102 protein-coding genes, 2 tRNA genes and 1 pseudogene (1 of these 105 running past the window's edge) are annotated in these 111,494 nt (G+C 72.0%); 62 read left to right on the top strand and 43 right to left on the bottom strand.

Annotated features, from left to right (window positions below; genetic code table 11):
* A protein-coding gene (locus ACIGFK_RS10005) for an ADP-ribosylglycohydrolase family protein (protein ID WP_376659795.1) crosses the window boundary here: on the bottom strand, window positions 1–132 show its 5' end (the start). It extends 855 nt beyond the left edge of the window; 132 of the gene's 987 nt are visible here — the first part of the coding sequence; the start codon lies at window positions 130–132; its stop codon lies beyond the left edge, outside the window.
* A 244-nt stretch (window positions 133–376) separates the two neighbouring features.
* On the opposite strand from ACIGFK_RS10005, the gene ACIGFK_RS10000 reads away from it, so the two are divergent.
* The 9 genes from ACIGFK_RS10000 (at window position 377) to ACIGFK_RS09960 (ending at window position 12,941) form a co-directional block, all read left to right on the top strand.
* The gene (locus ACIGFK_RS10000; protein ID WP_376659796.1) at window positions 377–1,108 is read left to right on the top strand and encodes a VIT1/CCC1 transporter family protein; all 732 of its coding nucleotides are present in this window, start codon (window positions 377–379) and stop codon (window positions 1,106–1,108) included.
* Window positions 1,109–1,480: 372 nt separating this feature from the next.
* Window positions 1,481–6,019 carry a glutamate synthase large subunit gene (gene gltB, locus ACIGFK_RS09995; protein ID WP_386469263.1) on the top strand — a complete coding sequence of 1,513 codons (4,539 nt, stop codon included), beginning with the start codon at window positions 1,481–1,483 and terminating at the stop codon, window positions 6,017–6,019.
* Window positions 6,012–7,472: a glutamate synthase subunit beta gene (locus ACIGFK_RS09990; protein WP_376659797.1), complete on the top strand. Its 1,461-nt coding sequence runs from the start codon at window positions 6,012–6,014 to the stop codon at window positions 7,470–7,472. Before gltB ends, ACIGFK_RS09990 begins: the two co-directional genes overlap by 8 nt.
* A gap of 174 nt (window positions 7,473–7,646) precedes the next feature.
* Window positions 7,647–8,483 carry a helix-turn-helix domain-containing protein gene (locus ACIGFK_RS09985; protein WP_400051181.1) on the top strand — a complete coding sequence of 279 codons (837 nt, stop codon included), beginning with the start codon at window positions 7,647–7,649 and terminating at the stop codon, window positions 8,481–8,483.
* Window positions 8,468–8,668 carry a DUF397 domain-containing protein gene (locus ACIGFK_RS09980; protein WP_386469200.1) on the top strand — a complete coding sequence of 67 codons (201 nt, stop codon included), beginning with the start codon at window positions 8,468–8,470 and terminating at the stop codon, window positions 8,666–8,668. Before ACIGFK_RS09985 ends, ACIGFK_RS09980 begins: the two co-directional genes overlap by 16 nt.
* Before the next feature lie 464 nt (window positions 8,669–9,132).
* The gene (locus ACIGFK_RS09975) at window positions 9,133–9,564 is read left to right on the top strand and encodes a GntR family transcriptional regulator (protein ID WP_376659800.1); all 432 of its coding nucleotides are present in this window, start codon (window positions 9,133–9,135) and stop codon (window positions 9,562–9,564) included.
* Entirely contained in the window at window positions 9,561–10,421 is an 861-nt protein-coding gene (locus tag ACIGFK_RS09970; RefSeq protein ID WP_376659801.1) for an ABC transporter ATP-binding protein, read from the top strand. The genes ACIGFK_RS09975 and ACIGFK_RS09970 overlap by 4 nt, the downstream gene beginning before the upstream one ends.
* Window positions 10,418–11,452 (top strand): ABC transporter permease subunit, encoded by a 1,035-nt coding sequence (locus ACIGFK_RS09965; protein WP_386469203.1) that lies wholly within the window; start codon window positions 10,418–10,420, stop codon window positions 11,450–11,452. The genes ACIGFK_RS09970 and ACIGFK_RS09965 overlap by 4 nt, the downstream gene beginning before the upstream one ends.
* A 193-nt stretch (window positions 11,453–11,645) precedes the next feature.
* The gene (locus ACIGFK_RS09960; protein ID WP_400051178.1) at window positions 11,646–12,941 is read left to right on the top strand and encodes a DUF1906 domain-containing protein; all 1,296 of its coding nucleotides are present in this window, start codon (window positions 11,646–11,648) and stop codon (window positions 12,939–12,941) included.
* On the opposite strand, the gene ACIGFK_RS09955 is transcribed toward ACIGFK_RS09960, so the two are convergent.
* From ACIGFK_RS09955 to ACIGFK_RS09940, 4 genes are read right to left on the bottom strand one after another with little or no spacing between them, the layout of a single operon-like run.
* On the bottom strand, window positions 12,934–13,449 hold the full coding sequence (locus ACIGFK_RS09955) for a pyridoxamine 5'-phosphate oxidase family protein (protein WP_376660204.1): 516 nt from the start codon (window positions 13,447–13,449) through the stop codon (window positions 12,934–12,936). The two genes, ACIGFK_RS09960 and ACIGFK_RS09955, sit on opposite strands and share 8 nt — an antisense overlap.
* Window positions 13,450–13,484: 35 nt before the next feature.
* Entirely contained in the window at window positions 13,485–14,213 is a 729-nt protein-coding gene (locus tag ACIGFK_RS09950; protein ID WP_376660205.1) for a VWA domain-containing protein, read from the bottom strand.
* A gap of 15 nt (window positions 14,214–14,228) precedes the next feature.
* Window positions 14,229–15,464, bottom strand: a complete 1,236-nt coding sequence (locus ACIGFK_RS09945; protein ID WP_400051176.1) for an acyl-CoA dehydrogenase family protein — start codon at window positions 15,462–15,464, stop codon at window positions 14,229–14,231.
* On the bottom strand, window positions 15,461–17,038 hold the full coding sequence (locus ACIGFK_RS09940) for a FadD3 family acyl-CoA ligase (protein ID WP_376660207.1): 1,578 nt from the start codon (window positions 17,036–17,038) through the stop codon (window positions 15,461–15,463). The genes ACIGFK_RS09945 and ACIGFK_RS09940 overlap by 4 nt, the downstream gene beginning before the upstream one ends.
* Before the next feature lie 98 nt (window positions 17,039–17,136).
* Here ACIGFK_RS09940 and ACIGFK_RS09935 point away from each other — a divergent pair, with 98 nt between their 5' ends.
* Complete coding sequence (locus tag ACIGFK_RS09935; protein WP_386469219.1) at window positions 17,137–17,685, top strand: flavin reductase family protein; 549 nt, start codon at window positions 17,137–17,139, stop codon at window positions 17,683–17,685.
* Here ACIGFK_RS09935 and ACIGFK_RS09930 read toward each other — a convergent pair.
* Window positions 17,595–18,224 (bottom strand): PadR family transcriptional regulator, encoded by a 630-nt coding sequence (locus ACIGFK_RS09930; protein WP_376660224.1) that lies wholly within the window; start codon window positions 18,222–18,224, stop codon window positions 17,595–17,597. The two genes, ACIGFK_RS09935 and ACIGFK_RS09930, sit on opposite strands and share 91 nt — an antisense overlap.
* A 100-nt stretch (window positions 18,225–18,324) precedes the next feature.
* Here ACIGFK_RS09930 and ACIGFK_RS09925 point away from each other — a divergent pair, with 100 nt between their 5' ends.
* From ACIGFK_RS09925 to ACIGFK_RS09915, 3 genes are read left to right on the top strand one after another with little or no spacing between them, the layout of a single operon-like run.
* Complete coding sequence (locus tag ACIGFK_RS09925) at window positions 18,325–19,452, top strand: LLM class flavin-dependent oxidoreductase (protein WP_376660209.1); 1,128 nt, start codon at window positions 18,325–18,327, stop codon at window positions 19,450–19,452.
* A 3-nt stretch (window positions 19,453–19,455) separates the two neighbouring features.
* Entirely contained in the window at window positions 19,456–20,187 is a 732-nt protein-coding gene (locus ACIGFK_RS09920; RefSeq protein WP_400051173.1) for an SDR family NAD(P)-dependent oxidoreductase, read from the top strand.
* Window positions 20,184–21,059: an alpha/beta hydrolase gene (locus ACIGFK_RS09915; RefSeq protein ID WP_376660211.1), complete on the top strand. Its 876-nt coding sequence runs from the start codon at window positions 20,184–20,186 to the stop codon at window positions 21,057–21,059. The genes ACIGFK_RS09920 and ACIGFK_RS09915 overlap by 4 nt, the downstream gene beginning before the upstream one ends.
* A gap of 2 nt (window positions 21,060–21,061) precedes the next feature.
* Here the strand turns inward: ACIGFK_RS09915 and ACIGFK_RS09910 are convergent.
* Window positions 21,062–21,136 (bottom strand) — tRNA-Ala (locus ACIGFK_RS09910).
* A 68-nt stretch (window positions 21,137–21,204) separates the two neighbouring features.
* Here ACIGFK_RS09910 and ACIGFK_RS09905 point away from each other — a divergent pair.
* Window positions 21,205–21,753 (top strand): hypothetical protein, encoded by a 549-nt coding sequence (locus ACIGFK_RS09905; RefSeq protein WP_400051171.1) that lies wholly within the window; start codon window positions 21,205–21,207, stop codon window positions 21,751–21,753.
* Between the two features lie 43 nt (window positions 21,754–21,796).
* Window positions 21,797–22,153, top strand: coding sequence for a hypothetical protein (locus ACIGFK_RS09900; protein ID WP_376660213.1), 357 nt, complete (start codon window positions 21,797–21,799; stop codon window positions 22,151–22,153).
* Here ACIGFK_RS09900 and ACIGFK_RS09895 read toward each other — a convergent pair.
* On the bottom strand, window positions 22,150–22,611 hold the full coding sequence (locus ACIGFK_RS09895; RefSeq protein ID WP_400051169.1) for a hypothetical protein: 462 nt from the start codon (window positions 22,609–22,611) through the stop codon (window positions 22,150–22,152). The genes ACIGFK_RS09900 and ACIGFK_RS09895 overlap by 4 nt on opposite strands.
* 104 nt (window positions 22,612–22,715) lie before the next feature.
* On the opposite strand from ACIGFK_RS09895, the gene ACIGFK_RS09890 reads away from it, so the two are divergent.
* Complete coding sequence (locus ACIGFK_RS09890; protein ID WP_400051168.1) at window positions 22,716–23,438, top strand: class I SAM-dependent methyltransferase; 723 nt, start codon at window positions 22,716–22,718, stop codon at window positions 23,436–23,438.
* Between the two features lie 55 nt (window positions 23,439–23,493).
* Entirely contained in the window at window positions 23,494–23,850 is a 357-nt protein-coding gene (locus ACIGFK_RS09885; protein ID WP_376660216.1) for a YrdB family protein, read from the top strand.
* Here ACIGFK_RS09885 and ACIGFK_RS09880 read toward each other — a convergent pair.
* From ACIGFK_RS09880 to ACIGFK_RS09870, 3 genes are read right to left on the bottom strand one after another with little or no spacing between them, the layout of a single operon-like run.
* Complete coding sequence (locus ACIGFK_RS09880) at window positions 23,832–24,812, bottom strand: acyl-CoA dehydrogenase family protein (protein WP_376660217.1); 981 nt, start codon at window positions 24,810–24,812, stop codon at window positions 23,832–23,834. The genes ACIGFK_RS09885 and ACIGFK_RS09880 overlap by 19 nt on opposite strands.
* Window positions 24,812–25,957, bottom strand: a complete 1,146-nt coding sequence (locus ACIGFK_RS09875; RefSeq protein ID WP_376660218.1) for an acyl-CoA dehydrogenase family protein — start codon at window positions 25,955–25,957, stop codon at window positions 24,812–24,814. The genes ACIGFK_RS09880 and ACIGFK_RS09875 overlap by 1 nt, the downstream gene beginning before the upstream one ends.
* On the bottom strand, window positions 25,957–26,808 hold the full coding sequence (locus tag ACIGFK_RS09870) for an enoyl-CoA hydratase (RefSeq protein ID WP_386469239.1): 852 nt from the start codon (window positions 26,806–26,808) through the stop codon (window positions 25,957–25,959). Before ACIGFK_RS09870 ends, ACIGFK_RS09875 begins: the two co-directional genes overlap by 1 nt.
* Before the next feature lie 46 nt (window positions 26,809–26,854).
* On the opposite strand from ACIGFK_RS09870, the gene ACIGFK_RS09865 reads away from it, so the two are divergent.
* The 6 genes from ACIGFK_RS09865 (at window position 26,855) to ACIGFK_RS09840 (ending at window position 33,234) form a co-directional block, all read left to right on the top strand.
* Window positions 26,855–28,000 (top strand): acyl-CoA dehydrogenase family protein, encoded by a 1,146-nt coding sequence (locus ACIGFK_RS09865; protein ID WP_376660220.1) that lies wholly within the window; start codon window positions 26,855–26,857, stop codon window positions 27,998–28,000.
* Window positions 27,997–28,782, top strand: coding sequence for an SDR family oxidoreductase (locus ACIGFK_RS09860; RefSeq protein ID WP_376660221.1), 786 nt, complete (start codon window positions 27,997–27,999; stop codon window positions 28,780–28,782). The genes ACIGFK_RS09865 and ACIGFK_RS09860 overlap by 4 nt, the downstream gene beginning before the upstream one ends.
* Window positions 28,783–28,797: 15 nt before the next feature.
* Window positions 28,798–29,412 carry a TetR/AcrR family transcriptional regulator gene (locus ACIGFK_RS09855; RefSeq protein WP_376660222.1) on the top strand — a complete coding sequence of 205 codons (615 nt, stop codon included), beginning with the start codon at window positions 28,798–28,800 and terminating at the stop codon, window positions 29,410–29,412.
* A 21-nt stretch (window positions 29,413–29,433) separates the two neighbouring features.
* On the top strand, window positions 29,434–30,591 hold the full coding sequence (locus ACIGFK_RS09850; protein ID WP_376660223.1) for an acetyl-CoA C-acetyltransferase: 1,158 nt from the start codon (window positions 29,434–29,436) through the stop codon (window positions 30,589–30,591).
* Between the two features lie 661 nt (window positions 30,592–31,252).
* The gene (locus ACIGFK_RS09845) at window positions 31,253–31,456 is read left to right on the top strand and encodes a cold-shock protein (protein WP_008743912.1); all 204 of its coding nucleotides are present in this window, start codon (window positions 31,253–31,255) and stop codon (window positions 31,454–31,456) included.
* A gap of 101 nt (window positions 31,457–31,557) precedes the next feature.
* Window positions 31,558–33,234 carry a DEAD/DEAH box helicase gene (locus tag ACIGFK_RS09840; protein ID WP_386469247.1) on the top strand — a complete coding sequence of 559 codons (1,677 nt, stop codon included), beginning with the start codon at window positions 31,558–31,560 and terminating at the stop codon, window positions 33,232–33,234.
* Window positions 33,235–33,303: 69 nt separating this feature from the next.
* Here the strand turns inward: ACIGFK_RS09840 and ACIGFK_RS09835 are convergent, their stop codons facing one another.
* From ACIGFK_RS09835 to ACIGFK_RS09815, 5 genes are read right to left on the bottom strand one after another with little or no spacing between them, the layout of a single operon-like run.
* A complete protein-coding gene (locus ACIGFK_RS09835) occupies window positions 33,304–34,236 on the bottom strand; it encodes a tyrosine-protein phosphatase (protein ID WP_376661959.1) in 933 nt (310 codons plus the stop codon).
* A gap of 31 nt (window positions 34,237–34,267) precedes the next feature.
* Window positions 34,268–35,341 (bottom strand): NAD(P)H-dependent flavin oxidoreductase, encoded by a 1,074-nt coding sequence (locus ACIGFK_RS09830; protein WP_376661960.1) that lies wholly within the window; start codon window positions 35,339–35,341, stop codon window positions 34,268–34,270.
* A 4-nt stretch (window positions 35,342–35,345) separates the two neighbouring features.
* Window positions 35,346–36,074, bottom strand: coding sequence for a CoA-transferase subunit beta (locus ACIGFK_RS09825; protein ID WP_376661961.1), 729 nt, complete (start codon window positions 36,072–36,074; stop codon window positions 35,346–35,348).
* A complete protein-coding gene (locus ACIGFK_RS09820) occupies window positions 36,071–36,922 on the bottom strand; it encodes a CoA transferase subunit A (RefSeq protein WP_400051163.1) in 852 nt (283 codons plus the stop codon). The genes ACIGFK_RS09825 and ACIGFK_RS09820 overlap by 4 nt, the downstream gene beginning before the upstream one ends.
* Entirely contained in the window at window positions 36,919–37,674 is a 756-nt protein-coding gene (locus tag ACIGFK_RS09815) for an enoyl-CoA hydratase family protein (RefSeq protein ID WP_376661963.1), read from the bottom strand. Before ACIGFK_RS09815 ends, ACIGFK_RS09820 begins: the two co-directional genes overlap by 4 nt.
* Window positions 37,675–37,730: 56 nt before the next feature.
* On the opposite strand from ACIGFK_RS09815, the gene ACIGFK_RS09810 reads away from it, so the two are divergent.
* Both ACIGFK_RS09810 and ACIGFK_RS09805 read left to right on the top strand, forming a co-directional pair.
* Window positions 37,731–38,495 (top strand): SDR family oxidoreductase, encoded by a 765-nt coding sequence (locus ACIGFK_RS09810; protein ID WP_386469254.1) that lies wholly within the window; start codon window positions 37,731–37,733, stop codon window positions 38,493–38,495.
* 1 nt (window position 38,496) lies between these two features.
* Entirely contained in the window at window positions 38,497–39,408 is a 912-nt protein-coding gene (locus tag ACIGFK_RS09805) for an SDR family oxidoreductase (protein WP_376661965.1), read from the top strand.
* 1,570 nt (window positions 39,409–40,978) lie between these two features.
* Here ACIGFK_RS09805 and ACIGFK_RS09800 read toward each other — a convergent pair.
* On the bottom strand, window positions 40,979–41,479 hold the full coding sequence (locus tag ACIGFK_RS09800) for a MarR family winged helix-turn-helix transcriptional regulator (RefSeq protein ID WP_376661798.1): 501 nt from the start codon (window positions 41,477–41,479) through the stop codon (window positions 40,979–40,981).
* A 118-nt stretch (window positions 41,480–41,597) separates the two neighbouring features.
* Between ACIGFK_RS09800 and ACIGFK_RS09795 the strand changes: the two genes are divergently transcribed.
* The 7 genes from ACIGFK_RS09795 (at window position 41,598) to ACIGFK_RS09765 (ending at window position 48,647) form a co-directional block, all read left to right on the top strand.
* Window positions 41,598–43,034, top strand: coding sequence for an MFS transporter (locus ACIGFK_RS09795; protein WP_400051160.1), 1,437 nt, complete (start codon window positions 41,598–41,600; stop codon window positions 43,032–43,034).
* 241 nt (window positions 43,035–43,275) lie between these two features.
* Window positions 43,276–44,061 carry a 2-keto-4-pentenoate hydratase gene (locus ACIGFK_RS09790; RefSeq protein WP_376661796.1) on the top strand — a complete coding sequence of 262 codons (786 nt, stop codon included), beginning with the start codon at window positions 43,276–43,278 and terminating at the stop codon, window positions 44,059–44,061.
* Window positions 44,062–44,083: 22 nt separating this feature from the next.
* A complete protein-coding gene (locus ACIGFK_RS09785) occupies window positions 44,084–44,983 on the top strand; it encodes an acetaldehyde dehydrogenase (acetylating) (RefSeq protein ID WP_376661795.1) in 900 nt (299 codons plus the stop codon).
* Complete coding sequence (gene dmpG / locus ACIGFK_RS09780; RefSeq protein ID WP_376661794.1) at window positions 44,980–46,023, top strand: 4-hydroxy-2-oxovalerate aldolase; 1,044 nt, start codon at window positions 44,980–44,982, stop codon at window positions 46,021–46,023. Before ACIGFK_RS09785 ends, dmpG begins: the two co-directional genes overlap by 4 nt.
* A 218-nt stretch (window positions 46,024–46,241) precedes the next feature.
* On the top strand, window positions 46,242–47,393 hold the full coding sequence (locus ACIGFK_RS09775; protein WP_376661793.1) for a Rieske 2Fe-2S domain-containing protein: 1,152 nt from the start codon (window positions 46,242–46,244) through the stop codon (window positions 47,391–47,393).
* Entirely contained in the window at window positions 47,393–47,623 is a 231-nt protein-coding gene (locus ACIGFK_RS09770; RefSeq protein WP_376661792.1) for a hypothetical protein, read from the top strand. The genes ACIGFK_RS09775 and ACIGFK_RS09770 overlap by 1 nt, the downstream gene beginning before the upstream one ends.
* Window positions 47,616–48,647 carry a 2Fe-2S iron-sulfur cluster-binding protein gene (locus ACIGFK_RS09765; RefSeq protein WP_376661791.1) on the top strand — a complete coding sequence of 344 codons (1,032 nt, stop codon included), beginning with the start codon at window positions 47,616–47,618 and terminating at the stop codon, window positions 48,645–48,647. The genes ACIGFK_RS09770 and ACIGFK_RS09765 overlap by 8 nt, the downstream gene beginning before the upstream one ends.
* An 85-nt stretch (window positions 48,648–48,732) precedes the next feature.
* On the opposite strand, the gene ACIGFK_RS09760 is transcribed toward ACIGFK_RS09765, so the two are convergent.
* A complete protein-coding gene (locus ACIGFK_RS09760) occupies window positions 48,733–49,602 on the bottom strand; it encodes an IclR family transcriptional regulator (protein ID WP_376661790.1) in 870 nt (289 codons plus the stop codon).
* A gap of 447 nt (window positions 49,603–50,049) precedes the next feature.
* Here ACIGFK_RS09760 and hsaA point away from each other — a divergent pair, with 447 nt between their 5' ends.
* The 5 genes from hsaA to ACIGFK_RS09735 are packed head-to-tail and all read left to right on the top strand — an operon-like array spanning window position 50,050 to window position 55,150.
* Window positions 50,050–51,219: a 3-hydroxy-9,10-secoandrosta-1,3,5(10)-triene-9,17-dione monooxygenase oxygenase subunit gene (gene hsaA, locus ACIGFK_RS09755; RefSeq protein WP_400051157.1), complete on the top strand. Its 1,170-nt coding sequence runs from the start codon at window positions 50,050–50,052 to the stop codon at window positions 51,217–51,219.
* Complete coding sequence (gene hsaD, locus ACIGFK_RS09750) at window positions 51,219–52,067, top strand: 4,5:9,10-diseco-3-hydroxy-5,9,17-trioxoandrosta-1(10),2-diene-4-oate hydrolase (RefSeq protein ID WP_400051155.1); 849 nt, start codon at window positions 51,219–51,221, stop codon at window positions 52,065–52,067. The genes hsaA and hsaD overlap by 1 nt, the downstream gene beginning before the upstream one ends.
* Before the next feature lie 10 nt (window positions 52,068–52,077).
* The gene (locus tag ACIGFK_RS09745) at window positions 52,078–52,971 is read left to right on the top strand and encodes a VOC family protein (RefSeq protein ID WP_400051154.1); all 894 of its coding nucleotides are present in this window, start codon (window positions 52,078–52,080) and stop codon (window positions 52,969–52,971) included.
* Entirely contained in the window at window positions 52,959–53,480 is a 522-nt protein-coding gene (locus tag ACIGFK_RS09740) for a flavin reductase family protein (RefSeq protein ID WP_386465169.1), read from the top strand. The genes ACIGFK_RS09745 and ACIGFK_RS09740 overlap by 13 nt, the downstream gene beginning before the upstream one ends.
* Complete coding sequence (locus tag ACIGFK_RS09735; protein ID WP_376661201.1) at window positions 53,477–55,150, top strand: FAD-dependent oxidoreductase; 1,674 nt, start codon at window positions 53,477–53,479, stop codon at window positions 55,148–55,150. Before ACIGFK_RS09740 ends, ACIGFK_RS09735 begins: the two co-directional genes overlap by 4 nt.
* Before the next feature lie 58 nt (window positions 55,151–55,208).
* Here the strand turns inward: ACIGFK_RS09735 and ACIGFK_RS09730 are convergent, their stop codons facing one another.
* Both ACIGFK_RS09730 and ACIGFK_RS09725 read right to left on the bottom strand, forming a co-directional pair.
* Window positions 55,209–55,865, bottom strand: coding sequence for an HAD family acid phosphatase (locus ACIGFK_RS09730; protein WP_376661202.1), 657 nt, complete (start codon window positions 55,863–55,865; stop codon window positions 55,209–55,211).
* Between the two features lie 69 nt (window positions 55,866–55,934).
* Window positions 55,935–58,286, bottom strand: coding sequence for a helix-turn-helix domain-containing protein (locus tag ACIGFK_RS09725; RefSeq protein WP_400051152.1), 2,352 nt, complete (start codon window positions 58,284–58,286; stop codon window positions 55,935–55,937).
* Window positions 58,287–58,632: 346 nt separating this feature from the next.
* Between ACIGFK_RS09725 and ACIGFK_RS09720 the strand changes: the two genes are divergently transcribed.
* A complete protein-coding gene (locus ACIGFK_RS09720) occupies window positions 58,633–60,102 on the top strand; it encodes a hypothetical protein (RefSeq protein WP_400051150.1) in 1,470 nt (489 codons plus the stop codon).
* A gap of 59 nt (window positions 60,103–60,161) precedes the next feature.
* Here the strand turns inward: ACIGFK_RS09720 and ACIGFK_RS09715 are convergent, their stop codons facing one another.
* Entirely contained in the window at window positions 60,162–61,064 is a 903-nt protein-coding gene (locus ACIGFK_RS09715) for a hypothetical protein (protein WP_376661205.1), read from the bottom strand.
* Between the two features lie 107 nt (window positions 61,065–61,171).
* On the opposite strand from ACIGFK_RS09715, the gene ACIGFK_RS09710 reads away from it, so the two are divergent.
* From ACIGFK_RS09710 to ACIGFK_RS09675, 8 genes are all read left to right on the top strand, one after another.
* Window positions 61,172–61,990, top strand: a complete 819-nt coding sequence (locus ACIGFK_RS09710; RefSeq protein WP_376661206.1) for a serine protease — start codon at window positions 61,172–61,174, stop codon at window positions 61,988–61,990.
* A 163-nt stretch (window positions 61,991–62,153) separates the two neighbouring features.
* Window positions 62,154–62,807, top strand: coding sequence for a response regulator (locus ACIGFK_RS09705; protein WP_386465179.1), 654 nt, complete (start codon window positions 62,154–62,156; stop codon window positions 62,805–62,807).
* 265 nt (window positions 62,808–63,072) lie between these two features.
* The gene (locus ACIGFK_RS09700) at window positions 63,073–64,248 is read left to right on the top strand and encodes a sensor histidine kinase (RefSeq protein WP_400051148.1); all 1,176 of its coding nucleotides are present in this window, start codon (window positions 63,073–63,075) and stop codon (window positions 64,246–64,248) included.
* A gap of 77 nt (window positions 64,249–64,325) precedes the next feature.
* Window positions 64,326–64,643, top strand: a complete 318-nt coding sequence (locus ACIGFK_RS09695) for a chorismate mutase (RefSeq protein ID WP_376659947.1) — start codon at window positions 64,326–64,328, stop codon at window positions 64,641–64,643.
* An 86-nt stretch (window positions 64,644–64,729) separates the two neighbouring features.
* Entirely contained in the window at window positions 64,730–67,297 is a 2,568-nt protein-coding gene (gene pepN / locus ACIGFK_RS09690) for an aminopeptidase N (protein ID WP_400051147.1), read from the top strand.
* A gap of 348 nt (window positions 67,298–67,645) precedes the next feature.
* Window positions 67,646–69,049 carry a pyridoxal phosphate-dependent decarboxylase family protein gene (locus ACIGFK_RS09685; protein WP_400051146.1) on the top strand — a complete coding sequence of 468 codons (1,404 nt, stop codon included), beginning with the start codon at window positions 67,646–67,648 and terminating at the stop codon, window positions 69,047–69,049.
* Window positions 69,046–70,455 (top strand): lysine N(6)-hydroxylase/L-ornithine N(5)-oxygenase family protein, encoded by a 1,410-nt coding sequence (locus tag ACIGFK_RS09680; RefSeq protein ID WP_376659950.1) that lies wholly within the window; start codon window positions 69,046–69,048, stop codon window positions 70,453–70,455. The genes ACIGFK_RS09685 and ACIGFK_RS09680 overlap by 4 nt, the downstream gene beginning before the upstream one ends.
* Window positions 70,456–70,744: 289 nt before the next feature.
* Window positions 70,745–72,208 (top strand): hypothetical protein, encoded by a 1,464-nt coding sequence (locus ACIGFK_RS09675; RefSeq protein WP_400051144.1) that lies wholly within the window; start codon window positions 70,745–70,747, stop codon window positions 72,206–72,208.
* Window positions 72,209–72,330: 122 nt separating this feature from the next.
* Here ACIGFK_RS09675 and ACIGFK_RS09670 read toward each other — a convergent pair whose 3' ends face one another.
* Entirely contained in the window at window positions 72,331–74,139 is a 1,809-nt protein-coding gene (locus ACIGFK_RS09670) for a bifunctional metallophosphatase/5'-nucleotidase (RefSeq protein ID WP_376659952.1), read from the bottom strand.
* A gap of 128 nt (window positions 74,140–74,267) precedes the next feature.
* Here ACIGFK_RS09670 and ACIGFK_RS09665 point away from each other — a divergent pair, with 128 nt between their 5' ends.
* A complete protein-coding gene (locus ACIGFK_RS09665) occupies window positions 74,268–74,969 on the top strand; it encodes an SIMPL domain-containing protein (RefSeq protein WP_376659953.1) in 702 nt (233 codons plus the stop codon).
* 157 nt (window positions 74,970–75,126) lie between these two features.
* Window positions 75,127–76,554, top strand: a complete 1,428-nt coding sequence (gene pyk / locus ACIGFK_RS09660; protein ID WP_376659954.1) for a pyruvate kinase — start codon at window positions 75,127–75,129, stop codon at window positions 76,552–76,554.
* A 201-nt stretch (window positions 76,555–76,755) separates the two neighbouring features.
* Here pyk and ACIGFK_RS09655 read toward each other — a convergent pair whose 3' ends face one another.
* Complete coding sequence (locus tag ACIGFK_RS09655; RefSeq protein ID WP_376659955.1) at window positions 76,756–77,010, bottom strand: EF-hand domain-containing protein; 255 nt, start codon at window positions 77,008–77,010, stop codon at window positions 76,756–76,758.
* Between the two features lie 133 nt (window positions 77,011–77,143).
* Here ACIGFK_RS09655 and ACIGFK_RS09650 point away from each other — a divergent pair, with 133 nt between their 5' ends.
* Window positions 77,144–77,293, top strand: a complete 150-nt coding sequence (locus ACIGFK_RS09650) for a hypothetical protein (protein WP_400051142.1) — start codon at window positions 77,144–77,146, stop codon at window positions 77,291–77,293.
* Window positions 77,294–77,305: 12 nt separating this feature from the next.
* On the opposite strand, the gene ACIGFK_RS09645 is transcribed toward ACIGFK_RS09650, so the two are convergent.
* Window positions 77,306–77,875 (bottom strand): TetR/AcrR family transcriptional regulator, encoded by a 570-nt coding sequence (locus ACIGFK_RS09645; RefSeq protein ID WP_386465201.1) that lies wholly within the window; start codon window positions 77,873–77,875, stop codon window positions 77,306–77,308.
* 98 nt (window positions 77,876–77,973) lie between these two features.
* Here ACIGFK_RS09645 and ACIGFK_RS09640 point away from each other — a divergent pair, with 98 nt between their 5' ends.
* A complete protein-coding gene (locus ACIGFK_RS09640) occupies window positions 77,974–78,261 on the top strand; it encodes an antibiotic biosynthesis monooxygenase family protein (RefSeq protein ID WP_400051139.1) in 288 nt (95 codons plus the stop codon).
* A 102-nt stretch (window positions 78,262–78,363) separates the two neighbouring features.
* Here the strand turns inward: ACIGFK_RS09640 and ACIGFK_RS09635 are convergent, their stop codons facing one another.
* The 3 genes from ACIGFK_RS09635 to ACIGFK_RS09625 form a co-directional block, all read right to left on the bottom strand.
* Complete coding sequence (locus tag ACIGFK_RS09635; RefSeq protein ID WP_400051138.1) at window positions 78,364–79,557, bottom strand: serine hydrolase domain-containing protein; 1,194 nt, start codon at window positions 79,555–79,557, stop codon at window positions 78,364–78,366.
* 30 nt (window positions 79,558–79,587) lie between these two features.
* Window positions 79,588–80,364, bottom strand: a complete 777-nt coding sequence (locus ACIGFK_RS09630; RefSeq protein ID WP_400051137.1) for a helix-turn-helix domain-containing protein — start codon at window positions 80,362–80,364, stop codon at window positions 79,588–79,590.
* A gap of 86 nt (window positions 80,365–80,450) precedes the next feature.
* Window positions 80,451–80,533 (bottom strand) — tRNA-Leu (locus ACIGFK_RS09625).
* 92 nt (window positions 80,534–80,625) lie between these two features.
* Here ACIGFK_RS09625 and ACIGFK_RS09620 point away from each other — a divergent pair.
* Complete coding sequence (locus ACIGFK_RS09620; protein WP_376659960.1) at window positions 80,626–81,279, top strand: ANTAR domain-containing response regulator; 654 nt, start codon at window positions 80,626–80,628, stop codon at window positions 81,277–81,279.
* Window positions 81,280–81,354: 75 nt separating this feature from the next.
* Here the strand turns inward: ACIGFK_RS09620 and ACIGFK_RS09615 are convergent, their stop codons facing one another.
* The 9 genes from ACIGFK_RS09615 to ACIGFK_RS09575 form a co-directional block, all read right to left on the bottom strand.
* On the bottom strand, window positions 81,355–82,071 hold the full coding sequence (locus ACIGFK_RS09615; RefSeq protein WP_376660745.1) for an ABC transporter ATP-binding protein: 717 nt from the start codon (window positions 82,069–82,071) through the stop codon (window positions 81,355–81,357).
* Window positions 82,068–83,102, bottom strand: a complete 1,035-nt coding sequence (locus ACIGFK_RS09610) for an ABC transporter ATP-binding protein (protein ID WP_400051135.1) — start codon at window positions 83,100–83,102, stop codon at window positions 82,068–82,070. The genes ACIGFK_RS09615 and ACIGFK_RS09610 overlap by 4 nt, the downstream gene beginning before the upstream one ends.
* Window positions 83,103–83,105: 3 nt before the next feature.
* The gene (locus ACIGFK_RS09605) at window positions 83,106–84,926 is read right to left on the bottom strand and encodes a branched-chain amino acid ABC transporter permease (RefSeq protein WP_376660747.1); all 1,821 of its coding nucleotides are present in this window, start codon (window positions 84,924–84,926) and stop codon (window positions 83,106–83,108) included.
* Window positions 84,927–84,931: 5 nt separating this feature from the next.
* A complete protein-coding gene (locus ACIGFK_RS09600) occupies window positions 84,932–85,861 on the bottom strand; it encodes a branched-chain amino acid ABC transporter permease (protein WP_376660748.1) in 930 nt (309 codons plus the stop codon).
* Window positions 85,862–85,980: 119 nt separating this feature from the next.
* Window positions 85,981–87,213 (bottom strand): branched-chain amino acid ABC transporter substrate-binding protein, encoded by a 1,233-nt coding sequence (locus ACIGFK_RS09595; RefSeq protein ID WP_376660749.1) that lies wholly within the window; start codon window positions 87,211–87,213, stop codon window positions 85,981–85,983.
* Window positions 87,214–87,513: 300 nt separating this feature from the next.
* Window positions 87,514–88,149: a Tat pathway signal sequence domain protein gene (locus ACIGFK_RS09590; protein ID WP_400051132.1), complete on the bottom strand. Its 636-nt coding sequence runs from the start codon at window positions 88,147–88,149 to the stop codon at window positions 87,514–87,516.
* A complete protein-coding gene (locus ACIGFK_RS09585; protein WP_386465220.1) occupies window positions 88,146–88,541 on the bottom strand; it encodes a hypothetical protein in 396 nt (131 codons plus the stop codon). Before ACIGFK_RS09585 ends, ACIGFK_RS09590 begins: the two co-directional genes overlap by 4 nt.
* A gap of 56 nt (window positions 88,542–88,597) precedes the next feature.
* The gene (locus ACIGFK_RS09580; protein ID WP_376660752.1) at window positions 88,598–89,056 is read right to left on the bottom strand and encodes a PaaI family thioesterase; all 459 of its coding nucleotides are present in this window, start codon (window positions 89,054–89,056) and stop codon (window positions 88,598–88,600) included.
* Between the two features lie 66 nt (window positions 89,057–89,122).
* Complete coding sequence (locus ACIGFK_RS09575) at window positions 89,123–91,393, bottom strand: FdhF/YdeP family oxidoreductase (protein ID WP_400051129.1); 2,271 nt, start codon at window positions 91,391–91,393, stop codon at window positions 89,123–89,125.
* 133 nt (window positions 91,394–91,526) lie between these two features.
* Between ACIGFK_RS09575 and polA the strand changes: the two genes are divergently transcribed.
* Entirely contained in the window at window positions 91,527–94,250 is a 2,724-nt protein-coding gene (gene polA, locus ACIGFK_RS09570) for a DNA polymerase I (RefSeq protein ID WP_376660754.1), read from the top strand.
* A 33-nt stretch (window positions 94,251–94,283) separates the two neighbouring features.
* Here the strand turns inward: polA and ACIGFK_RS09565 are convergent, their stop codons facing one another.
* Window positions 94,284–95,138: a DUF4184 family protein gene (locus tag ACIGFK_RS09565; RefSeq protein ID WP_376660755.1), complete on the bottom strand. Its 855-nt coding sequence runs from the start codon at window positions 95,136–95,138 to the stop codon at window positions 94,284–94,286.
* A 249-nt stretch (window positions 95,139–95,387) separates the two neighbouring features.
* Here ACIGFK_RS09565 and ACIGFK_RS09560 point away from each other — a divergent pair, with 249 nt between their 5' ends.
* Both ACIGFK_RS09560 and ACIGFK_RS09555 read left to right on the top strand, forming a co-directional pair.
* Entirely contained in the window at window positions 95,388–95,528 is a 141-nt protein-coding gene (locus ACIGFK_RS09560; protein WP_376660756.1) for an SPW_0924 family protein, read from the top strand.
* A 15-nt stretch (window positions 95,529–95,543) separates the two neighbouring features.
* Window positions 95,544–96,524: a DUF3068 domain-containing protein gene (locus tag ACIGFK_RS09555; protein WP_386465229.1), complete on the top strand. Its 981-nt coding sequence runs from the start codon at window positions 95,544–95,546 to the stop codon at window positions 96,522–96,524.
* Here the strand turns inward: ACIGFK_RS09555 and ACIGFK_RS09550 are convergent.
* Both ACIGFK_RS09550 and ACIGFK_RS09545 read right to left on the bottom strand, forming a co-directional pair.
* The gene (locus ACIGFK_RS09550) at window positions 96,514–99,231 is read right to left on the bottom strand and encodes an ATP-dependent RNA helicase (protein ID WP_400051126.1); all 2,718 of its coding nucleotides are present in this window, start codon (window positions 99,229–99,231) and stop codon (window positions 96,514–96,516) included. The genes ACIGFK_RS09555 and ACIGFK_RS09550 overlap by 11 nt on opposite strands.
* A gap of 4 nt (window positions 99,232–99,235) precedes the next feature.
* Window positions 99,236–100,105 carry a class I SAM-dependent methyltransferase gene (locus ACIGFK_RS09545; protein WP_386465235.1) on the bottom strand — a complete coding sequence of 290 codons (870 nt, stop codon included), beginning with the start codon at window positions 100,103–100,105 and terminating at the stop codon, window positions 99,236–99,238.
* 396 nt (window positions 100,106–100,501) lie between these two features.
* On the opposite strand from ACIGFK_RS09545, the gene rpsA reads away from it, so the two are divergent.
* The 4 genes from rpsA to ACIGFK_RS09525 all read left to right on the top strand — a co-directional run bounded on the left by rpsA (window position 100,502) and on the right by ACIGFK_RS09525 (window position 104,290).
* Entirely contained in the window at window positions 100,502–102,010 is a 1,509-nt protein-coding gene (rpsA, locus tag ACIGFK_RS09540; RefSeq protein ID WP_327413389.1) for a 30S ribosomal protein S1, read from the top strand.
* A 192-nt stretch (window positions 102,011–102,202) separates the two neighbouring features.
* On the top strand, window positions 102,203–103,141 hold the full coding sequence (locus tag ACIGFK_RS09535) for a PAC2 family protein (RefSeq protein ID WP_376658746.1): 939 nt from the start codon (window positions 102,203–102,205) through the stop codon (window positions 103,139–103,141).
* A gap of 68 nt (window positions 103,142–103,209) precedes the next feature.
* Entirely contained in the window at window positions 103,210–103,815 is a 606-nt protein-coding gene (coaE, locus tag ACIGFK_RS09530; RefSeq protein WP_376658747.1) for a dephospho-CoA kinase, read from the top strand.
* Window positions 103,816–103,906: 91 nt separating this feature from the next.
* Window positions 103,907–104,290: a tetratricopeptide repeat protein gene (locus tag ACIGFK_RS09525; protein WP_376658748.1), complete on the top strand. Its 384-nt coding sequence runs from the start codon at window positions 103,907–103,909 to the stop codon at window positions 104,288–104,290.
* Between the two features lie 63 nt (window positions 104,291–104,353).
* Here ACIGFK_RS09525 and ACIGFK_RS09520 read toward each other — a convergent pair whose 3' ends face one another.
* The gene (locus ACIGFK_RS09520) at window positions 104,354–104,614 is read right to left on the bottom strand and encodes a DUF6343 family protein (RefSeq protein ID WP_376658749.1); all 261 of its coding nucleotides are present in this window, start codon (window positions 104,612–104,614) and stop codon (window positions 104,354–104,356) included.
* 67 nt (window positions 104,615–104,681) lie between these two features.
* A complete protein-coding gene (locus ACIGFK_RS09515; protein WP_400051122.1) occupies window positions 104,682–105,323 on the bottom strand; it encodes a hypothetical protein in 642 nt (213 codons plus the stop codon).
* On the opposite strand from ACIGFK_RS09515, the pseudogene ACIGFK_RS09510 reads away from it, so the two are divergent.
* A pseudogene (locus ACIGFK_RS09510) lies at window positions 105,322–105,627 on the top strand (multiprotein-bridging factor 1 family protein); the annotation flags it as partial. The gene ACIGFK_RS09515 and the pseudogene ACIGFK_RS09510 overlap by 2 nt on opposite strands.
* Here ACIGFK_RS09510 and ACIGFK_RS09505 read toward each other — a convergent pair.
* Window positions 105,597–106,229: a hypothetical protein gene (locus tag ACIGFK_RS09505; RefSeq protein ID WP_400051234.1), complete on the bottom strand. Its 633-nt coding sequence runs from the start codon at window positions 106,227–106,229 to the stop codon at window positions 105,597–105,599. The pseudogene ACIGFK_RS09510 and the gene ACIGFK_RS09505 overlap by 31 nt on opposite strands.
* A gap of 73 nt (window positions 106,230–106,302) precedes the next feature.
* Between ACIGFK_RS09505 and ACIGFK_RS09500 the strand changes: the two genes are divergently transcribed.
* From ACIGFK_RS09500 to ACIGFK_RS09490, 3 genes are all read left to right on the top strand, one after another.
* A complete protein-coding gene (locus ACIGFK_RS09500) occupies window positions 106,303–106,827 on the top strand; it encodes a hypothetical protein (RefSeq protein WP_376658774.1) in 525 nt (174 codons plus the stop codon).
* Window positions 106,828–106,918: 91 nt separating this feature from the next.
* Window positions 106,919–109,747 (top strand): SNF2-related protein, encoded by a 2,829-nt coding sequence (locus ACIGFK_RS09495; RefSeq protein WP_400051120.1) that lies wholly within the window; start codon window positions 106,919–106,921, stop codon window positions 109,745–109,747.
* Window positions 109,744–110,949, top strand: a complete 1,206-nt coding sequence (locus ACIGFK_RS09490; protein ID WP_400051118.1) for an SWIM zinc finger family protein — start codon at window positions 109,744–109,746, stop codon at window positions 110,947–110,949. Before ACIGFK_RS09495 ends, ACIGFK_RS09490 begins: the two co-directional genes overlap by 4 nt.
* Here ACIGFK_RS09490 and ACIGFK_RS09485 read toward each other — a convergent pair.
* Window positions 110,930–111,478: a hypothetical protein gene (locus ACIGFK_RS09485; protein ID WP_376658753.1), complete on the bottom strand. Its 549-nt coding sequence runs from the start codon at window positions 111,476–111,478 to the stop codon at window positions 110,930–110,932. The genes ACIGFK_RS09490 and ACIGFK_RS09485 overlap by 20 nt on opposite strands.
* Window positions 111,479–111,494 lie beyond the last annotated feature (16 nt).

The raw sequence follows: 111,494 nt of genomic DNA, 5'->3' as shown, positions 1-111,494 counted from the left end.
CCACTTGGCCCGGATCTCCGACGGCTTCATGTTCTCCGCGGGGGCGCCCAGCGCGTCACCCACCGCCAGCCCCAGAAGAGCGCCCCTGGCCCGTTCGAGGAGGACCTGCGGATTGCATGCAATCAGCTCCATGGCGCGCCTCTCCACTTGATGGGACTCATGATGAGCCCTTGGGGGATTTGTGCCACGGCATGTGGTTTGTCGCCCGTCGCGAAACGCCCCGCGAACGCTGCCGTCACCCGGTCGCCGACCCCCAAAACCGCAGGTAAGTACGGCCTTCCTTGCTGGCGGGCGGCGGAAATCGTGCGTAGTTTCGAGGTGTTCAGGGGGAGCGGGATGTCTCGCGGAGCCCGTTGACACAAATGGGGAGATATCCGTGTCCATCATCGACATCGAAGCACCGCTGCACACCGCCCACCGGGACAACCACACGCACCGCGACGTCAACGGCGGATGGCTGCGTCCGGCCGTCTTCGGCGCGATGGACGGGCTCGTCTCCAACCTCGCGCTGATGACCGGCGTGGCGGGCGGCGCCGTCGCCCCGCACACCGTCGTGATCACCGGCCTGGCGGGCCTCGCGGCCGGTGCGTTCTCGATGGCGGCCGGCGAATACACCTCCGTGGCCTCGCAGCGCGAGCTCGTACTTGCCGAACTGGACGTGGAACGGCAGCAGTTGCTGGGGCACCCGACCGACGAGATGGAGGAGCTCGCCGAGCTCTACGTCTCCCGGGGCGTCGAGCCCGCCCTCGCCCGCGAGGTGGCCATGCAGCTGTCCCGCGACCCCGAGCAGGCGCTGGAGATCCACGCCCGCGAAGAGCTCGGGATCGACCCCGACGACCTGCCCTCGCCGCTGGTCGCCGCGGTCTCCTCCTTCGGCTCCTTCGCGCTGGGCGCGCTGCTCCCCGTACTGCCGTACCTGCTCGGCGCCACGTCCCTGTGGCCCGCCGTGCTGCTGGCGCTGGCCGGGCTCTTCGCCTGCGGCGCGGTCGTGGCGCGGGTCACGGCCCGGTCCTGGTGGTACAGCGGTTTGCGGCAGCTTGTCCTGGGTGGCGCCGCCGCCGGTGTGACGTACATCCTGGGAACCTGGATCGGCGGAGCCATAGGCTGATCAGGCGGGGAGTGAGACACTATGCGGTACGCAACATAAGTAGTCCGTTACCCGGCGGTTTCGATCCCGTGTCCGCCGGGCATCAGACCAGGGCGCCCGGGCAATGATGCCCACTACGCGTCGGGACCTTCTCCCCGTGATGCGTGTCCAGACACCGAAGGTCCCCTTCTTTCTGCCTCGTGCGATGTCCGCATGCTGGAATGGCATATCCGCTTCGCGGGATTGTCGTCATCATGTAATCTGCACGAAATTTCGCAGAGGGCCAACGTCGTCCCTCGGCTATGCACATATGCCACGACGACGACGGGAGAGCCGATGCGTTCCGCATCCACGCACTCCGCGACCGGCCTCAGCAACACCGCCTGGTCGCCCATGGACGGTCGCCCCGCCCAGCAGGGCATGTACGACCCGCGCAACGAGAAGGACGCCTGTGGCGTCGGATTCGTGGCGAACCTCACCGGCGAGGCCACCCACACCCTCGTTGAGCAGGCCCTGACCGTACTGCGGAACCTCGAGCACCGCGGCGCCACCGGCTCCGAGCCGGACTCTGGCGACGGTGCCGGCATCCTCTCCCAGGTGCCCGACGCGTTCCTGCGCGAGGTCGCCGGATTCGAGCTCCCCGAGGCCGGCGCGTACGCCGTCGGCATCGCCTTCCTCCCCGCCGACGGCACCGCACAGGCCGTCGCCGTGGAGCAGATCGAGGCCATCGCCGCCCAGGAGAACCTCACGGTCCTCGGCTGGCGCGAGGTCCCGGTCACCCCGGACCTGCTCGGCAACGGCGCCCGCGCCACCATGCCGGCCTTCTCCCAGCTCTTCGTGAGCAACGGGACCACGGGCATCGAGCTGGACCGCAAGGCCTTCGTACTGCGCAAGCGCGCCGAGCGCGAGGCCGGGGTGTACTTCCCCTCGCTCTCCGCCCGCACCATCGTCTACAAGGGCATGCTGACCACCGGCCAGCTGGAGCCCTTCTTCCCCGACCTCTCCGACCGCCGCTTCGCCTCGGCCGTCGCCCTGGTCCACTCGCGGTTCTCGACGAACACCTTCCCGTCCTGGCCGCTCGCCCACCCGTACCGCTTCGTCGCGCACAACGGCGAGATCAACACGGTCAAGGGCAACCGCAACTGGATGAAGGCCCGCGAGTCCCAGCTGGCGTCCGACGTCTTCGGCGAGGGCACACTGGACCGGATCTTCCCGATCTGCACCCCGGACGCCTCCGACTCGGCCTCCTTCGACGAGGTCCTGGAGCTGCTCCACCTCGGTGGCCGCTCGCTCCCGCACAGCGTCCTGATGATGATCCCGGAGGCGTGGGAGAACCACACCTCCATGGACCCGGCCCGCCGCGCGTTCTACCAGTACCACTCCACGATGATGGAGCCCTGGGACGGCCCGGCCTGCGTCACCTTCACCGACGGCACCCAGGTCGGCGCGGTCCTCGACCGCAACGGTCTGCGCCCCGGCCGCTACTGGGTCACCGACGACGGCCTCGTCGTCCTCGGCTCCGAGGTCGGCGTGCTCGACATCGACCCGGCCAAGGTCGTCCGCAAGGGCCGCCTGCAGCCCGGCAAGATGTTCCTCGTCGACACCGCCCAGAAGCGGATCATCGAGGACGACGAGATCAAGGACGAGCTGGCCGCCGCCGCCCCCTACGCGGAGTGGCTGGAGACCGGCGAGATCGAGCTGTCGGACCTGCCCGAGCGCGAGCACATCGTGCACACCCACGCCTCGGTCACCCGCCGCCAGCAGACCTTCGGCTACACCGAGGAAGAGCTCCGCGTCATCCTCGCGCCGATGGCCCGCACCGGCGGCGAGCCGCTCGGCTCCATGGGCACGGACTCCCCGATCGCGGCCCTGTCCGAGCGCCCCCGGCTGCTCTTCGACTACTTCACCCAGCTCTTCGCGCAGGTCACCAACCCGCCGCTGGACGCCATCCGCGAGGAGCTCGTCACCTCGCTGCTGTCCTCGATCGGTCCGGAGTCCAACCTGCTGGAGCCGACCGCCGCGTCGTGCCGCAGCGTCACGCTGCCCTTCCCGGTGATCGACAACGACGAGCTCGCCAAGCTCATCCACATCAACCACGACGGCGACATGCCGGGCATGAAGGCGGCCACCCTCTCGGGTCTCTACCGGGTCTCGGGCGGCGCCGACGCGCTCGCCGCGCGGATCGCGGAGATCCGTACCGAGGCCGACGCCGCCATCGCGGCCGGCGCCCGCCTGATCGTCCTGTCGGACCGCCACTCGGACGCCGAGCACGCGCCGATCCCGTCGCTGCTGCTCACCTCCGCCGTGCACCACCACCTCATCGCGACCAAGCAGCGCACCCAGGTGGGCCTGCTCGTCGAGGCCGGTGACGTCCGCGAGGTCCACCACGTCGCGCTGCTCATCGGCTACGGCGCCGCCGCGGTCAACCCGTACCTCGCCATGGAGTCCGTCGAGGACCTGCTGCGCGCCGGTACGTTCATCGAGGGCATCGAGCCCGAGAAGGCCATCAAGAACCTGATCTACGCGCTCGGCAAGGGCGTCCTCAAGGTCATGTCCAAGATGGGCATCTCCACCGTCGCCTCCTACCGCGGCGCCCAGGTCTTCGAGGCCGTCGGCCTGAACGACGAGTTCGTCGGCGCGTACTTCGCGGGCACCGCCACCAAGATCGGCGGCGCGGGCCTGGACGTCATCGCCAAGGAGGTGGCCGCGCGCCACGCCAAGGCGTACCCGGTCTCCGGCATCGCGGCCTCGCACCGTGCGCTGGAGATCGGCGGCGAGTACCAGTGGCGCCGCGAGGGCGAGCCGCACCTGTTCGACCCGGAGACGGTCTTCCGCCTCCAGCACGCCACCCGCAACCGCCGGTACGACATCTTCCGGCAGTACACGGACCGCGTGAACGAGCAGTCCGAGCGCCTCATGACGCTCCGCGGCCTCTTCGGCTTCAAGTCCGACCGCGCGTCGATCTCCATCGACGAGGTCGAGCCCGTCTCCGAGATCGTCAAGCGCTTCTCCACCGGCGCCATGTCGTACGGCTCCATCTCCAAGGAGGCGCACGAGACCCTCGCCATCGCCATGAACCAGCTGGGCGCCAAGTCCAACACCGGTGAGGGCGGCGAGGACCCGGAGCGCCTGTACGACCCGGCGCGGCGTTCGTCGATCAAGCAGGTCGCCTCCGGCCGCTTCGGCGTCACCTCCGAGTACCTGGTCAACGCGGACGACATCCAGATCAAGATGGCGCAGGGCGCCAAGCCCGGCGAGGGCGGCCAGCTGCCCGGCCACAAGGTCTACCCGTGGGTCGCCAAGACGCGTCACTCCACCCCGGGCGTCGGCCTGATCTCCCCGCCGCCGCACCACGACATCTACTCCATCGAGGACCTGGCTCAGCTGATCCACGACCTCAAGAACGCCAACCCGGTCGCGCGCATCCACGTGAAGCTCGTCTCCGAGGTCGGCGTGGGCACGGTCGCCGCGGGTGTCTCCAAGGCCCACGCGGACGTCGTCCTGATCTCCGGCCACGACGGCGGAACGGGCGCCTCCCCGCTCACCTCGCTGAAGCACGCGGGCGGTCCCTGGGAGCTCGGCCTCGCCGAGACCCAGCAGACCCTGCTGCTCAACGGGCTGCGCGACCGGATCGTCGTCCAGACCGACGGCCAGCTCAAGACCGGCCGCGACGTGGTCATCGCCGCGCTGCTCGGCGCCGAGGAGTTCGGTTTCGCGACCGCGCCGCTCGTCGTCTCCGGCTGCGTCATGATGCGCGTCTGCCACCTGGACACCTGCCCGGTCGGCATCGCCACCCAGAACCCGGTCCTGCGGAGTCGCTTCTCCGGCAAGCCCGAGTTCGTCGTCAACTTCTTCGAGTTCATCGCGGAGGAGGTGCGCGAGCTCCTCGCAGAGCTGGGCTTCCGCACGATCGAGGAAGCCGTCGGCCACGCCGAGCTGCTCGACACGACGAAGGCCGTCACGCACTGGAAGGCGCAGGGTCTCGACCTGGAGCCGCTCTTCTACGTGCCCGAGCTGCCCGAGGGCGCGGTCCGCCACGCCCTGATCGAGCAGGACCACGGCCTGGAGAAGGCCCTCGACAACGAGCTCATCGAGCTCGCTGCCGACGCGCTGAACGCCGAGTCCGCGGAGGCGGCCCAGCCGGTCCGCGCCCAGGTCGCGATCCGCAACATCAACCGGACCGTCGGCACCATGCTCGGCCACCACGTCACCAAGAAGTTCGGCGGTGCGGGCCTGCCCGACAACACCATCGACCTGACCTTCACCGGTTCGGCCGGCCAGTCCTTCGGCGCCTTCGTGCCGAAGGGCGTCACCCTCCGCCTGGAGGGCGACGCCAACGACTACGTCGGCAAGGGCCTCTCCGGCGGCCGGATCGTGGTCCGCCCGGACCGCGGCGCCGACCACCTCGCCGAGTACTCCACCATCGCCGGCAACACCATCGGCTACGGAGCCACCGGCGGCGAGATGTTCCTGCGCGGCCGCACCGGCGAGCGCTTCTGCGTCCGCAACTCCGGCGCCCTGGTCGTCTCGGAAGGCGTGGGCGACCACGGCTGCGAGTACATGACCGGCGGTACGGCGGTCGTCCTCGGCGAGACGGGCCGCAACTTCGCGGCCGGCATGTCGGGTGGCGTCGCGTACGTCATCGACCTCGACCCGAACAACGTCAACGTCGGCAACGCGGGCGCGGTCGAGGCCCTGTCCGACACCGACAAGCAGTGGCTGCACGATGTGGTGCGCCGCCACGAGGAGGAGACCGGCTCGACCGTGGCCGCGAAGCTCCTGGCTGACTGGTCCGTCGCGGCGGCCCGCTTCAGCAAGATCATCCCGACCACGTACAAGGCAGTGCTCGCCGCCAAGGAAGCCGCTGAGCTCGCCGGACTCTCGGAAACCGAGACCACGGAGAAGATGATGGAGGCGGCGACCAATGGCTGACCCGAAGGGCTTCCTCACCACCCCCCGCGAGACCGCCTGCTCCCGTCCCGTCGCCGAACGGCTTCAGGACTGGAACGAGGTCTACGTCCCGGGCTCGCTGCTCCCGATCATCAGCAAGCAGGCCGGCCGCTGCATGGACTGCGGCATCCCGTTCTGCCACAACGGCTGCCCGCTCGGGAACCTGATCCCCGAGTGGAACGACTACGCCTACCGCGAGGACTGGGCGGCGGCGTCGGAGCGGCTGCACGCGACGAACAACTTCCCGGAGTTCACGGGCCGCCTGTGTCCGGCCCCGTGCGAGTCGGCGTGCGTGCTCGGCATCAACCAGCCGGCCGTCACCATCAAGAACGTCGAAGTCTCGATCATCGACAAGGCCTGGGACAGCGGCGACGTCACCCCGCAGGCGCCCGAGCGCCTGTCCGGCAAGACCGCTGCCGTCATCGGCTCGGGCCCGGCCGGTCTGGCCGCCGCCCAGCAGCTGACCCGGGCCGGCCACACCGTGGTCGTGTACGAGCGCGCCGACCGCATCGGCGGCCTGCTGCGCTACGGCATCCCCGAGTTCAAGATGGAGAAGGTGCACATCAACCGCCGCATCGAGCAGATGCGCGCGGAGGGCACCAAGTTCCGCACCGGCATCGAGGTCGGCCGCGACATCACCGCCACCGACCTGCGCAAGCGGTTCGACGCGGTCGTCATCGCGGCGGGCGCCACCGTCTCCCGCGACCTCCCGGTCCCGGGCCGCGAGCTCGGCGGCATCCACTTCGCGATGGAGTACCTGCCGCTCGCCAACAAGGTCCAGGAGGGCGACTTCGTGGCGCCCCCCATCACGGCCGAGGGCAAGCACGTGGTCGTCATCGGCGGCGGCGACACCGGCGCGGACTGCGTGGGCACCGCCCACCGCCAGGGCGCGGCCTCGGTCACACAGCTGGAGATCATGCCGAAGCCGGGCGAGGACCGGAACGCCAACCAGCCGTGGCCGACCTTCCCGATGCTGTACAAGGTCACCTCGGCGCACGAGGAGGGCGGCGAGCGGGTCTACTCCGTCTCCACCACCCACTTCGAGGGCGACGAGGACGGCAACGTCAAGGCGCTGCACCTCGTCGAGGTGGAGTTCAAGGACGGCAAGCTGGAGCAGATCCCGGGTACCGAGCGCGTCCTCCCCGCGCAGCTGGTCACCCTGGCGATGGGCTTCACCGGCACCGACCAGGCCAACGGCCTGGTGGAGCAGTTCGGCCTGGAGCTGGACGGCCGCGGCAACGTCTCCCGCGACGCGTCCTACGCGACCAACGTCGACGGCGTCTTCGTCGCCGGTGACGCCGGCCGCGGCCAGTCGCTGATCGTCTGGGCCATCGCGGAGGGCCGCTCGGCCGCCCGCGGCGTGGACCGCTTCCTGACCGGCTCCAGCACCCTCCCGTACCCGGTCAAGCCGACGGACCGCTCGCTGACGGTGTAACCCCGTCGCCCCTCCCTCCGGGGAGACCCCTCATACGGTCCGTACAACGACGTACGGCACTCCGACACGGCGCCCGTCATGTCCCCGACCAGGGATGACGGGCGCTGTGGCGTTTCGCGGTCATATGAATGCGTTCCGCCGTCCGTGACGGGCCGCGAGGGCTAGGCTCGGCTCATGGGCAAGCCGAAGGACCGGGCAGGAGCGCAGACGCCGGAGGAGTTCGCCCGCGAGGAGCTGCGGCGCCACCGGGAGGCGGCGGGGCTGACCCAAGAGGGCCTGGGCGAGCGGATCTTCACGAGCGGGGCGTACGTCGGGCAGATGGAGTGCGGGACGAGGAGGCTCCGGCCGGAGATCGCGGAGCTGATCGATCGGGAGCTGGGCACCGGGGACTACTTCACGCGCCTGTCCAAGGCGTTCAAGTCGAAGCATGTCGAGTACTTCGCCGAGGCTGCTGAACTGGAACGTTTGGCGACGGCTGTCTACGACTACGGCTCCACGCTGATTCCAGGGCTGCTTCAGACAGCGGACTACGCTCGGGCGGTGATTCGGGGTGGCAGTCCCACAGCACCGGCGGAGCATGTCGACAACCTGGTCGCGGCGCGCGTTGAGCGCACGCGGCTCCTCGGCGATCCGGAAACCCCCGAGATGTGGGTCGTTCTGCACGAGGCGGTGTTGCGGACGGCGGTAGGGGGCCCCGTTGTGATGGCCGCTCAGCTGCGTCATATCTCGTTGTGTGTCCGGGCTCATCGGATCACCGTGCAGGTGGTGCCGTTCTCGGCCGGAGCCCATGGCGTCCTGGACGCGTCTGTGAGGATCATGGAGTTCGCCGACGCGCCGGATGTGGTGTACACCGAAGGCCCTCACGCAGGGCAGTTGCTCGATTGCCCGGCACTGGTTCGGCGTCACTGGAGGTCATACGATCTTGCAAGGGCTGCCGCGCTGTCACCGGAGGTGTCCTTGACCTTGATCGAGTCGGTTGCGGAGGAGCACGCGAAATGCGCGCAGACGTGAGAGGCCTGTCCTGGCGGACGTCCTCGTACACCAATGCCGAAGGCGGAAATTGCGTAGAGGTGTCCGACGATCTCCCCGGCATCGTCCCTGTCCGTGACAGCAAGCTCGCAGGTCTCAGTCCGGTGCTGGTGTTCCCGGCGGCCGCATGGGCTCCGTTCATCCAGGCCGTGAAGGCCCGAGCCTGATCCAGTACCGCAACTGCGGCGCCGTTGCCGGGGCTCTGCCCCGGACCCCGCTCCTCAATCGCCGGAGGGGCTGGTTTTCCCCGGGCCGGTGCTTTGGCCGTGCGGGTCGGTCCGCGGTGTCCCTCCGGGGCGTCTCCTGGTCGTCGCGCCTGCGGGCACCGCGAGACCGCTGAGCGCGCAACCACCCTCCGCATCGTGCTGCGGCCGCAGGCGCGACGACGAGGAGACACTCCGGAGGGGCACCGCCCCAACAGGCCGGTCCCGCCGAGGGAAAACCCAGCCCCGCCGGCGTTTGAGGCGCGGGGTCCGGGGCGGAGCCCCGGCAGTGGCGCGGCCCCGTCAGGCCTGCCCCGCCCCGCGAAGAACCGCCACCCCGCCCGGGAGGGCATCGGCATGGCCTCTTGACGGCGACCGCATACGCATAGTCCTATAGTGCTAGGAAGCTAGATGAATAGAGGTGGGCAGTGATCGAGTTTCACCTCGATGCCCGGTCCGGTGTCGCCCCGTACATGCAGCTCATCCACCAGGTCCGCCAGGCCCTGCGGCTGGGACTGCTCGCGGAAGGGGACCGGCTTCCCACGGTCAAGGACGTCGCCGCCTCCGTGGCGATCAACCCGAACACCGTGCTCAAGGCGTACCGGGAGCTCGAGTACGAGGGTCTGGTCGCCAAGAAGCCCGGGGTCGGGACCTTCATCTCCGGGACGCTCGGCGACGACGCATCGCTGTCCGAACACGAGCCGCTGCGGCAGGAGTTGCAGGGGTGGCTGGAGAAGGCGCGGAGCGCCGGGCTGGACGAGGAGAGCATCGAGGCGCTGTTCCAGAGCACCTTCCGAAATCGCAGTACGCATACGCACACGCATACGCACACGCACGCGAAGACCGAAGAGGGGAAATGACCGCGATATTGGAAGCCCACGCACTGGGCAAGCGGTACGGCCGCAAACAGGCGCTGAGCGAGTGCACCCTGAGCCTGCCGGCAGGCCGGGTCATCGGACTGGTCGGCCCCAACGGGGCGGGGAAGTCGACCCTGTTGCAGCTGGCATGCGGGCTGATCGGGCCGACCTCCGGCAGCATCGAAGTGCTCGGCGGACGGCCCGCCTCCGGGCCCGAGCAGCTGGCCAAGGTCGGGTTCGTCGCCCAGGACACGCCCACGTACGCGGGGCTGTCCGTCGCCGACCACCTGAAGCTGGGGGCGCGGCTCAACCCGGGATGGGACGCCGCCCTGGCGGAGGAACGGATCCGGCAGCTCGGGCTCGACCCCGCACAGAAGGCCGGCAAGCTCTCCGGCGGTCAGCGCGCCCAGGTCGCCCTGACGCTCGCCGTGGCCAAGCGTCCCGAACTGCTGATCCTCGACGAGCCGGTCGCCGCCCTGGACCCGCTGGCCCGGCGCGAGTTCCTGCAGAGCCTGATGGAGTACGTCGCCGAACACGGCACCACCGTCGTGCTCTCGTCGCACCTGGTCTCCGACCTGGAGCGGGTCTGCGACCACCTGGTCTCCCTGGTCGCCTCCCGCGTCCAGGTGGAGGGCGACGTCGACGACCTGATCGCCACGCACTTCCGGCTCACCACGGCCCGAAGGGATGCCGCCGGCCTGCCCGAGGGCATGCGGGTCATCCACGAGACCCACACGGAGCGGCAGAGCACCTTCATCGTGCGGGCCGAGAAGCCGGTCCAGGATCCCTCCTGGGTCCTGGAGCCGCTCGGCCTGGAAGACCTGGTCCTCACCTACATGACCCTGGAGAAACAGCGATGATCTGGCTCACCTGGCGCCAGTACCGCGTCCAGACGCTCGCGGCCCTCGCCGCCCTCGCCGCCTTCGCGATGTTCCTCGTGGTCACCGGCCTCCAGATGCGCGATCTCTACGACAGCACCGTCGGCGCCTGCAAGGGCGACTGCGCAATGGCCAAGAACGCGCTGGTCGTCGAATACCAGACCCTGAACTACTACGTCACCAGCGCGCTGCTCGCCCTGCCCGGTGTCATAGGCGTCTTCTGGGGCGCCCCGCTGATCGCCCGCGAACTGGAGACCGGCACCCACCGGCTCGTCTGGAACCAGACCATCACCCGCGGCCGCTGGCTCGCGGTCAAGCTCGGGGCCGTCGGACTGATCGCCGTCGCGGTCACCGGGGTGCTCAGCCTCCTGGCGACCTGGTGGGCGAGCCCCCTGGACCAGGTGAACCTGGACCGGTTCACCCCCCTCATGTTCAGCGGCCGCGCGATCGTCCCGCTCGGCTACGCGGCGTTCGCCTTCACCCTCGGCGCCTGTGCCGGGCTCCTGATCCGGCGCACCGTGCCCGCCATGGCCGCGACCCTCGTCGTGTTCGTCGCGGTCCAGATCCTCGTGCCCTTCGCGATCCGCCCGCACCTCATGGCGCCGGAGCACGCCGATGTCACGCTCAGCTCCCTCGTCATGGCACCGGCCACCAGTGACGGAGAATCCGGTGCGCCGGCGGACGGCTGGAACGTGAACCACGTCCAGCTGATGGGCTACGGCGACGACGCCCACCTGGAGGTCGGGGTCCTCCGGCCCGGCACCTGGGTCGTCTCCGACCCCGGCGCGGTGCTCGACCCGTCCGGCCGGGAGGTCCGAGGTCCCCGCGGCTGTGCGGACCGCGATGCGGACCCCTTCAAGTGCTTCACCACCTCCGACCTCCACACGAAGGTCGCCTACCAGCCCGCCGACCGCTACTGGACCTTTCAGTGGGTCGAGACCGGGGTCTTCCTGGCGCTCTCCGGGCTGTTGTCCTGGCTCTGCGCCCGGCTGCTGCGCCGCCGGGCGGCCTGACCGGTCGAGGGGGAGGGGCGGCCGAAGCCAACGCAACTGGCTTCGGCCGCCCTTCGTCCTCCGACCTTACCGAGCCCTACTCGCTCGTGCGGGTGGCCCGCCGGCGTTCGAGGCGCAGGTGGAGCCTCCGGAACGGCGCCGCGCCGGTCGATGCGTGCTGTCGGGGCGTGCGCGTCTGGTAACAGTGGGTCACATGCCCACCCGAACGATGCTGAGCGCAGTGCTCGGTGCCTCGCTGCTGATCTCCGTACCGACTGCCGGCGCCGCGTACGCCGACACGCGGAGCGTCGAATACCGCGGTCTGCGGATCGCCGTCCCGGCGAACTGGCGGGTCGTCGACCTCGACCGGGACCCCCGCGCCTGCCTACGCCTCGACGTCCCCACCCTGTACCTCGGCCACGCCGGCACCCAGGCGAACTGCACCGGCCGGGCCGCCGTGCGCCGCGCCGACACCCTGCACCTCGAACCCCTCGACGGGGCTCCGTCGCGCGCCGACATCCCCACCGTGGGCGACCTGTCCGCCCCGCTGCCCCGCGTCGACAGCAACGAGCTGCGGTACGTGCTGCGCCGGGCCGGGATCGTCGCCACCGTCTCCTACGGGGACGCGCCCGACACCGTACGGGGGATCCTCGATCGGGCCCGTGCCGCCGTGGCCGAGGGTCGTCCGCTGGACGTCGTCGTACCCGCTGTGGCCGCTGGTGGAGCGAAGGCTCAAGAGCCCTTCACCGGCGAGGGGTTCGACGCCTGCACCGCCCCGACCCAGCGGACCATGGACGCCTGGAGGTCCGAATCCCCCTTCGGCGCCGTGGGCATCTACATCGGCGGCCGCGCCCGGGCGTGCGCCCAGCCGCAGCTCACCGCCGAGTGGGTCACCCGGCAGGCCGGGGCCGGCTGGCACCTGATGCCGATCTGGGTCGGCCCGCAGCCCTGGCACTCCTCCAGCACCGGCCTGTCCACCGACCCCTCCGAGGCCGACGAGCAGGGCCGGGCCGCCGCCGAGGGCGCGGTGGACGCCGCCCGCTCGCTCGGGCTCGGCGCGGGCACGGTGCTCTACAACGACCTGGAGAACTACACGGACCGCGCCACCTGGGACGCCCCGGTCGTCGCCTACCTGACCTCCTGGACGGTACGGCTGCACGAGCTGGGCTACCGCTCCGGCGCCTACGTCTCGGCGAGCTCCGGCGCCAAGGCGCTGAGCGCGCACCACCATCAGGCCCCCGAGGCCATGCCCGACGTGCTGTGGGTGGCCCGGTGGAACGGCGCGGCGTCCGTGACGGACGCGGACATGGGCCTGCCCGCGGGTACGAAGCAGTGGTCCGGGCGGCGCCGGGCGCACCAGTTCCGGGGGGACCACGACGCCTCGTACGGCGGGGTGGCACTGAACATCGACCGCAACTGGCTGGACGTCGATCCGTCCGTGCTCGGCGGTGGCGGGGTCGGTGGCGGGGGCGGGATCCTGCCCCTTCCGGTGCCGCTTCCGCTCAGTTAGCCGGCGCCGGGTCCTCGCGCGGGGGCTCGTCGTCGTTGCCCCGGCGCAGGGTGCGCAGGCCGTGTGCCGGGGTCCACGAGCGGATGACCAGTTCGTCGCCCTGCACGGTGACGTGGACGACCTCGGTCAGGTCGGCGTGGAAGAGGTGGAAGGGGTGCGGGGTGTCCGTCTCCTCCGCGTACCGGTGCAGCTCGGGCGGGTCCAGCTGTTCCAGTGCGCGGCCGGAGATCCGTACGTCCCCCTCGGGCATCCGGTCGCCCGCGCCCGGGTTGGTGTGGAGGGCGAACCGCGGGTCGTGCTGGAGGTCCCTGGCCTTCATCGAGCCCGGCATCATGCCGAGCCACAGCTCCCCGCCCCGGATGTCGACGTTGAGTCCGGCCACCCGGGGCGAGCCGTCCTTGCGCAGGGTGGCCAGGACGTGGTGCGGGTACTGCGCGAAACGGGCCTGGACGGCCGCCGCGAACTCCGGTTCTGCCTTCTCGAAGACTGCCCAGCTGGTGTGCGTCATACGTCCATCAAAGCGCGGGCGCCGCCGGTCGCAGGTCAGGCGCGCACGATGCCCGCGGCGCGGGCCGCCGCCAGCCAGGCCGGGAACTCGCCGACGAGACGGTCGTACAGCTCCGCGTCCGGGACCCTGCGCGGGTCCTCGCCCGCGTGGAAGTAGCCCGCGTTGTCCACCACGCGGCGGTCCGGGACCGGCAGTTCGTCCAGCTTGCGCAGGAAGTCGAACTGCGTGCTGCGCGTGTTGCCGAAGCCGACGAACTGCCAGAAGAGGGGGAGCGGGGACGCCTTGCAGAGGTACTTCTCCGCGGCGAGCTTGTTGATCGGGCCGCCGTCGGTCTGGAAGACGACGAGGGCGGGAGCCGTCGACCCGGAGTCCTGGTAGTGGTCGATCACCGCGTCCATCGCCGCGTGGTAGGCGGTCTTGCCCATGTGGCCGAGGCGGGAGGCGATCTCGGTGACCCGGCCCTCGTGCCCTGCGAGGGAGATCTCCTCCACGGCGTCCACGTCGGTGGAGAAGAAGACCACGGGCACGCGGGCGTCGTCGTCCAGGTGCGCGGACAGGCCCAGCACCCGGTCGGCGAGGGCCTGCACGCTGCCGTCCGCGTAGTACGGCTTCATCGATCCCGAGTAGTCGAGGACCAGGTAGACGGCGGCGCGGCCGTCCTCCATGCCGTGTTTGCGCAGTGAGACTCCGGCGCTCTTGTAGAGGCTCACGAGCGCCGGAGCCGTTTCTTCGACCTTGCGGAGGTTCACTGCACTGCGCGTCATGCGCCCGAGGGTACGTCAGCTCGCGTCCGCGTAACCGAGTTCGGCCGCGATCCGGGCCCGGTGGGCGGCGGGGGAGCCGAAGAGGCGGGCGGAGCCGTGGGCGCGCTTGAAGAACTCGTGCGCCTCGTGCTCCCAGGTGATGCCGATGCCGCCGTGCAGCTGGATCATCTCCCCGGCGACGTACGAGTACGCCTGCGAGCAGGCCGACTTGGCGGCGGCCGCCAGGAGGGGCGGGGCGTCGGCCGCCGCCGCGGCGAGGGCCATCGACCTGGCCGCCTCCACGGCCGCGTACATGTCGGCGAGCCGGTGCTTCACGGCCTGGAAGGAGCCGATGGGCCTGCCGAACTGGATCCGCTCCTTCGCGTACCGGACGGTGGACTCCAGTGCCCGTGCGGCGGCCCCCGCCTGTTCGGCGGCCAGCGCCGTGCAGGCCAGGTCCCGGACCCGGGCCAGGACTCCGGCGCCGTCGGGCGAGAGCAGCCGGGCCGGGGTCCGCGCGAGGGTGACCTCGCCGAGGGGCCGGGTGCGGTCCATGGTGGCCCGGGCGGTGCAGGCGGCGGGCGGCGCCGTCAGCTCGAACAGCCCGAGCCCGCCGCTGCCCTGGCCGGGCGTGTGGGCGGGTGCGGGGCCGTTGCCCTGGCCGGGCGCGTGGCGGTCGTGCCCGCCGGGCGGGGTGGCGCCGGTCCGGCCCGGCGCGGTGTCCATGGCGGCGAAGACCAGCACCAGCCCCGGCTCGGCCGGGCCGGCCAGGACGTACTGCTTGGTGCCGGTCAGCAGCCACCCGTCGCCGTCGGGCTCCGCCAGGGTGGCCATGTCGGCCGCCTCCCAGCCGCCGTGCGCGCCCGTGCCCGCGCCCGGGGTCGTGCCCGCTCCTGCGCCCCGATCCCGGCCCGGCCCCCCGCGAGGGGACTCCGCCCAGGCCAGGGCGCCGATCAGGGAGCCCTCCGCCAGGGCCGGGAGGTGCTGCGCGCACGCATCCCCGTCGCCCGAAGCCAGCAGGGCCCCCACCGTCAGCACCGCCGAGCCCAGGTACGGGACCGGGCTCAGTGCGCGGCCCAGTTCCGCCATGACCACGCCGACCTCGGCGGCCCCGCAGCCCAGGCCGCCGTACTCCTCCGGTACCGCCAGCGCGGCCGCGCCCACCTGGGCCGTCAGCGGGGCCCAGGCCGCGTGGCCGGGGTGGCGGGCCAGCACCGCGCGTACCGCATCCCGGAGTTCCTCCTGCTCGGGCGTCCATTCCAGGCCGCTCATGCGCCCTCCCCCCGCGCCGCACGCCGCAGCTCCGCCTTCAGCAGCTTGCCGCCCGCGTTCCGCGGGAGCTCCGCCACCAGGTGGAACCTCCGCGGCACCTTGAAGTTGGCCAGCCGTTCCCGGCTCCAGGCCGTGAGTTCCCCGGCCGTGACGGGCGGCCCGGCGGTGACCACGTACGCCACGCCCACCTCGCCCAGCCGCTCGTCCGGGGCCCCGACCACGGCCGCGTCGGTGACGGCCGGATGGGTCAGCAGGACGTTCTCCACCTCCGCCGGATAGGCGTTGAACCCGCCGACCACGTACATGTCCTTCAGCCGGTCGGTGATCGAGAGGTAGCCGCGCCCGTCCAGGACGCCGATGTCCCCGGTGCGCAGCCAGCCGCCCGGCAGCACGGCCTCCGCGGTGGCCGCCGGGTCGTCCAGGTAGCCGGGGGTGACGTGGTAGCCGCGGACCTGCACCTCTCCGGGCTGCCCGGCCGGCAGCACCTCGCCCAGCGGGGAGGCGATCCGCACCTCGGTGCCGGGCAGCGGCAGGCCGACGGTGTGGGCGACCGTACGGGCGTCGGCGTCGGTGGGGCAGACGGACACGACCCCGCCGGACTCCGTCAGGCCGTACGCCGTGAACACGTCGGGTGCGCCCAGGACTTCGCGGATCTCCTCCACGAGAGCGGTCGGGACGGAGGCCGCGCCGGTGCCCGCCAGGCGGAGTGCGGAAAGGTCGTGCGCGGCGAGTGCGGGGTGCCGGATCAGGCCGTGGAAGACGGTCGGCGGGCCCATCAGGCAGGTCACCCGCTCGGCGGCCATCCGCTCCAGGATGCGGTCGGTGTCGTAGACGGCCTCCGGCAGCATGGTCACCCCGCGCAGCAGGCAGGCGAGCACCCCGGCCTTGTAGCCGAAGGTGTGGAAGAAGGGGTTGACCAGCAGGTACCGGTCCCCGGGGCGCAGGGTGACCAGCTCGGACCAGGAGGCGTAGAGCCTCAGGGTCTGGCCGTGGGTGGTCATCACGCCCTTGGAGCGGCCGGTGGTGCCGGAGGTGTAGAGGATGTCGCTGAGGTCCTCGGGGCGGATGCGGTCGGCGCGGGCGAGCCGCTCGGCCTCGGTGACGGACGCCCCGCCGGCCAGGTACGCCTCCCAGGACTCGGGGCCGCTCCCGCCGCGCAGGACGACGGTGGAGCCGAGCAGCCCGAGGTCTTCGCCGGAGGTGTGCAGGTCGCGGACGTAGTCCGTGCCGAGGAAGCCGCGCTCGGTGAAGAGCACGCGGGCGCCGCTGCGCCGGATGACGTCGGCCGCCTCGGCGGGCTTGTAGCGGGTGTTGACCGGTACGAGGACCGCTCCGGCGCCGACCGCGCCGAGCGCGGCGGCGATCCACCGGCGGCTGTTGGGCGCCCAGATCGCCACCCGGTCCCCGGGCCGGATGCCGTGCGCGATGGCTGCGCGGGCGGCGGCGGCGATCTCGGCGGCGAGCCGGGTGAAGGTCCAGCGGACCTCTCCGTCGGCGAGCGCCTCCCGGTCCCCGTACGCGGCGGCCGCGTACTCCGGGAGCCGGGCGAGCGTGGTGGGCAGTGGCGGTGGCATCGGACGAACCCTCCCTACTTGACGAGCGAGCGTGGGCGGTATCCAATCACAGGTGTTTCGGTTAGGCATATACCTAGTAGGAATATTTGGAGGCTTCCATGGAGACCCAGGAGACCCTCAAGTCGGTCCTGGCCAGCTTCTGCACCGGCGTCGCCGTCATCACGGCGTGCGAGGGCGACGGCCGTCCCGTCGGAATGGCCGTGCAGTCCTTCTCATCGGTTTCGCTGGACCCGCCGCTCGTCTGCTTCTGCCCCGCCCGCACCTCGACCACCTGGCCGAGGATCCGGGCCGCCGGCGCCTTCGCCGTCAACATCCTGGCCGCCGACCAGCGGGAGCTGTGCCGCGGCTTCGCGGTCACGGGCGGCGACAAGTTCGCCGGAGTCCCCTGGCGGGCGGGCGGCAACGGCGCGCCCCTGCTCGACGGCGTGCTCGCGAGTGTCGAGTGCGATCTGGAGGGCGTGCTGGACGGCGGTGACCACGAGATCGCGCTCGGCAGGGTCACGTCCCTGACCACGCACCGCGCGGGCGAGCCCCCGCTGCTCTACTTCCGGCGCGTCTACGGGCGCTTGCCCGGCTCGCCCCGCCCGGCGGTCAGCTCCTCGATGTCCTCGAGCATGGCGGCCGCCAGGTCGCGCTCCGAGGCGTAGTACCGCTCGGCCCACTTGAGCGTGAGCGTCGGGTAGGCCCACGCCGACTCGTCCTTCGCGCCCTCGACGTCGGCCACCGCCCGGCGGCGCATCGTCTCTGCGAACTCCTGGTGCCGGACCAGGACTTCCCGCATCTGCTCCGGCTCCAGCAGGTGGCCCAGCCACAGCCGCAGCATCGGGCCGTGCTTGAGGACGGGCGGGTCGACCGGGGCCTCGCGGGCCCATTCCCGTACGGCCGTCATGCCTTCGCCGGTGATCCGGTACACCCGCTTGTCGCGGGTGCCCGTGTCCTGGCTGACCATGCGCGAGGAGGCGTAGCCGGCCTTCTCCAGGCGCTTGAGCTCGCTGTAGATCTGGCTGAAGGACGGGCTCCAGTAGAAGAAGCGCAGCGACCAGTCCGACCACTTCTTCAGGTCGTAACCGGAGAGCTCCTCCCCGAAGGAGAGCAGCCCGAGCACCGCCCAGCTGGTTGCGGGGAGTGCGGGCCTGGTCGCCCCGTCGGTCGTCTGGTCTGCCTTCTCTTCTGCCACGCAGCGCAGTCTACGACCGGTCCCGGCGGCGCCCTTCCCCCTGAGGGATATGACTGCTAGAAGTATTCCTATTCGAAATACATAATCCCCCGGATGGAGGGACCTCCCCGTGAAGTTCTCGATGATCTTCGAGGCCCAGCTCGTCGACCCGACCCCGGAGCGCGAGCGCCAGGTCATCCACGACTGCGTCGAGCAGGCCGTCCTCGCCGAGGAGATGGGCTTCGACCGGATCTGGGCCGTCGAGCACCACTCCCTGACCCAGTACGCCCACATGAGCGCCTCCGAGATCTTCCTCACCTGGGTGGCCGCCCGGACGCAGAGGATCCGCATCGGCCACGGCGTCGTCACCATGCCGTTCGGCTACCAGCACCCGGTACGCGTCGCCGAGCGCGCCGCGATGCTCGACGTCCTCTCCGGCGGCCGCGTCGACATCGGTGCCGGGCGCGGCGCCACCCGCCAGGAGATGTCCATGTACGGCGTGAGGCCCGAGGACACCTACCCGCAGATGGAGGAGGCGCTGCGGATCTTCGCCGCCGCCTGGCGGGAGCCGGAGTTCGAATGGCACGGATCCATCGACATCGGCCCCGGCGCGATCCTGCCCCGCCCGGTCCAGGACCCGCACCCGCCGCTCTTCATGGCCTGCTCCAAGCACGACACCCTCAAGCTCGCCGCCGAACTCGGCATCGGAGCCCTGGTGATGGGCTTCGCGGGCGCCGACGACGTCCGCGCCATGCGCAAGGTCTACGACGAGGCCATCGCCACCCGCACCGGCGAGCGCCTCGTCTCGAGCGAGGTCAACGACCACCTGTCCGCCCTCTGCCCGACCATCGTCCTCGACGACGCCGAGCGCGCCCTGCGGCTCGGCACGCGCGGACAGCGCTTCTTCGCCGAATCCATCGCCCACTGGTACGGCAACGCCCCCGCGCCGACCGGGTACGCGGAGGACGAGGACCACGTCGCCGCGCTGGCCCGGGGCCGCGAGGAACTCGTCGCCAAGCTCCACGAGGCCAGCATCCCCGCCCGGCCCGTCGACACCGGCACCTACCACGCGGAGCACGCGTACGGCAGCGCCGAGACGGCCATCGCGTACGTCGAGCAGCTGCGCGAGATCGGCGTCGACGAGGTGATGTGCCTGATCCAGATGGGCACGGTCCCCCAGGAGGCCTGCCTGGAGACCATCCGCCAGTGGGGCGAGAAGGTCATCCCGCACTTCCGGGCGATGGAAACGGAGCGCTGAGCCATGGGCATCTCCCTGGAGGGCAAGGTCGTCCTCGTCACCGGAGCCGGACGCGGCCAGGGCGCCGCCGAGGCGCGCCTCTTCGCCGAGGCCGGCGCGCGGGTCGTCGTCACGGACGTACGGGAGGATGAGGGCCGGGAGATCGCCGCCTCCCTCGGCGACCAGGGCCTGTTCGTACGGCACGACGTGACCGACGCGGCGAGCTGGGCCGGTGTCGTCGAAGCCGCGGTATCGGCCTTCGGCACGGTCTCGGCTCTGGTCAACAACGCGGCCCTATGGCGCACGGCCCACGTGGAGAAGCAGTCCCTGGAGGACTTCGAGACCCTCCTGCGGGTCAATCTGCTCGGGCCGTTCCTCGGCATCCAGGCCGTGGCGCCCGTGCTGCGGGCGGCCGGGGGAGGCTCGGTCGTCAACATCTCCTCCACGGCCGGCCTGGTCGGGATCCCGGGCCACGCCGCCTACGGATCGACCAAGTTCGGGCTGCGCGGACTGACCCGCTCGGCGGCGCTGGACCTTGCCGGGGACCGGATCCGGGTCAACTCGGTGCATCCGGGGGCCATCGACACCCCGATGGTGGCGGAGGCGGTCGCGGGCCGCGACTGGTCGCACGTACCGCTCGGACGGATGGGGCGGCCGGAGGAGGTCGGGGAGCTGGTGCTCTTCCTCTGCTCGGACGCGTCCTCGTACGTGACGGGCACGGAGTTCACCGTCGACGGCGGGATGACCACCGCATGAGCGACCAGCTGTCACCGGCGGCCAGGCGCCTGTGCGACACGATGACGGCGGGCTTCCCGGGGCCGGGTGACGCGGCGGCCCTGCGGGCGGCCGCCGTACCCGGGCCGCCGGGCCCGGCCGTCGCCTCGGTGCACGACACCGTGGCCGACGGCGTCCCGGTCCGGGTCTACGACCCCGAACCGGGCGCGGGCGGCCGCCCCCTGGTCGTGTACTTCCACGGCGGGGGCTGGGTGATGTGCGGGCTCGACACCCACGACGCGCTGTGCCGCACCCTGGCGGCCGCCTCGGGCGCGGTGGTCGTCTCGGCGGACTACCGGCTCGCCCCGGAACACCCCTGGCCGGCGGCGTCCGACGACGCGCTGACCGTGCTCCTGTGGGCCCGGGCCGAAGCCGCCGCGCTCGGCTGCGACGCGGACCGGGTGGTGCTGGCGGGGGACTCCAGCGGGGGCAACCTGGCCGCCGTGACCGCCCTGCGCGCGCCCGGACTCGCCGCGGGCCAGCTGCTGTTCTATCCGCCGCTGGACGCGTCGATGGCTTCGGAGTCGGTGACCCTCTACGGGCGCGGCCACTTCCACACCGCCGCGCACATGGCCTGGTACTGGGACCAGTACGGCGGCGACCCGGCGCACCCGCACGTCTCGCCGCTCCACGCACCCGACCTGTCGGGGCTGCCGCCCGCGCTGATCGTCCTCGCGGACTGCGACGTGCTGCGCGACGAGGGCCTCGCGTACGGGCGCCGGCTGGCGGAGGCGGGCGTGGACTGCACGGTCCAGCTCCACCCGGGCGTCTTCCACGGCTTCCTGGGACTGCCCCTGCCGGCCGGGGCCGCGGCCCTGCGGGCGGCCGCGGCGTGGGTGGCGGCAGTGGGATAGGGGGCGGGGCGGCCGGATTCGAACCGGCGTCCTCCTCCATGCTGTGTAGGTGCACTACCTCTGTGCTACGACCCCGCCCTTGTGCCGGATCCTAGGCGGGGCCCCGATCGGCCCGCATCCGGTGATCCCCGGGCATGATGTGTCCATGGCTGAAGCGATACGGAGACTGTCGGGGGCGTTGCTCCGCAACTGCCTGCTCCTGGCAGCGGAGTTCGGGGCCATCTGGCTGCTGCGGGGCCCCGAGGGCGCCTGGATCCCGGTCCTGCTCGCCGTATTCGTCATCGGCGCGGCCGTACCGCACGGCACCGGCGCCGAGTTCGTGGGACGCACCGCCGTCGCGCTCACCGCGGTGGGGATCGCGGTGATGGGCGGGGTCACCTGGGACCGGCACACCCTCCACGACCGGGGCCGGGAGGAGGCCGCGGTGGTGACCTCGCGGACCATGGTGGAGGACGGCTCCGGCCTCTCGCCGTCCCTGCGCCTGCGCACGCGAGCGGGGCAGGACCTGCCCGGCCCGCTGTCGATGGACCTCGCGGTCGGCGCCCGCCTCACGGTCACGACGGACCCCGACGGCCCGGCCTGGGCGCCCGGCCCCCGCCCGTCCGAACCCCTCTGGCAGGCGGCGGGCACGGTCGGCCTCCTGCTGCTCCAGACCGTGCTCGTGGGCCGCCTCTCCCTGCGCCCCCGCGACTGAAACCCGCTGGTCAACGCCGGGGTCAGGCCCCTAGGGTCGCCGCATGTCCACCACGGCCAACCCCACGACCACCCTCTGGCGCCCCACCGGCCCCGTCGAGCTCGACCTGGTCCGCGCCCTCGACTGGCGGGCCTGGCCGCCGCGCCTGCCCGAGCAGCCGATCTTCTATCCCGTCCTGAACGAGGACTACGCGATCCGCATCGCCCGCGACTGGAACGTCAAGCACTCCGGCGTCGGCTACGTGACCCGCTTCGAGGTCGACTCGGAGTTCCTCACCCGCTACCCGGTCCAGCAGGCCGGCGGCCGGACCATCCTGGAGCTGTGGGTCCCGGCGGAGGAGCTCGACGAGTTCAACCGGCACATCGTCGGCCCCATCGAGGTCGTGCACGAGTTCCGCTAGTTCTTGATGACGTACGAGCAGCCCTTGGCGGTCTTGCCGTCGTTCTCGGCGACCACCTTGCCGTCCACCTTGATGGAGCACGGCGGCCACACCAGCATGCCGTCGGGGCCCGTGATCGTGCCCGGGATGGCGTTCACCAGGTAGCCCACCTTTTGCTCCGCGGCGGTGAGTTCGGCGGTGCCCGACTTCTTCCACGGCAGGGTCTGCTGCTCGAAGCCGCTGTCGAGACCGCTGTACATGATCGCCGTCTTGCCCGTGCCGCCGACCTCGAGGGTCACCTCGTGCGTCACGTGGCCGGTCTTGGCCGGCGGTGCGGAGGAGGCGGGGGCGGCGCCCTGCGAGGTGGCGGGCTTCCCGGCGTCGGCGGCCGGCTTCGGGGCGTCGCTTCCGCAGCCGGTGAGCAGTACCGCAGCCGCCGCCGCGCACAGCGTCATCATCCCGGTCGTCGTGCTTCGCATGTTCCCTGTACCTCGTTCTGCGTCGTTCTTCGTACGTCCGTTCCCTAGGGATGCCATCAGATCGCTTATCGGTTCCCTACGTTGACCTCGAAAACAATGGCCGCATGACGAAACGCGCCCGTTCCTTCGACGCCGCCGCCGCGCTCTACCGCGCGAACCGGCCCGGCTATCCGCCCGCCCTGTTCGACGCCGTCGAGGAGCTCGCGGGGCGGCCGCTCGCCGGGGCGCGCGTGGCCGACGTGGGGGCGGGCACCGGGATCGCCACCGCGCTGCTGCGCGAGCGCGGGGCCGAGGTGCTCGCCGTGGAGCCCGGGGACGGGATGGCCGCCGAGTTCCGGCTCGCGAACCCGGGGATCCCGGTCGTGCGCGGGGACGGGGACCGGCTGCCGCTGGCGGACGCCGCGTTCGACTTCCTCACGTACGCCCAGGCCTGGCACTGGACCGACGCCACCCGGTCGGTCCCCGAGGCCCGCCGCGTGCTGCGGCCCGGCGGCGCGCTCGCGCTCTGGTGGAACGACCTGGACACCACCGTCCCCTGGATCGCCGGGCAGGACGAGCGGCTCCGCTCCTTCTTCGGGGTCACCGGGCTCCCCACCCGCGAGTCCCTGGGAGGGCTGGACGTCACCACCCGCGAGGTGCGGTGGTCCCGGCGGATCCCCCTCGCCATGCACCTCGACAACACCGCCAGCCACTCCGCCTTCCTGCTGCTCGGCGAGGACGGCACCCGCGCCTTCCTCGACGCCGAACGGGCCCGGCTGGAGCCCCTGTTCCCGGACGGCACGGTCGAGGAGCAGTACGTGGTCACGCTGAAGCTCGCCGTCATGTGAGACGGCCCCCGGTAATCGGTGGACGCCCGGGGCCGGGTCCGCCAGGTTGTGCCGCATGAATTCCATCCTGCGGCTCTTCTTCCTCGCCAACGAGGGCCTCGCCTTCTTCCTGGAGCTCGCGGCCCTCGCCGCCCTGGCCCGCTGGGGCTGGACCCGGGACATCGGCAGGGGCTGGTCCATGGGCCTCGCCGTGGCCGCCCCGCTCGCCGCCGCCGTGCTCTGGGGCATGTTCGCCGCGCCCAAGGCCACGTACGACGTCCCGCTCGCCGTCCAGATCGCCGTCAAGGTCCTGGTGTTCGGGTCCGCCACCCTCGCGCTGTACGCGGTCGGGTGGCGGGCCGGGGCCCTGTGGTTCGGCGGGATCGTGCTGCTGAACAACGCGCTGGCGGTCTACTACCGCACCCGCGGCTGAAGGACCTCCGCCCGGCAGGCCGACGGGGTGCCCCAGGCGTCCCGCAGCGGGCGGGCCTTGCGCAGCCACAGGGAGAGGTCCAGCTCCTGCGTGTAGCCGACGGCGCCGTGGAGCTGGAGCGCGGACAGGGCGGCCGCGTACGCCGCCTCGCCCGCGGTGAGCTTGGCCGCCGCCACGTCCGCCGGGGCCAGGCTCAGCGCCGCCGCCCACAGCAGGGGCCGGGCGAACTCGAGCCCCAGCAGGGTGTCCGCCAGACGGTGCTTGACCGCCTGGAAGGAGCCGATCGGGGTCCCGAACTGGGTGCGCTGCTTCGCGTACTCCACCGTCCGGGCCAGCAGCGCCTCGCCCACGCCCAGGCACTGGGCCGCCGTCAGCAGCCGCGCCCACCGCCCCGCCGTCCCCGCCGCCGCCGTGACGGCCGGGCCGGCCGCGAGGAGTTCGCCGCCGGGCGCCGGGACCGAGAGCCTGCGGGCCGGGTCCAGGGAGGCCGCTGCCCCTCCGTTGTCCGTGAGGCGCAGTTCGCCCGCCGCCGACACCGTGAAGCAGTACGTCGCCGCGTCGGCGTCCAGGGCGTACGGGCTCCCGCCCGGCAGGGTCAGCGTCGCCGAGGTCTCGCCCCCGGCCAGGCCGGGCAGGAAGCGCTTCGCCAGCGCCTCGTCCCCGAGCGCGGAGAGCAGTACGGACACCGCCGCGCTCTCCACCACCGGCCCCGGCACCCCCGCCCGGCCCAGCTCCACGAAGCCCAGGGCCAGCTCCACCGGCAGCAGGCCCGCGCCGTCGTACTCCTCGGCCGCGGCCAGCGCGAACAGGCCGGTCCGCGCGAGGCGGGCCCACACCGCGCGCCCCGGGCCGTGCTCGCCGGCCGCCCAGGCCCGTACCGCCGCGGGCACCTCGGCCGCGCCCAGCAGGGAGCGCAGCGTACGGGCGAAGTCCGACTGCTCGTCGGTCAGCAGGAAGCGCATCAGCGGCGGCCCTTCGGGAGGCCGAGCAGCCGCTCGGCGATGATGTCGCGCTGGATCTCGTTCGTGCCTGCGTAGATCGGCCCGGCCAGCGAGAAGACCCACGGCTCGGCCCACTCGCCCTCGGCGAGCTCCGCGTCCGCGCCGAGCAGGTCCAGGGCGGTCTCGTGCAGCGCGATGTCGTACTGGGACCAGAACACCTTGTTCAGGCTGGACTCGGCGCCGATGGTCTCGCCCGCCGCGAAGCGGGAGGCGTTGGCCCAGGTGAACAGCTCGTAGGCGCGCGCCCCGACCACCGCGTCCGCCACCCGGTCGCGCAGCGCGGTGTCGGAGGGGTCGCCGACCGTCTCCCACAGCTCCCGCAGCCGGCCGGCGGCCGCCAGGAACCGGCCGGGGGAGCGCAGGGTGAGCCCGCGTTCGTTGCCCGTGGTCGACATCGCGATCCGCCAGCCCTGCCCCGGCTCGCCGATCACGTCCTCGTCCGGGACGAAGACCTGGTCCAGGAAGAGCTCCGCGAAGGCCGGCTTGCCGTCGAGGCGGCCGATGGGCCGCACCGTCACCCCCGGCGCCCGCAGGTCGAACATCAGGTACGTCAGCCCCTGGTGCGGCTTCGGGGCGTCCGGGTCGGTGCGGAAGATGCCGAAGGCGCGGTCCGCGAAGGCGGCCCGGGAGGACCAGGTCTTCTGCCCCGACAGCAGCCAGCCGCCCTCCGTGCGCACCGCCCGCGACTTCAGCGAGGCCAGGTCGGAGCCCGACTCCGGTTCCGACCAGGCCTGCGCCCAGATCACCTCGCCGCTCGCCATGGAGGGCAGCACCCGCGCCCGCTGCTCGTCCGTGGCGTGGTCGAAGAGGGTCGGCGCGAGGAGGTTGATGCCGTTCTGGGAGACCCGGCCGGGCGCGCCCGCCGCCCAGTACTCCTCCTCGAACACCAGCCACTTCACGATGTCGACGCCCCGGCCCCCGTACTCCTCGGGCCAGGACACCACCGACCACCGGTCCGTGTGCAGGCGCGCCTCCCATGCGCGGTGCGCGGCGAACCCCTCTTCTGTCTCCAGGGAGGGCAGAGGGGCGGCGGGTACGTGGGCGCCGAGCCAGGCCCGGGCCTCGGCCCGGAAGGCCTCCACATCGGGTGCGTGGTCGAGGTCCATCAGCTGTTCGCCTCCTTCATGGCGGCCACGTTCATGCCGCCGAGCGAGTCCGCCGCGGTCTCCGCGTTGTGGGCGTGCGCGAGGTGGTGCAGGCCGAAGACCGAATCCATGCCGGTGTGCAGGCCCTGGAGGTCCTCGGCCTGGTTGACGGCCCGCTTGGTCAGAGCCAGGCCGAAGCCGGGCATCTCGGCGATGCGCAGGGCGAGGCGGGCGGTCTCCCCGGCCAGGGCGGCCCGCTCCACGACCCGGTTGACCATGCCGATCTCGTACGCCCGGCGGGCCGGCATCCGGTCGCCCGTGAACAGGAACTCCTTCGCGATCCGCGGGGGCATCGCCCACGGGTGCGCGAAGTACTCGACGCCGGGTATGCCCATCCGCACGACCGGGTCCGCGAAGAAGGCGTCCTCGCTCGCCACGATCAGGTCGCAGACCCAGGCCAGCATCAGCCCGCCCGCCACGCAGGCCCCCCGCACCGAGGCGATCACCGGCTTCGGCAGCTCCCGCCAGCGCCGGCACATCCCCAGGTACACCTCCGACTCGCGGGCGAAGCGGGATTCGGCGCCCGAGCGCTCCGAGTGGTCCCACCACAGCCCGGCCCGCCGCTCGAAGGGCAGGTGGGCGTCGCGCTCCGGGGTGCCGATGTCGTGGCCCGCGGAGAAGTGCTCGCCGGCCCCGCCCAGGACGACCACCTTCACCCCGGGGTCGTCGGCCGCGCGGTAGAAGGCGTCGTCGAGGGCGTAGGTCATCGCGCTGTTCTGCGCGTTGCGGTAGCGGGGGCGGTTCATGGTCACGTACGCGACCGGGCCGCGGCGCTCGTAGAGCACGGGGGTGTCGCGGGTGTCTTCGGGCATCCCTGGATCCTTCCCTAACAAGTGTTTGGTAGGTTAACGTACGGCCATGAGCAGCGTCGAGGAGTTCCGCACCGAGGTTCGGAGTTGGCTACGGGCCCACCTCACCGGCGAGTTCGCCGCCCTCAAGGGCCGCGGCGGACCGGGCCGGGAGCACGAGGCCTTCACCGAACGCCTCGCCTGGGAAAGGCACATGGCCGCCCATGGCTGGACCTGCCTCGGCTGGCCCGCCGAGTACGGCGGCCGCGGCGCGAGCACCGAGGAACAGATCGCCTTCCACGAGGAGTACGCCCTCGCGGACGCCCCCGCCCGCGTCAACCACATCGGCGAACAGCTCCTCGGCCCCACCCTCATCGACCACGGCACCGAGGAGCAGAAGCGCCGCTTCCTGCCGCCCATCCGGGCCGTCGAAGAGCTGTGGTGCCAGGGCTACAGCGAACCCGACGCCGGCTCCGACCTCGCGGGCGTCCGCACCCGCGCCGCCCTCCGGGACGGCCAGTGGGTGGTCGACGGCCAGAAGACGTGGACCTCCCTCGCCCACGAGGCCCAGTGGTGCTTCGTCCTCGCCCGCACCGAACCGGGCTCGCGCCGCCACGCGGGCCTGTCCTACCTCCTGGTCCCCATGGACCAGCCCGGGGTCGAGGTCCGGCCCATCGTCCAGCTCACCGGCACCTCCGAGTTCAACGAGGTCTTCTTCGACGGCGCCCGCACCGACGCCGCCCACGTCGTCGGCGCCCCCGGCGACGGCTGGAACATCGCCATGGCCACCCTCGGCTACGAACGCGGCGTCTCCACCCTCGGCCAGCAGGTCGGCTTCCGCCGCGAACTCGAAGCCCTCGCCGAACTCGCCCGCACCAACGGCGCCATCGCCGACCCGCTGATCCGCGACCGCCTCGTCCAGGCCCGGATAGGCCTGGAAACCATGCGCGCCACCGCCCTGCGCCCCGCGGAGCCCTCCGTGGCCAAGCTGTACTGGGCCCGCTGGCACCGCGACCTCGGCGAACTCGCCATGGACGTCTGCGGAGCCCCCTCGCTGCTCGCGGCGGGCGCGCACGGGGACCCGTACGACCTCGACGACTGGCAGCGGCTCTTCCTCTTCTCCCGCGCCGACACCATCTACGCGGGCTCGGACGAGATCCAGCGCACCCTCATCGCCGAGCGGATCCTCGGCCTTCCCAAGGAGGTACGGGCTTGAACACCCCCACCTACGTCCCCGGGCACGACCTGCTGAAGGACCGCACCGCCGTCATCACCGCGGCCGCCGGAGCCGGCATCGGCGGCGCCACCGCCCGCCGCTTCCTCGAAGAAGGCGCCCGCATCGTCATCAGCGACGCGCACGCCCGCCGCCTCAAGGAGACCGAGGACGCGCTGGCCGCCGAGTTCGGCGCCGACCGCGTCACCTCCCTCCCGTGCGACGTCACCGACGAGGAACAGGTGCGCGCCCTGTTCGCGCTCGCCGAACAGACCCACGGCGGCCTCGACATCGTCGTCAACAACGCCGGCCTCGGCGGCACCGCGCACCTCGTCGACATGACCGACGAACAGTGGGGCCGCGTCCTCGACGTCACCCTGAACGGCACCTTCCGCTGCACCCGCGCCGCCATGCGCTCCTTCCAGGCCGCCGGGACCGGAGGCGGGGTCATCGTCAACAACGCCTCCGTCATCGGCTGGCGCGCCCAGACCGGCCAGGCCCACTACGCCGCCGCCAAGGCCGGGGTGATGGCCCTGACCCGCTGCGCCGCCCTGGAGGCCGCCGAGTTCGGCGTACGGATCAACGCGGTCGCCCCGAGCCTCGCCATGCACCCGCACCTGGTGAAGGTCACCAGCGAGGAACTCCTGGCGGAACTCACCTCCCGCGAAGCCTTCGGCCGGTACGCCGAGCCCTGGGAGGTCGCCAACGTCATCGTCTTCCTGGCCAGCGGCTACTCGTCGTACATGACGGGCGAGACCGTCTCGGTCAGCAGCCAGCACGCGTAGCCGCAGAATGGGCCCGTGCCAACGAACAAGAAGAAGCCGCAGGTGACTGCCTCACCCGAGCGGCGCCGGGAGCTCCTCGACACCGCCGCCGAGGTCTTCGCCGCGCAGGGCTACAACGCCACCACCGTCCGCAAGATCGCCGACGCCGCCGGAATGCTCGCCGGCAGCCTCTACTACCACTTCGATTCCAAGGAATCGATGCTCGACGAGATCCTCTCCGCCTTCCTGAACGAGCTGTGGGAGGGGTACGACACCGTCCTCGCGGCCGGTCTCGGCCCCAGGGAGACCATCGAGGCCCTCGTCACCGAGTCCTTCCGGGAGATCGACCGGCACCGTGCCGCCGTCGCCATCTACCAGAAGGAATCCCGCACCCTCTCCGCGCAGCCCCGCTTCCACTACCTGTCCGACTCGCAAGTGAAGTTCGAGAAGGCCTGGCTGGGAACGCTGGAACGCGGGGTCGCGGCCAAGGTCTTCCGCGCCGACCTCGACATCCGCCTCACCTACCGCTTCGTGCGCGACACGGTGTGGGTCGCGGCGTCCTGGTACCGGCCGGGCGGACAGCACAGCCCCGAGGAGATCGCCCGCCAGTACCTGTCGATGGTGCTGGACGGGATCGCCCTACGCACCTGACCCATCAGCAGAGGAGTCCCGATGCCCGAGGCCTACATAGTCGAAGCGGTCCGCACCCCCGTGGGGCGGCGGGGCGGCGGCCTGTCCGCCGTCCACCCCGCCGACCTGGGCGCGCACGTCCTGAAGGCGCTGGTCGAACGCTCCGGGGTGGACCCGGCAGCCGTGGAGGACGTGGTGTTCGGCTGCCTCGACACGGTCGGGCCGCAGGCCGGCGACATCGCGCGGACGGCATGGCTGGCGGCCGGACTGCCGGAGGAGGTGCCGGGCGTGACCGTGGACCGCCAGTGCGGGTCCTCGCAGCAGGCGGTGCACTTCGCTGCGCAGGGCGTCCTGTCCGGCACCCAGGACCTGGTGGTCGCGGGCGGCACCCAGAACATGTCGATGATCCCGATCGCCTTCGCCTCGCGGCAGGCCGCGGAACCGCTGGGCTTCACCGAGGGGCCGTACCTGGGCTCGGAGGGGTGGCGGGCCCGCTACGGCGACGCGCCCGTCAACCAGTTCCACGGCGCGCAGCTCATCGCGGAGAAGTGGGGCATCTCGCGCCGCGACATGGAGGAGTTCGCGCTCCGCTCCCACCAGCGGGCGCTGCGGGCCATCGACGAGGGGCGGTTCTCGCGCGAGACCGTGCCGTACGGGGACGTGACGGTGGACGAGGGTCCGCGGCGGGACACCACGCTCGAGAAGATGGCGACGCTGAAGCCGGTCGTCGAGGGCGGCACCATCACCGCGGCCGTCTCCTCCCAGGTCTCCGACGGCGCGGCGGCGATGCTGATCGCATCCGAGCGGGCGGTCCGTGAACACGGCCTGCGGCCGCGCGCCCGGATCCACCACCTCTCGGTGCGGGGCGAGGACCCGATCCGCATGCTGTCGGCGCCGATCCCGGCGACGGCGTACGCGCTGAAGAAGACCGGCATGTCCCTCGCCGACATCGACCTGGTCGAGATCAACGAGGCGTTCGCGCCGGTGGTCCTGGCGTGGCTGAAGGAAACGGGCGCGGACCCGGAACGGGTGAACGTCAACGGCGGCGCGATCGCGCTGGGGCATCCGCTGGGGGCGACGGGCGTGAAGCTGATGACCACGCTGCTGCACGAACTGGAGCGCACGGGGGGACGCTTCGGGCTGCAGACCATGTGCGAGGGTGGCGGCCAGGCGAACGTGACGATCATCGAGCGCCTGTAGCCCGCGGCGCGGGGCGGCTCCGCTGCCGGGGCGCTGCCCCGGACCCCGCTCCTCAATCGCCGGAGGGGCTGGGTTTTGCCTCGGGCGGGTCCCGCCGTTGCGCGGCCGGCTCCGCTGCCGGGGCTCCGCCCCGGACCCCGCGCCTCAAGCGCCGGCGGGGCTGGTTTTGCCTCGGCGGGACCGGCCGGTTGGGGCGGGGCCCCTCCGGAGTGTCTCCTCGTCCTCGCGCCTGCGGGCAGTGCTGCGTGGCGTGGAGGCCGGTTGCGCGCTCGTCCTGCGGGGACCCTCCTGCACGGCCCCACCCCAGCGGACCTCCCGCCCCAGGCCGGGGACGGCGCATACCCCGCCCGGCGAAACCCCGCCCGCCGGGACCCGCGCAGTCAGGACCCCGGCGGGGCAAAATCCAGCCCCGCCGGCGATTGAGGCGCGGGGTCCGGGGCGGATCCACAGGGGCGGAGATGCCGCCGGGCAGGGGCCGGGTCGGCCGAGGTCACACCGTGGCGGCAACGCTGCCCGATCGGCGTGTGCTAGCTTAGAGCTCGTTGCAGTTGTGGTACCCATGAACTTTATGTGCGCCTGACGGGAATGTTCCTCAGGCGCTTTTATTGTTTTTGCCGGATTCTCCCGGATGGGGCCCTTGCCGCCTACTCAGGAGATTCAAATGGCACTTGGCACCGTGAAGTGGTTCAACTCGGAAAAGGGCTTCGGCTTCATCGAGCAGGACGGCGGCGGTCCGGACGTGTTCGCCCACTACTCGAACATCGCCACCCAGGGCTTCCGTGAGCTCACCGAGGGCCAGCGCGTGTCCTTCGACGTCACCCAGGGCCAGAAGGGCCCCCAGGCGGAGAACATCCTCCCCGCCTAATTTCTTCAGCTTGCCGGGGTCCGCGCCGTGAGGTGCGGGCCCCGGCTTGTCTGCTGTCTCGACCTTTGTTTTACCTGCCGGTTTCAGGAGGGCTTTCTCGCATGACCAGCTCCAGCTCCGCACGACCCAGCCGCCGCCCCACCCGGGGCCGAGGTGCGGCCCAGGGACGTCCGAAGGCTGGCGCGGGACGGCAGAAGTCCGCCCCCGCCCCCCGGCCCCAGGAATTCACCATGCCCGAGCCGATCACGCCGGCGCTGCCGCCGGTCGCCGCGTTCGAGGACATGGGCATGCCCGAGGCGCTGCTGAAGACCCTCGCAGCCCAGGGCGTCACCGAGCCGTTCCCGATCCAGGCCGCGACGCTGCCGAACTCGCTGGCCGGCCGTGACCTGCTCGGCCGCGGCCGCACCGGCTCCGGCAAGACGCTGGCCTTCGGCCTGGCGCTGCTGGCCCGGACCGCGGGCCGCCGCGCGCAGCCGAAGGCGCCGCTCGCGATGGTCCTCGTACCGACGCGCGAGCTCGCGCAGCAGGTGACCGACTCCCTGGCCCCGTACGCCACGGCCGTCAACCTGCGCATCGCGACCGTCGTCGGCGGCATGTCGATCAACCGGCAGTCGGGCGCCCTGCGCCGCGGCGCCGAGGTGCTCGTCGCCACCCCCGGCCGCCTCAAGGACCTCATCGACCGCGGTGACGCCGACCTCTCGCAGGTTTCGATCACCGTCCTCGACGAGGCCGACCAGATGACCGACATGGGCTTCATGCCGCAGGTCACGGCCCTCCTCAAGCAGGTCGAGCAGGGCGGTCAGACCATGCTGTTCTCGGCGACCCTCGACAAGAACATCGACAAGCTCGTCAAGATGTTCCTCGACGACCCGGTCGCCTTCTCCGTCGACCCGTCCGCCGGTGCGGTCAGCACGATGGAGCACCACGTCCTGTACGTCATGGACGAGACCGACAAGAAGGCCGTGGCCACGCGCATAGCTGCCCGCGACGGCCGGGTGATCATGTTCGTCGACACCAAGCGGGGTGTCGACCGCATGGTCAAGAAGCTCCTCGCGGAGGGCGTACGCGCCTCCGGCCTGCACGGCGGGCGCTCGCAGCCGCAGCGCAACCGCACCCTCGACTGGTTCAAGACGGGCGAGGTCACCGCACTGATCGCCACCAACGTGGCCGCCCGCGGCATCCACATCGACGACCTCGACCTCGTCGTCAACGTGGACCCGCCCACCGACCACAAGGACTACCTGCACCGCGGCGGCCGTACCGCCCGGGCCGGCGAGTCCGGCAGCGTGGTCACCCTGGTGCTGCCCGACCAGAAGCGGGACATGACCCGTCTGATGTCGGACGCCGGGATCTCCCCGCGCACCGCGCAGATCAAGTCCTCCGACGAGGAGCTGGCCCGGCTCACCGGCGCCAAGGAGCCCTCGGGCGTCCCCGTGGTGCTGGAGGTGCCGCAGCAGCCCGCCCCGGCGAAGCCGCGCAGCGGTTCCGGTTCCGGTTCGCGCCGCCGCTCGGGCGGGCCGCGCACCGGCTCCGCCGCGTCCGGCGCCCCGGCGTCCGGCGGCCGCGGCCGCCGCTCCGCCGGCGGTGGCTCCGGGCAGGCCCCGGCCGCCTCCGGATCGGGCCAGGCCCGCCGCGGACAGGGCGGCGCCGGCGGCGCGGCCACCGGTTCCGGCGAGCGCGGCCGGCGCTCCGGCGGTGCCGCCTCGGGCGGCGCGGCCGCGGCATCCGCGCGCAGCCGGGTCGGCTCGGGCGGGCAGGGCCGCCGCCGGGCGGTCTGACCGAATGCCTTCACCACGACGCCGGGCGGTGCGCGAAGCACCGCCCGGCGTCGTGCTGTCGTACGCCGGTCAGCGGACCATCTTGTTCTGCAGCTTCGCCAGCGTCCGCAGGTCCAGGCCGAGGCCGTCCGTCAGATAGCCGTAGAAGCTGCCGTAGTCGGCCTTCATCTGCGCGGTCGCCGCGTCCAGGTAGTCCTGGCGGACTTCCTGGAGCGGGATCAGCAGGTCGGGGTTCTGCATCCGGCCGGACTGCTTGAGGCCCGCCCGCACCTGGGCGTCGTAGGTGGCGCGGAAGGTGTTCGACGCGAGGTAGTCGCGCTCGGCGGTGGCCTCGGGGACGGCCAGCGCGCGCAGCAGGACGTAGCTCATCCAGCCGGTCCGGTCCTTGCCGGAGGTGCAGTGGTAGAGGAGCGGCCCCTGCTTGCCGTCCGCTATCTCGCGGATGGTCTGCGCGAACTGCGCCCGGTTCTCGGGGCTGGTCACGAAGTTGCGGTAGACGTCCCGCATGTACGCCTCGGCGCGGCCGCCGCCGAGCATCTGCTCCTGCTTGACGGGGTCGCCGGTGGCGATCGCGCCGACCAGCGTCCCGTAGAGGCCGAGGTCGTTGACCGGGCGCGCGGTGGGGGAGAGTCCTGCGGGCAGCTTGTCGGCGCCGTCGTACTGGATCTCCATGGGGACGCGGAAATCGAGGACCTTCGTGAGGCCGAGACCGGAGACGGTGGTGACGTCCGCAGCGGTCAGCTTGCTCAGGGCGTCCGAGCGGTAGACCAGGCCCTGGCGGACCTGACCGCCGGTCCAGGTGCGGTAGCCGCCCAGATCGCGGAGGTTGACCGCGGCCTGGAGGGGGATCTGGCGGATCGTTTCAGCCTGCTGCTCCCGGTGGTGCCGGGCACTGGCCCCGGCTCCGGGCGCCGCCGCCGCGTACGCGGAGGCGGGCAGGGTCCCGATGACGAGTGCGGCGGCGGCCGCCGCAGTCGCCAGGCGGATTCGGGCACGGCTCATGTGTGCGACTCCTGTGACGGAGAAGGGGGAATCACCCTGGTGGTGGCAGGGTGCGGAGCGAGTGCAGTTCTTCGAGTGCCTGTCGTGCTTCGGCCATGACGCGGGAGACGAGCTCCGCACAGGACGGGAGATCGTCGATCACCCCCGCGACCTGGCCGGATGCCATGACTCCGAGGTCCGTACGGCCCTCGACCATGGACGCCTTGAGGAGCATCGGGGTGTTCGCGGCGAGCAGGACCTGGCTCCAGGACAGGTCCTTGCCGTGTTTCATCGCGAGGCCGTCGCGCACCATCTGCGGCCAGCTCAGGCCGGACAGCTTCTTGAAGCCGGCCGCGTGGCGGACGGCCCGGGCCAGCGCCCGGGTGCGGCCCGCCCGCTCCAGGGAGTCGACCAGCGCGGTCCGCAGCATCCGGTGCGGCAGCCCGTCGACGGCCGTGGTGACGGTGACGTCCTTGACGGTGGCCTTCAGGTACTCGGCCTTCACCGCGTCCGGGACCGTCGAGTCGGAGGTGAGGAGGAACCGGGTGCCCATCGCGATGCCCGCCGCCCCGAAGGCCAGCGCCGCGACCAGGCCGCGGCCGTCACGGAACCCGCCCGCCGCGACCACCGGGATGTCCACGGCGGACACGACCTGCGGGAGCAGCACCGTCGTGGCCACGTCCCCGGTGTGACCGCCGCCCTCCCCGCCCTGCACGATCACCGCGTCCGCCCCCCAGGCGGCCACCTTCTCGGCGTGCCGCCGGGCACCGATCGACGGGATGACGACGACGCCCGCGTCCTTCAGCCGGGCGATCAGCTCCTTGGACGGCGCGAGGGCGAACGAGGCGACCCGTACGCCCTCGTCGATGATCAGCTGGGCGCGCTCGGCCGCGTCCCCGGCGTCCGCCCGCAGATTGACCCCGAAGGGAGTGCCCTCCGGGACCCGGGACTTGACCTCGTGGATCGCGGACCGCAGCTGCTCCATGGTCATCGTCGCCGAGGCCAGGATGCCCAGCGCTCCCGCGTTCGCCGCACCCGACACCAGGCGTGGGCCGGCCACCCAGCCCATGCCCGTCTGCACGATCGGGTGCTCGACACCGACGAGCTTGGTGAATGCCGTCTCCATCGGATCAGCCCCGGACTTCCCGGTCACGCAACCCCTTGGGGTCGATCACCTCGCGGATCAGCCGCAGCTCCTCGGCGGTCGGCTCCCGGGTGAACGGGACGTCGTCGGCGACCGCGAGCTCGAAGCCGGTGGCCTCGCGCACCTGGCCGACGGTGACGCCCGGGTGTACGGAGGCCAGGCGCATCGAGTGGCCGGGGCCGGTGAAGTCGAAGACGCCGAGGTCGCTGACCACGCGGGGCAGGCGGTGGTAGCGGGTGGCCGACGGGCCGGCCGCCTCGGCCCGGTCGTAGCCGACACCGCTGACCATGTCGACGCGTTCGACGAAGACCCGCGTGGAGTGCTTGGGGACCCAGTAGCTCACCGGATTGTTGAGGGTGTTGACCGGTGCTCCGCGCACCCCGAGGAGCTGGCGGGCCGGCTGCGCCCAGTCGCCGATGCAGGAGATGTTCTGGTTGCCGAAGCGGTCGATCTGGCTGGCGCCCATCATCACGTGCCGCCTGCCGCCCGTGACCATGGTCAGGTGGCGCCGGTACGGGAGCCAGCCCTCGGCCGTGCCGTCGAGGCCGACGAGCATGGCCTCGCCGTCGGTCAGCAGCAGGTCGGGGGAGAAGGTCCGCTTCGCGAGCCGGGCGCCGAAGGCGGGGATCAGGCCCATCGGGCTGGCGAGCACCTCGCCGTTGTCGCGCCAGGCTTCCGCGCAGGCGATGACACAGTATTCCGAACGACTGATCACTTCTGCTCCTCGTGCCAGGCCCGGACGGCGGACTGGTAGTCGTGCTCGCCCGCCCCGGACAGGAAGCGGTCGGCGAACTCGGGCCAGGGGGTGGTCGCGTACAGCTTCTGGAAGGCCTCGTCCCGGTCGTAGTCGGGGACGCAGGAGGTGAAGTGCGCGCCGTTCGGCGTCTCCACGACCCCGGTGACGGAGTGGCGGCTGACGAGGAGGGACTGCGGGGGGCCGGACTTGGCGAGTTCGGCGCTCTCCACGATCTGCTCGCAGGAGACGTACGCGGCGTCGGCGGCCTCGCAGAACAGGTCGTCGAAGTACGGGTCCGGGCCCAGGTACTGGGCGTTGCCGAGGCGGTCGGCGCGGTTGAGGTGGACCAGGGCGGCGTCCATCCGCAGGGCGGGGACGGCCACCAGCTCCTCGCCGTCGGCGTAGGGGGAGGTGACGGTGCGCAGCTCCGGGTTGACCCGCATCACGTCGGAGCCGAGGCCGGCCCGGACGGGGAGGAACGGCAGCCGGTTGGCGGCGGCGTGCAGGCCCCACATGAACATGGCCTCGTCGAGCTCGGTGAGGGCGAAGGCGCCGCGCTCGCGGGCGGCCCGGAAGTGGGGCTCCAGGGGGATGGAGTCGAGGGTGGCGAACGGGGCGACGAGCTTGCCGATCCGGCCGGCGGCGGCCAGCAGCCCGACGTCGGGGCCCCCGTACGAGATCACGGTGAGATCGGTGATCTCGGAGCGGAGCAGTGCCCGCACCAGGGCCATGGGCTTGCGCCGGGACCCCCAGCCGCCGATGCCGATGGTCATCCCGCTGCGGAGCTGCCCGACGACCTCGTCCGGGCTCATGGTCTTGTCGGTCATGCGCTGTGTCCCTCTTCCTTCCCGAAGGTGTCCCGCACCCGGTCGGCCACCCCGCTGAGGTTGGCCTCGAAGGTGAAGCCCTGCTCGAAGCGGTAGCTGCGGCGCACGTCCACCGGGTCGATCCCGTTGATGGCGGCCTTGGCCAGCCGGATGAGGTAGCCGTCCTTCCGCGCGATCTCGGCGGCCAGCTCCAGGGCGGCCGCGCGCAGTCCGTCCCGCGGGACCACCTTCCAGACCGAGCCGTGCGCGTGCAGTTCGGCGGCGGTCGCGGTGCGCGAGGTGTAGTACAGGGCGCGCATCAGGTGCTGCGGGACGAGCCGGGCCAGGTGCGTGGCGGCGCCGAGCGCGCCCCGGTCCAGTTCGGGCAGGCCGAAGGTGGCGTCGTCGCTCGCCACGATCGCGTCCGCGTTGCCGACGAGGCCGATGCCGCCGCCGAGGCAGAACCCGTTCACGGCGGCCACGACCGGCACCTCGCACTCGTACACGGCGGCGAAGGCCTCGTAGCAGCCCCGGTTGGCGCCGATGAGGGCGGCGTGGCCGGTGTCGCGCTGCATCTCCTTGATGTCGACGCCGGCGTTGAAGCCGCGGCCCTCGGCGGCCAGGACCACGCACCGGATCTCCGGGTCGCGGCCGGCGGCGCGCAGGGCGTCGGCGAGGTCGTACCAGCCCTGCACGGGCAGTGCGTTGACGGGCGGGAAGTCGACTGTGACGAGTGCGATGCCCTTGTCCGGGCTGGAGGTGGAGACACCCATGAGCGGATCAGCTACCTTTCCACCAAACATTTGTTAGGTGAGGAAGGTAGCAGCCTATGGAGCTCGACGGGAGGGTTGTCGTCGTCACCGGAGGAACCCGGGGCGTCGGCGCCGGAATCGCCCGGTCGTTCCTCGCGGCCGGCGCACAGGTCGTCGTCTGCGCGCGGCGGCCGCCGGAGGAACCCGTGTCGGCGGGCGGCCGGAAGGCGTCGTTCGTACCGCTCGACCTGCGGGATCCGGCCGCCGTGGAGGAGTTCTTCGCCGGGGTCGCGGACCGCCACGGGCGGCTCGACTGCCTGGTCAACAACGCGGGCGGAACCCCGTACCGGCTGCTGGGGGAGGGCGGGGCCGAGCGCCACGCGCGGGTCGTCGAGCTCAACCTGATCGCCCCGATGACGGCCTCCCTGGCCGCCCGTCCGTGGCTGCGGCGGGCCCGGGGCTCGGTCGTGATGATCGGCAGCGTCAGCGGGACCAGGCCCTCACCGGGCACTGCGGCGTACGGCGCGGCCAAGGCGGGCCTGGAGAACCTGGCCCGCTCCATGGCCGTGGAATGGGCGCCCGAGGTGCGGGTGAACTCGCTGGTCCTGGGCATGGTGCGGACCGAGCTGTCCCATCTGCACTACGGGGACGAGGCCGGGATCGCGGCGGTCGGCGCGACCGTACCGCTGGGACGGCTCGCGGAACCCTCCGACGTGGGGGAAGCCGCGGTATTCCTGGCCTCGGACCGGGCGGCGTACGTGAGCGGGGCGAGCCTGCTGGTGCACGGGGGCGGCGAGCGCCCCGCGTTCTTGGATGCGGCAACTGTGAACAAGGAGAGCTGACATGACGGGTCTTGCCGAGGGTCGTGTGGTCGTCGTGACGGGCGCCGGGCGGGGGCTGGGCCGCGCCCACGCCCTGGCCTTCGCGGCGGAGGGGGCGAAGGTCGTCGTCAACGACCTCGGGGTCGGGCTGGACGGGGTGCCGGGGCCGGACTCGCCGGCGGCGCAGGTGGCCGAGGAGATCCGCGCGCTGGGCGGCGATGCGGTGGCGCACGGCGGGGACATCGCGACGAGCGAGGGCGCGGCCTCGCTCGTCGCGGCGGCGGTCGACACCTTCGGCCGGCTGGACACCCTGGTCAACAACGCGGGCTTCCTGCGGGACCGGATGCTGGTCAACCTGGACGAGGACGACTGGGACGCGGTCATGCGGGTGCACCTGAAGGGGCACTTCCTGCCGCTGCGGTCGGCGGCGGCGTGGTGGCGGGCGGAGGCGAAGGCCGGCCGGCCGGTGGCGGCGCGGGTGGTCAACACCTCCTCGGGGGCCGGGCTGCTGGGTTCGGTCGGACAGGGCAACTACAGCGCGGCGAAGGCCGGGATCCTGGGCCTGACGATGGTCGCGGCGGCGGAGATGGGCCGGTACGGAGTCCAGGTCAACGCGATCGCCCCGGCGGCGCGGACCCGCATGACGGAGCAGACCTTCGCGGAAACCATGGCCGCACCGGCCGCCGGGTCGTTCGACGCGATGGCCCCGGAGAACGTGTCCCCGCTGGTGGTCTGGCTGGGCGCGGATGCCTCCGCGGGGGTGACGGGGCGGGTCTTCGAGGCCGAGGGCGGCCGGATCACGGTGATGGAGGGCTGGCGACCGGGTCCTACGGCGGACCGCGGGGCCAGGTGGACCCCGGCGGAGGCGGGCGAGGCCGCGGCGAAACTCCTGGCGGCCGCGGAGGCGCCGCTGCCGGTGTACGGGGCGGTGTAGTCGGGGGCGGGCACGGGTCCCCGCGCGTGCGGGACCATCACCCCCTCGGGCCCCGCCCCGGGGCGGCGTTTGCCCACCCGCCCCCTGGGTGCGGGTGGGTGGGGCGTGCCGGTACCCCGCGGGAGGGACTTTGCCCCTTCGGGCCCGGTTCTGGGGAGTGGTCGTGAGGCCGTTGCCCGGTGGGGCGGGGTGGGCGTGGGGGCGGGGTGTGAGTTGGTCGGAATCAGAGAGGGCTTGGGGCTTTCCCGTCAGTCCCATAGTCCTTCCGTGTCGAAACGGCCTGTCAAGAGCGCTCCTTCGTCGCGTCGCTTCGCGATCGCCTACGGCGACCCTTGACAGGCCGTCCCGCCCCGGAAAGACAAGGACTGCCGGGAAACCCCCAAAAGAACGGGCCGGGGGAGACAACGACAAACGGCCACGTCAGCCATGTCCAGCCCTGCTCCGGCCGGGGCCGGGCCCGGCCTCGGGCCCTCACAGGCCGCCATCCGCACCGGGCAGGCGGCCACCCACCCCCACACCTCGACCACAAGACCCTCAGCCCCCGGCAGGCGCACCAAATCGCTACGCGCTCCTCATTTCTCGGCGTCTGCGGCCCGTCTGGGGCTGGTCTCGCCCCAGATCGCTACGCGCTCCTCGATGACGGCGTCCGACCGCCGTCCGGGGCTGGTCATAGGCAGCCCAAGGACCCGGTTTCCTCCTCCATGACCGCGTCCGACGGCCGTTGAGAGGAGAAAAGCGACCAGACAGCGGCTATGTCGAGGTGTACTCACGTCAGAGCCGGTGGGCGACCAAAAAGGCTGGAGTTATGCCCTAATTGGGCTGTTATGTGTGTGGGTTTGGGGGGACGGTCTCGTCCTGACACGACTACACCTCGGCCAGGGCGAGCATGTGCCCCTTTGGGCCCCTGATCGGCGCCATTTCGTGGTCTCTCAGCCCCGGACGGGGGTCAGCCGCCATGATCGAGGAGCGCGTAGCGATCGATGGCGGCTTATGACCGGCCACGGACGGGCCGCGGACGCCTTTGGCGAGAAGCGCGTAGCGATCTGCCGCGCCACGCCGGAGCGGGGGCCGAGCATCGCCGATACGGCTGGTTGTTTGCCTTCCGCCCGGCCCGTTCTTTTGGGGGTTTCCCGGCAGTCCTTGTCTTTCCGTGGCGGGACGGCCTGTCAAGAGTGGAGCGAAGCGACATCGCGCAGCGACGCGACGAAGGAGCGCTCTTGACAGGCCGTTTCGACACGGAAGGACTATGGGACTGACGGGAAAGCCCCAAGCCCTCTCTGATTCCGCCCGGCCGAAGTCCCGCCTTCCCCCCACCCCGCCCGTCCAGGCAAAGCGGCTCGCGACCACTTCCCCCGAGCGGGGCCCGAAGACGCAAAACCCCCTCCCGTGCGGGCGCCGGCCCCCACCCACCCGCACTCGGGGGCGGGTGGGCAAACGCTGTCCCGGGAGGGGGCTCGAGGGGGGTGAAGTCCCGCGCGCGCGGGAAGCCGTACCCCCCCACCGAAGCGCGCGACCCGCACCCGAAGAGCGCCACCCGTGCTCGGAGCCGCCCTTGGCGCGGCTCCGGGTGTTACCCCTGGTCGGGGGTCGACAGGCGTGCCGCCGCCCTCCGCTGGCGGACGTTCGAGCCGCGCAGGAAGCGGATCACCGTTTCCAGTTCCTCCGTCGTGAACTCCCCGCACAGCTCCGCGACTTCCCGCGCCCAGTCCTCGTACACCGGCTCCAGCTCGCGGATCTTCTCCGGCCGGACCTCGACCACCACCCGCCGCCCGTCCGTCGGGTGTTCGGCCCTGCGTACGTAGCCCTTGCGCTCCAGCCGGTCCACCAGGCCCGTGACCGAGGCCGGGGCGAGGCCCGAGTGCTGGGCCAGTTCCTTCGCGGTGAGCGGGCCGTGCCGCAGCAGCAGGTCGATCGTCTTGGTCTCCGTCGCGCCCAGGCCGCGCCGCTCGGCCACCGCCGAGTGGAACATCACCGTCACCGCGCTGGTCTCCCGGCCCGTCCGGTTGAGTTCCTCCAGAACGCTCGCGCGCCGCGCGTCCACCTCTCCACCCTTTTCACCCTCTTCACCCATGGGGGCAGCTTAGCAAGTCTTTCGTTCGGTCTAACGAAAGACTTGCGGACGCGACCGCCCCCGTGCAACTCTTTCGTTCGTCCGAACGAAAGAGTTTCGAGTTCCGGAGGCAGCCGTCATGGCACCCGCACCCCACCCCCGCCGCTGGGCCGCAGCCGTCGTCATGATGGTCGCCGCGCTCATGGACCTGCTCGACGTCACCATCGTCAACGTCGCGATCCCCTCCATAGGCCGCGACCTCGGCGCCTCGCAGAGCGCACTCCAGTGGCTCGTCTCCGCCTACCTCCTCGGCTTCGCCGCCACCCTGATCGTCTCCGGGCACCTCGGCGACCGGTACGGGCGCAAGGCCCTCTTCCTCGCCGGAACCGCCGGCTTCGGCCTCGCCAGCCTCGGCTGCGGCATCGCCCAGACCCCCGGCCAGCTGATCGCCGCCCGCGCGGTCCAGGGCGTCACGGCCGCCCTCCTCATGCCCCAGGTGCTCGGCTCCTTCCGCACCCTCTTCCAGGGCAAGGAACGCGGCGCCGTCTTCGGGATGTACGGGGCCATCGCCGGCTTCGCCTCCGCCGTCGGGCTGCTGCTCGGCGGGCTGCTCACCGACGCCGACCTGTTCGGCTGGGGCTGGCGCTCCGTCTTCCTCGTCAACGTGCCCGTCGCCGTCGCCACCCTCGCCGCCGGCGCGGTCCTGGTCCCCGCCACCCGGGAGCGCGGCGCCGGCCGGCCCGACCTGCTCGGCAGCCTCGTCCTCGCCGCCGGCCTCGTCGCGATCGTGCTGCCGCTCGTCCAGGGCGAGGCCAACGGATGGCCGCTGTGGGGCTGGCTCTGCCTGACCGCCGGCCTCCTCGCCGTCGCCGGCCTCGGCATCCTCGAAGCCCGCCGGCGCGGCGGCGCGACCGTACCGCTGCTGCCCGCCCGGGCGTTCCGCCTCCCCGCCTTCTCCGTCGGCCTCGCCGTCCAGCTCCTCTTCGCCGTCGGCATGCAGGGCTTCTTCCTGGTCTTCGCGATCTGGCTGCAGGGCGGCCAGGGCTACACCCCGATGCAGGCCGGCCTCGTCACCGTCGCCTTCTCCGTCGGCGGCTTCCTCACCGCCCCGGTCGCGGACACCCTCGCCGTGCGCTTCGGCCGCCTCGTCCTGGCCGCCGGCGCGCTGATGATGGCGGGCGGATTCGCCGGGGTCCGGTACGCCGTCGACCATTCCACCGCCGCGCACACCGGCGCCTGGCCGCTCACCCCCGGCCTGCTTGTCGCGGGCGCCGGCCTCGGCTTCCTCATCGTTCCGCTGGTCAACGTGGTGCTGTCCGCCGTCCCCGCCGACATGGCCGGCGGCGCCTCCGGGATCTTCTCCACCGCCCAGCAGTTCGGCGGCGCCCTCGGCGCGGCCGTCATCGGCTCCGTCTTCTTCGGCGCCCTCGCCGACGGCGGCCCCACCCACGCCCTCAGCACCGCCATGCCCTGGGTGAGCGCCGGGTTCCTGCTCAGCGCGGTGCTGTGCCTGGCCCTGCCCCGCACCTCGGTGTCGCCCGAACCGCTGCCCGAGGCCGAGCCCGTCGCCGCCTAGGAAGCGGGAACGACGTACGAAGCCACGCGGGCCCGGACGCAGACGTCCCGGCCCGCGTCGCCGTTCCGGCCCCGCCGACGGGCGCGGGGTCCGGGCCGGAGCCCAGCAGCCGAGCCGCGGCCGAGAACCGCCACCCCGCCCGGGAGGGCTATCCCGCTCAGCGGGAACACGGCCTCCCGCCCGCGCCCGCCCCCCGCCTACCGTCTGCCGCACCACACACCACCGCAGCCGGGAGGACCCCATGCTGAACGACCGGCACCGGCGCGAAGCCGCCGAGGTACTGCGCGCGGCGGAGCGGCGGCGGGCCCCCGTCCGGCCGCTGACCGAGCTGTACGAAGGCATCGACGCGCAGGACGCGTACGAGATCCAGCTCCTGGGCATCCGCCACCGCACCGAAACCGAGGGCGCCCGCATCACCGGGCACAAGGTCGGCCTCTCGTCCCCCGTCATGCAGGCCATGATGGGCGTCGACGAACCCGACTACGGCCACCTCCTCGACGCCATGGAGCTGCACGAGGACACCCCCGTACCCATCGCCGCCTACTGCGCCCCGCGCATCGAGGTCGAGGTCGGTTTCGTCCTCGGCGCCGACCTGCCCGGCGAGGGCTGCACCGAGGCCGACGTCCTGGCCGCCACCGAACGCGTCGTACCCGCCCTGGAGCTGATCGACAGTCGCATCGCCGACTGGCGGATCTCCATCGCGGACACCATCGCCGACAACGCCTCCTCCGCCGGATACGTCATCGGCGAGGGCCGCGACCCGCGCGACCTCGACCTGAAGGCCGTCGAGGCCCGCCTCACCGGCCACGGCGAGACCCTCGCCACCGGCCGCTCCGACGCCGTACTCGGCGACCCCGCCACCGCCGTCGCCTGGCTGGCCCGCACCGTCGCCCGCTTCGGCGTCCCCCTGCGCAAGGGCCACCTCGTCCTGCCCGGCTCCTGCACCCGCGCCGTGGACGTGACCGCGGGCCGGACCTACACCGCCGACTTCACCGGGCTCGGCTCGGTGTCCCTCTCCTTCTCCTGAGCTCTGAACTCCTGAGGTGACCGTGACCAAGACGAAAGCGACCGCCGCCATCGTCGGCTCCGGCAACATCGGAACCGACCTGCTCTACAAACTCCGGCGCTCCCCGTACATCGAGCCCCGCTGGATGATCGGCGTCGACCCCGACAGCGAAGGCCTCGCCCGCGCCCGGCGCGCCGGAATCGAAGCCTCCCACGAGGGCGTCGACCGGCTCCTGGCCCAGGACGAGCTCCCCGACCTCGTCTTCGAGGCCACCTCCGCCTACGTGCACCGCGCCAACGCCCCGCGCTACGCCGAACTCGGCATCAAGGCGATCGACCTGACGCCCGCCGCCGTCGGCCCCGCCGTCGTCCCGCCCGCGAACCTCACCGCGCACCTGGACCGGCCCAACGTCAACATGATCACCTGCGGCGGACAGGCCACCATCCCCATGGTGTACGCCGTCTCGCGCGTGGTGCCCGTCGCCTACGCGGAGATCGTCGCCTCGGTCGCCTCCGTCTCGGCCGGCCCCGGAACCCGCGCCAACATCGACGAGTTCACCCGCACCACCGCCCGCGGCATCGAGGAGATCGGCGGCGCCGCCCGCGGCAAGGCCGTCATCATCCTCAACCCCGCCGAGCCGCCCGTGATGATGCGCGACACCGTCTTCTGCGCGATCCCGCCCGACGCGGACCAGGCGGCCATCGCCGCCTCCGTCAAGCAGATCGCCGCCGAGGTCGCCACGTACGTACCCGGCTACCGGCTGCGCACCGAGCCGCAGTTCGACGAGGCCTCCGCGATGAACGGCGGGATGGCCCGCGTCGCGATCTTCCTGGAGGTGGAGGGCGCGGGCGACTACCTGCCGCCCTACGCCGGAAACCTCGACATCATGACCGCCGCCGCCACCAAGGTCGGCGAAGAGTTCGCGAAGGGACTCGTCGCGTGAACACCCCGAACGCGAAAACGGACACGTACTCCGCCGGCCTCGACATCCGGATCACCGACTCCTCCCTGCGCGACGGCTCCCACGCCAAGCGCCACCAGTTCACCGGCGAGGACGTACGGTCGATCGTCACCGCCCTCGACGGCGCGGGCGTCCCCGTCATCGAGGTCACCCACGGGGACGGACTCGGCGGCTCCTCCTTCAACTACGGCTTCTCCAGGACCCCCGAGCAGGAACTGATCAGGATCGCGGCCGAGACGGCGCGCAACGCGAAGATCGCCTTCCTGATGCTGCCGGGGCTCGGCGTGAAGGACGACATCCGCGCCGCCCACGCGGGCGGCGGGGAGATCTGCCGGATCGCCACCCACTGCACCGAGGCCGACATCTCCGTCCAGCACTTCGGCCTCGCCCGCGACATGGGCCTGGAAACCGTCGGCTTCCTGATGATGGCCCACTCCACCACCCCCGAGAACCTCGCCCGCCAGGCCCGGATCATGGCCGACGCCGGCTGCCAGTGCGTGTACGTCGTCGACTCCGCCGGGGCCATGGTCATGGACGAGGTCGCCGACCGCGTCGCCGCCCTCGTCGCCGAACTCGGCGACGACGCCCAGGTCGGCTTCCACGGGCACGAGAACCTCGGCCTCGGCGTCGGCAACTCGGTCGCCGCCGTGCGCGCCGGGGCGCTGCAGATCGACGGCTCCACGCGCCGGCTCGGCGCGGGCGCGGGCAACACGCCCGTCGAGGCCTTCGCCGCCGTCTGCCAGAAGATGGGCATCCGCACCGGCATCGACGTACTGAAGATCATCGACGCGGCCGAGGACGTGGTCCGGCCCGTCATGGACGACGAGTGCCGGCTCGACCGGATGGCCCTGCTCATGGGGCACGCCGGCGTCTACTCCAGCTTCCTCAAGCACGCCTACCGGCAGGCCGAGCGCTACGGCGTCTCCGGCGCCGAGATCCTGCTGCGCGCGGGTGAACGCCGCCTGGTGGGCGGCCAGGAGGACCAGCTGATCGACATCGCAGTCGAACTCGCCGAGCGCTAGCGCGCGCGGCGGGGCAGAGCGCCGTTTTGTGCCCGCACCCGCGCATTCAGGCGGGCCGAAACCAGCCCCGCCGGCGTTCGAGGCGCGGGGTCCGGGGCGGAGCCCCAGGAGACGGCGCTCCAGCCGAACCCTGCACCGCACCCCCGCACCGCACCCCCGCCCCCTCCGTACCCCCGCCCCCGAACACCTCGCTTGCCCCGATGAAGTGGAGAGCCCCCATGACCTCAACAGAAGACGCCCCCCGCGTGATCGAGGCGGCAGCCGTGCCGACCCGATTCGCCCGCGGCTGGCACTGCCTCGGACTCGCCGACTCCTTCAAGGACGGCGCCCCCCACGAGGTCGAGGCCTTCGGCACCAAGCTCGTCGTCTTCCAGAGCCAGGACACCGGCGCACTGCACGTCCTGAACGCCCACTGCCCCCACATGGGCGGCAACCTCGCCCACGGCACCGTCAAGGGCGACACCCTCGCCTGCCCCTTCCACGACTGGCGCTGGTCCGGCAACGGCCGCTGCGCCGACATCCCGTACGCCCGCCGCGTCCCCGCCCGCGCCCGGACCCGCTCCTGGACCACCCTGGAGCGCAACGCCCAGCTCTACGTATGGAACGACCCGGAGGGCAACCCGCCGCCCGAGGGCGTCACCATCCCCGAGATCGAGGGCGTCGGCAGCCCCGAGTGGAGCGACTGGAGCTGGAACTTCCTGCGCGTGGAGAACTCCAACTGCCGGGAGATCGTCGACAACGTCGTCGACATGGCGCACTTCTACTACGTGCACTACGCCTTCCCGCACTACTTCAAGAACGTCTTCGACGGGCACGTGGCCACCCAGTACATGGAGTCCACCCCGCGCGGCGACGTCGACCTCGGCACCCTCTCCACCGGCGGCGGCCTGCGCTCCGACGCCTCCTACTACGGCCCCTCCTACATGATCGACAAGCTGTGGAGCGACGTCGGCGGGGGAGTCGAGCTGGAGTCCGTCCTGATCAACTGCCATTACCCGATCGACGAGAACGGCTTCATGCTCATGTACGGGGCGATCGTCAAGAAGCTCCCCGGCATGACCGACGAACAGGCCGCCGACGCCGCCCGCCTCACCTCCGAGGGCCTCGCCGTGGGCTTCGAGCAGGACGTCGAGATCTGGAAGAACAAGACCCGCATCGACAACCCCCTCCTGACGGAGGAGGACGGGCCGGTCTACCAGCTCCGCCGCTGGTACGAGCAGTTCTACGTGGACGCCGCCGACGTCAAGGACGAGATGGTGCGCCGCTTCGAGTTCGAGATCGACACCACCCGTGCCACCGCCGCCTGGAAGGCCGAGGTCGCCGAGAACCTGGCCCGCCGCGCGGCGGCCCCGACGGCCGGCGGCCTGTGATGCGCCCCGTCGCGTGCGGGGAGTGCGGCACCGCCGTGCTGTGCGAGAAGTTCAGCCCCGCGCACACCCAGGTCCAGTGGACCGACGAGGCCGCCGCCACCTGCCCCCGCATCGCCGCACGGGTGGCCGCCGGGGAACTCAGCGCCCGGGTCCGCTCCTGTACGGCGCTCCGCGCGAGCATCGACGAGGCCGTCCGGGAAGGCCGGCTGGAGGTGCCCGCCGATGTCTGAGCACACGGCCCCGCCGGCCGGGGGACCGCTGCGGGTGCGGGTCCGGGAGCGGGTCCAGGAGACCCCGGACGCGGTGTCCCTCGTACTGGACTGCGACCTGCCCTACGCCCCCGGCCAGTTCCTCACCCTGCGGATACCCGGCGGCGCGGCCCGCTGCTACTCGCTGGCCAGCTCCCCGCACACCGGCGAGCCGATGCGGATCACCGCCAAGCGGGTCCCCGGCGGGCTCGGCTCCGGCTGGATCTGCCAGGAGGTCGCCGCCGGGGACGAGCTGGAGGTCCTGCCGCCCGCCGGCACCTTCACCCCGGGCCCCGGCGGCCTCGACCGGGACCTCCTGCTCCTCGCGGGCGGCAGCGGGATCACCCCGGTGCTCTCCCTGGCCAAATCGGCGCTCGCCGCGGGCACGGCCCGGATCGCCCTGGTGTACGCCAACCGGGACCCCGAGTCGGTGATCTTCCGCGACGAGCTGTGGGGGCTGGCCGAGGCGCACCCCGGGAGGCTGACCGTCATCCACTGGCTGGAGAGCCTCCAGGGATTGCCGACCGCCGTCCGGCTCGGCCCGCTCGTGGCCCCGTACGCCGGCCGCGAGGCCTACCTGTGCGGACCCGGCCCGCTGATGGACGCCGCCGAGAGCGCGCTGCGCGCCGCCGGTGCGCTCGCGCGCGGGATACACCGGGAGCGGTACTTCTCCCTCGGCGGCGGCGTCTTCGGCCCGCGGCCGCCCGCTCCCCGGCAGGGGGAGGGCGCCGCCGTCACCGCCGAGGTGGAGCTCGACGGCACCGCGCACACCGTGTCCTGGCCCGAGGGGACCGTGCTGCTCGACGCCCTGCTCGCCGCGGGAGTCCCGGCCCCGTACTCCTGCCGGGAAGGGGCGTGCAGTGCCTGCTGCTGCCGGGTCGTGGAGGGCAAGGTCACGATGGCCCGCAACGAGGTCCTGGACGAGGAGGACCTGGCCGAGGGGTACGTCCTGGCCTGCCAGGCCCGGCCGGAGGGCGACCGGGTCCGGGTCACCTACGACGGCTGAAGAGCCGGGAAAAAGGAACGGGCCCGGCCCCCTGGCGAGGGGTCGGGACCGGGTCCTTGTCCGTGCGATGGGATATGACTACCCGCTACATCCACTCGCTGAACCGCAGCCAGCCCATCATGTTGTCCATCGCCTGTGCCGAGACGGCCGGTTCGAGCTCCGGGCGCGGCCCCGCGGCCGCCCGGCCCGCCCGTCCGGGGCCGTACAGCTCCCGCCACACGGCCCGCGCGCACGCGCCCACCGCCGGCGCCAGCCGGGCCAGCTCGCGCTCCCCGCGGCCGGTGGAGACCGAGACGGCGGCCACCGCGCGCCCCGCGCCCCGCAGCGGCACCGCCACGCAGGAGATGCCCCGGAAGCTCTCCTCCCGGTCGTACGCCACCCCGCGCTCGCGGGTCGCGGCCAGCTCCGCGCGCAGCGCGAGGGGCCGGATCAGGGTCCGGGGCGTGCGCGGCCGCAGCCCGTGCCCGAGGACGTGTTCCAGCTCGGCCGGATCGCTGAAGGCGAGGATGGCCTTGCCGGCGGCGGTGCAGTACGCGGGCATCCGGCCGCCGACCCGGGAGGGCACGGCCGTGGCCTCGGAGCCGCCGATCCGCTCCAGGCAGACCACCTCGGCGCCGTCCAGCACCGACAGGTGCACCAGCTGCCCGGTCTGCTCGTGCAGGGCGTGCAGCAGCGGGAGGGCGGCCCGGCGCAGCCGGTTGTGGTGGGAGGCGAGCGCGCCGAGCTCCAGCATGCGCATGCCCATCCGGTAGTCGCGTCCCTCGCGGTCCAGCCAGCGCAGACGCACCAGCTGGTCGAGGATCCGGTGGGCGGAGGAGCGTGGGAGCCCGGAGCGGCGGACGACCTCGGTGAGCGAGAGCCGTGGCTGCGGGCCTTCGAAGGCGCCCAGCACCCGCGCGGCCTTCTCCAGCAGCGACAGCGCTGCCGGCTCGGTGTCCGTGACCTGGTCGAGCACGAGAAACCCCCTGCGTGAGGCGTTGGGCCGACCCTGCCACGGCCCCCCGGGCGGAGGGAAGCACTGGGAGCGATGTATTTCAATCAGTAATACTTCGGGTAGCCAGACAGGAGCTCCAGGAGAACCCGGGGAGAAGCCTCGGAGAAGGCCGGACCCGGCCCCGCCCGGCCCCAGGGCCGGCCGGAGGCTGCCCCAAGGCCGCCCCGGGAGCCCCAGGGCGGCCGGCGGCCGGTGTCCGGCCGCCGGTGGCCGGAGGGCGGGGCGGCCGGGGGCGGCGCCGGGCGGCACCCGGGGTGGGCGGCCCCCGAGGGGACCCGGCTTCCCACTCACCGGGAACCGCCCGTTCCACGCCCCCGACCCCCGGGCGTACGTTCACCGCACCTCGAAGCCGTCGACGCTGTCGACCCCCTGTCGACCCCGAGAAGTCGACCCTGAGAAAGGGACACCATGAGCGACGAAGACGTCCTCGACGCAGTCCGCGCCCTCGCCCCGGCCCTGCGCGAACGCGCCGCCGAAGCGGAGGCCCAGCGCAAGGTCCCCGAGGCGAGCATCAAGGAGCTCGCCGGCACCGGCTTCTTCCGCCTCCTCCAGCCCAGGGCCCACGGCGGCCGCGCCGCGAACCCCGCCGTCTTCTACGACGCGGTCAAGGAGATCGCCAAGGCCTGCGGCTCCACCGGCTGGGTCGCCTCCGTCGTCGGCGTCCACCCCTGGCACGTCGCCCTCTACGACCCCCGCGCCCAGGAAGAGGTCTGGGGCGCCGACCCCGACACCCGCATCTGCTCCTCCTACGCCCCCACCGGCAAGGTCACCCCCGTCGACGGAGGCTTCACCGCCAGCGGCCGCTGGCACTTCTCCTCCGGATGCGACCACGCCGACTGGGCCCTCCTCGGCGGACTCGTCACCGACGCCGACGGCCGGCCCGTGGACATGCGCACCTTCCTCGTCCCGCGCTCCCAGTACCGCATCGACGACGTCTGGGACACCGTCGGCCTGCGCGGCTCCGGCTCCAACGACATCACCCTGGACCAGGTGTTCGTCCCCGAACACCGCGCACTCAGCTTCGGCCCCGTCACCGCGCTGAAGGTGCCCGGCCACGCCGCCAACCCCGAGCCCCTCTACCGGCTCCCGTACGCCTCCGTCTTCACCACCACCATCTCCACCCCGATCGTCGGCATCGCCGAAGGCGCCTACGAGGCGTACGTAGCCGCCACCCGCGAGCGGTTCCGCATCTCCTACGGCCAGCAGGTCGCCGAGGACCCCTTCGCGCAGGTCCGCATCGCCCGCGCCGCGAGCGACATCGACGCCTCCTGGCTCCAGCTCCGCCGCAACATCGCCGAGCTGTACGCCCTCGCCGAGCGGGGCGCGGAACTGCCGATGGCGCTGCGCACCCGGGCCCGCCGCGACCAGGTCCTGGCCACCGAGCGCTGCGTCGCCGCCGTCGACCTCCTCATGGAGAACGCGGGCGGCAGCGCCATGCGCACCGGACCGAACCCCGTCCAGCGGGCCTGGCGCGACGTCCACACCGGGCGCGGCCACGCCGCCAACGACCCCGAGCGGGCCCTCGTCCTCTTCGGCCAGGGCGCCCTCGGCCTCGACATCCAGGACACGATGCTCTGATGATCACTTACGAGAGCACCTCGCGCACCGCCGAGGCCGGCGGCCTGACCCTCCACTACCACGAGGCGGGTCCCGTCGACGGCCCCGTCGTGATCCTCCTGCACGGCGGCGGCCCCGGCGCCTCGGCCTGGTCCAACTTCGGCCGCAACCTCCCCCACTTCGCCGCGGACTTCCGCACCCTCCTCGTCGACCAGCCCTGCTTCGGCAAGTCCGACAAGCCCGAGCCCGACAAGGACTTCTTCAGCTTCGCCGCCGACGCCATCGCCGCCCTCATGGACGAACTGGGCATCGAAAGGGCCCACTTCATCGGCAACTCGCTCGGCGGAGGCACCGCCACCCGCATGGCGCTCGACCACCCGGCCAAGGTCGACAAGCTCCTGCTCATGGGCCCCGGCGGGATCTCCCTCAACCTCTTCTCCGCCGACCCGACCGAAGGCATCAAGCGGCTCTTCGAGTTCTCCGGCAGCGCCGAACCCACCCGCGCGCAGATGCGCGCCTTCCTCACCACCCTCGTGTACGACCCGGCGATCGTCACCGACGAACTCGTCGAGGAGCGCTGGACCCAGGCCACCGACCCCGAAGCCGCCCTCGGCAACGCCCGGATGGGCGCCGCCTTCGCCAAGTGGCCCCAGGACACCCAGCTCTGGCGCGAGGCCCACCGCATCACCTGCCCCGTACTGCTGACCTGGGGCCGCGAGGACCGCGTCAACCCCATCGACGGGGCCTTCGTCGCCCTCAAGGCCATCCCCGACGCCCGCCTCCACGTCTTCCCGCACTGCGGCCACTGGGCGCAGACCGAGGCCGCCGCCGAATTCAACCGCCTCGCCACCGACTTCTTCGCACACTAGGAGCCCGCACATGGACATCCGCGCACTCGGATACCTCCGCATCGAGACCGCCGACCTCGCCGCCTGGCGCCGCTACGTCCTCGACGTCCTCGGCATGACCGAGGCCCAGGGCTCCACGGACACGCAGCTGAACGTCCGCATCGACGACCGCATCCACCGCTTCCAGTTCGTCGCCGGCAGCCAGGACCGGCTGCTCGCCGCAGGCTTCGAACTCGCGAACGCCAAGGCGCTCGCCGAGGCCGCCGCCGAGTTGGAGGCCGCCGGACACGCCGTCAAGCCCGGCGACGCCGCCACCCTCGCCGACCGCCGCGTCCAGGGCCTGGTCCACTGCGAGGATCCCAGCGGCAACCCGCTGGAGCTCTACTGGGGCCAGGCCCAGGACCACACCCCGCTCGCCTCCCCGTACGGCAACCGCTTCGTCACCGGCGAACTCGGCCTCGGCCACGTCGTCCTCCCGGCCCCCGACACCGAGACCACCCTCGACTTCTACGAGAACCTCCTCGGCTTCCAGCTGCGCGACTCGATGAAGCTGCCCCCCGTCGCGGTCCCCACCGGAGCCCCCGGCAAGGACTTCCACTGGATGCACTTCCTCAGCCCCAACCGCCGCCACCACAGCCTCGGCCTCTACCCAGGCGCCCTGCCCCCCGGCATCGTCCACTTCATGGTCGAACTGGAGCGCCTCGACGACGTCGGCTACTGCCTGGACCGCATGAACGCGGCCGGCATCCCCATCGCCTCCACCCTCGGCCGGCACTCCAACGACCACATGGTCTCCTTCTACGCCCAGGCCCCCGGCGGCTTCCAGGTCGAGTACGGCTGGGACGGGCTGATCGTCGACCCCGCCACCTGGACGGCGAAGGAGATCACCGCCGACAGCTTCTGGGGCCACCAGTGGAACGGCTGACCGCAGCCGCCCCCGTCGACCCGGCCGCCCCCGTCGACCCGGCCGCCTTCCGCGAGGTGCTCGGCGCCTTCGCCTCCGGGATCACCGTCGTCGCGGCCGTCGGGGACGACGGCCGCCCGGCGGGCCTGGCCTGCCAGTCCTTCGCCTCCCTGTCCCTGGACCCGCCGCTGGTCCTGCTGTGCGTGGGGAAGTCCTCCTCCAGCTGGCCCGCCGTGCAGGCGGCCGGCCGGTTCGGGGTCAGCATCCTCGCCGAGGAACAGCGCGAGGTCTGCCAGGCCCTCGGCCGCCGCGGCGGCGAGAAGTTCGACGGCGTCGCATGGGAACTCTCCGGGCACGGAGCCGTCCGGATCACCGGGGCCCTCGCCGCCGTCGACTGCGCCCTCGAAGAGGTCCACGAAGCCGGCGACCACTACCTGGTCACCGCCCGGATCCTCGAACTGGCCGCCCGCGAAGGCGGATCGCCCCTGCTCTACTTCCGCAGCGACTACGCCACCGGAGCCTTCGAATGACCGACCAGCCCGAGTACGAGTACGACGTGGTCGTGGTGGGATCCGGCGCGGCCGGCCTGGCCGCCGCCGTCACCGCCCGGCTGCGCGGCCTGAGCGCCCTCGTCGTCGAGAAGACCGACAAGTACGGCGGCTCCACCGCCCTGTCCGGCGGCGCGATCTGGGTCCCCGGCAACTTCCACCTCGACCGGGCCGGCCTCGCCGACACCCGCGAGAAGGCCCGCGCCTACCTCGACGCCACCGTCGGCGACCGGGTCCCCGACGCCCGCAAGGACGCCTACCTCGCCCACGGGCCGCGCATGGTCGAGGAGTTCCACGACCGCACCGCGATCCGCTTCATGTACACCCCCGGCTACTCGGACTACTTCCCCGAGGCCCAGGGCGGCATGGCGCAGGGCCGCTCCATCGAACCGTGCATCGTGGACTTCAAGCAGCTGGGCGCCCTGCGCCACGACATGCGCCGGGCGGGCCTGCCCACGTACGGGCTGACCATGACCTCGTACGACTTCCGCTTCCTGAACATGGTCAGCCGCACCTGGGCGGGCAGGAAGGTGTCCCTCAAGGTCGGGGCGCGCGCCGTGAAGGCGCTGCTCACCGGCCGCACCCTGCTGTCCCTCGGCGAGGCGCTGGTCGCCCGGATGCGGCTCTCCCTGCACCGGCTCGGCGGCGACCTGTGGCTGTCGGCGCCGCTGACCGGCCTGGTCACCGACGCCTCCGGCCGGGTGACGGGCGTACGGGTCACCCGGGACGGGCGCGAGGTGACCGTACGGGCCCGGGGCGGGGTGGTACTGGCCTCCGGCGGGTTCTCCCACGACCAGCAGCTGCGCGACAAGCACCTGCCGCACCCCACCTCCACGGCCTGGACGCACGCCTCCGAGGGCCAGACAGGGGACGCCCTGCGGCTCGGCGAGGAACTCGGCGCCGCCACCGACCTCCTCGACAGGGTGTGGGGCGCACCCTCCGTGTGCCCGCCCGGCGAGAAGCCGTTCTTCCTCGTCGCCGACCGGGGCATCCCGGGGATGGTCATCGTCAACGAGGCGGGGGAGCGGTACGCGAACGAGGCCGCGCCCTACCACGCGTTCGTGGACCGGATGTACGCCGCCGACCGCCCGGAGGCCAGGACCGTGCCCTCCTGGCTGATCCTCGACGCACGCTCCAAGGCCCGGTACATCTTCGCCGGCCTCTTCCCCGGCCAGCCCTTCCCCAAGCGGTGGCTGGCGAGCGGCTTCCTGAAGAAGGCCGACAGCGTGGAGGAGCTGGCCCGGCAGATCTCGGCGCCGGGGCTGCCCGCCGCGATCCGCCGCTTCAACGGCTTCGCCGAGCGGGGCGCCGACGAGGACTTCGGCCGCGGCAGCAGCGTCTACGACCGCTACTACGGCGACCCGACCCTGCCCCACCCCAACCTGGCACCGATCGACAAGGGCCCCTTCTACGCCGTCCCCGTCCACCCCGGGGACATCGGCACCAAGGGTGGCCTGGTCACCGACGGGGACGGCCGGGTCCTGCGCGAGGACGGCACCGTGATCCCGGGCCTGTACGCCTCCGGGAACTGCTCGGCGGCGGTCATGGGGGAGACCTACCCCGGCCCCGGCGCGACGATCGGCCCCGCCATGGCCTTCAGCTGGGCGGCGGTCAACGCCATCGCGGGGGAGCGGCCGGACCCGGCCCGCTGACGGGGCGGCGGGCCGGACGGGGCGGCGGCTGCGGGCCCGGCACGGGGCCCGGCAGCGGCTAGGACAGCTTGCCGCCGTAGTCCGGCAGCTTGACGGTGAGTTCGGCGTGCCCGCCGACGAGGTCGCTCGTGTTGTTGCCGATGTTGGCGATGATCGTGTAGCCGCGCGCCTCGATCTCCGCGCGCTTGCCCGTCTTGTAGGCGCTGACCTCGTCGAACAGGTCGGGCAGGTCGCGGACGTAGAGGCCCGAGACGGGGTAGCCGACGGCCCGCAGGTTGCGCTCGGTGAGGGAGTAGACGATCCCCGGGCGGGCGGTGACGAAGAAGACGGCCACCCCGCGGTCGTTCGCGTACCGGGTCAGCTCGCGGACCTTGGCGATCGCGGGGGTCGGGAAGGTCCAGAACCAGTGGAAGTCCGTCTCCAGCGAGCTGTTGTCGATGTCGAGGACGATCGCGGGCTTCTCGCCGGCCGGGGAGGCCGCGATGCGCTGCTCGATCGCGGGGCGGACCGCGTCGATGACGCCCGCCACGTCGCGCTGCCAGGTGGCGTAGTCGATGCCGAGGATCGCCGCGTTCCCGCCGGGCGCGGACGCGGTGCGGCTCGTCACCGCGGCGGGGGCGGGCGCGGCCTGGGCGGCGCCGGCCGGAACCAGGGTCAGGACGGCGGCGGCCGCGGCCAGAGCGGCGGTGGTGGCGGCGGTACGGGTGCTGCGCATGTGGGGGACGCTCCTCGGTCACGCATTGGCATGTACGCGCCCAGCGTTGTCCGGATCCCGCCCCCATGTCTACTGGTCGGTAGGAAACTTTTCGTAGCCGAGCGGTGAACCCGCGGACGTCCGGTCGAGTTGGTGGAGGTGGTCGGCGGCTTCGGACGCGCGGGGGTTGTTGAGCCGGACGAGCGAGTCGTGTGCGGCGGTCAGGGCCGCGCGGGCGTCGTGGTGGCGCGTGAGGTGGCGCAGGACGATGCCGAGGTCGAGGCGGGCCGGTTCGCTCCATGCGGGCATCTGCGCTGCCTGGAAGTGGGTGAGAGCGTAGCCAAGAGGGTGTTCCGCTTCGTCCCATCGGTGGAGGGCGGCGAGGTCGTTGCCGATGTGCTGGCGGGTTACGGCGAGGTAGAGGCCGATCAGTTCCCGCGGCTTTCCGGCGACGCCGGCTTGGCAGATGGCTTCGCTGCGCCGGTGGATGGCCAGGGCTTCCTCGGCGCGGCCGGTCTGGCGCAGGTGCTGGCCGAGGGTGTTGAGGACGGTGAGTTCGGCGAGGCGGCTCTCCGGGCCGGTCTGCCCGCTGAGGTGGTCGGCGGCTTCTTGGAGCCGGATGATGGATTCGCCGGTTCGCCCGAGCCGGTGGAGGGCGCCGGCGGCGTAGCCCAGGGCCCAGCCGGCCTGGAGCCGGTCGCCGCTTTCACGCGCCGCGGCCAGGGCGGCCTGTGCGCTGGTCAGGGCGGCGGTGTGGTCGTGGAGACCCATGTTGTACGCCCAGGCGAGGTAGTTGAGGTGGACGGCCTCGTCGCGTTTGCTGCCCAATGCGCGGGCGGAGTCGACGGCCCACTGGAAGACCTGTGCCCAGGCTTCCCAGTGCGGGGTGCGGTCGGAGAACCAGTGCATCGCCTCGGCGGTGTCGATGACCTGTTGGTGCAGGCCGCGGGCTTGGGCGCGGCCCAGGGCGGCGAGCCACTGGGCCTTCTCGGCCTCCAGCCAGACCCGTGCCTGTTCGTGGTCGGCGGGTGCGGTGGCGGGATCGGGGTCGGGGGTGGGGCTGGTGTCGGGGTGGGGTGCGGTGTCGAAGAGCTGGGCTGCGGCCTTCGCGCGGTGCAGTGTCCAGAGGTCGGCCCGGTCCTGGGCGGCGGCGGTGTGCGCGGGCCCGTCCTCTTCTGCGAGTTGTTCGGCGGCGAAGAGGCGGAGCAGGTCGTGGAAGCGGTAGCGGTCGGCGGTGGGGTGGGGCTGGAGCAGTCCGGCGTCGGTGAGGTCCTGTGCGCATGCAGCGGCTTGGCGCAGTGGCAGTCCTGCCAGGAGGGCGGCGCTCTGAGGGCTGAAGTCGGGGCCGGCGGTGAGCGAGGCGCGGCGGAAGACGGTGCGGGCGGGTGGGGGCAGTTGCCGATAGGACAGGGCGAATGCGGCGCGGACCTGCAGTGAGCCGGCTCGCAGCGCGTCCAGGCGTGTGGTGTCTTCGGCGAGCTGGGTTGCGAGTTTGCCGAGGTGTTCGCCGGGGCGGGCGGCGAGGCGTTGTGCGGCGATGCGGACGGCGAGGGGGAGGTGGCCGCACAGGTCGGCGAGGTCGCGGGCGGCCTGGCTCTCGCGGTGTACCCGTTCGGGGCCGACGACGCGGGTGAGGAGTTCGACGGCCTCCTCGCGGCGCAGCAGCGCGAGTTCGGGGCGGTGGACTGCTTCGAGTCCGGCCAGGGTGTTGCGGCTGGTGATGAGGGTGAGGCTGGGGCTGTGGCCGGGCAGCAGGGGGCGGATTTGGTTCTCGTCGGCGGCGTTGTCCAGGAGGAGGAGGATCCGGCGGTCGCGCAGCAGGGAGCGCAGGAGGCCGCTGCGGTCCTCGGTGGTGGTGGGGATGGCGCTGTCGGCGGTGCCGAGGGCCCGCAGGAGCCGGGCGAGCGCGTCGCGCGGCGGGGTGGGGCGGGGGTCCATGCCGCGCAGGTCGATGGCGTACTGGCCGTGCGGGAAGTGGGGGGCGAGGGTGTGGGCGGCGTGGACGGCGAAGGCGGTCTTGCCCAGGCCGGGCTGTCCGCTGACCACGGCAACGGGAGGGTGAGCGGGGTCGAGGTGTTCCACCAGGGCGCGTAGCCGGTCCAGGGCAACGCCGCGGGCGGTGAAGTCGTCAAGGTCTCGCGGAAGTTCGAGGGCGTGGTGCCGAACGGGCCGTGGCTCCGGCCGGGTGGCGGAGGCTCCGGAGCGGGGGCGGGTCCGGCCGAGGCCGGCGGTGTGCTCCAGTTCGGCGGCGGCCGCGTCGTCCAGGTCCAGGGCGGTGGCCAGGGCTTGGACGGTGCGACGCTGCGGTCCCCGGGAGCGTCCGCGTTCCAGGTCCGAAAGGGCTCGCACGCTCAACCCCGCGGCCTGCGCCAGCTCCTCCTGACTGAGCCCTGCACCCGTTCGCAGAGCGTGCAGGCGCGCGGCGAACCCCTCGTTGCTCATGGCTCGAATCCCCTGGTCGGCGTGGTCACCCCGAGTCGGCGGGCGCTACCGGCAGAAGTATGCCAAGGCGTTACGTCTACTTCTGCCGGTGGAAGTTCGTGGTCCGTGCCCCGTCCGGGCGGGTTGGCTGGGCACCGGCGGGCGGGGCCGTAGCCGTTCGGCTTCTGCCGAAGGAACCGCGTGGTCCGGCCCGTATCCGCCGTGTCGGCCCGGCCCGGCTCGACACGGACGGTCGGCGGCCGGTCCGCCGGGCATCACGCCGCCCGCGCCGCCCGCACCGTCGACCGGCAACCGGTGCCGCACGCCCGCTCCGGTTCCAACGACCGTCTTGACCCTGGGGAACGACATGCTTGCAAGAGGCTTCCGCGTACTGCGAAGGCTGTGCCTACCCGTCCTTTCGCTGCTCTTCCTGGCCACGATGCTGCCCACCCCGACGCCCGCGGTGGCCGCGTCCGGCAGCAAGTACGGAGACGCCCGCCTCGACCAGTGGTCGTCGCTGACCACCCACAACTCCTACGCGGACTCAGGGGCGGTACCGCCGCGGAACCAGTGGCGCAACATCTCCCGGCAGCTCGACGACGGCGTGCGCGGGCTGATGCTCGACACCTACGACATCGCCTACGACCAGGAGGGCAACGTCGACGTGATGCTGTGCCACTCCCAGTTCGTCTGCTTCGAGAACTTCCGCAGCGGGCTCGGCCGGGTGGTGGACTTCCTCAAGAGCCACCCGGATGAAGTGGTCACGGTCTTCCTGGAGAACTACGCCAGCCGAGCCTCGCTCACCGACGCGGTCAGCGACGTGCTGGAGGCCAAGAACGCGAAGAACCTGCTGTTCTCGCCCAACCAGTACGACATCGACAACCGCAACTGGCCGCGGCTGCGCGACATGGTCTCCGACAACCGCCGCCTGGTGGTGTTCCAGGACAGGTGGGGGGACGACGTCGCGGTCAAGTCCGGCGACGGGAGCAAGGAATACGGGCGCCTCATGTACACCTGGAAGCGCACGGTGGAGACGCTCTACGACTACGACGACGACTGGCCGCACGGGTGCGCGTCGCGCAACAGCAACCCGGTGGGGCAGAACCCCATGCCGGGCACGGCGCTGACGCCGCTCTTCACCATGAACCAGTTCGACTCGAGCGCGGCGAACCCCGAGTTCAAGGCGCCGGGCGACAACGGGTCGGCCCTGAAGAAGCGCATCGACAAGGACTGCCGTCCCGCCGCGGGCCGCAACCCGAACTACGTCGCGGTGAACTTCTACGAGCAGAGCAACACCAGCGGCGTCAACCCGCTGTCCGTGGTCAACGAACTCAACCGCAACGCCCACGTCTTCCCGCCGCACCCGGCGCTGTGGACCGTCACCCCGAACAAGCAGTTCATCGGGCAGACCTACGAGACCACTGCGCCGAACCGCTGCATGGTGCGGGGCGAGGACTTCCCCGACGGCTCGGGCGGCGTGGTGACGCAGCGGGCCTGCGCGAGCCCGGCGCCCAGCAGCCAGCAGTGGACGGGCACCCTGCCCCCCTACGACAGCCAGAACTACTACTGGATCAAGGCGGGCAACGGCTACTGCCTCACCGTCCCGTGGAACCTCGGCGTACCGCCCGGCAACGGCATGCAACTGTTCTGGTGGCCGTGCGAGAGCCGGTGGGCCTCGGACAACCAGCTCTGGGAGATCATGCCGGCGGAGCAGTACGGCGGCCGGCGCGCCACGTACTTCATCAACCGGTGGACCGGCAAATGCCTGACCCTGGACCCCGCGACGAACGGCGGCAAGTCCGGCAAGGTGACCCAGGACGTCTGTCCGACCCGCTGACGGAACCCGACACGAGCCCGGCCGATCAATCGGCCGGGCTCCCGTCGTACCCCGGCGGCTCAGGTGTCGCAGTCCAGCACGCTGCCGCACAGCCCGCACCGCGCGCGGAGCCGCCCCCGCACCGGCACCCTCACCCGCTGCTCGCACACCGGGCACGGGAAGCTCACCCGCAACCCGTCGCCGTCCACCGCCCCCTCGAAGCGGTACGCCGCCCCCGCGCCCGGCGCCGAAGCCGCCCCCGCCCGGCGGTCCTTGGCATAGCGCAGCCGGGCCACCGGCCCCGCGGCGGACAGCGGGGCCCGCCGCCGGTCCCGCTCCGCCGCGGCCCGCCCCCGCACGTACGCCTCGTACGCCTGCGGGCTGGTGAACCAGGCCGACGGGTCCTCGCCGAAGAAGGCGGCCCGCTTGGCCAGGACGAACCCGAACTCCTCCGGCGTGAGGTAGCCGAACCGCTGGTGCGTCAGCGCGTCCTCGCGGTAGGCGTCCAGCAGCAGCCAGCCCGCCCCGAGATAGGCGGCGGCGGTGTCGGTGAGGATCTCGTTCTCCGCGGTGTCCGCGAAACCCAGGCCCAGGCGGTGCAGCAGTACGTGCGCCACCTCGTGGGAGAGCGCGGCCGCCAGGTCCCGCCGGTGCGTGCGGAACCGGTCGTTGACCTCCACGAAGTACTCCGGCCCGGCGGCCAGTTCCACCGTCGCCGCGTCCTGCATCGGCCGGAAGCACACCACCATGCGCGCGTCCGGCAGCCGCAGGGCGCGCACCATGGCCGACGCCACCCGCTGCGCGCCCAGGTGCAGGTCCTCGGAGGCGTCGAAGGCCGCGTCGGCGGGGGAGAAGCTCGTCGCGTAGGCGCGGATCCCGTCGGCCGACAGCCGCCGGAACAGCGCGGTGATCGAGGCGCGCACCGCGGGCAGGTGCGGAAATCCGTGCTCGACCGGGCTGCCCGGCCTCCGGTCGTGCGTCACCGGGCACCCCCCGCCGCAAGCCCTCCGGCGCCGGCCCGCTGCTGGCCGAAAACCCGTTCTTGATGCCCGCCACCCGCCCGGTGTGTCATGGCCCCGTCATCATTTTGATGGCCCGCACCGCCCAACCCCCCACGAAAGGCAGTGTGTTGACTGTGAGCACTCTTGCGCGACTCATCAAGCGCACCCTCGCCGTCGGAGCGGTCGCCCTCGCGGCCGTCAGCCTCCAGCCCGGCGCCGCGACCGCCTCCCCGACCCCCGTCGTCGGCGGCACCCGCGCCGCCCAGGGCGAATTCCCCTTCATGGTCCGCCTCTCCATGGGCTGCGGCGGCGCCCTCTACACCCAGCAGATCGTCCTCACCGCCGCCCACTGCGTCGACGGCTCCGGCAACAACACCACCATCACCGCCACCGCCGGCGTCGTCGACCTGCGCAGCTCCAGCGCCATCAAGGTCAAGTCCACCAAGGTCCTCCAGGCTCCCGGCTACAACGGCCAGGGCAAGGACTGGGCCCTCATCAAGCTCGCCAAGCCCATCAACCTGCCCACCCTCAAGATCGCCGAGACGAAGGCCTACGACAACGGCACCTTCACCGTCGCCGGCTGGGGCGCCACCCGCGAAGGCGGAGCCCAGCAGCGCTACCTCATGAAGGCCACCGTCCCCTTCGTCTCCGACGCCGCCTGCCAGGCCGCGTACGGCAGCTCCCTCGTCCCCGCCGAGGAGATCTGCGCCGGCTTCGACCAGGGCGGCGTGGACACCTGCCAGGGCGACTCCGGCGGCCCCATGTTCCGCCGCGACAACAACAACGCCTGGATCCAGGTCGGCATCGTCAGCTGGGGCGAAGGCTGCGCCCGCCCCGACTACCCCGGCGTCTACACCGAGGTCTCCACCTTCGCCGCGGACATCAAGGCCGCCGCGGCCGGCCTCTAGCAGGAACCCTTCGTCCTTCCGGCCCAACCGCAACGGGCCGGAAGGACGAAGCCCCGCACACCCGGCCCCGTGCGCTTGCGGCCCACCGCGGACGACGTTCCCATGGGAAAGATCCATCGGACCCGTCGGCAGCGGGCGACAGCGACAGCGGGGCAGGCAGCGCATGGCGATCAGAGTGGTCATCGCGGACGACCAGGAAATGGTCAGGACCGGCTTCCGGATGATCCTCGAGAGCCAGAGCGACATCGAGGTCCTCGCCGACGTCGTCGACGGCGAGGCCGCCCTGGCCGCCGTCGAGGAACACCAGCCGGACGTCCTCCTCCTCGACATCCGCATGCCGAAACTCGACGGCCTCGAAGTCACCCGGCGCCTCTCCGGCCGCGACCGGCCGCGCATCGTCATCGTCACCACCTTCGACCTCGACGAATACGTCCACGCGGCGCTCCACGGCGGAGCGTCCGGCTTCCTCCTGAAAGACGCGAGCCCCGCCATGCTGGTTGAAGCGGTCCGGGCGGCAGCCGTCGGAGACTCCCTCGTCTCACCCGCCATCACCGTCCGCCTCCTACGGGAAATGGCCCCCCGCACCCCCGCCAACCAGGCCCGCCGCCCCGCGGAACCCCTGACCGAACGCGAACGCGACGTCGTACGCTGCCTCGCCCGCGGGCTGACCAACGCCGAGATCGCCGGCGAGCTCTACGTCTCCCTCTCCACGGTCAAGACCCACCTCGCCAACGTCCAGGCCAAACTCGACGCCCGCAACCGCGTGGAAATCGCCGCCTGGGCCTGGGAAAGCGGCCTCGCCGCCAACGCGGCGTGACGCCGCACCCCCACCGGCCCGAGCCCCGGCCCCTCCGCCACTCAAGGCGCAACCGGGCAGGCGACACCGGCCAAAATCAGCCCCTCCGGCCTTTGAGGAGCGGGATTCGGGGCGGAGCCCCGTTCTCTGAGCCGCACGAGGCAGATGGCACCGGCCGAATCCAGCCCCTCCGGCGTTTGAGGAGCGGGGTCTGGGGCGGAGCCCCAGGGAGCCCCGGCGCAGCCGGCCCGTACCTGCCCACCCCCGGCGGAGCAGAGGGCCACCGATGAGCCCGCTCAGCGGATGGGCGCGCCGCAACCCCCAGGCCGCAGGCCTGGTCCGCCTCACCCTCTCCCTCGTCCTCCTCGCCCTCGTCACCTTCGAGGGCGTCGTCCTCGCCCGCCAGCCCAGCCTCCCGCACGCCACCGTCTGGGTGTCCGGCATCCTCGTCTGCCTCAGCGCCGCGCCCTGGCCCCGCATCCCCCTCCTCACCCGCGCCTGGTTCGCCGCCGCCGTCACCTGGACCGCCACCCTCGCCCTGATGTTCGGCCACCACCCCCTCGTCGTCTGGGGCGGCGGCGAGGCCCTCGCCCTCCTCGTCCTCCTCTCCCAGGTCCTGCTCCGCGCCCCCGCCCGCACCGCCGCCGTCCTCGGCCCCCTCCTCGGCCTCGGCTGCATGGCCGTACCCGTACGGGACACCGACCCCGGCCGCTTCACCCTCCTCTTCTCCGTCCTCACCGTCGTCATCAGCAGCTACTCGCTCCTCCTGCGCCTCCAGTCCACCCAGCGCCTGCGCGACCTGCAGGCCGTCCGCACCGCCGAACGCCTCGAGCTCGCCCGCGAGCTCCACGACCTCGTCGCCCACCACGTCACCGGCATCGTCGTCGAGGCCCGCGCCGCCCGCTTCACCAAGGTCTCCGCCGAACGCGCCGCCGAGATCTTCGGCCGCATCGAGACCGCCGGCGACGAAGCCCTCGGCTCCATGCGCCGCGTCGTCAAGGTCCTGCGCGAGAACGACACCCCCGGCGTGAACACCGCCGCCACCGCCGCCACCACCCCCGTCGCCGGCCTCGCCGGCCTCGCCGACATCCGCGAACTCACCGAACGGCTCTCCGCCACCGGCCCGCCCGTGACCCTCTACATCGAGGAAGGCCTGCAGGACCGCATCCCCGGCCACGTCGCCGCCACCGCCCACCGCATCGTCCTGGAAGCCCTCACCAACACCGGCAAGCACGCCGCCACCGCCACCGCCGTCCGCGTCGGCCTGCGCACCACCCCCACCGGCCTGGAAGTCCGGATCACCGACGACGGCGGCCACCCCGCCAAACTCTCCGAGAACGCCCGCGGCGGCGGCTACGGGCTCGCCGGAATGACCGAACGCGCCGAAGCCCTCGGCGGCACCCTCACCGCCGGACCCACCCCCGAAGGCGGCTGGGGCGTCACCGCGCTCCTGCCCCTGTGACCCCGAGATCACAGCCCCGTCTCACCAACCGGCCGCCCGAGGCCCCGGCGGCCCCCCGCCACGTATTCTCGGTGACCATGAACAACAGTGCCATCGACCAGCGCGTTGCCGCCGAACTCGCCCGCCTGCGGGACAGCATCGACAACATCGACGCGGCCGTGGTCCACATGCTCGCCGAGCGTTTCAAGTGCACCCAGCAGGTCGGCCACCTCAAGGCCCGCCACCAGCTCCCCCCGGCCGACCCGGGACGCGAAGCCGCCCAGATCGCACGACTGCGCCAGCTCGCCGAGAACGCCAAACTGGACCCGGCCTTCGCCGAGAAGCTCCTCAACTTCATCATCGCCGAGGTCATCCGCCACCACGAGACCATCGCCGCGGGCGAAGACGAGGCATAACCGGAGCGCAGGCCCGGCCGGACGCCGCCAGAGCCTTCCGATCAGGTGACTGGGGTCCGACTGCCCACTGCGGCAGCATGGGCCCCATGTCCGCACTGACGCGCAACGAAGCGCAACTCCGAGCCCGGCTCCTCGACGTCCACCACTACGCCGTCACCCTCGACCTCACCGTCGGCGACGAAACCTTCGACTCCAGCGTCCACATCCGCTTCACCGCACGCACCGCGGGCGACACCTTCGTCGAGCTCAAGCCGGAAACCCTGAAATCCGCCCTCCTGGACGGCGAGCCCCTCCCCGTCACCGCACTCCAGGACAACCGCCTCCCCCTCACCGGCCTCACCGAAGGCCCCCACGAGCTGCGCATCGACACCCGCATGCGCTACTCCCGCACCGGCGAAGGCCTCCACCGCTTCACCGACCCCGCCGACGGCGAGACGTACGTCTACAGCCAGATGTTCATGGACGACGTCCAGCGCGTCTTTCCGGCCTTCGACCAGCCCGACCTCAAGGCCGTCTTCGAATTCACCGTCACCGCCCCCGCCCACTGGACGGTCCTCGCCAACGGAATCACCACCCGCACCGGCGAACGCGACCACACCGGCGAAGGCGACCACACCGGCGAAGGCGACACGCAGCGGCCCGCCGCCGGCATCTGGCAGTCCGCCCCCACCCCCCTCATCTCCACCTACCTCGCCGCCGTCGCCGCAGGCCCCTGGCACAGCGTCCGCACCCAGCACGCCGGACTGCCCTTCGGCATCCACTGCCGCCGCTCCCTCGCCCCCCACCTGGACACCGACGCCGAAGAGATCCTCTCCATCACCACGGCCTGCTTCGACCGCTACCAGGAGAAGTTCACCGAGCCCTACCCCTTCGACTCCTACGACCAGGCCTTCGTACCCGAATTCAACGCCGGAGCCATGGAGAACCCCGGACTCGTCACCTTCCGCGACGAGTTCATCTACCGCTCCGCCGTCACCGACACCGAACGCCAGTCCCGCGCCATGGTCATCGCCCACGAGATGGCCCACATGTGGTTCGGCGACCTCGTCACCCTCGCCTGGTTCGACGACATCTGGCTCAACGAGTCCTTCGCCGAATACATGGGCTACCAGACCCTCACCGAAGCCACCCGCTTCACCGACACCTGGACCGAATTCGGCGTCACCCGCAAACCCTGGGGCTACGACGCCGACCAGCGCCCCTCCACCCACCCCGTCGCCCCCACCCCCGACGACGTCCCCGACACCGCCTCCGCCCTCCTCAACTTCGACGGCATCTCCTACGCCAAGGGCGCCTCCGCCCTGCGCCAGCTCGTCGCCTGGCTCGGCGAGAAGGACTTCCTCGCCGGAATCAACACCCACTTCTCCCGCCACAAGTTCGCCAACGCCTCCCTCGCCGACTTCGTCGACTCCCTCGCCGCCCACACCGAACGCGACGTCCACGCCTGGGCCGACATCTGGCTGCGCACCACCGGCATCGACACCCTCACCCCCCAGATCGAGGAAGACCCCCAAGGGACCGCCGCACCCACCGGCTGGACCCTCACCGTCGACCGCCACGGCACCCGCCCCCACCACGTCGCCGTCGGCGTCTACGACCGCGACCCCGCCGACGGCCGCCTCCTCGAACGCACCGAACTCCTCCACCTCGACGTCCCCTCCGACGAGGTCCTCTCCGTCAGCGGCCCCCGCCCCGCCCTCCTCGTCGTCAACGACGACGACCTCACCTACGCCAAGGTCCGCCTCGACGAAACCTCCGTCGAAACCGTCCTGCGCAGCCTCTCCGGCATCCCCGGCCCCCTCACCCGCGCCGTCGTCTGGAACTCCCTGCGCGACATGGTCCGCGACGGCGAACTCGACCCGCAGGACTACCTCACCACCGCCGAGGCACACCTGCCCCAGGAACACGACCTCGCCATCGTCCAGGGCGTCCTCACCTTCGCCCGCACCCAGATCGCCGTCCGCTACCTCCCGCCCGAACAGCGCACCGCAGCCCTCAACACCCTCACGGCCATCGGCCGCGACCTGCTGCGCCGCACCGAGGACGGCTCCGACCCGGGCCTGCGGCTGACCGCCGTACGCGCCCTCGTCGACAGCGCCACCCAGCCCGACACCATCGCCGCCTGGCTCGCCGACGACTCCGTCCCCGGCGGACCCGAACTCGACCCCGAACTGCGCTGGCGCATCCTCGCCCGGCTCTGCGTACTCGGCGCCGCCGACGGATCCGCCATCGACACCGCACTGGCCGCCGACCCCAGCGCCACCGGCGAGGAAGGCGCCGCCCGCTGCCGCGCCGCCCTTCCCACCCCCGAGGCCAAGGCCGCCGCCTGGGACCGCCTCTTCCACGACGACACCCTGTCCAACTACCTCTTCAGCGCCACCGCCCAGGGCTTCTGGCAGCCCGAACAGACCGACCTCGTACGGGACTACGTGCCCCGCTTCTACCCCGAGGCCGTGGCCCTCGGCACCCGCCGCGGACCCGCCATCGCCGAAGCCGCCGGCCGCTGGGCGTTCCCCGTCTACGCCATCGACGAAGCCAACCTCACGTCCGGCCGAACCTGCCTGGCGAACGAGGACATCCTCCCCCTCCTCCGCCGCAAACTGATCGACCAACTGGACGACCTGTCCCGAGCCCTCCGCGTCCGCGGCGCCTGACCCCCCTGCCGGGCCGCAAGCCGGACCCCGCCCCGCGCCGCGTACCGGGGCTCCACCCCAGACCCCGCGCCTCAAACTCCCCCAGCCACCGCTGGGAGGTGCCCCCTGGCGAGGCTGCCGTTTCAGCCCGCCCGGCGTTTGAGGACCGGGGTCCGGGGCGGGGAGCAGCTCCGTGCAGCAGCCCCGAACGCGAACAAAACCCGGAAAAACCCCGGCAGGGTTACCCCATTCGGGTCTGATCGTTGTACCCACCGGGCACCCGCCGCCACCGCGGCACCGCCCGCGCCACGTGCCCCCACGAAGGGCCGGCCCCAGCCGCCGCCGCCCCGTTCACGTGAGGACACCGACATGACCGCGCCGCCAGGACGACCCGGAACCCCACCGCTCGCCGGCGGAGCCACCGGCGCCGAGTCACTGCGCCCCCTCCTCGACACCGTCCTCACCGCCCTCCGCACCGGCGCCCGCGACCGCCACGGCCCCCTCCCGCCCGGCGGCCCCGACACCGTCACCGCCCGCGTCGCCGCCGCACTGGGCGACCCGCACGGCGTACTGCCCGACAAGGGAACCGGCCCGCACGAAGCGCTCGCCACCCTCGTCCACACCCTCGCCGCAGGCGCCGCCGACCCCGCCGACCCCCTCTGCGCCGCCCACCTGCACTGCCCGCCCCTCGCCGTCGCGGCCGCCGCCGACCTCGCCGCCGCCGCCCTCAACCCCTCCCTCGACTCCTGGGACCAGGCCCCCGCCGCCTCCGCGATCGAAGCCCTCGTCACCCGCGCACTCGCCGCCGAGTTCTACGACACCCCCCACGCCGACGCCCTCGTCACCACCGGCGGCACCGAAGCCAACCAACTCGGACTCCTCCTCGCCCGCGAACGCCACGGCCCCGCCCTCACCGTCCTGCACGGAGCCAACGCCCACCACTCGATCCCGCGCGCCGCCTGGCTCCTCGGCCTCCCGCCCGCCGTCGCCGTCCCCACCCCCACCGGCACCCTCGACCCCGACCGCCTCGCCGAGGCCCTCGCCGGCACCACCGGCCCCACCCTCGTCACCGCCACCGCCGGCACCACCGACGCCGGACTCATCGACCCCCTCCACCGCATCGCCGACCTCTGCGACCACCACGGCGCCGACCTCCACATCGACGCCGCCTACGGCGGACCACTCGCCCTCAGCCCCCGCCACCGCGACAAACTCGCCGGAATCGGCCGCGCCCACTCCCTCACCGTCGACCTCCACAAACTCGGCTGGCAGCCCGTCGCCGCAGGACTCCTCCTCGTCCCCGACACCGCCCTGCTCACCCCCCTCGCCCACCAGGCCGACTACCTCAACGCCACCGACGACACCGAAGCCGGCCTGCCCGACCTCCTCGGCCGCTCCCTGCGCACCACCCGGCGCCCCGACGCCCTCAAGATCGCCACCACCCTGCGCGCCCTCGGCCGCGACGGCCTCGCCGACCTCATCGACCACACCTGCGCACTCGCCCACCAGCTCGCCGAACGCCTCGACGCCCACCCCCGCTTCGAACTCCACGCACCCCCCACCATCAGCACCGTCCTCTTCCGGCCCGCCCACGCCACCGACGAGGACGTCGCCGAACTGCGCCGCACCCTCCTCCACCAAGGCCGCGCCGTCCTCGGCCGCACCCACGCCGACGGCCGCCTCTGGCTCAAGGCGACCCTGCTCAACCCCCACACCACGGCGAGGGACCTGGACACCCTCATCACCCTCCTGGAAGGCAGCACCCACCGATGACCGCCCAGCTCGATGCACCCCACGACCTCGTCGGAATCGGCATCGGACCCTTCAACCTGTCCCTCGCCGCCCTCGCCCACGGCCTCCCGCACCACGGAGCCGGCGAACTCTCCACCGCCTTCTACGACCAGCGCCGGGACTTCCGCTGGCACCCCGGACTCCTCATCGACGGGGCCACCCTCCAAGTCCCCTTCCTCGCCGACCTCGTCACCCTCGCCGACCCCAGCAGCCCCTGGAGCTTCCTCAACTACCTCAAGCACAAGGAACGTCTCTTCCCCTTCTACTTCGCCGAGCAGTTCCACATCCAGCGCGCCGAATACGACGCCTACTGCCGCTGGGTCGCCGGCCGCATTCCCGGTCTCCACTTCGGCCACCAGGTCGACGCCGTCCGCTGGAACCCCGAACGCGACCTCTTCGAAGTCGACTTCACCCAACTCGACGCCGACGGCGAAGCCCAAGCCCTCGGCCGCACCCACACCCGCAACCTCGCCCTCGGCATCGGCACCGCCCCCTACGTCCCCGAACCCCTGCGCCCCCTCGCCGAAGCCCCCACCGTCCCCGTCATCCACAGCTCCGACTACCTCGACAACCGCCAGCGCATCCTCGGCGCCGACCACGTCACCGTCATCGGATCCGGCCAGTCCGGCGCCGAAGTCTTCCTCGACCTCCTCCGCGCCCGCCCCACCGGCCGCGAACGCCTCACCTGGCTGGCCCGCACCCCCGCCTTCGCCCCCATGGAGTACTCCAAGCTCGGCCTCGAACACTTCACCCCCGACTACACCCGCTACTTCCACGCCCTGGCCGAACCCGTACGCGACCGCCTCGTCCCCGCCCAATGGCAACTCCACAAGGGCATCGACGCCGCCACCATCGCCGCCATCCACGACGAGCTCTACCGCCGCACCCTCCACGGCGGCTGGCCCGACGCCGTCCTCACCCCCGGAGTCAGCGTCCGCACCGCAGGCCGCGTCGCCACCACCAAGGTCGAACTCCACCTCGAACACGTCGAACAGGGCAGCCGCTCCCGCCTCACCACCGACGCCGTCGTCCTCGCCACCGGCTACCGGGAACGCCCCCTCACCCGGCTCCTCGCAGGCCTCGACCCGTACCTGCGCAAGGACTCCTCGGGCCGCCCCCGCATCGACGACCGCCACCGCATGGTCCTCGACCCCAGCGTCACCGGCAGCATCTTCGTCCAGAACGGCGAACGCCACACCCACGGCGTCGGCGCCCCCGACCTCGGCCTCGCCGCCTGGCGCAGCGCCGCCATCCTCAACACCCTCACCGGCAAAGAGCCCTACCCCCAGCCCACCCGCACCGCCTTCACCACCTTCGGCCTCGAACAGCGCGAACACACCCGCCCCCGCCCCACCGTCGAACTCCTCCCCCTGGTCGACCACCCCTGACCCCCGGCCGCCGCACGCCCCGGCACCAGGGCCTGTCGTCGAACTCCCCGCCTCCCCGCGACGCCTGGCACGCGCGGCCGCCCTCCGGCGACGACCGGAGTTCGACGACAGCCCCTAGGGGTGTCCGGCGGATCATGGCCGGGCCCGGCCCGCCTGGCACCGCGGCTTGCCGCGTTGTCGTCGGTCGCCAATGCTCCGCAGTGGCTCCCTCCTCCGCCCTGCAATCCACGGCACCAGACGACCCGGACTATCCGACCCTGATCCGCCGGACACCCCCTAGGCTCGCCGCATGCAGCGAACCAGTGCCGACGGGGTCACCGTCCTGTGGACACCCGCCCCCACCCCCGGACCCCTCACCGCACAGCTCACCTTCGGCACCGGCATCAGGGACGAAACCGCCCCCACCCTCGGCGTCACCCGCGTCATCGAAGGCCTCGCCATGTCCGAAGCCGGCAACCGACCGCACGCGTACAGCAGCAACCTCCGCGACGACCTCATCGAGTTCACCGCCAAGGGCACCCCCGAGGACGTCACCGGCTTCCTGCTCACCCTCTGCCGCGCCCTCTCCGACCTCCCGCTGCACCACACCGGACACGTCACCAGCGCCCTCGCCGGCTTCGCCGCCCAAAGCACCCCCAACCACCCGGCCGCCCCCCTGCGCGCCCGCTACGGCCCCCACGCCGCCGGCCTGATCAGCCATGAGCACCCCGGCTCGTACGCGGCCCTCACCCCCGAAACGGTCCGCGCGCACGCCGCCGCCCGCTTCACCCGCGGCAACGCCGTCCTGGTCCTCGACGGCCCCCCGCCCCCGGGACTCGCCCTGCCCCTGCCCGACGGCCCACCACCCCGGCGAACCACCCCCCGCACCCGCGCCCACGTATCCGGGACCTGGCAGCGCCGGCCCCTCGACACCGTCTCCCTGCTGCTGACCTGCGACGCCTCCGACGCCGCCGCCACCATGGCCCAACTCGTCCTGCGCAGACGCGTCGAACGCGCCGTGCACTGCACCGCCGACACGGGCGCCCACTGGTTCCTCCGCGACCAGGACACCCTCGACCGCGTCCTCGTCGTCCACCCCCGCCCCGGCAGGGCCCGGGAGACCGCCGTCACGCTCTGGCAGGAAACCCTCAGACTCACCCGCAAAGGCCCCGCACAAGCCGAACTCGACGCCCTCACCGACGACATCCGCTCCGAAGCCGGACCCCTCTGGGGCCCCAGACGCCCACTCGAACGAGCCGTCCTCGCCGAACACTTCGCCATCCCCTACCTCGACGACGACACCCTCTTCAAGAACCACGCCGCCGTCACCCCACAAGCCGTCCGGACCTACCTCGAGCACGCCCTCCGCGACGCCGTCCTCGTCGTCCCCCACCGGACCGAACTCCACCTGCGGACCCCGAACGGCACCCTCCTGCCCAACTCCGACTGCTGGCACCCCCACGGCAGCCGGCCCCCCACCCCCGGCACCCGCCACCGCATGAACCCCCTGCGCCGCGCCGTCACCCGCCGCAGCCACCACGGCGAGTACGTCCTCACCCCCTGGGGCATCGTCGTCCGCGACGCCCACCGCGACGAACACGACATCCGCTTCGACGAAATAGCCCTCCTGCGCCACGAAGGCCCCGGACGCGTCGTCCTCACCGGCTGCGGCTGCGAGATGCACCTCCACCCCGACCAGGTCGCACACGGCGAACGCCTCATCGCCGCCCTCGACGCCGCCGTCCCCGCCCACCTCGTCCACACCGCCCCGTAAAACCGGACGGGGCCGGAAGCCCGCCACAGCGGACCCCGGCCCCGTCCCGGGACGACCGGCGCCTGGAACACCGGCGCCTGGAACACCGGCGCCTAGAACACCGGCGCCTGGAACACCGGCGCCTAGAACACCGGAGTACCGGCCCGCGTCAGCCGCCAGTCCACCGCCGCGAACTGCGCCGGGTCCACCGTCCCCTTCGCCTTCACCCACGTGATGATCGTGTTCCGGATCTCGTCCGAGTTCGCCCACAGCTGCTTGGCACCCGGCACGTGCGGGAAGTTCCCACCACCCGATGCCCGGTAGTTGTTCACCGCCAGCACGAACTGCGCCGCAGGATCCAGCGGCTTCCCGCCGAACGCCAGGTTCACGATCCGCGAACCCTTCGGCTGCGCGATGTCTATGTCGTACGACAGGCCGTACACCGCGTCGTAGTTGTAGTCCGGCGTGGCCTCGGCATTGGTCAGCTTCGCCGGGTCCACGGCATCACCCGGCGCCGTCTGGACGTAGTACTTCGCCGAGTACTCCAGATAGTCCTTCAGCTGCGCACCGGTCATCAGACGCGCCTCGAGGGTGTTCTCGAACGGGTACAGACCCGCCGCATCCCTGATCGTCACCTGCCCGGCCGGAATCGAGGCGGTCCGCGAGAAGCACGAGGCCTGCGACAGCACCGGCAGGGCCGCGTACTCCCCGCCCGCCAGCGCCGCCTTCACCGTCTCCGCCTGCACGTGGTTGATCAGATCGATGATCGGCACGTCCTTGTACGGGCCCTCCGCCGACGACATCGCCTGCGTCGACGTACCGATCACCTGGTTCACGTACGCCACGACCTTGCGGTGCTCGTCCTCCAGCAGCCCCGTGATCTTCGGGTCCTCCGCGACCGTGTTCGAGTTCAGCACCTTCGCCGAGACCTTCTCCACCGACCAGCGGCCCTTCGACCACGACAGCTCGAAGTCGAACAGCGTCAGCCGCTGCCCCCACTTCAGCGGCTCCGACAGCACCACGTCCTTGCCGGTCGCCTTGTTCTTCACCCGGTACTCGGGAATCTCCGTGTGCGCGTGCCCCACCAGGATCGCGTCGATCCCCGGCACCTGCTCCGCCACCAGACCCGCCGCATTCTCGATGTACGGCAACTGGTCCCCGTACGAAGACGTCCCGCTCGACCCCGAATGCGCCGACACGATCACCACGTCCGCACCCATCGAACGCAGCCGCGGCACGTACTTCGCCGCCTGCTCCTCCAGACCCGGGAACGTCATCTTCCCCTGCACGTTCGCCTTGTCCCAGATCGCGATACCCGGGTTCGTCAGCCCCAGCACCGCCACCTTCACGTCCCGCCCGTGCGGCGTCCGCAACCGGTGCATGCTGTACGGCGCGAACGCCGGCCGCAGGGTCTTCGCATCCAGTGCATTCGCCCCCAGCAGCGGGAAACGGCACTGCTCCTCGAACTTCCGCAGCACCGGAATCCCGTAATTGAACTCGTGGTTCCCGAGCGCCGCCGCGTCGTACCCGATCGCGTTCATCGCCTGCGCCATCGGGTGCACCGGACCACGCCGCGCCGTGATCGGATCCACCTTCGCGTAGTAGTACGACAACTGCGTGCCCTGGATCGTGTCACCCGCATCGATCAGCAGCGTGTTGCAGCGCCCCTTCTCCGCCCGCACCTGCTCCACCAGCGTCGAGATCTTCGCCAGACCCACATCGTTGTGCGCCTTGTCGTCGAACTCCTTGTCCGTGAAGTAGTCCCAGTTGAAGACATTCCCGTGCAAGTCGGTCGTACCCATCACCGTGAACGAGTACGTACGCGCACCGGCCGAACCCGACGGGCCGGCCGGGCCGGCAGCAGCGGCCGGGGTGCTCGTGGCCCCCGCCAACGCCACGGCCGCACCCGTCGCAGCCGTGGTCCCCAGAAAAGTCCTGCGGTCGAACGCCATGCCATCTCCCCTTTTGAGGCGTGAACAACGCGCGTAGATTCTGACCCACGGGCAACGAGCCGCAACACCCCCACCAGGTTTCGATCCGATGACCACACCCCCACAGGCTGCGGTGCGACAGTGAAACCATGACCCAGGACGCATCGCACCAGCCCTACGGAACCCCCGAAGTCCCCCGCGTAGCAGTCCGCGGCGAAGCCCGCCTCGAAGTCGACCCCGAAATCGCCCGCATCGGCATCACCGTCAGCGCACGCGGCACCGACCGGCGCACCGCCCTCGACGACCTCACCCGCCGCAACAACACCGTCCTCGACCTCATCAAGAGCTACGGCGACCCCGTCGAAAAACTCGAAACCGGCTCCTTCTCCATCACCCCCGAACTCACCCGCCACGGCCGCGCCGAACGCATCCGCGCCTACCACGGCCGCGTCCACATCACCGCCGAACTCAGCGACTTCACCACCCTCGGCGAACTCACCACCCGCCTCGCCGACCTCGAACTCACCCAGGTCGACGGCCCCTGGTGGGCCCTGCGCCCCACCTCACCCGCCCACGGCCAAGCCCGCCGCCAAGCCGTACTCGAAGCCGTCCAGCGCGCCCGCGAATACGCCGAAGCCCTCGGCGCCCGCCTCGCCGCCCTCGTCGAACTCGCCGACCTCGGCGCCGAGAACGCCACCCCCTACCCGGCCGCCCCCGGAACCGGAATGCGCACCATGGCCTTCAGTGCCGCCGAAGACGCCGGCCCCCCGCCCCTCGACCTCGAACCCCAGCGCCAGACCGTCTACGCACAGGTCAACGCCCGCTTCACGATGACCCCGCCACAACTCTGAAAACCATTCAGAACCACGCCCGGGAGGGGTGCGAGGGGTGCTCATCAGAGCACCCCCATGCACATTCAACAGTTGTCAACAACCTTTTGCCCAAAGGTTGTTGAGTGGACACCCGGAAGCGATTACCTACTCCTAAGTAGGGGAATACGCTCGCCCCATGCGCCGAGCGAAAATCGTATGTACCCTGGGCCCCGCAACCGACTCATACGACCAGATCAAAGCCCTGGTCGAAGCCGGAATGGACATCGCCCGCTTCAACCTCAGCCACGGCACCTACGCCGAACACGAGGAGCGCTACCAGCGCGTACGCAAGGCCTCCGACGAGACCGGCCGCAGCGTCGGCATCCTCGCCGACCTTCAAGGCCCGAAGATCCGCCTCGGCCGCTTCCGCGAAGGCCCCGTACTCCTTGAACGCGGCGACGCATTCACCATCACCGTCGAAGACCACGAAGGCGACCGCCACACCTGCGGCACCACCTACAAAGGCCTCGCCACCGACGTCACCACCGGCGAACGCATCCTCGTCGACGACGGCCGCGTCACCCTCGAAGTCACCGCAGTCGACGGCCCCCGCGTCCACACCACCGTCATCGAAGGCGGCATGGTCTCCGACCACAAAGGCCTCAACCTCCCCGGCGTAGCCGTCTCCGTCCCCGCCCTCTCCGACAAGGACATCGAAGACCTCCGCTGGGCCCTGCGCACCGGCGCCGACGTCATCGCCCTCTCCTTCGTCCGCAGCGGCCGCGACATCGAAGACGTCCACCGCATCATGGACGAAGAAGACCGCCGCCTCCCCGTCATCGCCAAGATCGAAAAGCCCCAGGCCGTCGAGAACATCGACGACATCGTCGCCGCCTTCGACGGCATCATGGTCGCCCGCGGCGACCTCGGCGTAGAAATGCCCCTCGAACAAGTCCCCATCGTCCAGAAGCGCGCCGTCAAACTCGCCAAGCGCAACGCCAAACCCGTCATCGTCGCCACCCAAATGCTCGACTCGATGATCGACAACTCCCGGCCCACCCGCGCCGAAGCCTCCGACGTCGCCAACGCCATCATCGACGGCACCGACGCCGTCATGCTCTCCGGCGAAACCAGCGTCGGCAAATACCCGGTGGAAACCGTCCGCACCATGTCCCGCATCGTCGAAGCCGCCGAAGAAGACATCCTCGCCAAGGGCCTCCCACCCCTCACCGAACGCAACAAGCCCCGCACCCAAGGCGGAGCCGTCGCCCGAGCCGCCGCCGAAATGGGCGACTTCCTCGACGCCAAATTCCTCGTCGCCTTCACCCAGAGCGGCGACACCGTCCGCCGCCTCTCCCGCTACCGCTCACCCATCCCCCTCCTCGCCTTCACCCCCGACCCCGCCACCCGCTCCCAGCTCAACCTCACCTGGGGCGTCGAAACCTTCCTCGGCCCCCACGTCGACTCCACCGACGCCATGGTCGCCCAGGTCGAAGAAGAACTCCTCCGCATCGGCCGCTGCGCCCCCGGCGACACCGTCGTCATCACCGCCGGCTCACCCCCCGGCGTCAGCGGCTCCACCAACATGGTCCGCATCCACCACATCGGCGACCCCGTCCGCTGACCCGGCGCCAGCCGCTACAGCACCTCACGTACGAGACGCACCGCGTCGGGCAACTCCAACAGGCTCACCCCCGTACTCGGGAAATGCCCGCCCGACGCGGTCACCCTCGCCGCCGCCCCCCAACACCGTCACGAACCGCGCCACCGACCTGATCTCCGGCCCCTCTGGTACCGCCTCCCCGTCGCCGAAGAGCGAGCGCCCCTACTTCCAGCCGAACCGCCGGTCGACCACAGCCTCGAACTCCTCGAAACTCAACACCGCATCGCCGTTCGCATCCGCCGCGTCGAACAGCGCCGACGACGCATCCGCGTCCCCGAGCGCCCACAACGGCAGATCCCCCTGCGCGGCGAGCGTCGGCCCCTTCGACCGCAACGCCGTGATCACCTCCAGCCGGGTCAGCCTCCCGTCATGGTTCAGATCCAGCGCATCGAACAGCTTCCGGGCCTTCTCACTCATCACAGTCCCCTTCCGGACCAGCCATCACCTCAACCTAACTCCACCCTCGAAAAGCATCCGGGACTGGTGCGACCCCGTCTGGACGCAATCACCTGCACTCGGGGCAGACCTCCAACGGGAGGTCTACGACCGCATGACCGCAGCCGACCGCGTCCACTACCTCGGCGGACTCGGCGACGAACACTGGCACGACTGGGGCCGCGTCCACGACTACTTCCACGAGTTCGTCGTCATCGACCGCACAGCCGGACACCTCACCCTGGTCGTCGCAGCCGACGACTGAGCCAGGACGCGGTCATCCGGCGCGCTCACGGGGGACGTCGAGGATGATGTCAGCAGCGCGGGCGATGACCGGGGCACGGTTGCCGCCCGGGTGGCCGGCCGCGAGGAAATGGCTGCCGATGGCCGCACAAAAGGCGAGAAGCGCACGGGCCTCCACCTCCTCGGGGTCGGAACAGAACGTGCCGATCGCCTCACGTGCCAACTGCATCCGCTTGTCGTCCACCCGGCGCAGACGGTCGGCAACGGCCTCGTCGCGGCGGGCCCATTCGCGGACGGCCAGGTCGATCGGAAGCAGGCGCTCGCTCGAGAAAGTGAGCTGCCCCGCCAAACGGACCTTGTCCCGCGCATCACCGCCCTCGCGCTCGACCCGCTCGATCACCTCGTCGACACTCTCGCGCTCCCACGCGTCCAGCATCGCGGTCAGCAGCGCCTCGCGGTCGGCGAAGTAACCGTAGAAGCCGCCCTTGGTCACCCCCAGCGCCTTGGCGAGCGCCTCCACCCGCACCGTGTCCACGCCACCAGAGGCCAGAGCCCGAAGCCCCGCCTCCACCCACTTCTCCCGTGGTGTGCGCAACGCACCCATCTGTGGCCCACCTCACCCTGTCAGCCCAGTTGTACGGAGCCGTATAACGTCCTAGGCTCGCGTTATACGGCATCGTATAACCCGGGAAAGGACATCCCATGGCCTTCGGATTCGTCGCCTTCCACTACCCCGCCCCCGAACACCTCGAAGAGTTCGTGCGCAAAGCCCACCAGGTCGCCGACGCATCCCGGCGCCAGCCGGGCTTCCTGTCCGTCGAGGTCTGGGTCACCCCCGACCGCAACGCCGTCGTCACCACCGGCTCGTACGAGACCCGGGAAGCCTTCCTGGCAGCGGCCGAAGTCGGCCGAGAGATGGGCGCGACGCCCGACGGCATCAGCGACCTGGAAATCAGGCCCCGCCAAGTCCACTTCCTCGAATCACGCTGACCGCCGCCCCCCTCCTCCCGGCGCCCGGAGCCGGTGCGCACGACCCGGCCCCGGCGCCGCCGGACCCCGCCGCCACCGAACACCGGCCCGCCACCCCAGGCACTAGAACCACGCGCGCCGCTCCGGGAGATCCACATCCGCCGCGCCCGCCGAGAACCCCCGAACCGCATCCGCCCGCGCCACCGGCGCCACACCGCAGAACGCCGCCTCCAGAGTCCCGCCCAGCGCCGCGTTCACGGAACCCCGGTTCGAGGTGTTCGCCACCGCCGCCAGACTCCGCCGACCGTCCCGCGTGGAGAACGCGTACGTGTAGAACCCCTGCACCGTCCCCGTGTGCCCGTACACCGACGTCCCGCACGACAGGTCGTACCGGCGCAGTCCCAGCCCGTAGAACCGGGTCCCCGCCGCATCCACCGGCGTCACCGTCACCATCAGGTCCAGCATCCGCGCCGGCAGCAGCCGACCCCCCAACAACGCCGACGTGAACGCATTCAAGTCCGCAACCGTCGAGATCACCGCCCCCGCCGACTGCGCCCACGACACCGTCTGCTCCGTCGAATCGACGAGAGCCGCCCCCTCCTCGTCCGGATGCAGATAACCCCGCACGTGCCGCCCCGCGATCTTCGTCCCCGGATGCACGTACGAGGTCCCGCGCAGCCCCAGCGGCTTGAACACCCGCGCGGAGTACGCCTCACCCACCGGCCGCCCGGTCACCTTCTCGATCAGCATCCCGAGCACGACGAAGTTGGTGTTCGAGTACGAGTACGCCACCCCCGGCTCCGTCGTCCGGGGCTCCCGCAACGACAGCTCCACCAGCTCCCGGTAGCCGAACACCCGCTTCCGCACCGCCTCGAAGCCGGGCACGGTCTTCTCGAACATCGCGTCCGTGTAATCGGCCAGCCCGCTGCGGTGGCTCAGCAGATGCCGCACAGTGATCCGCCGGTCCGGCAACACCCCGGGCAGGTAGCGGTCGACGGACTCGTCCAGCTGCACCTTCCCCTCGTCGACCAGTTGCAGCACCACAACGGCGGAGAAGGTCTTGGTGACACTCCCGATCCGGAACCGCGCCCGCGGATCCATGGCCGCCCCAGTACGCCGGTCCCGCACCCCCACCACCTCGGTCCGCACCCCACCGGGCTCACTGAACCGGGCCATGGCACCCGGGGCGCCGGCGGTCATCGCAGCTTGCAGGGCCTGTGTCACGGCGGAGGGGTCGGCGGCATCGGCGGTCGGAACGGTCCCGGCCCATACGGCGGCGAGCAGGGCGGCGGTCACGGCGAGACGTGGTCGGTTCATGCGCCGACCGTAGGGCGCGGGTGATCGTCTCTAGTGCTTCGGCCCGACGTGTTCGTCCATAAGGGCGACGGATGCCTTGCGCGCGATGGACACGTTGTACGGGTCGCTGCCGCGAGCGGTGATGGTCCACTCCACCCCGACCTTGGTGAGGGTGTCGGTGCAGAGCTTCCGGATGTCGTCGGACTTGTTGGTGAAGAAGTACCGCGGGTACTCGTAGCGCTTGCCGTTGCGGACGGTCCAGTTGGTGATCCTGCATCCGTCCGAGTGGATCAGCCCCCGGATGAACTCCCAAGGGTGGGCGTCGACGATCTCCTGTTGCCAGTCTTCGAGAACGATCCGGCGATCGTGCTTCCTGCCGGGGCCGTGTTGTGGGAACAAGCATTCAACGTGCTTCGAGTACACCTTGACGTTGTGGCAACCGATCTTGCGTACGCGACAGATCCTGTTGAACGGGAAGACGAGGCGCATCGCCATTTCGGTGGCGTCCATCAGGCCGGGCCAGTCGTCCCCGCAGGTGATCATGAGATTGGGCACGCGGTGGCCCGAGTAGTGACTTATGTGGCCGTCGCCGAGATAGAGGCCCAGGAGGTACGAGTACGCGTGCTCATCGAGCGCACTGCCGTCGCATCTAGGGCAGGCCGGATTGTGGGCGCCGGGGCACTCGCCGCGCTTGGCGCGGTCCATGTGCTTCCAGTAGCCGATGGTGCCGAGCGGGACATTGAGATGACGGGCCACCTCCGCGTTTCGCCTGCCGTCCCGTAACAAGGAGAGGGCCGTTTGTCGTATCTCGAGGCTATGGAACTCCATCTGACCACTGTGCGTGACATTCGGTGGCGGCAGGTAGCGAAAAAGCGAACGTTCACTCGAAAGTGAACGTTCGCTCTCCGAACATGTGCCGGGTGCGGGACTCGAACCCGCAAGCCCTCACGGGCAGATGTGTTTGAGACATCCGTGTATGCCATTCCACCAACCCGGCAGGGTTGCTCGTCGGAGTGTACCGGGTGACCATGCGGCTGCGCTGCTAGGTAGGCTCATCCAAGCAGCAGAGCCCCGCAAAGAGGAGCCCCCGTGACCGCCGAGCACGAGTCGACGCCCGCCCCCGACGCCGACCAGTCGCACGTCCCTCCGCTGACGACCCGCGTCGTCATCGCCGAGGACGAGGCGCTCATCCGTCTCGACCTCAAAGAGATGCTCGAAGAGGAGGGCTACGCCGTGGTCGGCGAGGCCGGCGACGGGCAGACGGCCGTGGAGCTCGCCCGTGAGCACCGCCCCGACCTCGTCATCCTCGACGTGAAGATGCCCGTACTGGACGGGATCTCCGCGGCGGAGAAGATCGCGGAGGAGTCCATCGCCCCCGTGCTCATGCTCACCGCGTTCTCGCAGCGCGACCTCGTCGAGCGGGCACGGGACGCCGGTGCGATGGCGTACCTCGTGAAGCCGTTCAGCAAGAGCGACGTCGTGCCGGCCATCGAGATGGCCGTGTCCCGGTTCGCGGAGCTGAAGGCGCTGGAGCAGGAGGTCGCGGACCTCTCGCAGCGGCTGGAGACCCGCAAGCTCGTCGACCGTGCGAAGAGCATCCTGCAGACCCAGTACGGGCTGACCGAGCCCGCCGCGTTCCGGTGGATCCAGAAGTCCTCCATGGACCGCCGCATGTCGATGCAGCAGGTCGCCGAGGTGGTCATCGAGGACGCCGAGGCGAAGAAGAAGGAAAGCGGGAAGTAGGCGCCAGGAGCAGAACGACGTGCGGCCCGTCTCCCCCCGAGGGGAGACGGGCCGCACGCGTTCAACAGGGGAGGGTCAGTCCTCGCCGAGGTAGGCCTTGCGGACGTCCTCGTTGACGAGGAGGTCGCTGCCGGGGCCGGTCAGGACGACCTTGCCGATCTCCATGACGTGGCCCTGGTCGGCCAGGGACAGCGCGGCCTGGGCGTTCTGCTCGACCAGGAGGATGGTCGTGCCGGAGGCCTTGAGCTCGGCGATCGTCGCCATGATCTTCTGCATCATGAGCGGCGAGAGGCCCATGGAGGGCTCGTCGAGCATGAGCAGCTTGGGCTGGGACATGAGCGCGCGGCCCATGGCGAGCATCTGCTGCTCACCGCCCGAGAGGGTGCCGGCGGCCTGCTTGCGGCGCTCTCCCAGGATGGGGAAGAGGTCGTAGGCGCGCTGGACGTCCTTCTGGATGCCGTCCTTGTCGCTGCGGAGGAAGGCGCCGAGGAGGAGGTTGTCCTCGATCGTCATGCGCGGGAAGATGTGCCGCCCCTCGGGGGAGTGGGCGAGTCCGAGCTGGACGATGTCGTGCGCGGCGACCTTCTTGAGCGACTTGCCCTGGAACTTGATCTGGCCGCCCTTGGGCTTGATCAGGCCGGACAGGGTGCGCAGGGTGGTGGTCTTGCCGGCGCCGTTGGTGCCGATGAGGGTGACGATCTCGCCCTCGTTGACGGTGAAGGAGATGCCCTTGACGGCTTCGATCTTGCCGTAGGCGACGCGGAGGTCTTCGACCTCGAGGAGTGCGGTCACTTGGCTTCTCCGTCCGTGCTGGTGGTGCTGTCCGCCTGGGTGGCGTCGTCGGAGGCGGTGGCCTCGTCGGAGGCGGCGGGTTCGGCGTCGTCGCCCTCGGCCTCGGCCTCTGCCGCGTCGTCGTCGGCTTCGGCGGTGGCCTCGGCCTCGGTGTCGGCGGCCTCGGGCTCGGCGGCGGCGGTGGCCTCGGCTGCCTCGACCTCTGCGGCTTCTTCGGCGCCGGGGGCGCCTTCGAAGGGTTCGCCGAGGTAGGCGGCGATGACGCGCTCGTCGCCCTGGACTTCGGCGGCGGTGCCTTCGATGAGCTTTTCGCCCTGGACGAGGCAGGCGACGCGGTCGCAGAGGTTGAAGATGAAGCGCATGTCGTGCTCGATGACGAGGACGGCGATGCCCTTGTCCCGGATGGCGAAGATGAGTTCTTCGGCGGCCCGGGTCTCCTGCGGGTTCATGCCGGCGGTGGGCTCGTCCAGGAGGATGAGGCCGGGGTCGCTGGCGAGGGCGCGGGCGATTTCGAGCTTGCGCTGTTCGCCGTAGGGGAGGTTGCGCGCGAGGTGGTCGGCCTTGTGGTCGAGGCCGATGAACTCGAGGAGTTCCATGGCCTTGGCGCGGCTGGCCTCTTCGGCGCGGGTGAAGCTGGGCAGGCGCAGGAGGGCGGACCAGAGGCCTTCCTTGGTGCGCGTGTGGCGGCCTACGAGGACGTTTTCCAGGACCGTCATGTTGTTGAAGAGACGGATGTTCTGGAAGGTGCGGGCGATGCCGGCCGCGGTGACCTTGAAGGACTTGGGGGGCAGGACCGTGCCCTTGTACCGGACTTCGCCCTCGGTGGGGATGTAGAGGCCGGTGAGGCAGTTGAAGAAGGTGGTCTTGCCGGCGCCGTTGGGGCCGATGAGGCCGACGATCTCGCCGCTGCGGACGGTCAGGTCGACGTTCTTGACGGCGGTGAGGCCGCCGAAGCGCATCGTGACGCCGCGGGCGTCGAGGACCGTCTCGGTGACCTTTTCGGCCGTTGCGGTGGTCGTGGTCGTGGTCATGTGTCAGGCCCCTGTCTTGCTGAGGACTGCGGGCGCTTCGAGGTCCTTGTGGAGCTCGAGCTGGTTGCGCCGGTTGGGGATGATGCCTTCGGGGCGCAGGCGCATCAGGATGATGAGAGCGACGCCGAAGGCGAGGAGCTGGTAGTCGCCGAGGAACTGCATCTTGTTCGGGATGAGGAAGAGCAGTGCGCCGCCGACGAGGGGTCCGCTGATGGTGCCCATGCCGCCGAGGACGACTGCGGCGAGGAGGAAGGCGGAGTTCGGCGGGACGGCGTTGGCGAACACGTACTGGTCGGGGGTGACCGTGTAGTTGACGTGTGCCTGGACGGCTCCGGCGAGGCCGGCGAGGGTGGCGCCGAGGGCGAAGGCGATGAGCTTGACGCGGAAGCCGTTGATGCCCATGGCTTCGGCGGCGGTCTCGTCTTCGCGGATGGCGACCCAGGCGCGGCCGATGCGGGATTCGGCGCTGCGGCGGAAGACCATGATCACGATGAGGGTGACCAGGAGCATCAGCAGGAAGTAGTTGGCGAAGCGGCCGATGGTGAATCCGGCGATGACGTGGCTGGCGCCGAAGTCGAATCCGAAGAGGTCGACGTTGGGGATGCCGGCGATGCCGTTGGGGCCGTTGGTGATGTCGGGGCCGGAGGTGCCGTCGAGGTTGTTCATCGAGATGCGGAAGATCTCTCCGAAGCCCAGGGTCACGATGGCGAGGTAGTCGCCGCGCAGGCGCAGGGTGGGGGCGCCGATGAGGACGCCGAAGATCATGGATGCGCCGGCGCCGATGAGGAGTGCGGCCCAGAAGGGGAGGTGCACGCCGAAGGGGGAGTTGGGGGAGCCGGAGACCATGGCCGCGGTGTAGGCGCCGACTCCGAGGAAGGCGACGTAGCCGAGGTCGAGGAGGCCGGTGAGGCCGACGACGATGTTCAGGCCGAGGGCGACGGTGGCGAAGATGAGGATGTTGACGCCGAGGGTCGCGTACTGGTCGTCGGTCTGGGTGAGCGGGAAGGCGGCGGCCGCGACGAAGGCGCCGACGAGGGCGACGTTGCGGTGCTTGGCGGTGAGTGCGGTGAAGCGGGCCACCAGGCCGGCCTTGTTGAGGGCGGCGAAGCCGAACCCTGCCGTGATCAGGAAGCCGATGAAGAGTTCCTGGTAGGGGGTGGTGATGCCGTAGGTGAAGATGCCGAGGGTGACGGCGAGGACGGCGGCGATCAGGAGGATCTCGGTCCAGGCCGGGAGGGGCTTGGCGGGCCGGGGGGTTTCGGCGGCGAGGGCGGCCTTGAAGGTCGTCCAGCGGTTGCCGATGTGGTGCTTGCGCTGTTCCCAGGCGCTGTCGTCGGGGTCGGGTCCTTCGAGGACGGGGTGCTCGAAGGGGAGTGCGAGGGCGCCGACGAGGGCGAGGAGGGAGGTGGCGGCGACGGCGAAGCCGCCGGGCTCGAGGTTGACGACGCCGCCGAGGGTGGTGGTGATCGAGATGACCGTGTACCAGGCGGTGGCGAAGGCGGCGAGCGCGGAGAGCTTGAGTGCCGCGTCGGTGCCGGCGGGGGCGAGCCAGCCGAGGCCCTTGACTCCGTAGGAGGCGAGGCCGAAGAGGGTGGTGAGGACGCCGCCGACGAGGACGAGCCACTGGAGGCCGCCGGGGTACCCGATGACGGTGAGGTTGCCGGGGTAGGCGGCGGTCCAGGTCCAGGAGAGGAAGCAGGAGATGACGGTGAGGGCGCCGCCTGCGGTGGCGAGGGCGCGGCCCGTCTTCTCGGGGAGGGCTATGAGGCCTCGGGCGGGGGTGGTGGTCACGGTGTCCGTGGATGCTGCGGTGGTGGTCGTCATCTTTCTCACGCCCTGTCCGCCACGCGCTCACCCAGCAGGCCTTGGGGCCGGAAGAGGAGCACGAGGATGAGGAGTACGAACGCCCAGGTGTTGCCCCAGGACTGGCCGCCGAGCTGCTGCATGCCGGGTACGTCGGCGACGTAGGCGGTGGTCAGCGTTTCGGCGAGGCCGAGGACGATGCCGCCGATCATGGCGCCGTAGATGTTCCCGATGCCGCCGAGGACGGCTGCGGTGAAGGCCTTGAGGCCGAGCAGGAAGCCCATCTTGAAGTTGACTTCGCCGTACTTGAGGCCGTAGGCGACGGCTCCGATGGCGGCGAAGGCCGCGCCGAGGGCGAAGGCGACCGTGATGATGCGGTCGGTGTTGATGCCCATGAGCTTGGCGGTGTCCGGGTCCTGCGCGGTGGCCTGCATGCCGCGGCCGGTGCGGGTCTTCTTGACGAAGAAGCCGAGGAAGGCCATGGAGACGGGGGCGGCGAGGAGGAGGAAGACGTCACCGGTCTGGATGGTGATGCTGCCTATGTGGAAGGGTCCGCCGGGGATCTCGGGGAAGACGATGGAGGACTTCGCGTCGGGGTACCAGGCCCATACCGCCTGCTGGAGGGCGAGGGAGAGGCCGATGGCGGTGATGAGCGGGGCGAGTCGTGGCGCGGAGCGCAGTGGCCGGTAGGCGAAGCGTTCGGCTCCGACGGCGATGAGGGTGGCGACGAGGATCGCGCCTATGATCATGAGCGGCAGGGCGATCCACATGGTGGTGCCGCCGGGGAGCATCAGCCAGACCGTGAGGGCTCCGAACCCGCCGGTCATGAAGATCTCGCCGTGGGCGAAGTTGATGAGCTGGACGATGCCATAGACCATGGTGTAGCCGATGGCGACGAGCCCGTACATGGATCCCAGTAGCAGGCCGTTGACCAGCTGTTGCGGCAGTTCGTGCACCGCAGGTCCTCCGAGTCTTTCGACGGATGTGACACCGCGCGGGGCGCATTGTGCGCGCCCCGCGCGGCAAATGAGGGGTGAGGGGCTAGCGAGTCAGCGAGCTAGCCGCCGCTGGCGGTTCAGCCGCCGAGGGTGCCGGACTCGACAGCCTTGAAGTCGTCGCCCTCGACCTTGTAGACGGTGAGCTGCTTGTTGGTCGCGTCACCGAACTCGTCGAAGGAGACCTTGCCGGTCACGCCGTCGAAGGAGACGCCCTGGACGGCCTCGAGGACCTTGGCGCGGGCGTCGGCCGGGAGCTTGCCGTTGTTGGCGTCGACGACCTTCTTGACGGCTTCGATGACGGCCCAGGCGGAGTCGTACGAGTAGCCGCCGTAGGCGGAGTAGTCGTCCTTGTAGCCGGCCTTCTTGTAGTTGTCGATGAACTCCTTGGCCGAGGGCAGGCTCTCGACCGGGGCGCCGACGGAGGTGGCGAAGTCACCGACGGCGGTGGCGCCGGCGAGCTCGACGTACTTCTTGTCCTTGATGCCGTCACCGCCGACGAGCGGGATGTTGGTGCCGGAGGCCTTGATCTGCTTGCTGAGCGGGCCGGCCGCGGGGTACTCGCCGCCGTAGTAGACGACGTCGGCGCCGGAGCTCTTGACCTGGGTCACGATGGCCGAGAAGTCCTTGGACTCGGGGTCGATGTGGCCCTCGCCGGCGACCTGGCCGCCGAGCTTGGTGAACTCGCCCTTGAAGGTTCCGGCGAGGCCGGCGCCGTAGGTCTTCTTGTCGTCGATGATGAAGACCTTCTTCTTGCCCGCCTTGTTGAAGAGGTACTGCGCCGCGTACGGGCCCTGGATGGCGTCCGTGGTGGCGGTGCGGAAGTAGCTCTTGTAGGTGCGGGTCTTCTGGCCCTCGGCCCACTTGGGGCCCTGGGTCAGGGACGGGCTGGTGTTGGCCGGGGAGATCTGGGCCAGCTTGGCGTCGTCGAAGACCTTCTGCATGGACTCGGAGACCGAGGAGTTCAGCGGGCCGACGACGCCGAGGACGTCCTTGTTGGCCGTGAGCTTGGTGGCGTTCTGCTGGCCGGAGGAGGCCTGCGCCTGGTCGTCGAGGGCTTCGATCTTGAAGGTGACGCCCTTGACGTACTTCTTCTCGTTGGCCTGCTTGGCGGCGAGGTCCGCGGAGTTCTTGATGCCGAGGCCGAGAGCGGAGAGGTCGCCCGTCAGGGGCGCGTCGACGCCGATGACGACGGTGGTGCTGCCGCCGTCGGCGGTGGCTCCGCCCTTGTCGTCGCGGGAGCCGCAGGCGGTGAGAGTGAGGGCGCCCGCAGCGAGGGCGGCGGTCACGGCGATGAGCTGACGATGACGCACGATCAGTCCTTTCCTGGCGCCGCGTCCCCCGTGGGACGCGTCGAGTCGAACGCGGGGAACCGAACTGAAGGAAATCCGGCGGTCGCGGTAACTGGCGGTGACTCTAGGCGGCGGATCGCGGGTTATGGAGGGCTGAGGCCAATGATGTGACTCTCTTGTTATGCCACGGCGTAATGCATAGCGGATGACTGCGGGTGGAACGGGGGAATTCAGGCCGTTTCGTCTTGTCCGCATGTTGAGACGGGTGAGGATCAAACCTCGGTATGGCTGCTGTCTTGCCAGGACTCTGGCGGTTTTTGGTCATGACGGCCCGGGGGTGGCGACGTCTCGATCTTCGGGACAGGCCCTGGTCAGAGCGACGGAAAGATCCCTGGCATAACGGTCACCGGGGATGTAACTGTGATCCTCTTTCTGGAATCCATTACTGAGGGTTACCTCAAGGAAAGGGAGTCCGGAATTCCGTGCCACATGCACGCAGTCTTCCGCCCGGAAGAGCACCGCGAGGTCGCGCGCTTCTCCGGGACCGACCGTGACCGGCAGCGGTGGCCGGATCGTCACGCTCAGCGCCCGGGAGGGCTGGCCGATCCGCTCGACCGTGACGGCGCCGGTGCCCCGGTTCCGCACACGGACGGTGAGCGCGAACGCGCTGCCGTCCGGGGCCGGCTCCAGGGGTTCCACATAGGTGAGGGCGACGGACTGCGACGGGGCGGGCGGCGGCGGAGCCGCGACCGGCACCGGCCGCGTGGCGTACCAGCGGGCGGCGCCCGCGGCCAGCAGGGCTGCGGCCGCCACGGCGAGGACGGCCCGGCGGTGGCGGGCGTACCCGTCGCCGAGGCGGCGCACGGCCCGGGCGGCGGGCGTACGGGGCGCCGCGGGCGGGCGCTCGCGGCCCTCGGTGCCGTCCCCGGGCTCGACGGGGCCTATGCCGCCGCTCACCAGGGGCCGCCGGTCGGGGTGCCGGAGCGGTAGTGGCCGGCGCAGCGGCGGGCGGCCTCGCGGGCGGTGAACTCGCGGGCGGCGGCCGGTCCTCGGGTGCGCTGCTCGGTGCGGGCGCCGTCGAGGACGGCGCGCAGGATCTCGTTCTGGTCGCCGGACAGGCCCATGGCCTGGTAGTCGAGGCCGACGGCGTCCCGGTCCTGGCCGGCGTCGAGGACCACTCCGGCCCAGTGGGTGATCAGGGTGGTGCACAGCTCCTGGGGGGAGGTGGTGTGCGGGGCGGGGGCGTCGGAGGCGGAGGGGGGCGGTCCGCATGCGAGGAGCGCGGCGGCCAGGAGTGCCGTCGCCGCGCAGGCGGCCGTGGCGCGCCGCGGCGCCGGTCCCGATCCCATGCGGGAACGCTAGACCGGCGCCGGGGGCTGCACAACTGCTCGTATCGGCCGTGTTGTTAAGACTGTGTGTCGCGCAGCAGGCAGGTGAGGCGGGCGGTGCAGACCCGGCGGTCCTCCTCGTCGCTGATGACGATCTCGTAGGTGGTGGTGGAGCGGCCGCGGTGGACGGGGGTGGCGACGCCGGTGACGGTGCCGGAGCGCACTCCGCGGTGGTGGGTGCAGTTCAGGTCGACGCCGACGGCGATCTTGTCGATGCCGCCGTGCATCATGGCGCCGACGGAGCCGAGGGTCTCGGCGAGGACGGCGGAGGCGCCGCCGTGGAGGAGTCCGTAGGGCTGGGTGTTGCCCTTGACGGGCATGGTGGCCACGACGCGGTCGGCGGAGGCTTCCAGGATGCGGATCTCCATGCGCTCGCCGAGGGCTCCCGCGGAGAACAGGGCGGGCAGGTCGATGCCCTTGGCGGAGTACTGGTCGAGTACTTCCTGGGGGAACTTCACTGCGTGCTCGTTGCCCATGGGCCGGCTCCGTTCGTCAACGGTCGTTAACCTGATTTTCCTTGGGGGTCGTTCTATCAGGCCCGCTCAGGACGGTTCGAAGCGGATGACGACGGACTTGCTCGCGGGGGTGTTGCTGGTGTCCGCGGTGGAGTCGAGGGGGACGAGTACGTTCGTCTCGGGGTAGTAGGCGGCGGCGCAGCCGCGGGCGCTGGGGTAGTGCACGACGCGGAAGCCGGGTGCGCGGCGTTCGACGCCGTCGTGCCACTCGCTGACCAGGTCGGTGTAGGAGCCGTCGGCCAGGCCGAGTTCGGCGGCGTCGGCGGGGTTGACCATGACGATGCGGCGGCCGCCGGTGATGCCGCGGTAGCGGTCGTCGAGGCCGTAGATGGTGGTGTTGTACTGGTCGTGGCTGCGCAGGGTCTGCAGGAGCAGCCGGCCTTCGGGGAGGCGGGGGTACTCGACGGGTGCGGCGGTGAAGTTGGCCTTGCCGGTCTTGGTGGGGAAGCGGCGTTCGTCGCGGGGGGCGTGGGGGAGCCGGAAGCCGCCGGGGTGGGCGATGCGGGTGTTGAAGTCCTCGAAGCCGGGGATCACGCGGGCGATCCGGTCGCGGATGGTGGCGTAGTCCTTCTCGAATTCCTCCCACGGGGTCTTGGAGGCGTCGCCGAGGACGGCGCGGGCCATGCGGGCCACGATCGCGGGTTCGGAGAGCAGGTGGGGGCTCGCGGGGGCGAGGTTGCCGCGGGAGGCGTGGACCATGCCCATGGAGTCCTCGACGGTGACGAACTGCTTGCCTGCGGCCTGGACGTCCTTGTCCGTGCGGCCGAGGGTGGGCAGGATCAGGGCGCGCCTGCCGGTGACGGCGTGGGAGCGGTTGAGCTTGGTGGAGACGTGGACGGTCAGGGAGGCGCGGCGGATCGCGGCTTCGGTGACCTCGGTGTCGGGGGTGGCGCCGACGAAGTTGCCGCCCATGGCGAAGAGGACCTTGGCCTCGCCGTCGCGCAGGGCCTGGATGGAGCGGACGACGTCGTAGCCGTGCTCGCGGGGCGAGGTGATGCCGAATTCGCGGTCGAGGGCGTCGAGGAAGGCCGGGGCGGGCCGTTCGAAGATGCCCATGGTGCGGTCGCCCTGCACGTTGGAGTGGCCGCGGACGGGGCAGACGCCGGCGCCGGGGCGGCCGATGTCGCCGCGCAGCAGGAGGAGGTTGACGACCTCGCGGATGGTGGCGACGCCGTGCTTGTGCTGGGTGAGGCCCATGGCCCAGCAGACGATGGTGCGCTTCGAGGCCAGGATCATGGCCAGGGCGCGTTCGATCTCGGGGCGGGTCAGGCCGGTGGCGGTGAGGGTCTCGTCCCAGTCGGCGTCGCGTGCGGCGGCGGCGAGCTCTTCGTATCCGTGGGTGTGCTCGCGGATGAAGGCCTCGTCGGTGGCGCCCTCGGTCTCGATGACGAGTTTGTTGAGGAGGCGGAAGAGGGCCTGGTCGCCGCCGATGCGGATCTGGAGGAAGAGGTCGCCCAGGGCGGTGCCCTTGAGCATGCCGGCCGGGGTCTGGGGGTTCTTGAAGCGCTCCATTCCGGCTTCGGGCAGCGGGTTCACCGAGATGATCTTCGCGCCGGCGGACTTGGCCTTCTCCAGGGCGGAGAGCATGCGGGGGTGGTTGGTGCCCGGGTTCTGTCCGGCGACGATGATCAGTTCGGCCTGGTGGAGGTCTTCGAGGGAGACGCTGCCCTTGCCGATCCCTATGGTCTCGGTCAGTGCGGAGCCCGAGGACTCGTGGCACATGTTGGAGCAGTCGGGCAGGTTGTTGGTGCCGAATTCGCGGGCGAAGAGCTGGAAGAGGAACGCGGCCTCGTTGCTGGTGCGGCCCGAGGTGTAGAAGAGGGCTTCGTCGGGGGAGGCGAGGGCGGTCAGCTCCTCGGCGATGATCGTGAAGGCCCGCTCCCAGGTGACGGCTTCGTAGCGGTCGGCGCCTTCGGGGAGGTACATGGGCTCGGTGATCCGGCCCTGCTGGCCCAGCCAGTACCCGGAGCGGCCGGCGAGGTCGGAGAGGGGGTGCGCGGCGAAGAAGGCGGGGGTGACCCGGCGCAGGGTGGCTTCCTCGGCGACGGCCTTGGCGCCGTTCTCGCAGAACTCGGCGGTGTGCCGCTTGTCGCCCTCGGGCCAGGCGCAGCCGGGGCAGTCGAAGCCGTCCTTCTGGTTGACCTTGAGGAGGGTGCGCGCGGTGCGGGCGAGGCCCATCTGCTGCTGCGCGATCTTCAGGGTGTGCCCGATCGCGGGCAGGCCGGCGGCGGCGTGCTTGGGGGGCGCGACCTGCGGCGCGTCCTGTACGGGATCACCTGCGGGCGGCTTGGTGGCCATGTCGCTCCCCTTTGAGCTGTCGAGCATCGCAGCGCGGGCGGCTGCGCGTATCCGGGTCGGCATCCGATCCTGTCACGCCCCGGGCAGATTGCCGACGCCGGAATTGTCAGCGGGGCCGCCTAGGATCTGGGGTGTGGCAGAGAACGCATCGAAGAAGACCGACCAGACGACCGCAGCGGACCGCCCCCGCCTGATGCTCATGGACGGGCACTCCCTGGCGTACCGGGCGTTCTTCGCGCTGCCCGCGGAGAACTTCACGACGGCGACGGGCCAGCCGACGAACGCCATCTACGGCTTTGCGTCGATGCTGGCGAACACGCTGCGCGACGAGGCGCCCACGCACTTCGCGGTGGCGTTCGACGTGTCGCGCAAGACGTGGCGGTCGACGGAGTTCCCCGAGTACAAGGCGAACCGTTCCAAGACCCCGGACGAGTTCAAGGGGCAGGTGGAGCTGATCGGCGAGCTCCTCGACGCGATGAAGGTGCCGCGGTTCGCGGTCGACGGTTTCGAGGCCGACGACGTGATCGCGACGCTGGCGACGCAGGCGGAGGCCCTCGGTTTCGACGTGCTGATCGTCACCGGCGACCGGGACTCCTTCCAGCTCGTCTCCGAGCACACCACCGTGCTGTACCCGACCAAGGGCGTTTCCGAGCTGACCCGGTTCACCCCGGAGAAGGTGGAGGAGAAGTACGGCCTCACCCCGCAGCAGTACCCGGACTTCGCGGCGCTGCGCGGTGACCCGTCCGACAACCTGCCGGGCATCCCGGGCGTCGGTGAGAAGACCGCGGCCAAGTGGATCACCCAGTTCGGGTCGTTCGCGGAGCTCGTGGAGCGTGCGGAGGAGGTCAAGGGGAAGGCCGGGCAGAACTTCCGGGACCACCTGGAGGCCGTCAAGCTGAACCGGGTCCTGACCGAGATGGTCAAGGACGTCGAGCTGCCCAAGACCCCCGCCGACCTGGCCCGCGCGCCCTACGACCGGTCCGCGGTGACCGGTGTGCTGGACGTGCTGGAGATCCGCAACGCCTCGCTGCGCGAGCGGCTGCTGGCGGTGGACCCGGGCGCGGAGGAGGAGCAGGCGCCGGTGCCCGCGGCGGCCGGTGTGGAGCTCGACGGGTCCGTGCTGGGCGCGGGTGAGCTGGCCCCGTGGCTGGAGGCGCACGCGGGCGGGCCGCTCGGCGTGGCGACCGTCGACAGCTGGGCGCTGGGCCAGGGCAACGTGAGCGAGATCGCGCTGGCCGCGGCCGGGGGTGCGGCCGCCTGGTTCGAGCCGTCCGGGCTGGACGAGGCCGATGAGCGGGCGTTCGCGGCCTGGGCCGCCGATGCGGCGAAGCCGAAGGTCGTGCACAACGCCAAGGGCCTGATGCGGGTGTTCCCCGAGCACGGCTGGTCGCTGGACGGCGTCACGATGGACACCGCGCTCGCCGCCTACCTGGTCAAGCCGGGCCGCCGGTCCTTCGCGCTGGACGTGCTGTCCAACGAGTACCTGCACCGTGAGCTGGCGCCGGCCGCCGCCGACGGGCAGCTGGCCTTCGGCGCCGACGACACGGCCGAGGCGGAGGCGCTGATGGCGCAGGCCCGCGCGGTCCTGGACCTCGGCGACGCCTTCGCGGAGAAGCTCGACGAGGTCGGTGCGGCCGGGCTGCTCCACGACATGGAGCTGCCGACCTCCGAGCTCCTGGCCCGGATGGAGCGGGCGGGCATCGCCGCCGACCGCGACCACCTGGAGGCCATGGAGCAGCAGTTCGCGGGCGCCGTGCAGCAGGCCGTGAAGGAGGCGCACGCGGCGGTGGGCCACGAGTTCAACCTCGGCTCGCCCAAGCAGCTCCAGGAGGTCTTCTTCGGCGAGCTGGACCTGCCGAAGACGAAGAAGACGAAGACGGGCTACACCACGGACGCGGACGCGCTGGCCTGGCTGGCCACGCAGACCGACCACGAGCTGCCCGTGATCATGCTGCGGCACCGGGAGCAGGCCAAGCTGCGCGTCACCGTCGAGGGCCTGGTCAAGACGATCGCGGCCGACGGCCGGGTGCACACGAGCTTCAGCCAGACGGTCGCCGCGACCGGCCGGCTGTCGTCCACGGACCCGAACCTGCAGAACGTGCCGGTGCGCACGGACGAGGGCCGGGCGATCCGCCGCGGGTTCGTCGTCGGCGGGGGCTACGAGTCGCTGATGACCGCCGACTACAGCCAGATCGAGCTGCGCGTGATGGCGCACCTCTCCGAGGACGAGGGCCTGATCGAGGCGTTCGCCTCCGGTGAGGACCTGCACACCACCGTCGCCTCCCAGGTGTTCGGCGTGGAGCGCTCGCAGGTCGACGCCGAGATGCGCCGCAAGATCAAGGCCATGTCGTACGGTCTCGCGTACGGTCTGTCCGCGTTCGGTCTCGCCCAGCAGCTGAACATCGAGCCCGCCGAGGCGCGCGGCCTGATGGAGACCTTCTTCGAGCGGTTCGGCGGGGTCCGCGAGTACCTCCAGCGCGTGGTCGACGAGGCCCGTGCCACCGGGTACACGGCCACGATCTTCGGCCGCCGCCGCTACCTGCCCGACCTCAACAGCGACAACCGCCAGCGCCGCGAGGCCGCCGAGCGGATGGCGCTCAACGCCCCGATCCAGGGCACCGCGGCGGACATCGTCAAGGTCGCGATGCTGCGCGTGGACCAGGCGATCGCCGAGGCCGGGCTGGCCTCGCGGATGCTGCTCCAGGTCCACGACGAAATCGTGCTGGAGATCGCCCCGGGCGAGCGCGAGCGGGTGGAGGAGCTGGTGCGCCGCGAGATGGGCGCCGCCGTCGAGCTCCGGGCCCCGCTGGACGTGTCCGTGGGCGTCGGCTCCGACTGGGAGTCCGCCGCGCACTGATCGGCGTACGGTCTGCCGGGCGCCCGTCCCCGCCTACGCGGTGGGGACGGGCGTCCGCGTTTCCTCGTCCGAGTCCGACCGGTCCGGGGCCGGGCGGTGGCGCAGCCGTACGAGGGCCCCGTACAGCAGCAGGCCCACGGTGAGGCCGCCGCCCGCGCCGAAGCAGATGGTCGGGATGATGTCGAGCGGCGTGTGGATCGCATCGAAGAAGGTGAAGAACCGCAGGACGCGCAGCACGATCCCGACCGCCGTGCAGACGAGGACCAGGGTGAGCGCGCCCCACCGCTCGGCCCGGCTCAGGACCGGGACGGACGCGGGCTGCGGGGAGGCCGGCAGGCGGCGCAGCGCGGTCGCCGTGAACCACAGCAGGACGCAGGCCGCGATCAGCGAACCGCCGTACTGCAGGTACAGGTAGAGGGGGAAGCCGAAGGCGAGGGGCCTGCCCAGGTCCAGGGCGTTGGTCCCCCAGCGGTCGAGGTGCGTGAAGCTGTCCCACACCACGTGCGTGAGGGATCCGATGACCGCGGAGAGGTAGAACCACACGGCCAGCGCCGGGAGTCGGCGCCCGCGCCACTCCTCGCCCCGTACGAGCGCGTGGACCCGGCCCCGCCGGCCGCGGGGCAGCAGCGCGATCAGCGGCTCGCGCAGCAGGAGCCAGCACGCGGCGAGGACGGCGGTGAGGGCCGCGTCGACGGTCACGATCCCGGGCAGGGAGTGCGCGAAGGTCCCGTACGGCTTGAGGCTCGCGACGATGGTGGCGGCGAAGTAGAAGGTGTCCGGGGCGAAGGAGCCGAGGACCAGCGCCGAGGCCACGAGGGGGCCGCGCGCACGCCCGGTCCGGCGGACCGCCGGGAGCACGGCGGCCGCGTGGCTCAGTGTGAACGGCATGGCGCGTCTCCTCGTTCGGTGGGCCCGGCCAGTATGCGGTGACCTGTCCGTGACATCGGGAAGGACGCGTCCGGGGCCCGGCGGGCTCCCGGGAGCGCCATGGGCCATGTCACATTCCCGGGCCGGACGGGCCGGACGGGCCGGGCCGCGCAGGCCGGACAGGCCGGATCGGCCGGACGGTTCTCATCTCGCGTCCGCATTGCTACGGTGCCTCCGCCCTGACGCCCTATCAGATTCCGGAGGCCCGGCATGCGCGCACTCATCGCCGCCGCCAGCGGGCTCGTCCTCGCGGTGCTCCTCGTCCTCGCCATCACGGCGTTCGGGTCGCCCGAAGGAAAGACCTCACCCAAGCCCCTGCTCACCACCGCGCCCGCCGCGCCCGGAAAGTAAGAGGAGGGCCCGGCCGTGCGACGCAGAGCGAGCCTTGTCCTGCTGGCCCTAGCCGTCTTCTTCGCGGCCCTCGCGCCGCTGCTGCGCTGGTACGCGTACCCGCGGCTCGCCAAGATCCCGCCGGAGCAGTACCAGGAGATGGTCCTGGAGGCGAAGGACGCGACCCTGCTCGACTACACCGGCGGCATGCAGCCGAAGAAGGTCGACAAGGTCACCATCGTCCAGACCCTCAAGGGCAACGTGGAGGCCTCGAAGGAGATCGAGGCCAGCGCGGGCAAGGACGTGGTCGTCTGGGACACGCTGTCCTACATCATCGGGCCGGACGGCAAGATGGTCTCCCAGATCCCCGAGCGGTACATCTTCGACGCGCACACCCAGGACCCGGTGCACGCCACCGGCGAAATGGTCGACGGGGACCCGGTCAAGCGCGAGGGCATCGAGTTCAAGTGGCCGTTCTTCACCGAGCCGCGCGACTACCTCTACTTCGACGCGCAGACCCGCACCGCGTCGCCGATGCACTACGTCGGCCCCCGCACCTACCGCGGCATGGACGTCTACCTCTTCGAGCAGACCGTGCCGTGGACCAAGGTCCCCATGCCCAAGAAGATGCCGATCGAGGGCATCGACCCCGCCACGATCGAGTCCGCCACCGGCACCACCCTCTGGTACACGGTCAAGGCCCGGTTCTGGGTGGACCCGGTCACCGGGGCGCCCGTCAACGCCGAGCAGGACATCCAGCAGGAGATGCGCGGCGGCATCGCCGCCGGCGGACCCGACGGCAAGCTCACCGCCTTCGCCGGGCACGTGACCATGCGCGAGGACTACGCCAGGTACACGGTCGACCTGGTCGGCGCCAACCGTACGAAGGTCCTCGCGCTCCACACCTATGCGCCGATCGGCCTCGCGGCCGGCGGGCTCGTGCTGCTCGGCCTCGCACTGTGGCTGGAGGCCCGGGGCCGGCGGGCCCGGGCCCCCGAGGCGGGGTTCAGCGCCTGAGCCGGGCGTTGGTGTGGCGGGTGGGCTCGGCGGTCGCCGGGTCCTCCGGCCACGGGTGCTTGGGGTAGCGGCCGCGCAGCTCGGCGCGGACGCCCTTGTAGCCGCCCTGCCAGAAGGAGGCGAGGTCCGCGGTGACGGCGGCCGGGCGCCCGGCGGGCGACAGCAGGTGCACGAGCACCGGCACCCCGGCCACCTTCGGGGTCTCGGCCAGCCCGAACAGCTCCTGCAGCTTCACCGCGAGCACCGGCTGCCCGTGCTCCGCCGAGTAGTCCACCCGGATCCGGGACCCGCTGGGCACCTCCAGCCGCTCCGGAGCCAGCTCGTCGAGACGGGCGGCCTCGCCGGTGGCCCAGGGCAGCAGCCGGTTCAGGGCCTGCCCGGCGTCGATCCGCCCCAGGTCGGCGCGGCGCCGGGCCCGGGACAGCTCCGGCTCCAGCCAGTCGCCGGCCCGCTCCAGCAGGGCGGCGTCCCCTTCCACGTCGGGCCACGCGCCGCCGAGCGTGCGGTGCAGGAAGGCCAGCCGGGCCCGGAGCGCGTGCGCGTCCGCGGACCAGCGCAGCAGGCCGAGCCCCTCGGCGCGCAGGCCGTCGAGCAGGGCGGCCCGGACGAGCGCCGGGTCGGGCTCGCGCAGCGGACGTACGGCCAGCTCGATCGCCCCCAGCCGCTCGGCGGAGCGCGCGACGAGGTCCCCTCCCTCCCACCGGACCTCCTCGCCCTCGGCCAGCAGATGCGCGGCCGCGGCCCGGGCGGTGGCCTCGTCGATCGCCGCGGCCATCCGCACGCGCGCCGAGGCGGAGTGCGGGGGCCTGTCGGCGACGGCCACGGCCAGCCAGGGCGTCTTGCGCAGCGCGGACCCCTCCGAGAGCTCGGCGGCGGTGCCGCTGGCCATGAGGAAGGCGGTCTCGTTCTTGGCCCGGGCCACCCGCTCGGGGAACGCGAGCGCGACGACCAGCCCGGCGGCCAGTTCATCGGGCGCGGCGCCGTTGCCGGGGCTCCGCCCCGCACCCCGCTCCTCAGTCGCCGGAGGGGCTGGATTTCGGGCAACTTCAGTCTCGCCGGCGTTTGAGGCGCGGGGGTCCGGGGGCGGAGCCCCCGCCGGGTCCGGGGCGGAGCCCCGGGACGGGGGGCTGGGGGCGGAGCCCCCGGTTTCGGGAAGGGGCGGGGTGGGGGAAAGCCCCGCAGGGTCGAGGGCCGCACGCTCCAGGCGGCGGGCTTCCGCGCGCCAGCGCGGGGCGTACCCGTCGCCGCCCCGACGGGCCGCGCGCCACGCGCCCGCCAGGTCGTCCCCGTACTCCCGCGGCGGCTCCTCGCTCAGCAGCGCCACGACCTCCGCCGCCCGCCGGGCGCCCACCGCCTCCGCGCCGTCCAGCAGCGCACGCGCCAGCCGCGGGTGCAGCCCGAGCCGCGCCATCCGCAGCCCCCGCGCAGTCGGCCGCCCCGCAGCGTCCACCGCGCCGACCGCCACCAGCACCTCCCGCGCGGCCGCCATCGCCCCGGCCGGCGGCGGGTCCGGCAGCGCCAGCCCCGTCGCGTCCGGGTCCCCCCAGCACGCCGCCTGCAAGGCGAACTGCGCCAGGTCCGCGATCCGTATCTCCGGCGCGGGGAAGGCCGGCAGCCGCCCGTCCTCCGCCTCCGCCCAGCAGCGGTAGACCGCCCCCGGAGCCTCGCGCCCCGCCCGCCCGGCCCGCTGGCGTCCGGCCGCGCGCGAAGCCCGTACGGTCGCCAGCGCACCCAGCCCCCGCGCATGGTCCACGCGGGGCTCGCGGGCCAGCCCGGAGTCCACGACCACCCGCACCCCGGGCACGGTCAGGCTGGACTCCGCCACCGCGGTGGAGAGGATCACCCGGCGGCGCTCCGAGGCGGTCAGCGCCGCCTCCTGCACCGCCGCGGGGGCCCGGCCGTGGAGCTGGAGCACCTCCGCGTCCGCCCCGCCCAGCAGACCCGCGACCCGGGAGATCTCCCCGACACCGGGCAGGAAGCACAGGACGTCGCCGGAACGCTCCGCCAGCGCCCGCCGCACCACCGAGGCCACGTGCGTCAGCTGCGCGGGATCCACCCGCATCCCGTGCGGCGGCCGCACCGGCCGGGCCGGCGGCGCCCACACGGTCTCCACCGGGTAGGAGACCCCGGCCGCCTCCACCACCGGCGCCCCGCCCGGACTGCCGCGACCAAGAACGCGCGCCCACCCGGCCGCGTCGGTCGTCGCCGACGCCGCCACGAGCCGCAGCTCCGGGCGCAGGGTCTCCCGTACGTCCACGAGGAAGGCGGCGACGGTGTCGGCGTCCAGGTGCCGCTCGTGGCACTCGTCCAGGACGACCACGTCCACGCCGGCCAGCTCCTGGTCCCGCTGGAGCCGCTGGAGCAGCACGCCGGTGGTGACCACCTCCACGGCGGTGTCGCGGCCCACGACCCGCTCCCCGCGCACGGTGAAGCCCACGGACCCGCCGACGGCCTCGCCCAGCAGCCACGCCATCCGGCGGGCCGCCGCCCGGGCGGCGATCCGCCGGGGCTCGGCGACCACGACCCGGCGCCGCGGCCCGCCGCCGGCCAGGCCCGCCAGCACCAGCGGCACCAGCGTGGTCTTGCCGGTGCCGGGCGGGGCGCAGAGCACGGCCGCGCCGTGGCCGTCCAGGGCGGACGTGAGCGCGGGAACGGCTTCCCGTACGGGAAGGGAGTCGAGCGCGGACTGGCGCAGCCGGCCGTTCAACGGGTCAGACCCTCTCGCACACGAAGATCGCCGTACCGGGGATCAGGTTCCCGCGCAGCGGGGACCAGCCGCCCCACTCCTGGCTGTTCCACTCGGGCCACTCCGGCTCGACCAGGTCGACCAGGCGGAAACCGCCCGCCACCACGTCGCGGACCCGGTCGCCGAGGGTGCGGTGGTGCTCCACGTACACGGCGCGGCCCTGCTCGTCCTGCTCGACGTACGGGGTCCGGTCGAAGTAGGAGGCGGCGACGGACAGCCCCTCGGGCCCCGGCTCGTCGGGGAAGGCCCAGCGGATCGGGTGGGTGACGGAGAAGACCCAGCGGCCGCCGGGGCGCAGGACGCGGTGGACCTCGCGCATCACGTTCACGGGGTCGGCGACGAAGGGGACGGCCCCGTACGCGGAGCAGGCCAGGTCGAAGGAGCCGTCGCGGAAGGGCAGCCTCCCGGCGTCGGCCTCCACGAGCGGGACGTCGTCGCCGATGCGCAGGGCGTGCTGGAGCTGGCGGTGGGAGAGGTCCAGGGCCACCGGGCGGGCGCCCCGGGCGGCGAGCCAGCGCGAGCACTGGGCGGCACCGGCGCCGATCTCCAGGACGTCCTTGCCCTTGAGGGAGGCGGCCGGGCCGAGCAGGGCGGCGTCCGCCTCGTCCAGGCCCTCCGGCCCCCACACGAAGCGGTCGTCGCCGAGGAAGGCGCCGTGCTCGCTCTGGTACTCGTCGGCGTTGCGGTCCCACCAGCCCCGGCTGGCCCGGCTGCTCTCCGCTTCCCCGGCCTCACGGCGCGTGGCCTCGGCGTCGTCGAAGTCGTCGGAGGGACCGCCGGCGGAGCCCGGATCGGCCTCGTACGCGTCTTCGGGGGCGTAGTCCTCTTGGTTCATGGGGCCCGTCGTCGTAGTGTGCGGATGTCTGCGGACGTCCGTGGTATGCGGCGGACGTCGCCGACTGACTGCTGCAAACGTGTCGGGAGGGTCATCACGCCCTTCCCACACACGAATTGTGCCGGATATGCGGCGATCCGCCGGGGGTGTGCGCCTTCGCGCATTGACCCTGTCCGGCAGCCCCCGTATGCTACAAGTTGCGCTGCGAGCCTGTGCTCCTCAGACCTAGCAGGCTGCGCTTGTATCTGTTGATGTCCCCTCGGTTTTCGAGGCCCTCCCCGCTTCCCGCGGATCAAGGGCTTCCTTGGCTGTCCGGCTTCATCGGCAGATGCCGATAAGGGCTCCCGGCGTAGCAGTACCTACGACTTTCTGTCCGTAACCGGAGCCCTTTCCCACATGACGAGCAGCACCGAGACCACCTCTACCACCCCGCAGGTAGCGGTCAACGACATCGGTAACGAGGAAGCCTTCCTCGCCGCGATCGACGAGACGATCAAGTACTTCAACGACGGCGACATCGTCGACGGCGTCATCGTGAAGGTCGACCGGGACGAGGTCCTGCTCGACATCGGTTACAAGACCGAAGGCGTGATCCCGAGCCGTGAGCTCTCGATCAAGCACGACGTCGACCCGAACGAGGTCGTCAAGGTCGGCGACGAGATCGAGGCGCTTGTTCTCCAGAAGGAGGACAAGGAAGGCCGTCTGATCCTGTCCAAGAAGCGCGCTCAGTACGAGCGTGCCTGGGGCACGATCGAGAAGATCAAGGAAGAAGACGGCATCGTCACCGGTACCGTCATCGAGGTCGTCAAGGGTGGTCTCATCCTCGACATCGGCCTCCGCGGCTTCCTCCCGGCCTCTCTCGTCGAGATGCGCCGCGTCCGCGACCTCCAGCCCTACGTGGGCAAGGAGCTCGAGGCGAAGATCATCGAGCTGGACAAGAACCGCAACAACGTGGTCCTGTCCCGCCGTGCCTGGCTCGAGCAGACCCAGTCCGAGGTTCGCCAGACGTTCCTCACCACCCTGCAGAAGGGTCAGGTCCGCTCCGGCGTCGTGTCCTCGATCGTCAACTTCGGTGCCTTCGTGGACCTGGGTGGCGTCGACGGTCTCGTCCACGTCTCCGAGCTGTCCTGGAAGCACATCGACCACCCGTCCGAGGTTGTCGAGGTCGGCCAGGAAGTCACCGTCGAGGTCCTCGACGTCGACATGGACCGCGAGCGCGTCTCCCTGTCGCTGAAGGCGACGCAGGAAGACCCGTGGCAGCAGTTCGCCCGGACCCACCAGATCGGTCAGGTCGTCCCGGGTAAGGTCACCAAGCTGGTTCCGTTCGGTGCGTTCGTCCGCGTGGACGAGGGCATCGAGGGCCTGGTCCACATCTCCGAGCTGGCCGAGCGCCACGTGGAGATCCCGGAGCAGGTCGTCCAGGTCAACGACGAGATCTTCGTCAAGGTCATCGACATCGACCTCGAGCGTCGCCGGATCTCGCTGTCGCTGAAGCAGGCCAACGAGTCCTTCGGTGCCGACCCGGCGTCGGTCGAGTTCGACCCGACCCTGTACGGCATGGCCGCGTCCTACGACGACCAGGGCAACTACATCTACCCCGAGGGCTTCGACCCCGAGACCAACGACTGGCTCGAGGGCTACGAGAAGCAGCGCGAGGCCTGGGAGACCCAGTACGCCGAGGCGCAGCAGCGCTTCGAGCAGCACCAGGCCCAGGTCATCAAGAGCCGCGAGGCCGACGAGGCCGCTGCGGCCGAGGGCGCTGCCGCCCCGGCCGCCGGTGGCAACGCCGGTGCGGGCATCTCGGGTGGTTCGTACTCCTCGGAGTCGGACGAGACCTCCGGCGCCCTGGCGTCGGACGAGGCCCTGGCCGCGCTCCGCGAGAAGCTGGCCGGCGGCCAGAGCTGATCGCAGCGCGCACCACGCCTCCGGGCGTGAGCCGAGCTGGTTGAGTTGAAAAGCGAGGCCCGTCCCCTTCGGGGGGCGGGCCTCGCTTCGTTGCCGGCCGTCCCCTTCTCTCGCCGGAGTTGCCAACTGGGGAATGCCGGGGCCCTCTTTGACGTTCTTTCCAGAGAACGCAGCGAGGGAGGAGTGGTGACGGTGCTCGATCCACAGGGGTTGTACGAATGGGACGCCAAGGGCCTGGCGGTGGCCGACCTGGCGCTCGCCCAGGACTCGGCCGGGCTGGTCATGCTGTACCACTTCGAGGGGTACATCGACGCGGGTGAGACCGGCGAGCAGATCGTCGAGCGGCTCCTGGACACCCTGCCCCACCAGGTGGTGGCCCGCTTCGACGCGGACCGGCTGGTGGACTACCGGGCACGCCGCCCGCTGCTGACGTTCAAGCGCGACCACTGGACCGAGTTCGAGGAGCCCCGGCTGGAGGTCCGGCTCGTCCAGGACGCCACCGGAGCCCCCTTCCTGCTGCTCTCCGGCCCGGAGCCGGACGTGGAGTGGGAGCGTTTCGCCGTCGCCGTCCGGCAGATCGTCGAGCGCCTCGGCGTACGGCTCTCCGTCAACTTCCACGGCATCCCGATGGGCGTCCCGCACACCCGCCCCGTCGGCATCACCCCGCACGGCAACCGGACGGACCTCATGCCGGGCCACCGCAGCCCCTTCGACGAGGCGCAGGTGCCGGGCAGTGCGGAGTCGCTGGTCGAGTTCCGGCTGTCGCAGGCCGGGCACGACGTGCTGGGCGTCGCCGCGCACGTACCGCACTACGTGGCCCGTTCCTCGTACCCGGACGCTGCGCTGACGGCGCTGGAGGCGATCACGGCTGCGACCGGGCTGGTCCTGCCCGCCGTGGCGCACGCACTGCGGACCGAGGCGCACCGCACCCAGACGGAGATCGACCGGCAGATCCGGGAGGGCGACGAGGAGCTCGTCAACCTGGTCCAGGGGCTCGAGCACCAGTACGACGCGGCCGCCGGCGCCGAGACCCGGGGCAACATGATCGCCGAGCCGGCCGAGATCCCGTCGGCGGACGAGATCGGCCGCGAGTTCGAGCGGTTCCTGGCGGAGCGCGAGGGCGAGGGCTGAACGGGCCGCCGAGGGCGGTGGTGCAGGGGGCTGTGGGCCCGGCACGGTCGGGGCACTAGGCTGCGGGCATGCTGAAGGTGGGCCTGACGGGCGGAATCGGTGCCGGCAAGAGCGAGGTCTCTCGGCTGCTGGCGGGGTACGGGGCGGTCGTCGTCGACGCCGACCGGATCGCGCGGGAGGTCGTGGAGCCGGGCACGCCCGGGCTCGCGGCCGTCGTGGCGGCCTTCGGGGAGTCGGTGCTGACCCCGGAGGGCACGCTGGACCGGCCGAAGCTCGGTTCGGTGGTCTTCGCGGACCCGGCGAAGCTCCAGACGCTGAACGCGATCGTGCACCCGCTGGTCGGGGCCCGGTCGGCCGAGCTGGAGGCCGCCGCGGGGGCCGACGCGATCGTGGTGCACGACGTACCCCTGCTCACCGAGAACGGCCTGGCCCCGCTCTACGACCTGGTGGTCGTGGTGGACGCGGCGCCGCAGACGCAGCTGGCGCGGCTCACCGCACTGCGGGGGATGCCCGAAGCGGAGGCGAAGGCCCGGATGGCCGCGCAGGCCACCCGGGAGCAGCGGCTGGCGGTGGCGACCCTCGTGATCGACAACGACGGGCCGCTGGAAGCGCTCGAACCGCAGGTGCGCACGGTGTGGGAGGAGCTCACGGAGCGGGCTGCGGCGGCCGGGTAGGGGCCGCGGCGGACGGCGCCGGCTGACGTGTGCATGGAATAGCGGGCCGGGTGGGTGCGTTGAACGCGCCCGTAGAGGGAAGGATCCATCCGTGTCCGAGTCCACGCGCCCCACGCCGCCGGCCAGCCCCGAGACCCACGTCATCGACTACCGGGCCGCCGAGCAGCTGCTCGCCGCCCGCGACCCGCGCGGCGCGGTCAAGCTGCTCGACTCGGTCATAGCCGCCCACCCGGAGAACACGGCGGCCCGGCTGCTGCGGGCCCGCGCCTTCTTCGCGGCGGCCCAACTGCGTCCGGCGGAGCTGGAGTTCGAGCTGGTGCTGGAGCGCGAGCCGGACAACGCCTTCGCGCACTTCGCGCTGGCCCGCACCCACGAGCGCTCCGGCCGCCCCGACCAGGCCCGCAAGCACTTCCGGCTGGCGGCGGCGCTCGACCCGCAGCCGGAGTACCTGGAAGCGGCCCGGTTCGAGGACTGAGCCCAGGCCTCCGTGGAGCGGGCCCGGCCTCCGTGGAGCGGGCCCTGTCTCCGAGGAGCGGCCTCAGCGGTGGTGCGGCGGCTCGTACGGGGGGATGTCCCGGCCCGGCTGGTAGTGCGGGCCCTGGTGGATGTGGTGGACGACGACGATCAGGTCCGCCCCCGCCAGTACGAAGACCACCGCGCAGGCCGCCGCCCACCCGGGACGGCCGGCCAGCGAGAAGACGGCCGCCCCGGCTGCGGACCAGATCAGCCCCCACACGCTCAGCCAGAACCGCAGCCGCAGCGGACTGCGGGCGGTCACCGGCTCGTTTCCGGAACGCATGGGCATCGCTCATCGCCTCCCGTTCCATGGTCCCACCGGGGGCGCGGTCCGTGCGGGGTGCGCCGGTTCAGGGATCGAGCCGGTTCACGGCCGTCGTGGTCGTGCGGCGGAAACCGGCGACCGGGGCGTCGGACAGATCGCCCATCTGACCCCACTGCACGACGGTCACGGTGGAACCGTCGCGTCCGATCCCGAAGAGGTGCACGCCGGGTTCGGACTCGGGGAGCGAGGTGTGCACCCCGTAGACGTGCGCCCCCTCCTCGACGGGGAGCGTTCCGTAGTCCTGCCAGGAGGCGGTGCCGCCGGGGGTGGCGCGCAGCCAGTCCGCGGCGCAGGCCGCGACCTTCCGCTCCAGGCTGCGGACGAGCCTGGCGGCTGAGGCGGGTGTGGCGGACCGTACGGAGAGCTGTACGGCGCCCGTGTCGTACTCGGTGCCGAAGCGGCGGTGCCAGCTGCCGGCCGCGGGCAGTGCGCCCTCCAGGCAGATCGGCGGGAACTCGGGCAGCCCCTTGGTGACCTCGCCGGCGTACCAGGGGGAAGCGGGGTGCGGTGGCAGGTCGGTGCCGTCGAGGAAGCCGGGTGCGGTGGGAGCGGCCGGAGCGGCCGGAGCGGCGGTGGCGGCAGGGCCGGCCAGGGCCGTGGTCAGCAGGAGGGCGGCGGCCGCGGCGAGGGCGGCGGCGGTGCGTCGGACGGTGGTGCCTGGAAGCATGTTCGGTCTCCCCGTGGGTGTTTCGCGGTTCGTGCGGTCCGTACGAGCCTCTTCCCCGGGCGGGCGGCGGGTCGACGGTTCGGGGCGAAGTCGGGACGGTGGAACGCCCGTAGGCGCTGCAGGCTGGGGGAACACCCCTTGCATGGAACGGAGTCACGGGACGGGCGAGGCGGATGCCTTCGCGCGCCGGATGCGGGAGCTGAAGGAACGCGCCGGGCTGAGCTACGGGGTGCTGGCGCGCAGGCTGCACACGAGTACGTCGACCCTGCACCGCTACTGCAACGGGGAGGCGCTGCCCGCGGAGTTCGCGGTGGTGGACCGCTTCGCGCGGGCCTGCGGGGCCTCGGCGGGGGAGGCGGTGGAGCTGCACAGGGCGTGGTTGCTGGCGGACGCGCGGCGGAGAGCGGGGCCGGAGCCGGGGCCTGTCGCTGCCGCGCCGCCGGTCGTCGCCCCGCCGCCGGAACCCGAGTCGGAGCCGGTCGTCGCGGTGATGCCGGAGCCGGAGCCGGAGCCGGAGCCGGAGCCGGAGCCGGGGCCGGGGCCGGTCGTCGGCGTGCCGGAACCCGGGCCGGAGCCGCGGCCGGTGGTGCGTGGGGCCCGGTACCGGCGGCGGGGTTTCGTGTACGGGGCGGCGGGCGTGGCGGCGGCCGCGCTGGCGGTGACCGTCGCGGTGGTGGCGGCGTCCGGGCGGGGCGCGGCTCCGGCCGGGTCGGCGCTGCCGGCGGAGGTCTCCGTGTCCGCCTCCGGGTCGGGCCCGGCGTCGGCGTCCGCACCGGGAGCGGTGCCCGCGCCGTCCCCTTCGGCTCCGTCGGCCCCGGGGACCGCGCCGGGGCCGGGCACGTCCGCATCCGCGCCCGTGCCCGCGTCCGGGTCCGCGCCCGCTCCGGCCGCCGTGGTGCCGGTCAAGGCCGTCGTCCGGTCGCACGTGTGGGCGGCGGGATGCGATCACGCGTATCTCAGCGAGCGGGGGCCCGGGTCGGTGCCCGCGCCGCCCGTGGAGGCGGACGCGCCGGGCTGGGCGGCGGCGCAGCGGGCCGTGCACGCCGGGACGCAGATCGTGGAGGTCACCGTGCACGGGGTCGGCGCGGGCGCCGTGGTGCTGGAGGGGCTGGAGGTACGGGTGGCGGCCCGGCGCACCCCGCCGGCCTGGAACGTCTACCAGATGTCGCAGGGCTGCGGCGGGGGACTGACCCCGGCCGCCTTCGCCGTCAACCTGGACGCCCCCCGCCCGCTGGCGCGGCCCGTCCCCGGGAACGACGGGGGAGGGCGGCTGCCGGCCCCGGCCTTCCCGCTGAAGGTCTCGGCGGCCGAGCCGATCGTCCTGCGGGTCGAGGCCACCGCCACGGGCTGCGACTGCGACTGGTCCCTCGACCTGCGGTGGACCGGCCCGTCCGGTTCCGGCACGCTCCGCATCGACGACGGCGGGCAGCCGCTGCGGACCAGCGCGGCCACCGGCCGGCCCGTGTACGGCTACGCCGCGGAACTGGGTCGCTGGGGACGCTGAACCGCAGGTCAGAGGGGGTTGTCAGAGGCCGCGCCTAGACTCGTCGGCAGAGGGTCCACACATCGGCACACCGACCGGGGAGGGGGAGAGCGTGACGCCGCAGGCATCCGAGCGGGCGCTGTTGCGCCACGCCGCCGTCTTCCTGCCCGCCGCCGTCCCCCGCGAGGGCCGGGTCGTCTTCTGGGCGCCCGACGGCGACCCCCTGCCCGCCGTGGGCACACCGGTCCCGCTCACCGTCGTGCGTCCGCACGGTGACGGCGTCCGCAGCCGGACGGTGCCCGCGGTGGGCTTCTCCGTGGCCTCCGCCCTGCCGCTGCTGGCGCACGCCCCCAGGAGCCCGGTCGCGCATCCCGCCACGCGCGCCTGGGGCACCGCCGCCGTGCAGGCCCTTTCGCTGGCGGCGCGCGGCCGTCTGCTGCCCGGTCTCACCCCCGGAGGCTTCGACGCGTGGCGTGCCGGGCCGCTGGACGCCGCCGATGTCGGCCACCTCCGCGCGGTCGCCGCCGCGCTGCCGCACGAGGGGTACGCCACGCCGCTGGCCGGGCGCCGCCCGCTCCGGCTGCCCGAGCCGGAGGCGCTGGTCCGCGCCTTCCTCGACGCCGTCGCCGACAGCCTGCCCCGCACCCCGGCGGCCGCCGTCGCCGCCGGCCGGCCGTTCGCCGCCCGGGAGCCGCAGCAGGTGGCCGGGATGGAGGAATGGGCCGCGCAGGTCGCGGCCGGGGCCGACACCGGCGTCGGGATCTCGCTCCGGCTCGACCTGTCCTCCTTCGCCCTCTTCGACGAGGCGGCGGAGGAGGGCACCCGCCGTGCCGGAGCGGCCGTCGTGCAGGTGCACAGCCTCGCCGATCCGACCCTGGTCACCGATGCCGCACAGCTGTGGGCGGGCACCGCGGCCGCCGGGTTCGGGCCGCGCGCCCGGATCGACGCCGTGCTCGCGCTGCGCCGGGCCGCCCGGGTGTGGCCGCCGCTGCTGCGCCTGCTGGACCAGCCCGTTCCCGATGCCCTCGCCCTGTCCGATCCGGAGCTCGAAGACCTGCTGGGGGTGGCCGCGAGCCGGCTGGCGGGCGCCGGGGTCCTGGTCCACTGGCCGCGCGAGCTGGCTCGTACGCTGTCCGCGACCGCCGTCGTACGGTCCACCGCGCCCGGATCCGCGACCGACGGCACCGCCTTCTTCGACGCCGACCAGCTCTTCGACTTCTCCTGGGAACTGGCGCTGGGCGGCGACCGGCTGACCCCGGGTGAGATGGACGCCCTCGCCGAGGCGCACCGGCCGGTCGTCCGGCTGCGCGACCAGTGGGTGCGGGTCGATCCGGAGCTGGTGCGCAAGGCGCGCAAACGGCAGCTCGGCCTGCTCGACCCGGTGGACGCGCTGGCCACCGTGCTGACGGGGACGGCCCAGGTCGACGGGGAGCCGGTGGAGGCCGTCCCGGTGGGGGCGCTGGCCGCCCTGCGGGACCGGCTGACGGGGGAGCCGGCCCCGCTGCCGCAGCCCGCCGCGCTCAAGGCGACCCTGCGCGACTACCAGGCGCGCGGCCTGGCCTGGCTGGACCTGATGACCTCGCTGGGCCTGGGCGGCTGCCTCGCCGACGACATGGGCCTGGGCAAGACCGTCACCCTGATCGCGCTGCACCTGCACCGGGACCGCCCCGAGCCGACGCTCGTGGTGTGCCCGGCCTCGCTGCTCGGCAACTGGCAGCGGGAGATCGAGAAGTTCGCCCCCGGCACGCCCGTGCGCCGTTTCCACGGCGGCGGTCGCAGCCTCGACGATCTGACCGCGCCCGAGGGCGGGTTCGTGCTCACCACGTACGGGACGATGCGCGCCAGTGCACCGCTGCTGGCGGAGCAGCGCTGGGGCATGGTCGTCGCCGATGAGGCCCAGCACGTCAAGAACCCGCATTCGGCGACGGCGAAGGCGCTGCGCACCGTCCCGGCACCGGCCCGGGTGGCGCTGACCGGCACCCCGGTGGAGAACAACCTGTCCGAGCTGTGGGCGCTGCTCGACTGGACGACGCCGGGGCTGCTCGGTCCGCTCACCACGTTCCGGGCCCGCCACGCCCGCCCGGTGGAGCACCAGCAGGAGGAGGACGGCGGCAACGAGGCGGCGGTCGCCCGGCTCGCGGCGCTGGTCCGTCCCTTCCTGCTGCGCCGCAAGAAGTCCGATCCGGGCATCGCCCCCGAGCTGCCGCCGAAGACGGAGACCGACCATCCCGTCTCCCTCACCCGCGAGCAGGTCTCGCTGTACCGGGCGGCGGTGGATGAGGCGATGGCCGTGATCGGGGCGAGCGAAGGCATGGAACGCCGCGGCATGATCATGAAGTTGCTGGCCTCGCTCAAGCAGATCTGCAACCACCCCGCGCAGTACCTGAGGGAGGAACAGCCCCGGATACCGCACCGCTCGGGGAAGCTCGCCCTGCTGGACGAACTGCTGGACACGATCCTGGCCGAGGGCGGGTCGGTGCTGGTGTTCACCCAGTACGTGACGATGGCCCGGCTCATCGAGCGGCACCTGACGGCCCGGGGCATCGCGCACCAACTGCTGCACGGGGGTACCCCGGTGGCACGCCGCGAGGAGCTGGTGGACCGGTTCCAGGCGGGCGGGGTCCCCGTCTTCCTGCTGTCCCTGAAGGCGGCGGGCACCGGGCTGAACCTCACCCGCGCCGGGCACGTCATCCACTTCGACCGCTGGTGGAACCCGGCCGTCGAGGAGCAGGCCACCGACCGGGCCTACCGGATCGGCCAGACCCAGCCGGTGCAGGTCCACCGGATCATCGCCGAGGGCACCGTCGAGGACCGGATCGCGGAGATGCTGGAGGCGAAGCGGGCGCTGGCCGAGGCCGTCCTCGGTTCCGGCGAGGCGGCGCTGACCGAGCTGACCGACCGCGAGCTGGCCGACCTCGTGTCCCTGCGGAGGCCGGAATGATCACCGCGCGCGACGACCGCCGTCGCACCTTCGAGACCGTGCCCGCCGGGGTGGAAGCCGTCAGCTGGTGGGGGAAGGCCTGGGTGTCCGCCCTCGAAGGGGCCTCCTCCGACGGGGCCCGCCTGGCCCGGGGCCGTGCGTACGCGGCGGAAGGCCATGTCGACGCGGTCACCGTCACCCCCGGCAGGATCGTGGCGTACGTCCGGGGGAGCAGGGCCCGCCCGTACCGCACCGAGCTGTCCCTGCCCGCCTTCGAGGACGCCGAGTGGAGGGAGCTCCTGGAGGCCGTCGCGGCCGACCCGGCGGCGCTCGCCGCCCTGCTCGAGCGGGAGGTGCCGCAGTCGCTCGCGGACTCCGTCCTGCCCGGCGCGGGCGAGCTCGTCCCGCACTGCTCCTGCCCGGACTTCGGACGTCCGCCGTGCAAGCACGCGGCCGCCCTCTGCTACCGGGCGGCCCGCCTCCTGGACGCGGACCCGTTCGTACTGCTGCTCCTGCGCGGCCGGGGCGAGCGGGAGCTGCTCGACGAGCTCGGCCGCCGCAGCGCCGCCCACGCCGCGCGGGAACAGCCCGATGCCGCCCCCGACTTCCCCGGGGTCGAGGCCCGGGCGGCGCTCGCGCGCACCGGCCTGCCCCCGCTGCCCGCGCCGCTCGCCGCGCCCGCCGCCGTGGGGCTGCCGCCCGCCTACCCGGCCGAGCCGGGCGGCCCGGACCCCCTCGCCCTGGACCAGCTCGCCTCGGACGCGGCCGCCCGCGCCCTGGCCCTGCTCACCACCGGAGAGGACCCGGTCGCCGGGCTCACCCTCTGGCAGGACGCCGTCCGCCTGGCCTCCGTGCACCCCACGGCCGGCCTCACGGGCGCTGCCCGCACCCTCTACCGGGACCTGGCCCGCGCCACCGGCCGGACCACCACCGACCTCGCACGGGCCGCCGCGGCCTGGCGGCAGGGCGGCCTCCCCGCCCTCGCCGTCCTCGAAGAGCCCTGGGACCCCCCAGCCGGTCCCTTCGACCGGGCCCGCCCCGCCCTCCTCGCCGCGGACCAGGGCTCCTTCCGCCCCGAGCGCAACCGCCTCACCCGCGACGACCGCCAGCTCCGCCTCGGCCGCGACGCCCTCTGGTACCCCTACGAGTCCCGTCTCGTGGGCGAGGACTGGTGGCCGATGGGCCCGCCGTCCCCGGACCCGGTCACCGCTCTGCTGCGCTGAGCCCCGCCGCCCAGCGGGTCAGGGTGGTGAAGTCGCGGTCGCGCAGGCCGTGCCGGGGGTGGATGCGCAGGAGCAGGGCCGGGGCCGGGTGGTGGGCGGCGACCCACTCGCGGTCGCGGGGCGTGATCATGTCGTCGACCCAGGCGAACGGGCGCCCGCCCGCCCAGTCGACGAGGGCCCGGGTCTTCCAGGAGAGGCCGTCCGGGTCGTCCGCGAAGAGCTCCGGCCACTCGACCACGGGCAGATCACCGGGCAGTCCGATGTGCGGGGCGATCAGGGTGTTGGCCTGGTGCGTCCAGGCTGTGGCCCAGGTGAGTTCGAAGGGCAGGGCCAGCAACCGGGGCCCGTGGGAGGGGTGGAGGCGGACGCGTGCGCCGCGGCGGGCCTTGCGGGAGTCCGGGTCGCGGTAGGCCAGCCAGACGTCCGGGCGCATCCGGTGGCTGGTGTAGCCGCGCAGGCCGGCGCTGAGCGAGCGGAACGGGTTGAGGGGTCCGTCCACATCGAGGAGGAGCACGGGGCGTTCGGTCATGAAGTAGGCACTACCC

The organism is Streptomyces sp. NPDC085524 (assembly GCF_044541755.1).
Lineage (GTDB): Bacteria > Actinomycetota > Actinomycetes > Streptomycetales > Streptomycetaceae > Streptomyces.
The sequence above is the reverse complement of the archived record's forward strand: the minus strand, read 5'-3'. Positions and strand labels throughout refer to the sequence as shown.

Coding starts and splice junctions, on each gene's coding strand:
- gltB (WP_386469263.1), top strand. CDS start 1,481: ATGGACGGTCGCCCCGCCCAGCAGGGCATGTACGACCCGCGCAACGAG.
- ACIGFK_RS09990 (WP_376659797.1), top strand. CDS start 6,012: ATGGCTGACCCGAAGGGCTTCCTCACCACCCCCCGCGAGACCGCCTGC.
- ACIGFK_RS09985 (WP_400051181.1), top strand. CDS start 7,647: ATGGGCAAGCCGAAGGACCGGGCAGGAGCGCAGACGCCGGAGGAGTTC.
- ACIGFK_RS09980 (WP_386469200.1), top strand. CDS start 8,468: ATGCGCGCAGACGTGAGAGGCCTGTCCTGGCGGACGTCCTCGTACACC.
- ACIGFK_RS09970 (WP_376659801.1), top strand. CDS start 9,561: ATGACCGCGATATTGGAAGCCCACGCACTGGGCAAGCGGTACGGCCGC.
- ACIGFK_RS09965 (WP_386469203.1), top strand. CDS start 10,418: ATGATCTGGCTCACCTGGCGCCAGTACCGCGTCCAGACGCTCGCGGCC.
- ACIGFK_RS09960 (WP_400051178.1), top strand. CDS start 11,646: ATGCCCACCCGAACGATGCTGAGCGCAGTGCTCGGTGCCTCGCTGCTG.
- ACIGFK_RS09955 (WP_376660204.1), bottom strand. CDS start 13,449: ATGACGCACACCAGCTGGGCAGTCTTCGAGAAGGCAGAACCGGAGTTC.
- ACIGFK_RS09950 (WP_376660205.1), bottom strand. CDS start 14,213: ATGACGCGCAGTGCAGTGAACCTCCGCAAGGTCGAAGAAACGGCTCCG.
- ACIGFK_RS09945 (WP_400051176.1), bottom strand. CDS start 15,464: ATGAGCGGCCTGGAATGGACGCCCGAGCAGGAGGAACTCCGGGATGCG.
- ACIGFK_RS09940 (WP_376660207.1), bottom strand. CDS start 17,038: ATGCCACCGCCACTGCCCACCACGCTCGCCCGGCTCCCGGAGTACGCG.
- ACIGFK_RS09935 (WP_386469219.1), top strand. CDS start 17,137: ATGGAGACCCAGGAGACCCTCAAGTCGGTCCTGGCCAGCTTCTGCACC.
- ACIGFK_RS09920 (WP_400051173.1), top strand. CDS start 19,456: ATGGGCATCTCCCTGGAGGGCAAGGTCGTCCTCGTCACCGGAGCCGGA.
- ACIGFK_RS09915 (WP_376660211.1), top strand. CDS start 20,184: ATGAGCGACCAGCTGTCACCGGCGGCCAGGCGCCTGTGCGACACGATG.
- ACIGFK_RS09905 (WP_400051171.1), top strand. CDS start 21,205: ATGGCTGAAGCGATACGGAGACTGTCGGGGGCGTTGCTCCGCAACTGC.
- ACIGFK_RS09900 (WP_376660213.1), top strand. CDS start 21,797: ATGTCCACCACGGCCAACCCCACGACCACCCTCTGGCGCCCCACCGGC.
- ACIGFK_RS09895 (WP_400051169.1), bottom strand. CDS start 22,611: ATGCGAAGCACGACGACCGGGATGATGACGCTGTGCGCGGCGGCGGCT.
- ACIGFK_RS09890 (WP_400051168.1), top strand. CDS start 22,716: ATGACGAAACGCGCCCGTTCCTTCGACGCCGCCGCCGCGCTCTACCGC.
- ACIGFK_RS09885 (WP_376660216.1), top strand. CDS start 23,494: ATGAATTCCATCCTGCGGCTCTTCTTCCTCGCCAACGAGGGCCTCGCC.
- ACIGFK_RS09880 (WP_376660217.1), bottom strand. CDS start 24,812: ATGCGCTTCCTGCTGACCGACGAGCAGTCGGACTTCGCCCGTACGCTG.
- ACIGFK_RS09875 (WP_376660218.1), bottom strand. CDS start 25,957: ATGGACCTCGACCACGCACCCGATGTGGAGGCCTTCCGGGCCGAGGCC.
- ACIGFK_RS09870 (WP_386469239.1), bottom strand. CDS start 26,808: ATGCCCGAAGACACCCGCGACACCCCCGTGCTCTACGAGCGCCGCGGC.
- ACIGFK_RS09865 (WP_376660220.1), top strand. CDS start 26,855: ATGAGCAGCGTCGAGGAGTTCCGCACCGAGGTTCGGAGTTGGCTACGG.
- ACIGFK_RS09850 (WP_376660223.1), top strand. CDS start 29,434: ATGCCCGAGGCCTACATAGTCGAAGCGGTCCGCACCCCCGTGGGGCGG.
- ACIGFK_RS09845 (WP_008743912.1), top strand. CDS start 31,253: ATGGCACTTGGCACCGTGAAGTGGTTCAACTCGGAAAAGGGCTTCGGC.
- ACIGFK_RS09840 (WP_386469247.1), top strand. CDS start 31,558: ATGACCAGCTCCAGCTCCGCACGACCCAGCCGCCGCCCCACCCGGGGC.
- ACIGFK_RS09835 (WP_376661959.1), bottom strand. CDS start 34,236: ATGAGCCGTGCCCGAATCCGCCTGGCGACTGCGGCGGCCGCCGCCGCA.
- ACIGFK_RS09830 (WP_376661960.1), bottom strand. CDS start 35,341: ATGGAGACGGCATTCACCAAGCTCGTCGGTGTCGAGCACCCGATCGTG.
- ACIGFK_RS09820 (WP_400051163.1), bottom strand. CDS start 36,922: ATGACCGACAAGACCATGAGCCCGGACGAGGTCGTCGGGCAGCTCCGC.
- ACIGFK_RS09815 (WP_376661963.1), bottom strand. CDS start 37,674: ATGGGTGTCTCCACCTCCAGCCCGGACAAGGGCATCGCACTCGTCACA.
- ACIGFK_RS09810 (WP_386469254.1), top strand. CDS start 37,731: ATGGAGCTCGACGGGAGGGTTGTCGTCGTCACCGGAGGAACCCGGGGC.
- ACIGFK_RS09805 (WP_376661965.1), top strand. CDS start 38,497: ATGACGGGTCTTGCCGAGGGTCGTGTGGTCGTCGTGACGGGCGCCGGG.
- ACIGFK_RS09800 (WP_376661798.1), bottom strand. CDS start 41,479: ATGGGTGAAGAGGGTGAAAAGGGTGGAGAGGTGGACGCGCGGCGCGCG.
- ACIGFK_RS09795 (WP_400051160.1), top strand. CDS start 41,598: ATGGCACCCGCACCCCACCCCCGCCGCTGGGCCGCAGCCGTCGTCATG.
- ACIGFK_RS09790 (WP_376661796.1), top strand. CDS start 43,276: ATGCTGAACGACCGGCACCGGCGCGAAGCCGCCGAGGTACTGCGCGCG.
- ACIGFK_RS09775 (WP_376661793.1), top strand. CDS start 46,242: ATGACCTCAACAGAAGACGCCCCCCGCGTGATCGAGGCGGCAGCCGTG.
- ACIGFK_RS09770 (WP_376661792.1), top strand. CDS start 47,393: ATGCGCCCCGTCGCGTGCGGGGAGTGCGGCACCGCCGTGCTGTGCGAG.
- ACIGFK_RS09765 (WP_376661791.1), top strand. CDS start 47,616: ATGTCTGAGCACACGGCCCCGCCGGCCGGGGGACCGCTGCGGGTGCGG.
- hsaA (WP_400051157.1), top strand. CDS start 50,050: ATGAGCGACGAAGACGTCCTCGACGCAGTCCGCGCCCTCGCCCCGGCC.
- hsaD (WP_400051155.1), top strand. CDS start 51,219: ATGATCACTTACGAGAGCACCTCGCGCACCGCCGAGGCCGGCGGCCTG.
- ACIGFK_RS09745 (WP_400051154.1), top strand. CDS start 52,078: ATGGACATCCGCGCACTCGGATACCTCCGCATCGAGACCGCCGACCTC.
- ACIGFK_RS09735 (WP_376661201.1), top strand. CDS start 53,477: ATGACCGACCAGCCCGAGTACGAGTACGACGTGGTCGTGGTGGGATCC.
- ACIGFK_RS09730 (WP_376661202.1), bottom strand. CDS start 55,865: ATGCGCAGCACCCGTACCGCCGCCACCACCGCCGCTCTGGCCGCGGCC.
- ACIGFK_RS09725 (WP_400051152.1), bottom strand. CDS start 58,286: ATGAGCAACGAGGGGTTCGCCGCGCGCCTGCACGCTCTGCGAACGGGT.
- ACIGFK_RS09720 (WP_400051150.1), top strand. CDS start 58,633: ATGCTTGCAAGAGGCTTCCGCGTACTGCGAAGGCTGTGCCTACCCGTC.
- ACIGFK_RS09710 (WP_376661206.1), top strand. CDS start 61,172: ATGGCCCGCACCGCCCAACCCCCCACGAAAGGCAGTGTGTTGACTGTG.
- ACIGFK_RS09705 (WP_386465179.1), top strand. CDS start 62,154: ATGGCGATCAGAGTGGTCATCGCGGACGACCAGGAAATGGTCAGGACC.
- ACIGFK_RS09700 (WP_400051148.1), top strand. CDS start 63,073: ATGAGCCCGCTCAGCGGATGGGCGCGCCGCAACCCCCAGGCCGCAGGC.
- ACIGFK_RS09695 (WP_376659947.1), top strand. CDS start 64,326: ATGAACAACAGTGCCATCGACCAGCGCGTTGCCGCCGAACTCGCCCGC.
- pepN (WP_400051147.1), top strand. CDS start 64,730: ATGTCCGCACTGACGCGCAACGAAGCGCAACTCCGAGCCCGGCTCCTC.
- ACIGFK_RS09685 (WP_400051146.1), top strand. CDS start 67,646: ATGACCGCGCCGCCAGGACGACCCGGAACCCCACCGCTCGCCGGCGGA.
- ACIGFK_RS09680 (WP_376659950.1), top strand. CDS start 69,046: ATGACCGCCCAGCTCGATGCACCCCACGACCTCGTCGGAATCGGCATC.
- ACIGFK_RS09675 (WP_400051144.1), top strand. CDS start 70,745: ATGCAGCGAACCAGTGCCGACGGGGTCACCGTCCTGTGGACACCCGCC.
- ACIGFK_RS09670 (WP_376659952.1), bottom strand. CDS start 74,139: ATGGCGTTCGACCGCAGGACTTTTCTGGGGACCACGGCTGCGACGGGT.
- ACIGFK_RS09665 (WP_376659953.1), top strand. CDS start 74,268: ATGACCCAGGACGCATCGCACCAGCCCTACGGAACCCCCGAAGTCCCC.
- pyk (WP_376659954.1), top strand. CDS start 75,127: ATGCGCCGAGCGAAAATCGTATGTACCCTGGGCCCCGCAACCGACTCA.
- ACIGFK_RS09655 (WP_376659955.1), bottom strand. CDS start 77,010: ATGAGTGAGAAGGCCCGGAAGCTGTTCGATGCGCTGGATCTGAACCAT.
- ACIGFK_RS09650 (WP_400051142.1), top strand. CDS start 77,144: ATGACCGCAGCCGACCGCGTCCACTACCTCGGCGGACTCGGCGACGAA.
- ACIGFK_RS09645 (WP_386465201.1), bottom strand. CDS start 77,875: ATGGGTGCGTTGCGCACACCACGGGAGAAGTGGGTGGAGGCGGGGCTT.
- ACIGFK_RS09640 (WP_400051139.1), top strand. CDS start 77,974: ATGGCCTTCGGATTCGTCGCCTTCCACTACCCCGCCCCCGAACACCTC.
- ACIGFK_RS09635 (WP_400051138.1), bottom strand. CDS start 79,557: ATGAACCGACCACGTCTCGCCGTGACCGCCGCCCTGCTCGCCGCCGTA.
- ACIGFK_RS09630 (WP_400051137.1), bottom strand. CDS start 80,364: ATGGAGTTCCATAGCCTCGAGATACGACAAACGGCCCTCTCCTTGTTA.
- ACIGFK_RS09610 (WP_400051135.1), bottom strand. CDS start 83,102: ATGACCACGACCACGACCACCGCAACGGCCGAAAAGGTCACCGAGACG.
- ACIGFK_RS09605 (WP_376660747.1), bottom strand. CDS start 84,926: ATGACGACCACCACCGCAGCATCCACGGACACCGTGACCACCACCCCC.
- ACIGFK_RS09585 (WP_386465220.1), bottom strand. CDS start 88,541: ATGGGATCGGGACCGGCGCCGCGGCGCGCCACGGCCGCCTGCGCGGCG.
- ACIGFK_RS09580 (WP_376660752.1), bottom strand. CDS start 89,056: ATGGGCAACGAGCACGCAGTGAAGTTCCCCCAGGAAGTACTCGACCAG.
- ACIGFK_RS09575 (WP_400051129.1), bottom strand. CDS start 91,393: ATGGCCACCAAGCCGCCCGCAGGTGATCCCGTACAGGACGCGCCGCAG.
- ACIGFK_RS09565 (WP_376660755.1), bottom strand. CDS start 95,138: ATGCCGTTCACACTGAGCCACGCGGCCGCCGTGCTCCCGGCGGTCCGC.
- ACIGFK_RS09560 (WP_376660756.1), top strand. CDS start 95,388: ATGCGCGCACTCATCGCCGCCGCCAGCGGGCTCGTCCTCGCGGTGCTC.
- ACIGFK_RS09545 (WP_386465235.1), bottom strand. CDS start 100,105: ATGAACCAAGAGGACTACGCCCCCGAAGACGCGTACGAGGCCGATCCG.
- rpsA (WP_327413389.1), top strand. CDS start 100,502: ATGACGAGCAGCACCGAGACCACCTCTACCACCCCGCAGGTAGCGGTC.
- coaE (WP_376658747.1), top strand. CDS start 103,210: ATGCTGAAGGTGGGCCTGACGGGCGGAATCGGTGCCGGCAAGAGCGAG.
- ACIGFK_RS09520 (WP_376658749.1), bottom strand. CDS start 104,614: ATGCGTTCCGGAAACGAGCCGGTGACCGCCCGCAGTCCGCTGCGGCTG.
- ACIGFK_RS09515 (WP_400051122.1), bottom strand. CDS start 105,323: ATGCTTCCAGGCACCACCGTCCGACGCACCGCCGCCGCCCTCGCCGCG.
- ACIGFK_RS09490 (WP_400051118.1), top strand. CDS start 109,744: ATGATCACCGCGCGCGACGACCGCCGTCGCACCTTCGAGACCGTGCCC.
- ACIGFK_RS09485 (WP_376658753.1), bottom strand. CDS start 111,478: ATGACCGAACGCCCCGTGCTCCTCCTCGATGTGGACGGACCCCTCAAC.